The organism is Streptomyces similanensis (assembly GCF_039543625.1).
Lineage (GTDB): Bacteria > Actinomycetota > Actinomycetes > Streptomycetales > Streptomycetaceae > Streptomyces > Streptomyces similanensis.
In genome coordinates, this window is the sequence record NZ_BAABKC010000094.1 from 1 (window position 1) to 113,329 (window position 113,329).

A 113,329-nucleotide genomic window follows, 5' to 3' on the forward strand; every position below is an offset into this window, starting at 1 on the left:
ACAAGGCCATCGACGACCTCGTGCAGGCGGTCACCGGCGGCCTCGGCGACGTCCAGGCGGTCGTCACCGACCTGCTGACCCAGGTGGCCGGCCTCGTCACCGGCCTGCTGACCGCCGACGCGACCACGGCCCCGGCCGACTCCGCCGCCTCCGCGACGCCGTCCTCCACCGACACCTCGTCCGCCTCGTCCGCCTCTTCGGAGCCCGTGACCTCGGCCGTCACGCTGCCCGCGATCTCGCTGCCGTCCTCGTTGCCGTCCGCGCTCCTGTCGCCGGCCTCGTGAGCGGCATAGCCGGTCGCATAGCGCCGTACGGCGCAACTCCTCCGGTCGTGGCGCCGGCCCCCGTGGCCGGCGCCACGACCGTTTCTGTACCGGTGTGTTCCGCCTCCGACCGGCCGTGAATGGGTCGCTCACCGGTCGTCCAGCCGGCCGGGCGACCGGTCATTCAGAGATCTCATATGAGGACTCGCAATCTTCGGCGCCTCCGGTTTCCGCCCCGGCCCGGGCTCGTTAGGCACGGCGGAAGACTCACCCTCCGGCGACTCGCGTCGCCGAAGAAAGGAACACGATGAAGTCCCTGAAGGCTGCCGCCATCGTTGCCGGGTCCCTGATCGCCGCCAGTGTCGGCGGGCCCGCGTTCGCCGCCGACGTGGCGTCCGCGGGCTTCAGCGGCCACCTGAACTCCAAGCTTCCCGTCGAGGTGGCCCCGCTGGACCACCAGTCGGACGTGATCCACACCGGGACCAGCGGCTCGCTCGTCGAGACGGCGCGCGAGGCCGCCAACTCCCTGAACGACGCCCGCCCGCTGCACCACACCACCAAGGACGCCACGACCGCCCTCCAGGACGCCAAGCCGATGCACGGCGACCTGGCGCTGTAGGACGCGCAGCACGCCGTACGTCGTCGGAAGGGGCGGCTCCCGGAACGATCCGGGAGCCGCCCCTTCCGTCTGCCTCCGTCTGCCTCCGTCTGCTTCTGGCTGCTTGCGTCCGCGCGGACGCGGACACGGGACCGTACGCGGGGGAGGGCGGACGCGGGACCGTACGCAGGGCCGGGCACGGAAAACGCCCGGCCGGGGGAGTCCCCGACCGGGCGCTCGGACCGACTGTCCGTCACCGCACGTCAGTCGTCACAGCCGTACCGCTGGTGGCTAGTTGTTCGTGCAGACGTTGCCGATGGCCGGGTTGAGGGCGCCGACCACGTTGACGGTGTTGCCGCACACGTTGACGGGCACGTGAACCGGGACCTGGACCACGTTGCCGGACGCGACGCCGGGCGAGTGCGCCGCAGCGCCCTCGGCGCCCGCGTTCGCCGCGGCGAGACCGGCTCCGCCGAGCACCACGGCGCCCGTGCCGAGGGCGATGGTGGCGGCCTTCGCGATGCGAGACATCACTTTCTCCTTGCTGATTCGGGGAGTGCGGCAGCAGGACGCGCGACCGCACTGCCCCTTCAACGCCGCAACCGCGAACCGGTCACGGCAAACATCCCTGGATCACCCCTTTTGAAGGGGAAGGGTTGCTTCGCCGGGTGGATGACAGTTCTTGTGTCGGGTGGACGGTGGTTCCGGCGCCGGCGGACGACGTTCGCGGCGGTGGTTCCGGTGTCGGCGGACGGCGGTTGCGACACTGTCACGAAGCTGACTTTTCAGGAATGTTGCGCCTATGGGCGTTTCGACTGTCAAAACCTACGAAAACCCTCTACGCTGACGACTGTCAGTGATCAGTCCATCACGGACTGTAGTGACATGAAAAAGGAGAGGTAATGCGCAAGTTCCAGAAGGCCGCTGTCGTTGTGGCCATGCTCGGCAGCGTCGGCTTCATCGGTGCCGGTGCGGCCCAGGCCCACGGCGGCGACGAGGGTGGTCTGAAGGTCGACAGCAAGCAGAGCCAGACCTGCACGGGTCAGGTCGACACTCAGCAGGGCCTCGTCAACATCCAGGACCTGGGTGTTGCCGCCAACGTTCTGGGCGTCGGCAACCCGGTCGGCAAGGCCACCTCGGTGACCTGCCCCTCCACCCTCAGCTTCGGCTGACGATCCCCCACCACGGGTGATCTAAGCAGGCGTCGGGGCCCGGACCCCCGGTCCGGGCCCCGAGCCGGGTCGGCACGTCGGCCGATCCTGTCGTTCGGAGCGACTTCGCCGCCGCGCGCGGCGGGTCGACCGTATAAGGAAACAAGGTAGATGCTCATTACGAAGAAGCTCGCGGCAACCGCGGCGGCCGGAATCCTGGGCGGCTTTGCTCTGATCGGGTTCGGCGCCACCCAGGCCTCCGCCCACGACGGCGACTCCACCGGAGGCGGCGTCTCCGGCAGGTGCGTCGACGACGGCAACAGGGCCATCACCTGCGTGCAGTCGCAGCACTGCTCCGGTGGCGGCCACGTCGACTGCAGCAGCACCATCATCATCAAGCGCAAGAGCTCCTGACGCCCGGCCGGGGCGGCCGAGGCGCCCTTGTTCACGTCGGCATCCGTCGCTCAGGCCTGTCCGCGCAGCGAAGAACGGCCGGGACCCCCACGGGTCCCGGCCGTCGGCGTGCGCGCACGTGATCGCGCGGGCTCCAGGCGTGGCCGCCGGGCGGGACGAGGGTCACTCCACTTCTACGCCGTAGCCGCGTACGAGGGTCTCCAGGTCGTGGTCGTAGCCCTGGCCGACCGCGCGGAAGCGCCACCGAGGGCCCCGGCGGTAGATCTCGGCGAGGAGCAGGGTGCGTTCGCTGGTGGCGGCGTCCAGAGTGGCCTGGGCCGCGACCGGAGCGTCGATGCCCGGGGCGAGGCTCAGCTGAACCGCTCCGACGTCCCCGAAAGCGGCGGCTCCGTCGATCGCGGCGGCGACGGCGATCCTGCGGGCGGCCGGTGGGAGCGCCGCCAGGTCGACGGCGACGGTCTGCTCGGTCGGGCCGTCGCAGAGCAGGCGGATGGCTCCGTCGGGGCTCTCCGGCGCGCCGTAGAAAACGAAGTCCTCGTCGCAGGAGACCTGTTCGTCCTCGTCGAGGACGAAGGCGACGACGTCGATCTCGCAGTTCGTCTGCTGCCCCCAGGAGGCGCTCACGTACCAGCGGCCGGCGGTGGGGAGATCGATGACCCCGCCGCGCGGCAGGACGTCGGCCGTCGCACCGTCCTGGGCGGGAGAGGCGGCCGGCTCGCAGGAGAGGGCGCCGAGCCAGGAAGGCGCGCGGACCGGCAGGCCCAACAAGGAGACGCGGGTCATGCGGCGGTCGAGCTCGCCCCCCGGAAAGAGGACGATGTCGGTGACGCTCGCCGAGAGGTTGATCGCGGCGGCGCCACCGAGCTCGACGACCCTGGTCCGGGCGGCGGACGCCTCCACGTGCGTACCGCCCAGAACCAGTACCCGCCGACGGCCGAACGGCTTGGCGGACGGTGTGGACTCGGGCCGCCTCGGGGCCGGTACGGCGGCGACGGTCGCTGTCACGTCCGGGGACGGCGTCGGCGTGACCGGAGGCGTCGTGGCTTCCGGGACTCTCCTCGCCGGCTGACTCTCGTGCGGTGTGCCGGGGCGCACCTCTCCCAGCAGCTTGAGGAACGCGTGCTCGTCGACGATCGGGATCCCCTCGGCGATCGCGCGCCGTGCCTTCGCCGAGCCCGAGGCCCCGTCGTTGGTGACGAGAGCGCTGGTGTGCCGACTGACCGACGACATGATGTTCAGGCCGGCGGCGACGGCCCGGGCCACCAGCTCGGCCCGGGAGGTCGCGGTCTCTCCCGTGATGGCGATCTTCATGCCCTGGACGAGCGGACCGCCGGGCGCGGGGCGGCCCGGATTCCGGTAGGCGCACGGGGTCTTCGGCGGATTGGGCGCGAACTGCGGATTCTGCCGGGGCGGGCAGGGCACCAGCGGCAGCGGGACGTCCAGCCGTGCCGCCTCGGCGAGGGAGGACCGGAGGATTCCGGCAAGGACGCGCGTGTCGTCCAGTGCGTCATGGGCGCTGGTCTGCGGCACGCCGTAATGCGCGGCCAGTGACGCCAGGCTGAGGTCGGCGACGGGCGGCTCCACCCGCCGGTTGAGGGCGAGGGTGCACAGGCGCTGGTTCACGGGGAGGTGGAGCCGGGCGCGGGCGAACTCGTGGGCGAGGAAGTCGTAGTCGAACTGCGCGTTGTGGGCCACCATGACGCGGTCCTGGAGGAGCGCGCCGATCCGCCCGGCGACCTGTTCGAAGGCCGGGGCGCCGTCGAGCCGCTCCGCGGTCAAGCCGTGGATGTGCACGGGGCCGGGATCGCAGCCCGGATTCAGCAGGGTGGAGTACTCGCCGGTCTGGACCCCGTCCGGTCCGAAAGTCAGCACCGCGACGGAGAGGATCCGGTCACACCGGGCGATCAGACCGGACGTCTCGACATCGACCAGAGCCCAGTCGTGCGCGTAGTCGGGCAGATGGGACACGTCGAGCGCGGCGGCGAGGGGCATGACGACAAGGATGATCCGGACGTGAGCGCCACTTCAACCCCAAAGCCGGATCTTTCCCCCTCTTCCTGGACTTCCTGGAAACCGTTCCGGGCCTTCGGGCCACCAAGAAGACAACCCTCCCGGGGGAGGGCTGCGGACGTCGTACGGGTGTGGCGCCCCCGGCAGGACTCGAACCTGCGGCCAAGCGCTTAGAAGGCGCCTGCTCTATCCACTGAGCTACGGGGGCCTGGTGTGGTGGCCTCGGTCGCGGTCGTCGTGCCCGGTGCGGGCCGATCCGTGACGGTGCCGGGGACAAGGATAGGGCTCCCGGGTCCGTGTCCCTGCTGCTCCGCCTCCGTGGCTCGGTGTGGAGGTTCGGTGAAGCGCTCCCGATAATCGCAGGCAGGTACGAATCGTGCATCGCTTTTCACGCCTCGCGCACCGGGTGTTGTGCACTCGTTATGCCTGGCCTGTGCCCGCGTCCCAGTGATCCCTTCCGCCCCATCTGTTCTGTCGGCACGCGAGCATGCTCATATGCTTCAGAATTCCCTCAAAATTGGGCATTCTTCACATGTGGTGACCTTGGACGTACGGCCTCAGCTGCTCGACGCACTCTCCGCCCTGCGCGACCGTGTCGCCGCCGCGCGCTTCCCGCTCCCGGTCCCGGGAGCGCCACGCGCGCGTGCCAACCGCGACGAACTGCTCGCCCAGCTCGACGACTACCTGGTGCCCCGGCTGCGCGACCCCGGCGCGCCGCTGCTGGCCGTCATCGGCGGTTCCACCGGCGCCGGCAAGTCCACCCTCGTCAACTCCCTGGTGGGACGGCGGGTCAGCGAGGCCGGGGTGCTGCGCCCCACCACCCGCAACCCGGTGCTGGTGTGCCACCCGGAGGACCACCACTGGTTCAGCGGCATGCGGGTGCTGCCCGGCCTCGCGCGCGCCTGGGACCCCCAGCAGGAACCCGCCGACGACCTGCCCGCGCCCGACGACACGCCGCGCGTGCTGCGCATCGAGACCGTCGACACGCTGCCCCCCGGCCTCGCCCTGCTGGACGCCCCCGACGTCGACTCGCTCGTCGCCGACAACCGCGTCCTGGCCGCCGAGTTGCTCTGCGCCGCCGACATCTGGGTGATGGTCACCACCGCCGCCCGGTACGCCGACGCCGTCCCCTGGCACCTGCTGCGCACCGCCAAGGACTACGACGCGACGCTGGTGACGGTGCTGGACCGGGTGCCGCACCAGGTCGTCTCCGAGGTCTCCCGGCAGTACGGCGCGCTGCTCACCAAGGCCGGGCTCGGCGACGTACCGCGCTTCACGGTGCCCGAACTGCCCGAGTCCGCCTGGGGAGGCGGGCTGCTGCCCGCCACCGCCGTGGCCCCGCTGCGGATCTGGCTCGCCCAGCAGGCGCAGGACCCCGCCGCCCGGCAGCACACGACGGCCCGCACGGCCTACGGACTGCTCGACTCGCTCAAGGCCCGGATGCCCGAACTGGCCGGCGCCGCCGCCGCCCAGTACTCGGCCGCCCTGCGCCTCACCTCGGCCGTCGACAGCGCCTACGACGGCGAGTACGCGCGCGTGCGGGGCCGGTTGCAGTCGGGGGCGGTGCTCGCCGGGGACGCCCTGAAACGCTGGCGGGCCTTCCCCCTGGACTGCACCGCCGGCGAACTGCTCGACGCGCTGGTGGAGAGCCTGGGCGCGCTGCTGCTGTGCGCCGTCACCGCCGCCGACGAGCGCGTCGACGACGCCTGGCGGCGCGAACCGGCCGCCGCCTCGCCGGGACTCGCCGACCGCGCCCCCTCGGTGGAGAGCTCCGAGCACCGCATCGGGCTCGCCGTCCGGCGCTGGCGGCGCGAGCTGGAGGAGTACGCCGAGGACGAGGTGCGCGAGCTGGACCGCAGTGTCGCGCCGGACCCCGAGGTCGTCGCCGCGCTGGCCGCCACCGGGCTGCTGGGCGGTCGCCGGGGACGGTCCGCCGGCGAGGGGCTCGCCGAGCGGATCGGCGCCCATGGCGCGCTGCGGCTGCGCGACCGCGCGGGGCGGCTGCTCGCCGACTATCTGGACCGGGTGATGCACGTGGAGCGGGAACGCCGGCTGGCCCCGCTCGACGCCATGGAAGTGCAGCCGGAGCCCCAGGCCGAACTGATCGCCGCGCTGTCCGTACTGCTGAAGGAGAGGTGACCGGTGACCGCCGTCACTGATCAGGACCAAACGGAACACACCCCCCGGACGGAGGGCACGGTCGTCGCGGAGGGGCAGAGCCGGGAGGGCGAGGGCAGAGGTCAGGACCGGGAAGGGCGGGGGCAGGGCCAGGGCCAGGGCCACGGCCAGGGCTGTGAAGGGCAGGGCCGGGACGAGCAGGGTCGGGAGGCGATGGGCCGAGAGGCGATGGGCGGAGAGGCGATCGGCAGGGAGGCGATCGGCGGGGAGGCGATCGGCAGGGAGGGCGGCGGGGACGGTGCGGAACGCGTCCCGCCGTCGTCGGGGCCGGAGCCGGGGCCGAACGGTGCGGGGCCGAACGGTGCGGGGCCGAACGGTGCGGGGCCGAACAGTGCGGGGCCGATCGGTGCGGGATCGGCCGGTGCGGGATCGGTGGCGTCCGGTGTGCGGACGGGGCGGGGCGGCGCGGAGCCCGAGCGGGCGCCGTCCGGTTCGGGGCGCGCACAGCCTGCCTCGGAGTTCACCCATACGGGGTCCGGGTTCGCCCGGGTGAGGGTGGCCGAGCGTGTCGCGGGGAGCCCTGAGCGGAGCGCGGGCGGCTCCGAGCGGGGCTCGGCGGGCTCCGAGCGGGGTCAGGGCGGGCCGCGGCGTGGCCGGGGCGGTGGGGAGGCTGCCCAGGGCGGTGCGGAGCGCGTCCAGGGCGGCGCGCGGCGGGGGAGCGCGGAGCGCGGTGGACGGCCGCTGGAGTTCAGGCCCTCCTCCGAGCGGGCCGCGCGGCCCGCCGGGGGCGGCGGATACGGAGAACCGGCCAGGTCAGGCAGTTCGGCCGCCGGTGGCTCGGGTGCCGGCGGTACGGGAGGTGCCGGCGGGTCGACGGGCGCCCGCGGCTTCCGAGGTTCCGGCGTGTCGGGGAGTGCGGGCGGCGTGTCGGGGACCCCCGGTGGTCCGGGCGGCGCCGGTACGGGCCGTACACGCGGGGCCGCCGTACCCGCGCGGGACGCCGCCGGGACGGGCGACGGCGCGACCGGGAACGGGTCCGGCAGGACGCCCGCGCGCTACGAGGACCGGTACGCGCGCGTACGCGACGACGAGCGGCACGCGCGTGTGCAGGACGGCGGCCGCCCCACGCGCGTACGGGACGACGAGCAGCACGCGCGCGTGCAGGACGGCGGCCGCCCCGCGCGCGTACGGAACGACGAGGGGCGTGCGCCGGTACGCGACGGCGGCGGACACGCGCCCGTACGCGACGGCGAGCAGCACGCCCGGGCGTACGACGACGGGCACCACGCGCCCGTGCGCGACGGCGGCGGTGACGGCGACGGACACGCGCGGGCGCACGACGACGACGGCCACAGCCGTACCGGGGAGCCGGACGGGGTCTGGGACGACGGGCTGATCGCGCGCCGCGTCACCGAGTCCGGCGCCACCGACCTCGTCCCCGCCGAACCTCGCGTCACCCGGTCGATGCCCGCCCCGCCCCTCGCGTACGACGGGCCGCTGCGCTCGCGGCTGGACGCGCTGCGCGAGCTGGTCGGCCTCTCCCGCACCCGGCTGGACAACCGCACCCTCGCCGAGGCGGGCCGGGTCCTCGACGAGGCGGCAGCGCGGCGCCGGCTGTCCGGGCAGCACACCGTGATCGCCATCGCGGGCGCGACCGGCAGCGGCAAGTCGCAGCTGTTCAACGCGCTGGCCGGAGTGGCCATCTCGGAGACCGGCGTACGCCGCCCGACCACCGCCGCGCCCATCGCGTGCAGCTGGAGCGACGGCGCGGCGAGCCTGATCGACCGGCTCGGCATCCCGGGCCGGCTGCGCAGGCGCCCCGTACAGAGCCCGGACGCCGACCCGCAGCTGCGGGGCCTGGTCCTGGTGGACCTGCCCGACCACGACTCGGCCGCCGTGCAGCACCGCGAGCACGTGGACCGCATCCTGGGACTGGTGGACGCGGTCATCTGGGTGGTGGACCCGGAGAAGTACGCCGACGCCGTCCTCCACGAGCGCTATCTGCGCCCGCTGGCGGGCCACGCGGAGGTGATGTTCGTCGTCCTCAACCAGGTGGACCGGCTGCCCGGCGAGGCCGCCGACCAGGTTCTGGACGACCTGCGGCGCCTGCTCGACGAGGACGGCATCGCCCTCGGGGAGCACGGCGAGCCGGGCGCGACCGTGCTCGCGCTGTCCGCGCTCACCGGCGACGGCGTACCCGAACTGCGCGAGGTGCTCGGCCAGTTCGTGGCCGAGCGTGGGGCCGCGGGCCGGCGGATCTCGGCCGACGTGGACGCGGCCGCGGACCGCCTGCGCCCCGTCTACGCCACGCGCCGGCGCGTCGGCCTGAGCGAGGAGGCGCGCGAGGAGTTCGCGGCCCGGCTCGCGGACGCGGTGGGCGCGGTGGCGGCGGGCGAGGCGGCCGAACGCGCCTGGGTGCGCAACGCGGGCCGGGCCTGCGGAACCCCGTGGCTGCGGCTGTGGCGGTGGTGCCAGGACCGGTGCGAACCTCCCACCGGCCGCATCCCGGTGCGCACGCAGCCGGACGAGGAGGCGACCGCGCGCCAGCGCGTCGAACAGGCGGTGCGCACGGTCGCCGACCGGGCCTCGACGGGGCTGCCGGCGCCGTGGGCGCAGGCGATCCGCGAGGCCGCGGTGCGCGGGGCGCAGGGGCTGCCCGAGGCGCTGGACGAGCTGGCGGCGCGGGCCGGACTGCCGCCGGGCCGCCCGCCGCGCCCCGGCTGGTGGCCGGCCGCGGTGCTGGCGCAGGCCTCGATGACGATCCTCCAGGTCGTCGGCGGCCTGTGGCTGGTCGGCCAGATCGCCGGGGTGCTGGCGCCGAACCTGTGGGTGCCGGTGCTGCTGATGATCGCCGGCATCGTCGGCGGCCCGATCGTGGAGTGGAGCTGCCGCATCGCGGCCCGTGGACCGGCGCGGCGGTACGGGCAGGAGGCGGAGCGGCGGTTGCGGGAGGCGGCGGCGGGGTGCGGCCGGGCCAGGGTCCTGGACCCGGTGGCGGCGGAGCTGCTGCGGTACCGGGAGGTGCGGGAGCAGTACGCCCGGGTGACGGGGGCGGGGCCGGGGGCGCGGTGAACCGTCCGGCTCCGACGGTGGGGAGCGGTCGTCGCCCGTCCGGGTGACGGAGTTTTCCACAGGCGGGCGGTGGTCCACAGGCCCCAGCGGGCCCGGCCCGGCGGCGGCAGTCTGGTGCCGCGGCGATCGCGACGGACGCGGTCGGCGCGGCGGACGCAGCCGTACGGGGCGGGCCCGTACGCATGCCCGCCCGGACCGGACGGCCGGGCGAGGGAGGGGTTCTGTGATGAACGAGACGATGATCTGCGCGGTGGGCAACGTGGCGACCCAGCCGATGTACCGCGACCCCGAGTCGGGCGCGTCGGCGCGGTTCCGGCTGGCGGTCACCGCGCGCTACTGGGACCGGGAGAAGAACGCCTGGACGGACGGCCACACCAACTTCTTCACGGTGTGGGCCAACCGCCAGCTCGCCGCGAACACCGTGGCCTCGCTGAACGTGGGGGACCCCGTGGTGGTGCAGGGCAGGCTCAAGGTGCGCTCGGAGAGCCGCGACGGCGCCAGCCGCGCCTGGGCGGACATCGACGCGGTGGCCATCGGCCACGACCTGTCGCGCGGTACGGCGGCCTTCCGCCGCACCGTCAGGCAGGACCCGGGCACGGCGCCGACCCGGTCTGTCCAGGAGGCGGACGCCGGAGCGCAACGGCCCGAACCGCAGTGGGAGACCCCGGCCGCCGAACCGGCTCACCACCAGGAGCGCGAGCCGGTCGCGGTGACGTGACGGCGGGGCGGACGGGCCGGATGGGCCGGACCGGAGAGGGCGGCGGACGGTCCGGGCGGGATAACGATTCCGATTCGGATCACCGGTCTGACGATCTGACAGCAAACCCTGGTGCGGGAGATCTTTAGGATGCCGACGTGGCTTTCTGAGCTCGGAGATTCTGCTGGTGGGACCGCACCCCCACGTCAACGGGTCCTGCTCGAAGGGGAATTCTGTGTGTGCTTCGTACTCTGCGCCGTCCGCGCGGGGGAGAGCGGCGGCCCGGCTGGCCGCCGTGACCCTGACGTCCGGACTCGTCGCCGCCGGTGTGCTGTCCGCCGCCGGCCCGGCCGCCGCCGAGGGGCAGCCGCAGAGCCAGAGCGGCGCCACCGCGGCCATGGACGGCCTGAAGACGTACGGCGCGGCGGTCGTCCATGACGAGAGCGGCGACCACCAGGTGTCCGCGGGCCTGTTCGAGATGTCCGTGGACGGCGGCGGCACACTCCAGACGTACTGTGTCGACCTGCGCACCCCCACGCAGCGGGACGCCCGGTACTACGAGACGCCCTGGAGCGGCACCTCGCTCGGCGCCAACAAGCACGCCGGGAAGATCCGCTGGATCCTCCAGAACTCCTACCCGCAGGTGAACGACCTGGCGGCGCTGGCGGCCAAGGCGGGCGTCGGGAACCTGACCGAGCAGGACGCGGCGGCCGGCACCCAGGTGGCCATCTGGCGCTACTCCGACGGCGCGCACGTCGACGCCGTCGACCCGCAGGCCGAGAAGCTCGCGGACTACCTCCAGAGCAGCGCGGGCGACCTGGCCGAGCCCAAGGCGTCCCTGTCGCTGGACCCGCCCGCCGTCTCCGGCCGGCCCGGCCGGCGGCTCGGCCCGGTGACGGTGCACACCAACGCCGCGGGCGTGACGGTCACGCCGCCGGCCGACGCCGTCGCCGCCGGGGTGCGGATCGTCGACGAGAAGGGCAAGCCGGTGACGTCCGCGAAGGACGGCAGCCGCCTGTACTTCGACGTGCCGAAGGGCGACGGCGGCGACACGTCCCACGCCTCGGGCAGCGCGGAGGGCTCGACCGAACTGACGGTGCAGGCCTCCACGACCGTGCCGGTCGGCCGCGCCTTCACCTCCGACAGCCGCAGCCAGACACAGATCCTGGCCGGTTCCAGCGAGTCGACGGTCGCCGCGGCGGCCGACGCCACCTGGGCCGACGAGGGCCCGATACCGGCGCTGTCCGCGGCCAAGAACTGCGCGAAGGACGGCCTGGACATCCAGGCCGCCAACAAGGGCGACGAGCCGTTCACCTTCGCACTGATGGGCACCGAGCACAGCATCCCGGCCCGCGCCGCCCGGACGGTCCTGGTCCCGCTCCAGGAGGACCAGGCCTACGACTTCACGATCACCGGCCCCGGCGGCTACGCCCAGCGCTTCACCGGCGTCCTGGACTGCCGCACCCAGAGCAGCGAGACCGGCACGAAGACCCAGCTCCTCAGCGCCCCCACCCCGGCCACCGCCGGCGGCACGGCCCCCGCCCCCAACCTCGCCGAAACCGGCGGCACGGACAGCACCCCCCTGATAGCCGCCACCGGCCTCAGCCTCCTGGTCCTGGGCGCGACGGCCCTGAGCATCATCCGCAAGAAGAAGACCCCTCAGAACTGACCCCCTTGCCGGACACGAGGTCGAGCCGCTCGACCTGCGTGGCCGACAGATACCGGTCCCGCTCGGCGAGGAAAAAGCGCACGTAGTCCTTCGCCTCGTGCTCCTCGAAGGCGGCCTCGTCCCGGTACAGCTCGTAGAACACACGCTCCAGGGGACGCCCGTCGACCCGGTGCACGGCGTAGACCACCGTCCCGGGCTCGTGCGCACGGACGCACTCCCCGGTCCGCGCCACCAGCTCGTCGAACGCGGTCGCGGCATCGGCGTCCTTGCAGGTGAACCGCACCAACAGCCCGAACATCCGAACCCTCCTCCGCCGGCCGAGCGGGCGTCGTGCCCACCACAACGCTAGGGGGTGTCCGGGTTCATCAGGGGCCTATTCGGGAACCGGTCGTGGGCGCTCGGCCGTGGAGCCGCTGAGGCCGGGATCCGCGCGCCGGTCGGAGTCGCCCTTTCGCGCCGGCAACGCCGTACGGCCGCCGTCGCCGACGGAAAAGCACCTGGTCACAGCTTCTTGGGTGGACGGGTTTTCGTCCAGGGGTTGCGGTCGGGGGCCGAGGAGGCCTTGGCCAGCGGCACAGGCGTGCCGTCGAAGCCGGGAAGAGTCGGCCGGAAGGGCGCCAACTCGGGTCGACCACTCACCAGACGAAGACACCGCTCCGTCGCAGGCCGGCCCCAGATGCCCTCAGCTTCCCAAGCCGAGGGTGCACCGCTGCCTTGGTCCGTCAGCCCAGCCAGACGAGCATCGCGTCGTCCCCGCTGGCAGCAGCCTCGAAGAACTGGACGAGGCCGTCGTACCAGGGGCGCCCCCATTCCAGGGAGCCGGGTTCATCCCATCCGAGGGGATACACCTCGGCGCCGGTCAGTTCAGCAGGCTCCACACCACTGATGAGCTGGGCATAGCTGGTAGCTCGCAGAGCTTCCGCGGCGAGCCGGACCCGCTCGGGCCGCAGGTATCTCGGGGGCCCGTAGCCCCAATCCTCTTCCTCGGCGAAAGGCTCCTCACCGTGGATCACGTTCACGGGGAACTCGGCGCGTGCCAGGAGGAAGCGGAGCATGCCCCAGGCCTTGTACGTGCTGAAGTGGCGCGCCTCGGTCGGCGCGGGTTCCGTCTCCTCCTCGGCGTCCTGGATCTCTTCTACGAAGTCCAGAGCCCAGTCGGAGTCTTGGATCGCTCGGCCGAGCTCAGCAGCCGTGACACGCAGGTACTCACCGATCATGCTCATGGCCGGAGATTAGGCGAGGCCACTGACAACGACCGCCGGACGGACCGTCTCAGCTTCCGTCTCATTCAGCCCGGTACCGGCGTTCAGCCGAGACCGGCAGCCGAGTCCAGCCTGGTGAGCCCACGCCCATACGAGAGAGGCTGTGCGCGGCCGGCGCTGGCAGGTCGTCTCCTGGCCATCGACGAAGCCCGACCGTCGGATAGGTCCCGGACAGATCTCCGGGCCGCCCCCGGACAGATCGGGGATGCAACCATTCTCTTCAGAGCTGGAACCCCCGGAAGCCGGCCGCGCGCTTCGAGAGCGTAGACCCAGGTACTGACGACGAGCCGCTGTGCTTCCGTCGGCGCGGCCGGCTCAGGTCGACCGGCGAGGGCCGCCTATGACAGGAGGCGTTCACCAGGCTTGACACGGCCGGTCGTGATCTGGTGCCGGAGGTCGTCGGCGAGTCGGGTCGTCCGCCGGGCTCAGGAGCGGCTGATCTCCCAGGGTGTGCTGGGGGGACGAGTGATCGTCTTCTGGGCTGCCCTTGGGCCGTGCGCGCCCAAGGGCGCCCGATGGCGACTGGCAGTGACGGACGCGTCGCAGCCGCCGCCGGCGAAAGTCCAGGTCACAGCGCCCCCACCCAACGGGTTTCCGCGCAGGGGTGGCGATGCGGCAAGATGGGGTGTATCTGCCCACTGCCAGATTTCAAGCTGCCGGACGGTTTCTCTTGGCTGAGTTCATTTACACCATGCGCAAGGCGCGCAAAGCGCACGGCGACAAGGTGATCCTCGACGACGTCACCCTGAACTTCCTGCCGGGTGCCAAGATCGGCGTCGTCGGTCCGAACGGTGCCGGCAAGTCGACCGTGCTGAAGATCATGGCGGGCCTCGAGCAGCCCTCCAACGGCGACGCGTACCTGTCGCCCGGCTACACCGTCGGCATCCTCCTCCAGGAGCCCCCGCTCACCGAGGAGAAGACGGTCCTGGAGAACGTCCAGGAGGGCGTCGCCGAGGTCAAGGGCAAGCTCGACCGGTTCAACGAGATCGCCGAGCTGATGGCGACCGACTACTCCGACGCGCTGCTCGACGAGATGGGCAAGCTCCAGGAGGAGCTGGACCACGCCAACGCCTGGGACCTCGACGCCCAGCTGGAGCAGGCCATGGACGCCCTGGGCTGCCCGCCCGGCGACTGGCCCGTCACCACCCTCTCCGGCGGTGAGCGCCGCCGCGTCGCGCTGTGCAAGCTGCTGCTGGAGCAGCCCGACCTGCTGCTCCTGGACGAGCCCACCAACCACCTCGACGCCGAGTCGGTGAACTGGCTGGAGCAGCACCTGGCCAAGTACGACGGCACCGTCGTGGCCGTGACCCACGACCGGTACTTCCTGGACAACGTCGCCGGCTGGATCTGCGAGGTCGACCGCGGCCGCCTGCACGGCTACGAGGGCAACTACTCCAAGTACCTGGAGACCAAGGCCGCCCGCCTCAAGGTCGAGGGCCAGAAGGACGCCAAGCGCCAGAAGCGGCTCAAGGAAGAGCTGGACTGGGTGCGCTCCAACGCCAAGGGCCGCCAGGCCAAGTCCAAGGCCCGCCTCGCCCGCTACGAGGAGATGGCCGCCGAGGCCGACAAGATGCGGAAGCTGGACTTCGAGGAGATCCAGATCCCGCCGGGCCCGCGCCTGGGCAACGTCGTCGTCGAGGTGAACGACCTGCACAAGGGCTTCGGCGAGAAGATCCTCGTCGACGGCCTGTCCTTCACCCTGCCGCGCAACGGCATCGTCGGCGTCATCGGCCCCAACGGCGCCGGCAAGACCACCCTGTTCAAGATGATCCAGGGCCTGGAGACGCCGGACAGCGGCGACATCAAGGTCGGCGAGACCGTCAAGATCTCCTACGTCGACCAGGGCCGCTCCAACATCGACCCCAAGAAGACGCTGTGGGAGGTCGTCTCCGACGGCCTCGACTACATCAACGTCGGCCAGGTCGAGATGCCGAGCCGCGCCTACGTCTCCGCCTTCGGCTTCAAGGGCCCCGACCAGCAGAAGCCGGCCGGCATCCTCTCCGGCGGCGAGCGCAACCGCCTCAACCTGGCGCTCACCCTCAAGCAGGGCGGCAACCTGCTGCTCCTGGACGAGCCGACCAACGACCTCGACGTCGAGACCCTCAGCAGCCTGGAGAACGCGCTGCTGGAGTTCCCCGGCTGCGCCGTCGTCGTCTCCCACGACCGGTGGTTCCTCGACCGGGTGGCGACGCACATCCTCGCCTACGAGGGCGACTCGAAGTGGTTCTGGTTCGAGGGCAACTTCGAGTCGTACGAGAAGAACAAGATCGAGCGGCTCGGCCCGGACGCGGCCCGTCCGCACCGCGCCACCTACAAGAAGCTGACCCGGGGCTGATCCAGCAGATGCGCCACATCTACCGCTGCCCGCTGCGCTGGGCGGACATGGACGCGTACGGCCACGTCAACAACGTGGTCTTCCTCCGCTACCTGGAGGAGGCCCGTATCGACTTCCTGTTCCGCCCGGACAAGCAGTTCAAGCAGGGGTCCGTGGTGGCGCGTCACGAGATCGACTACAAGCGCCAGCTGGTGCACCGGCACGCGCCGGTGGACATCGAGCTGTGGGTGACGGAGGTCAAGGCGGCCTCCTTCACCCTCCGATACGAGGTCAAGGACGGCGACACGGTCTACGTACGGGCCTCCACGGTCATCGTCCCCTTCGACTTCGAGGCGCAGCGCCCGCGCCGGATCACCGCGGAGGAGCGCGAGTTCCTCGGCGAGTACCAGGACGAGGAGGAGGCCGTCGCCGCATGACGGTCCTCCATCTCGCCGACGACACGGAGGCGGCCGACCTCGCCGCCTTCCTCTCCCGGCTGCTCCACTACGACCGGGCCGCCGCCGTCCGCCTCCAGGCGGCGGGCACCGCGCTCGCCGTCTTCGGGCGGCCGGCGTCGTTCGAGGTGCTCGCGGTGCGCGCGGTGCGTCTCGCCAAGCCGTACGAGGACGGTCTCGACGTCACCCTCGACGTGACCGTCTCGGCCGGTGACCTGCTGGAGGCGGTGGACGAGACGGCCGCCACCGTCGCCGTCCCGGCCGCGGTGACCGGGCCGCCCTGGAGCGGCGTGCTGCCGCCGCGCGGCGGCTGGCGCACCGAGCCGGGGCTGCCCCCGGTGGACGCGCTGCGCTCCGTGCTGTCCGCCGCCGTCGCCGAGTTCCGCTCCCGCACCCAGGAGCTGCCGCCCGAGCGGCACACCCGCGCGGAGCTGGACGGGCTCGGGCGGGAGATCTGGTCCCGCACCGTCGGCCGCACCCGGCTGCCGGTACGGGCCGTGCACGCGGCCCAGTCCCTCGGCTTCCTGCGCTCCCGGCCCCCGGCGGCGGCCGGAGCGCCCGGAGCGGGCGAGGAGGACGGGATCGCGCTGTTCTCGTCCGGGGCCTGGCTGCGGCTGCGGACCCCGTACGGGTCCATCGCGGTGCGGCGCTCCGGGCTCGGCACGCTGGACGTCAGCGTCCGCTGAGCCCCCGGCCCCGCGCCGGACCCGCGCCGACTCCGGCGCGGCTGCCGTGTCCGCCCCGCTCAGTCCCGTTCGCTGTCGTCCGGGCGGACCGCGATGTGGTCCGGTTCCAGTTCCAGCGCCACCCGGTCGCGCATGCCCAGGGCCCGGGTGTACTCGGCGGGCAGCTGGAGGCGGCCGGCCCGGTCCAGCATGGCGTACTCCCGGCTCACCACCCGTTCGTCGCCGGTCGCCGCGTCCACCTCGCTGCGGCGCAGCACCTCCGTGGAGGTGCGGCCGTCGCGGATCGCGACCGTGCGGCGCACCTCGGCGGCCACCGCCTGGTCGTGGGTGACGATCACGATGGTGGTGCCCAGACGCTCGTTGGCGGTGCGGAAGGCGGCGAAGATCTGCTCGCCGGTGTGCGAGTCCAGCTCGCCGGTCGGCTCGTCGGCGAGCAGGACGGCGGGGTTGTTGGCGAGGGCCACCGCGATCGCCGCCCGCTGCTGCTGGCCGCCGGACATCTCGTGCGGACGCCGGTCGCGGCAGTCGGCCACCTCCAGCATCTCCAGCAGCTCCAGGGCGCGTTCGGCCTTGGCCCGGCGGCCGCGGGCGGGGCCGCCGGCCAGTTGCATGGGCAGCGCGACGTTCTGCGCGGAGGTCAGGTACGGCAGGAGGTTGCGGGAGGTCTGCTGCCAGACGAAGCCGACGACCTCGCGGCGGTAGCGCAGGCGGTCCTTGGCGGTCATGGCGAGCAGGTCGTGGTCGGCGACCCGGGCCGCGCCGGCGGTGGGCGTGTCCAGGCCGGCGAGGATGTTCATCAGCGTGGACTTGCCGCTGCCCGAGGCGCCGACCAGCGCCATCAGCTCGCCCCGGCGCACCAGCAGATCGAGGCCCTGGAGCGCCTGCACCTCCACTCCGTCGGCGGTGAAGACGCGCACCAGGCGGTCGCAGCTGATCAGCGCGTCGTGGCCGTAGGCGGGCCGGGTGCGGTCCTCGGTGGCGCGCCGGGCCAGGTCGGCGAGGGTGGGGTTCGTCGTCATCGGGCGGCTCCTGCGGATACGGCTCTTACGACTCGTACGGGGCCGGTGGCTCCGGCGGTTACTGCTCTTCCCACGGCTCCCGCACGGCGCGGCTCGCGCGGCCCGGCCACGCCCGCGCCCCTCGGCCCGCGCCGCCTCATCGGGCGTCCCCCGCCCGCAGTTCCCGTACCGAACCCCGGCGGCCCGTCCACCAGGCCTGAGCCACGGCCACGCCCACCGCCAGCAGCAGGACCGCCGTCGCGGGCAGGGCCAGGGAGAGCGGGTCGGCGCGCAGCGCGCCCGCGCCCGCGGCGGCCGCCGCCGGGGGCACGGCGACGGCCGTCAGGTCGATGCCGGGGGAGAGCAGCCGGATGGTCGCCCAGCCGGTCAGCGCGCCGCCCGCCGCGGCCAGCAGCGCCTGCGGCAGGGACTCCAGCACCAGCAGGCGCCGGCCCTGGGCGCGGGTGAGGCCCATGGTGCGCAGCCGGGCCAGCAGCGCGGCCCGCTCGGGGGCGGCCCGCAGCAGGGCGAGGAGCAGGGCGAGGACGGCGTAGCCGGCGCCGGCGGCGACCGCGGCGGCGTAGACGCGCTCGGCTCCGGACTGGAGGGGCGAGTCGGCGTACCGGGCCCGCTCGGCGGCGCGCACCTGTACGGCCGCCGACGTGCCGGCCGCCGTGCGCAGGGCCGCGGCGTCCAGGTGGTCGCCGGTCACCAGCAGCGTGCTCGGGCGGGCGCTCTCGCCGCTCAGCCCGGCCCGGTCCACGACCAGGAAGTCGGTGCCGGGCACGGCGGGCGTCCGGTCGCGGACCAGGGCGATCCGCACGGTGACCGTGGCGCCGTCGGACAGCTGCACCGTGAAGGGCCCGGTGCCGTGGGCGGCGGCGGACGATGGGGAGGCCAGCGCGGGCAGCGGGGCCGTGCGGTCGGCGGGTCGGCGCAGCCGCTGCGCCGGGAAGGCGCCGAGGCCGGTGCGGCCAGCCAGCGCCGCGTACTCGGCGGGGGCGACGCCCGCCAGCTTCAGCGGCGTGAGGTTCGGGCCGGTCTTGGCCCGGTAGTCGACGCTCGCCTCCGTCGCCGCCCGCACCCCCGGCATCCCGCGGACGGTGCCGGACAGGCCGGCGGGCAGCTCGACCGCGGCCTCGATCCGCGCGTCGGCGCCCACGGCGAGCAGGGCCGTGCGGTCGCGGGCCTGGGCCACCCCGGTCAGCACGGACCCGCCGAAGGCAGCGGTGGTGAGCGCGGTCAGCAGCGCGAGCAGGGGCAGCACCGCCGAGGCGGAGGTGCGGCCCGCGCGGGCCAGCGACAGATGGCCCACCGCGCCGCGCAGCCGGGCGGCGGGGCGCGTCAGCCAGCGCAGGGGCAGCGGGTACAGCCGGACCAGCAGCAGCGCCGCGATCACCCCGACCAGCACCGGAGCCAGCGACATCAGCTGATCGCCCGAGCCCGAGCCCGAGCCCGAAGCACCCGCCGCGCCCGAGGCGTCCGCCGCGCCCGCCGCGCCCGAGCCGCCGGAGACGCCCCGCCGCCGCAGTGCCTCCACCGCGCCGGCGGCGATCACCAGCAGCGTCAGTTCGGCGACCGTACGGCGCCGGGAGGGCCGTACCGCCGCGGCGTCCTGGCGCGGGGCGTGCAGCCGTACGGTGCGGTGGGCGAGGGCGGCGCGCAGCGGCAGCGCGGCGCAGGCGACGGCCGTGACCGCCGTCGCCGCCGCGACCGACCAGGCGGCGCGGGCGGCGGCGACGGCGAGCAGGGCGGCGCCCAGGCCGAGCGCCCCGGCGGGCACGGCGACGACCGCCGTCTCCGCCGTGAGCCGCCCGGCCAGCACGCGCAGCGAGGCGCCGCGGGCGCGCAGCAGGGCGAGTTCGGCGCGGCGGCGGTCGGCGGCGAGGCCGCCGGCCATCAGCAGGACGACGAGGGCGACCGTCGCCCCGCCGACGGCGGCGACCGACACCAGCGGGCCGACGCCCGAGCGCAGCCGGTCGTAGGAGCCGAGGACGTCGTCGAGCGCGGTGCCGGTCTGCGTGGCCGGGTCGGTCAGGGCGCGGGCCCGGCCGAGTCCGGGGCCCGACTCCAGGGAGGCGACCGCGGACCGCAGCGCTCCCAGGTCGCGGGCGTGCAGCGCGCGGGTGTCGGGGGCGAGCTGCCAGTACCGCACCGGCCAGACGTCGGTGCCCAGCAGGGCCGGGGCGGCCTCGGGGGCCAGGAGCAGCGCGCCGAGCCAGTACTTCGGCGGTTCGGGGTCCTGCGAGGGCACCTGGATCAGGGCCGGGGTGCGCAGCAGCGGCCGGGCCGACCAGTAGGCGCCGTCGGGTGCGCGCGGGGCGAGCAGGCCGGTGACGCGGACGGCGAGCACGGTGTCGGCGGACGTGTTGGGCACGTGGACGACCGAGCCGACCTGGATGTGCAGGCTCCTGGCCGTGGCCTCGGAGACGGCGGCCTCCACCGCGCCGGTGCGGCCGGTGACGGAGCCCTCGGCCCTGGGCAGCCGGCCGGCGCGCAGCACGGAGTGCTCGGCCAGGCCGCTCTGCGCGAACAGGGACACCTTCGCGGGCAGCCCGCTGGGCCGGGGGATCCAGGGGTCGAAGACGGCGAGGCCGCTGCCGGTCGTCACGCCGTACGCGGACTGGCCGCGGTCGACGGTCAGCGGGCCGGGGACGGTGCCGAGGAGGCCGGTGTACTGGCGGCTCAGGGCGTCCGGCAGCAGCGCCCGCTCCTGCTGCCGGGCCGGGAGCTGGATGTCGGGCGTGGGGGCCTGCACGGAGACGGTGCCGCGGCCCTGGCCCGCCTGGGCGACGGCCCGGCGCAGTCCCGCGTCCTCGTAGCGGTCCAGGGTGCGCGGCAGCGCGGCGGCCAGGCACGCGGTCAGCGCGACCAGCACGGCGAGGGCGGCCGCGGCGCCCGGCGCGGTGCGCAGCCGGACGCGGAACCAGGAGGCGACGACGGCGTGCACCTCACTCACCTCCGCGGTCTCGTAGGGACACCGCCGGGTCGGTCCGGCGTACGGTCAGCACCGCCGTGACGAGCAGCGGTCCGGCGGCGACACCGGCCAGCAGCAGCGCCACCCGCGGCAGCGGCAGGTCCACCAGGACGCCCGGCACGGGTTTCACGGCCTGCCCGGTCAGCACGATCAGCGGGATCACCGCCCGGGCCAGCACGGCGCCCAGGGCGGCGCCCGCCGCCAGCGCCACGGCCACCAGCACGCCCTGTTCGGCGGCGACCATCCGGGCCAGTTGCCGGCGCGGTGCGCCCAGCGCGCGCAGGACGGCGAACTCGGCGTCCCGCTCGCGCAGCGTCCCGGCCGCGTTCACCGCGAACCCGAGGGCGGCCAGCAGGGCGGCGACCACGGCCGCGGCGGTGAACGCGGCGTTCGGTCCGGCGCCGAACGGGTCGTCGCGCAACTGGTCGGCCAGTTCGTCGCGGACGACGACCTGCGCCGGGTCGACGTCGGGCAGCGCCCGCAGCGCGGCGGCCACGTCGTCCGCGTGGCGCGCGTCGGCGGCCAGCCACCATTCGGTGGGCGCCACGCCGACGCCGTAGCGGTCCTCCAGCAGCCGGTTGACCGCGCGCAGGTCCAGCAGCAGTCCGCCGCCGTCGTGCGCGGCGTCCACCGAGTCGCCCGGCGCCGCGCCCTGGGCGGTGGTGGGCAGGGCCCGTACGGCGGCCAGGACGCGCACCGGCACGTTCTGCCCGGCGAACACCACGTCCACGCGCTGGCCGGGGCGGGCGCCGGACGCGGTCAGGAAGGCGTCGGTGGCGACGGCCGCGATCTCCGGCCGGGCGGGCTGGGCGGCCCGCACCTGCACGCTCACCGAGGCGCCCGAGCCCGACAGGTCGGTCAGCGCGCGCGGTGTGTAGCCGGTGCCGTAGGTCACGGTCAGCGGGGCGGTGGACGTCACCTTCGGGCGGGTCGGGACGGCGCGGGCGTCGCCGGCGCCGGACCCGGCCGTGCCGCCGCCGGCCGAAGCGGCCGTCCACGCGGTCGGCAGCGCCAGCCGCCGGGCCGGCCCTCCTCCGGTGGCGGCCTCGACGGCGGACACGGTGAGGCGGTGCCGTGCGGCCCGGCCGACGGGCTGGGTGACGTCCAGTTCGAGGCCGGTCAGGGTCAGCGCTCCCGCGCCGGCGGGCAGGTCCAGGGCCAGGGTGTGCGCCCGGCCGTCGGCGGTCAGCGGTCCGGCGGGCATGCGGTACGGGATGCCGTCCGCGTCCTCGACGGTGACGGCCACGCCGACCGGGCCGCTCGCCGCGCCCGAGGAGCGCAGGGCCGCGGTCAGCCGCAGTCCGGTGGCGCCGGCGGGCACCTTCGCCCCGGCCGCCGCGCCCTGGGGCGTGAGCTTCGCCAGCAGCGGCCGCACCGGCTCGGACGCCAGGTCGGCGCGCATCAGCACCGTGCCCGCGGCGTGCGCGGTGTCCAGGGCGAGCACGGTCGCGGTGCGGTCGCCGGACAGGGCGAGCGTGGTGCGGGCGGCGGGGGCGGCGGAGCGTACGTGGCCGAGGGCCGCGTACCGGCCGGTGCGGCCCAGTTCGCCGTCCCCGGCGGCCAGCACCCGTACCGGCGCGCCGGCCAGGAAGTCGGCCCGGTCGTCCTGCGAACGGTGCTGGGAGGCGCCCTGGCCGATCGCCAGCATGCCGAGCGCGACGGCGAGCACCAGCAGCAGCACCGCGCCCGCGCCGCGGTTCGGGCGGCGGCTGAACTGCCAGCCCGCCAGCGCCGCGCCCAGGCCCCGGCCGCCGCCAGCGCGGCGCTCGGCCAGCCGGGCCGCGGGCGGCAGCAGGCGCAGGGTGAGCACGGTGCCGGCCAAAAGGGTGAGCGCGGGCGCGGTGACCAGCAGCGGATCGATGCCGAGCGTGCCGGCGCGGTCGCCGCCGACCGCGCCGGACGGCTGCCGGTCCAGCTGCCAGTACGCCACGGCGGCCACCGCCAGCAGGCCCACGTCGGCGCCCGCCCGCAGCGGCGCGGGCAGTGCGCGGGCCCGGCGCACCACCGTGAACGACGAGGTCAGCGCGGGCAGGGTGACCGCGAGCGCGCAGCCCAGCGCCACGGCGGCCGCCACCAGCCACACCCCGGGCCGCCCGGCCGCGGGCACGTCCGGACGCAGTCCGATCCGGGCCAGGGCGCCCTGCCCGGCCAGCAGCCGGGTCAGCGGTCCGGCCAGCGGCGGCGCGCACAGCACGGCGGGCAGGGCGAGCAGCAGCGCCTCGGCGGCGGCCAGGCCCGCGATCCGGGCGCGCGAGCCGCCGCGCGCCCGCAGCAGCCGGGTCTCGGCGGCGCGTTCACTGCTCAGCAGCCGCGCCACCAGCAGCAGCGCGTACCCGGCGAGCAGGGTCAGCTGGAGCGCGGCGACCAGCAGGGTGGAGCGGGCGACCAGCAGCGAGCGCTCGATCCGGTCGAGGGTGGCGGGCAGCGCGGTCGTCACCTCGGGGGCGCCGTCCGCCGCCGCGGACGTGCGCAGCGCCGCAGCGCCCGCGCCGGCCGCGTCGCGCAGCGCGCCGATCCGGCCGGCGCTCAGCCGGGAGAAGTCCGCCGAGACCTGCCAGCCGGTGGGCCCGGCGCTCACCCGGTCCCCGGCCAGGACGCCGGGCCCGGCGAGCAGCGGGCCGTACAGGGTGAAGCCGAGCTTGCGGACGCCGCGCCCGCCCAGGTCGTCCAGCAGCCAGTACGGCGCGTCGGCGTGGGCGGGCCGGTACAGGCCGGTGATCCGTACGGTGACCTTCGGGCCGCCGAGGCGGTCGGCGAGGGTGAGCCGGGCGCCGGCTCCGAGGCCGAGGCGGCGCGCGGCGGTCTCGGGGAGGGCGGCCTCCAGGTCGCCGGAGGCCGTGGCGGCGGGCGGCCGTCCGGCGACCAGGCGCACCTGACCGGGGTCCAGGGCGGCGAAGTAGGTGAGGTCCGGGTCGCCCGAGCGTTCGGCGGCGGGCCGGAGCGAGCGGGGCAGGGCGTAGGGGCCGGACCGGGCCAGCGAGCGGACGGTGACCGGCAGGCCGTCGAACGCCTGGTGCGCCTGCGCGCGTACGGCGGCGTCGAGGGCGGGGCGGCCGGCCGGGGACACCTCGCTCCGCACGACCAGGGTGGCGTCGGCGGCGGTGCGGGGCTCGCGCAGCGAGTGCCGCAGGGCGGCGTCGCCGATCGCGCCCGCGTACGAGGCGAACGTCGCCAGCACCGCCGTGGTCAGCAGGACCGTCAGCAGCGCGGCGGCCAGGAGCAGCCGGTGCGCGCGCGCCCGCGACAGGACGAACCCCGTGAACCCCGCCACCCGGCTCCCCCCGTGTCGTCCGGATCTCCGAGTGATGTTGTCAGAGGGGAGGGGCGGCTAGAAAGCGCTTCTTTACCGAACTTGACCGGATCGTGACCGAAATCCGGCGCCGGGCGACCGGAATGCGGGGCTCAGCTTCGCGGCCGGGAGCGTCGTACGGCTCCGTCGTGAGCGTCGTACGGCTCAGTCGGGGGTGTTGACCATGGAGGCCGCCGCGTACGTCAGGTAGTTCCACAGCGTCTGCTCCTGCTCCGGCGGCAGGCCCAGCTCGTCGACGGCCGCGCGCATGTGCCGCAGCCATGCGTCGTGCGCGGCCCGGTCCACCGTGAACGGCATGTGCCGCATCCGCAGCCGCGGGTGGCCGCGCCGCTCGCCGTACGTCGTCGGGCCGCCCCAGTACTGGATCAGGAACAGCCGCAGCCGCTCCTCGGCCGGACCGAGGTCCTCCTCCGGGTACATGGCACGCAGCTCCGGATCACCGGCGACGCCCGCGTAGAAACGGTGCACGAGCCGGCGGAACGTCTCCTCCCCGCCGACCTGCTCGTAGAACGTCTGCTCCGGAAGCGTGCCGCGCCGCATCTCGGTCACGTCTGGTTGCCTCACAATGTCGTGCCGGGGACTGTGCCGTACCCGTCCATGGTCTCAGACGGCGGGCGGAGGACTTCGGTCCTACGACCGCCTCCGGCACGCGGCCCGGAGCCGCCGGTGCTCGCCTCGCGGCCGCCCGCGCCGCACAGTGGAGTCATGGGCGCGCATGCCGAGATCAGTGAAGACGGGGCCGACCGGGCCGACCGGGGCGACAAGGGCGACGGGGAGTCGGCGTACCTCGTCGGGCGGGCGCGGGCCGCGCTGGTGCGGGAGATCGACGCGAGCGGGGCGTGGGCGGCCGACCCCGGGTGGCGGGCGGTGTTCGCTGCGGTGCCGCGGCACCTGTTCGTGCCGTACTACTACGTCGCCGGCGCCGGGGGCTACGAACGGCGCTGGGGCGAGAGCCCGGATCCCGCGGCGCGCGAGCGCTGGCTGCGCGGCGCCTACGAGGACGTTCCGCTGGCCACCCGGATGCGCGACGGGGAACTGGTCTCCTCCAGCAGCCAGCCCTCGCTGATGGCCCGGATGCTGGCCGAGCTGCGGGTCGCGGACGGCGACCGGGTCCTGGAGATCGGCGCGGGCACTGGCTACAACGCCGCCCTGCTCGCCCGCCGGCTCGGCGACGACGCCCTCGTCACCAGCGTCGACCTGGAGCCGGAGATCACCGAGGCGGCGCGCCGCCACCTGGCGGCGGCCGGGTACCGCCCCGTCGTCGTCACCGGCGACGGCGCGCGGGGAGTCGCCGCACGCGCCCCCTACGACCGGATCATCGCCACCTGCGGGCTGCCCACCGTCCCGCGCGCCTGGCTCGCCCAGAGTGTCCCGGGCGGGCGCGTCCTCGCGCCGCTCGCCACCGGCCTGGTCGCCCTGACCGTACGGGACGCCGCCCACGCCGAGGGCCGGTTCCTGGACACCCCCGCCTACTTCGTGCCGCTGCGCGGCGGCGGTCCCGAGGCGCCGCTCCCGCGGCTGGACGGGCTGCCCGCGCGGGCCCGCGAGGACGAGCTGTTCCACTTCCTGCTGGCCCTGACCCGCGGCCGGACGGACCCGCGCGCGGCGTACGACCTGTGGCGGCGCGAGGGGCGCCCGGAGCGCGAGCGCTACGGCATCACCGTGCGCGGCGAGCACGCGTGGGCGTGGCTGGACGACCCGGCGGGGCCGCACACCTGGCCCCTGCCGGGCTGACCGGCGCACGCGCCGATCGGCCGTCGGCCGGAGCGACCGGCGGACCGGCCGGGGGCCGGCCGCCGGTGGTGGTGGTCAGCCGCGCCGGACGGTGATCGTCGTCCACGCGCCGACGTGCACCCGGTCGCCGTCCTGGAGCGGCACCGGCACGAAGGGCTGGATGGGCTCCTCGGAACCGTTGACCGTCGTGCCGTTGGTCGAGTTCTGGTCGACCACCGCCCAGGTGCCGTCCGGCTGCTGGACCAGCACCGCGTGCTGGTGCGAGACGCCCGGGTCCTCCGGCGGCACCGACAGGTCGATGTCGGGGGTGTCGCCGGTGGAGTGCCGGCGGCGGCCGATGGTGATCTGGTTGCCACTGAGCGTGCGCTGCTGCTCGGGCGAGTACGCGGGCAGGTTCAGCCCCGCGGCCTCGGGCCCCGAGCGGTGCATCATCGCCATGAAGTACTCGCGGTCGGGACCGATCGTCGCCGTCCACGTCGCCGGCTGCTGGGGCTGCTGCGGGAACGCCTGGCCAGGCGGGGCCTGGGTGCCGCCGGGCTGCGGGTAGCCGTAGCCGCCGCCCTGGTTGCCGGGACCGCCGGGACCACCGGGACCGCCGTGGCCCGTGGACGACGGCGGGGAGATCACCCAGTCGTCGTCACCGCCGCCGAAGGACGGACCGCCGTGCTGCGGCCGGTTCGTCTCCTGCGGGAACGGCGGCGCGGCCTGCGGACCGGGCTGGTGGAACGCCTGGGGCGCGCCCGGCCCACCGGGGCCGCCAGGACCGTTCTGGCCACCCTGACCGCCGGGACCGCCGGGACCGCCGGGTCCGTTCGGGCCGCCGAAGCCGCCCGGGCCGTTGGGGCCGCTCTGTCCGCCGGGTCCCCCCTGCCCACCGGGGCCGCCGAAGCCGCCGGGACCGTTCGGGCCACCAGGGCCGCCCTGCCCACCGGGTCCGCCGGGTCCGCCGGGACCACCGGGTCCGTTCGGGCCGCCGAAGCCGCCGGGGCCGTTCGGGCCGCCGTGCGGCGGCGGGGCCGGACGGGACGGGTCGCCGCCGAAGCCCGAGGGGCCGGGCGGCGGAGCACCGAACGGGCCGGGGCCGCCGGGGCGGCCCTGCGGGTCGGCGCCGAACGGCGGGATCGGCTCGGCGGGCCGGTTGACCTGGGACGGCCGGGAGCCCTGGTAGTCGAAGGAGTCACCGCCGCCGAAGGACGGGCCGGGCGCCTGCGGGAAGCGCGGGCCGGTGCCGCCCTGTCCGCCGGGACCGCCGGGACCCGCGCCCGGGCCACCCGGGCCGCCGGGACCCTGGGGGCGCGGCGCGGCCGGGGTGTAGGAGGTGGCCGTGTTGGTCAGGAAGTTCCAGCGGCACTCCTCGCAGAACGGCGCACCGCCCTCGCGGGGCGTACGGCACTGCGGGCACAGCTCGGGCTGGGCGCCGCCGGGCCCCGCGCCGGGGTGCTGACGGCCACCGGGCTGACCGGGACCGCCGAACCCGCCGGGGCCACCGGGCTGGCCGGGGCCGCCCGGGCCGGGTGCGGGCGGGAAGCCGTAGCCGCCCACGGGCGGCGGCGGGGGCGGGGGCGGTACGGCACCGGCCATGCGGTGACCGCAGACCTCGCACCAGTCGTCGGAACCCGACTGGTGTCCGTTCGGGCAGGTCGGCATGTCGGCGCTTCCCCCTCTCCTGTTCCGGCCGCATCGGCCGGATTTCTCCCACCCCGAGGGGCCGGGCTCGCTGTCCGACGCGGTTCTCCCGCGTCACTCGCTAGCTCACTTCTTTACACGAACAGTCTTTGTGGACCGGGTTTCGAGAGTCATCTCGTCGGCCTCCGCGACCTTCGCCTTCAGTCGCACAGTACCTGCCGCCGCGTCGACCACGTCCACCACCTTCGCAAGCAGTTTCGCAGTATCGGCGTTCCCCGAGGCGCCGGCGAGCTGCACCGCACGACCCAGTTTGGCCGTCGCTCCGTCGAGATCTCCCGCTTTGCGCAGTTCGATACCCTGTTGGATGACCTGTGCCAGTTCGGCCTGACCGGTGTAGTGGGCGACCTGCGGGCTGATCGCGGTGGAGGCGACCACGTCGTCGGTCCACACGGCCCGTACGAGGCCCTGCGCGCCGAGGTTCTGCGCGGGTTCGTCCGGTTGCGGGACCACCAGCGACACCCGGGCGGCCAGCATCTCGCGGCCCACGTGCGCGGCCGGGACCTCGACGCACAGGTGGTAGTCGCGGGACTCGTCGCCCCAGGAACCGGTGGGGTAGTCGCCGGCGCGCGGGCCCGCCTCGGTGCGGCGGTCGGTCAACTCCACGACCGTCGGGGCGACTTGCTTGACGAACTTGATGGCGGTGCCGACCGGCGTCCACACCCGCAGGGCGACGTCGGCGACCTCCTTGCCCATCGCCGTCTCCATCATGTGCGTGAAGTCGGCGGCCAGCGCGGCCGGATCGGCGACGATGTCCGCGGTGCCGAGCAGGGCCGAGGCGATGCCTGTGACTTCTTTCACTTCCCAGTCGGTGCCCACGCCCCGCGCGTCACAGGTGAAACGGCCGGCGCACTCCTCCAGCGTCCGCTTCAGGTCCTCGGGCGCCTCGTGCTCGTTGCGGCCGTCGGTGAGCAGGATGCCGTGCCGGATGGCGACGTCCGCCGACGACAGCAGCCGGTCGGCCAGCCGCAGCCAGGTGCCGATGGCCGTGCCGCCGCCCGCGCTCAGCCGGCGCAGCGCCTGCTTGGCCTGGTCGCGGGTGGCGGCGTCGGCGACCGCGAGCCGGCCGCCGCCCGGATAGACCTCCGTGGCCACGTGCGTGCCGCCGATCACCGCGAAGCGCGTTCCGTCGCGCAGGGTGTCGATCGCAGCGGCCGTCGCCTCCCGGGCGTTGCGCAGCTTGGCCGGCGGGTAGTCCATCGAGCCCGAGCAGTCGACCATGATCGCCACCGCGGCGGACGGCGCCTGCCCGGGCGCGTACCGGTGCGGCGCGCCGACGGCGGTGCCGAGGGTGCCGCCGCCGGTCGCCGTCACCGTGACGATCGCGTTGACCTCCCGGCCGCCCTCGGGCAGGTACTCGTTCTGGTATACGTCCACCGAGAACCGCGGCGCGCCGGACTTCGCGAAATTGGCCATGGCTTCCCAGATCCCCCTCCGGACACCCCGCGGCGAGCGGGGCTGACGACTGTGAACGGACCGGTCCCCACCGGCCGTCGGAGCTTCCCCGTGGTGCGGGCCCGCCGGACTCCGGTCCCCGTCCGGCGGCCTGCCCTCAGGCCGATCCTGCCCCCTGCGGCGGGAGCGGGAACGGCACGAGGGCCACTGTTACGTTGTCGTGGCCCCCGCCGTCCAGGGCGTGGCCGACCAGCACCCTGGCACTGTGCAGCGGACGCGCCGCCGCGTCCAGGGGCAGCACCTGGGCCATCTCCTCGGCCGACTCGGCGTAGTTCCACAGGCCGTCCGTGCAGACCACCACCACACCGGGCCGGTCCGGCTTGAACGAGGCGGTGTGCGGCTCCAGTTCGTAGGCGTCCGCGCCGAGCCAGCCGGTGATCGCGTGGGCGCGCTCGTCGGCGTACGCCTCCGCCTCGCTCATCAGGCCGGCGGCGACCATCTGCGCGGCCCAGGAGTCGTCCTCGGTGAGCCGGGCGGCCGGGGCGGCGCGGTCCACCGGGACCCAGTAGGCGCGGCTGTCGCCGACCCAGCCGACGACCAGCAGTTCGCCGGTGACCACCGCGCCGACCAGGGTGCAGGCGGGCGCGTTCTGGTGCGGGGCGTGCTCGCGGGCGCCGGCGCCCTCGTCGGCCAGCGCGTCGACGGACCGCGCGGCGGCGACGATCGCCTCGTGCATGGCCTGCTGCGGGTGGGCGCCCCGGGCCAGGGAGGTCAGCAGGGACTCGTTCGCGGTGCGGGACGCGGCCAGGGACGCCTCGTCGGGGCGGGTCGCGGAGGACACGCCGTCGCAGACGATCGCCACCGAGGCGGCCGTGCCGTCGGGCAGCGCGGTGCGGCCGAGGGCGAACGCGTCCTCGTTGCGGTGGTGGCGCAGACCCCGGTCGCTGACCGCGGCCACCGGGCCCGACTCCTGCTCCATGTGGTCGCGTTCGCGCGGCTGGGCGTGCCCGCAGTTCTCGCAGTAGCCGTCGCTGTCGACCCGGCCCGCGCGGCACGCCACGCACACCGCGGCGGCCGTCCCGGGCGCGGCCTCGGGGCCGGTTCCGGGGACGGCACCGTGGCCGGTTCCCGGTACGGCGTCAGGCGCGGCGGACTCGGTGCCGTGCCGGGGGTCGGGCGTCCGGTCCGGGTCGGGAGCCTGCAACGGGTACTCCTCGGGCTCGGCCGGCCGGTCGAAGCGCACCCCCGCGCTCGGCGGGGCGGGCTGCCTCCTGTCGTCGCCCGGCGCGCCGCCCTCGGCGGGCGCGGCCGGGCGCGGCACCGCGCCGCGGCCCATCGTCAGCGTCGGCGTGTCGGGCGACGGCGCGGCGGCCGTCGACAGGTCGTATCCGCAGGCGCCGCAGAACCGGTCGTCCGACTCCAGCGGCTCCGCGCAGCTCGGGCAGTTCGACAGGGCGGCCTGCTGGGGCATCTGCGACATCAACTACACCCACGTCCGGGGGCGGTAACGATTGGCACGTTCCACCAGGTCGATCCTTTCCTTGCCGCCGGGCGCCAGCCGGGCCAGCGTGCGGTACGAGCGCTCCAGGCCGAAGCGGAGGCCGCGCTCGTCCAGGTCGCTGCCGAGCAGCACCCGCCGGGAGGCCGCCTCGGCGGCTCCTCCCCCGGAGAGTATCCAGTCCAGCGCGCAGCCGAGGACCTCCGCCGACAACAGCTCGCGCCGCGCCGGGTCCAGACCGTACGCGCGCAGCGCCTCCACCTGCCCGGCGGCGGCCGTCAGATCCTCCGCGAACGGCGTGTCGGAGGCGAGCGCCGTACGGTGCCTGAGCCGTGCCCGTACGGCCGCCACGCGGGCCGCCGTGTAGTGGATGGACGCCTCCGGCACCGACTCCAGGGTCCGTACCGCGCCGCGCCGGTCCCCGCCGGCCAGCCGTACCCGGGCCAGGCCGAACGCCGCGCTGACGTAGCTCGGGTCGGTCTTCCACACCAGGCGGTAGTACTCGGCGGCGTTGTCGAGCTGCCCGAGGACCTCCGCGCACAGGCCGAGCGCCAGCTTGGGCGCGATCTCGCCGGGGAAGGCGTCGTAGAGCGCGTCGAAGGCGAGGGCCGCCTCCTCGTGGTCGCCGGTGACCAGGGAGACCACGCCCCGGTACCAGACGACCCGCCAGTCGTCGGGGTGCCGCTCCTCCAGCGCGCGCAGCACCTCGGAGGCCGTGCCCGGCTCGCCGGTCTCCAGCCGGGCGCGGATCTGGCGCAGCCGGGTCTCGGTGGACTGCGCGGGCGCGGCGGCCAGCGCGTTGATCAGCTCACCGGGCGCGGACGCCAGCAGGCCGGCCAGGAAACCGGCGTTGGGGTCGGTGGGGTCGACGTGCGGGACGGGCAGCGCGAGCGCCGCGACCGGCGCGACGACCGCCTTGACGAGCACGGTCGCCCCCGGGCCGCCGGTCGCCCCCGGGCCGCCGGGTGCGGCGGGGCGGCTCCACGCGCCGGGGCCGTCCGGCGCCCCCGGAGCCGCTTGACCGCCCGCAGCGCCCGCAGCGCCTGGGGTCGCGGGGCCGTCCGCGCCGCTCAGGGCGCCCTGACCCCCCGAACCGTCCGAACCACCCAGGGCGCCCGCCGCGCTTGGCGTGCCCGGCGCACCCGGGTTGCCGTGCGCGCGCCCGCCTCCCGGCGCCGTGGCGCCCGGCGCGACCGTCGCGGCGGACCGGGTCCTGGACCTGCCCGCTCGCGCCGCCCGCGCCCCCAGCCGGGACACGTCGCCCTCCAGCGGGGGGAACAACTCCGTGTCGGTGACGCGCAGTTCCGGGCCGAACAGGGTGGACAGGGCCGGACGGGCCTGGCCGGTCTGGAGGGAGACCACCTCCCGCAGCACGCCCGTCAGCTGCTCGGCCATCTCCTGCGCGGAGGCGAACCGCCGGGCCGGGTCCGGGTCGGTGGCCCGCACCAGCAGGCGGTAGAACGACTCGTAGCGGCGGAAGACCTCGATGGTGTCCGGGTCCGGCAGACAGTCGACGTAGACGTTGGTGTAGCCCTGGAAGTCGAAGGCGAGGACGGCGAGCGTGCGCCCCACCGTGTACAGGTCGCTGGCCACCGACGGGCCGACCTCGGCGACCTCCGGCGCCTGGTAGCCGACCGTGCCGTAGATCGCCGACTCGTCGTCGTCCATGCGGCGCACCGCGCCCATGTCGATCAGCTTGAGCTGGTCCTCGGTCTGGATCGCGTTGTCGACCTTGAAGTCGCAGTACAGCAGGTTGCGGCTGTGCAGATGGCCGAGCGCCTCCAGCGCCTCGATGCCGTACGCGCACGCCTGCTCCACCGGCAGCGGATCGCGCCGGCCGTCCTCCGTGCGGCGGGAGTTGGCGATCTCCTTGAGCGACTTGCCGCCGACGTACTCCATGACGATGTAGCCGTCGAGGGAGCCGGTGCGCTGGTCCAGGTGCTCCACGAAGTTGTAGATCCGCACGATGTTGGCGTGCTCGATCTCCGCCAGGAAACGCCGCTCGGAGATGGCCGCGGCCATCGCGTCCTGGTCGCCGGTGTCCAGCAGGCCCTTGAGCACCACCCACCGGTCGGAGACCGCCCGGTCCACGGCCAGGTAGATCCAGCCGAGGCCGCCGTGCGCGAGGCAGCCCACCACCTCGTACTGCCCGTGCACGATGTCGCCGGCGCGCAGCTTGGGCACGAACGAGTACGGGTGGCCGCACTTGGTGCAGAAGCCCTCCGTGCGTCCCGGCCGCTCGCCGCGCGCCCGGCCGACCGGCGCCCCGCAGTCCGAGCGGGAGCAGAACCGCTTGCGCTCGGGCACCTCCGGGTCGGCCAGCACCATCGAGTGCGGGTCGGGGCGCGGCACCTGCGGCACCGACACCAGTCCCGCGCCCAGCCGGCCGCGCGCCGTGGAGCCCGCCGTGGAGCCGGAGCCGCGCACCGACACCGAACGGCTGGTGGAGCGGCCCGACAGCGAGCGCGAGAGCCGCCCCGACACCGAGCGGCGCGACCGCGACGACTGCGACGAGGTGCGCGAACTGCCGGTGCGCGCGCTGGAGCTGCCCGCCGAGCCGGCCCCCTCGCCGCCGCCGGTGACGCCGGTGGGCGGCGAGGAGACCATGCCGTCCCCGCTGTCCCGGCCGCGCTCGGACCGGACCGCCGCCGACCCCGACACCACCGGCGCCAGACCGCAGGTGTCGCAGTACAGCTCGCCGCCGCCGACGTCCTCGTACGCGCCCTCGCAGTCCGGCCGCTGGCACGTCTGCCCCGCCTGACTCATGACTCACCCCCGCCGTCGCCGTCCTGGGGGCCGCCCTGACGCGGCACCCGTGCGGCGCCGAGCAGTTCGGCCGCCGCCTGCTGGTAGCGCAGCACCGTCTGCTCGGCCACCCGCAGATCGCAGGGCGCGCTCCACAGCATGCGCCGTGCCGCGTCGTACCGCTCGACCAGCAGCGGGTCCTCCGCCAGGCCGTGCCGGGCCACCTTCGCCTTGTACGCGTCCAGCCGGCCGCGCAGCTCGGCGCGGACCGCGAGCGGTGCGGTGACCGCCGTCAACGACTCGCGGGCGCGCAGCAGTTCGTCCTCCGCCTTCTGCTCGAGCGACTCCAGCAGCGGCGAGAGGCGGTGCCACTGGGCCTGCCTGCGGTACTCGGCGGCCGCCGCCAGCTGCTCCTGGAGCGCGGTCGGCGGGCCGCTGACCACCGGCACCTCGGTGGCGGCGATCTTCGCCAGCACCTCGCCGCGCGCGGTGCGCGCCTCGGCGAGCGTGCGGTCGGCGCGGGAGAGCAGGTCGCGCAGCTTGATCAGCCGCTGCTCGGCGTCCTGGCGCACCCCGAGCACCGCGTCGATCTCCCGGCGCACCTCGTCGAGGGCCCGCGCCTCACGGTCGTAGACGGTGGTGTCGGGGCGGCCGCCGCCGGGCGCCGAACTGCCCTGCGCCGGGACCCAGAAGGCGAGCGGGTCGGAGACCACCTGCTCGCGCAGCCGGGTCAGGGTGCGCGTGATGCGCTCCAGGTCGTCGCCGGCCGGGTGCTCGCCGGGGCGGACGCCGACCGAGTGCGCGAGCCGCCGGGTGCGCTGGAGCTCCGCGGCGAGCAGGTCGATCCGGGCGGGCAGCGCCGACCACACGGCGTCGGCGGCGACCACCATGTCCAGACCGGACGCGTACAGCTCGTTCATCCGGTCCACCAGGGCGGCCAGCGTGAAGGTGCGGCTCAGCCGGGCGCCGCCCGGCTCGGCGGGCGCGGCCGAGCCGGCCACCGTCACCGATTCGCCGCGCAGCAGCCCGGTCAGCTCCACCAGGTCCTCGCGGCTCGACCAGCGGCGGCGGGCACGGATCTCACGGGCGGTGCGCAGTGCCGCGGTGTACGCGTCGAAGTACGTCCACAGCAGCGTTATCGACGCCTCCGTGGCCGCCCAGCGCTCCCGGGTGACGCCGGTCAGCCCGGCGCCCTCCAGCAGTCTGCGGCCCGCGTGGTCCTGCAGGGCCAGGAGCGAGGTCTCGATCGCCTCGTGCTCCGCGCCGAGCCGCGCCAGCGCACGGTCCACCTCGTCGCGGTCGAGCACCGGCCCGGCGGGGTCCGTGCCGCCCATCGATCACCTCTCGCTGCTCTTCGTGTTCCGTGTGTGGGGCGCCGGCCGGGTCACCGGTAGACGGGGACCGGCGGGGTCGCCGAGCCGGAGTCCGCGCCCAGCGTCGGGGACAGCCACTTGTCGTACGACGCCTTCCAGCCCCCGTCCTTGCGGTACTGGTCCAGTATTCGGTTGACCTGACGCACCAGGTCGTCGGCGCCCAGCTTCATCGCCACGCCGTAGTACTCCTTGGTGAAAGTGCCGCCCTTGAGCCGCACCGCCGGGTCCTGCGCGGCCTGGCTGGCGGCGAGCGCGCCGTCGGTCACCACCGCGTCCACCTCGCCCAGTTGCAGCCGCACCAGGCAGTCCAGCTGGTTGGGGACGGTGGTGGAGATGTCGGTGGTGGCGGGCAGCGTGCCGCTCCTGCGGTCGGCGGACAGGTGGTCGTAGGCGGTGGAGCCGGTCGCCGAGCAGACCCGCTTGCCCGCCAGCGACGTGTCGTAGCCGGTGATCGCCGAGGTGCGCGGGGCGAGGACCTGCTGGCCGGTCAGGAAGTAGGGCGCGGAGAACGCCACCTGCTTCAGCCGGTCGCAGGTGATGGTCATGGTGCGCACCACCATGTCGACCCGGCCGCTGCGGATCGCCGGGACGCGCTCGTTGGTGGGGATGGCCCGGAACTGCACCTTGTCGCCGTCGCCGAGGATCTCCTTCGCGATGCGGTGCGCGAGGTCGATGTCGAAGCCCTCCAGCGCGCCGGAGGAGTTGTTCGGGTTGCGGTAGCCCCAGCGGTAGCTGTTCTGGTCGACGCCGACCGAGAGGTAGCCGCGCTTCCTGATGGCGTCCACGGTGGGACCGCCGGCGGCGGACGGGGCCGGGCTGCGGTTCTGGGCGTCGGCGTCCGTGCAGTCGCCCGCCCTGGCCTGGAGGCCCTGTGCCGCCCGGGAGCCGCCCACGGCGGGCGCCGTGCCGTGCGACTGGGTGCGCGGCAGCAGCAGGACGAACGCCAGCGCCAGGGCGCAGACGGTCGCCATCGCTCCCACGCCGCCCCAGCCCCGCAGACCGGCCCGCAGTCGTCGTACGCGCATCCGCACGCCTCCTTCCACCCTCGCTCCGCCCCCGCTCACCGGTACTCCGACAGCCGGCGTCCGATGCCGAACAGGGCGCCGGCCGCGCCGAGCACCGCCAGGGCGGCGGAGCCGGCCGGCAGGCCGGTCATGGCGCCGCGCCCGTCCCGGGCGGCCTGCCGGAACTCGCCGGTCTCGTGGGTGAGCGCCTTGGCCAGCGAGGCGTCGACGTTGTCGAAGCACTCGCCGGTGGCCCGGTCCTTGTCGGCCGTGCCGATGACCCGGTCGCGGGCCTTCTGGTAGTCGCCGGAGTCGTTGGCCTGCCGGGCCTCGGTGTGCCGGGCGACCCAGACCTTCATCGACGCGCTCGCCGCCCGCACCGGATCACGCCCCGCCGCGTCGTCGGCGAGGTCGCCGGCCTGGTCGAGGGTCTTGCCCAGGGCGCCGATCTCCTGGTCGTAGGCCCAGTCGTAGGCGTCCATGACGGTGCCGTCCGGCAGCGTCCTGGTCTCCGCGCCCCGGCTGACCAGGGTGAGGTTCTCGTCGCTGCGGGCCTTCAGGGAGGCGATCCGGGCGTCGTGCAGCACGTTCAGGGAGCGCACGCCGTGCTCGTAGGAGCCGTCCAGGCCCGCGCGGGCCACGCTGTGGCCGACCACCAGCCACAGCAGGACGACCGCGCAGGCGGCGGTGGCGGCGGCCAGGCCGTGGTTGAGCACCCGGTTGGTGCGCCGGTAGTCGCGGCGCTGCGCCCAGGCGAGGGCGGCCAGGGCGAGGACGCCGAGGGCGATCGCCGCCCACGGGTAGGGGGTCGCGTCCGCGTAGTCGGCGCGCAGCCGCTGGTTCTCCTTCTGGTACAGGTCCTCGGCGGCCGGCAGCATCTGGTCCTGCATGGTGGTGTTGGCGGCCCGCAGGTAGGCGCCGCCGACGGGGAAGCCCTGGCGGTTGTTGGCGCGGGCGGTCTCCACCAGGCCCTTGTAGCGCGGCAGCAGCTCGTTGAGCTTGCTGATGGTGGCCGCGGAGGGGGAGTCGGGGGCGGAGTTGGCGGCGGCGGTGACGAGTTTGGCGGCGGCGGTGCGCACGTCCGTCTCGTAGCGCTCGCGGGTGGCGCCGGTCTCCTGGAGTCCGGCCAGATAGCCGCCGGCGGCCATCGTGTTGGCGTCGGCCAGGGAGCGGTAGATGTCGGCGGCGTCCGAGCTGAGCGGCTGGCTGCGGTGCAGGACGTCGTCGGCGGCGCCGGCCCGGTCCGTGGTCTGCCAGGCGGTGACCGCGCCGAACGCGATGACCAGCAGGGCGAGTACGGCGCCGATGGCGCGCAGCCGGCCCGGTTCGGTGACGGCGGCGGCGCGCAGCCGGTCCACGCCCTCGGCGAAGGCGGTGCGGCGCGCGGGCGCCGGGAGGGGGGCGGGAGCGGCCGGGTGCGGCGGGCCGGCCGGCGGGCCCGGCTGCGCCGGCACGGCCGGGATCACGGGCAGGGGGCGGCTCGGTGGCGCCGCGCTGCCGTTCGGCGAGTGTGTCACTGCTGACCTCCCCCGTGGTCATCGGTCGCCGCAAGTATCCCTGCCGGCACCGGCGTCCGCACCGGCTTCACTCGATCTTGGTCCGATCACCGCGCGGCCGCCGGGCGGCGACCGGTGCGGCGCGTGTGGTGTCGTGTGCCGCACGATCCCCCGCTCATGTATACGCCGGGGGGAACGGTTCGGTTCCACCGCGTCCGGTTCGTCCGCGCGAAAGGGGCGTCAAGTCCGCGCGAAAGGGGCGTCAAGGGGGGTGCGTGCGGCGGGCGGACCGGGGCTCGCCCCGCAGCGCTCATCCCTCACCCCGCACCCTTCAGCCCGCCCCCTCGTAGTGCGCCCGCACCCGGTCCTGGGCCCGTGGTGTGGCGCCCACGTGGTCGAGGCCGAGCAGGGCCGCGCCGAGCACCGGCGGTGCGGCCACCACCCGGGGCGCCGCGTTCGGCGCGCGCTCGGCCAGCAGCCGGCGCACGCCGTCGTCCAACTGGGGGTGGCGGGCGGCCAGGACGCTGCCGCCGAGCAGCACCGGCGTCTTGTCGGCCAGCAGTTCGAGCCGGGTCAGCGCGACCGTCGCCATGGCCACCACCTCCTCGGCGAGCCGGTCCACGATCGCGCGGGCGACCGGGTCGCCGTCGGCCGCGGTGCGGAACAGCACGGGCGTCAGCTCGTGCCGGCGGCGCAGCCCGACGTGGTCCAGGTGCAGCGCCTCGATCAGCGCGTACATGGAGCCGAGGCCGAAGTGGCCGGGTAGGGCGCGGGCCAGTTCCGTCGGCGCGCCGCGGCCGTCCTCGGCGCGGGCGGCGTACCACAGGGCCTCCTCCGCGAGCGCCCAGCCGCCGCCCCAGTCGCCGGAGATCCGGCCGATCGCCGGGAACCGGGCGGTGCGGCCGTCCGGGCGCATGCCGACGCAGTTGATGCCGGCCCCGCACACCACCGCCACCCCGCGCGGCTCGGCCACCCCGGCCCGCAGGATCGCGAACGTGTCGTTGCGGACCGTCACGTGCGCGCCCCACGCGCGCGCGTGCAGGGCGGCGGCCAGCCGCTCCTCCTCCACCGGCAGGTCGGCGTTGGCCAGACACGCCGACACATGCGCGACGGAGGTGATCCCGGCCGCCGCGTACGCCCGGTCGACCGAGGCCGCCAGCGCGTCCACCGCCGTCTCGACGCCCACGATCGGCGGCCGGAAGCCGCCGCCGCGGGCCGTGGCGAGGACGGAGCCGTCGGCCGCGAGGACCGCCACGTCGGTCTTGCTGTTGCCCGCGTCGATGGCGAGGACGCTTGCGGTCAGGCCCACGCGAGGTGCTCCCGGTTGTGTGCGATCAGCTGGTCGGTGAGGGTCTCGGCGTAGGCGTACTGGCCGATCAGGGGGTGCGCGAGCAGCGCCCGGAAGACCCGCTCCCGGCCGCCGCGCAGCGCCGCGTCCAGGGCCAGTTCCTCGTACGCCGTCACGTTCGCCACCAGTCCCGCGTACAGCGGGTCCAGCGGGGCGGCGGGCAGCGGGACGGCGCCGTTCGCGTCCACCGCCGCCTGCACCTCGATCACCGCGTCGTCCGGCAGGAAGGGCAGCGTGCCCCGGTTGAGCGTGTTGACCACCTGGTACGGGCTGCCGCCGCCGCCCAGCAGCGCCGCCGCGAGGTCCACGGCCGCCTCCGAGTAGTAGGCGCCGCCGCGCTGGGCGAGCAGGGCCGGCTTCTCGGCCAGCTCCGGGTCGCCGTACATCGTCAGCAGTTCGCGTTCCATGGCGGCGACCTGGGCGGCCCGCGACGGGCCCTCGCGCAGCTCGCTCACGACCTGGTCGTGGGCGTAGTAGTAGCGCAGGTAGTAGGAGGGGACGACGCCGAGGCGGTCCAGCAGCGGGCGGGGCAGGCGCAGGTCCTCGGCGATCGCTCCGCCGTGCTCGGCGAGCAGCCCCGGCAGCACGTCCTCGCCCCCGGGGCCGCCCAGGCGCACCCCGGTCTCCCAGGTGAGGTGGTTGAGGCCCACGTGGTCGAGGTGGACCTCGTGCGGGGCCACGTCCAGCAGCGCGGCGAACTTGCGCTGGAGGCCGATCGCCACGTTGCACAGGCCCACCGCGCGGTGCCCGGCGTGGAGCAGGGCGCGGGTGACGATGCCGACCGGGTTGGTGAAGTCGATGATCCAGGCGTCCGGGTTGGCGCGGCGCACCCGTTCGGCGATGTCCAGGACGACGGGCACGGTGCGCAGCGCCTTGGCGAGGCCGCCGGCGCCGGTGGTCTCCTGGCCGACGCAGCCGCACTCCAGCGGCCAGGTCTCGTCCTGCTGCCGGGCCGCCTGGCCGCCCACGCGCAGCTGGAGCAGCACCGCGTCGGCGCCGGCCACGCCCGCGTCCAGGTCGGCGGTGGTGGTGATCGTGCCGGGGTGGCCCTGCCGGGCGAAGATCCGCCGGGCCAGGCCGCCCACCAGCTCCAGCCGGTCGGCGGCCGGGTCGACCAGGACGAGTTCTTCGACGGGCAGGGTGTCCCTGAGGCGGGCGAAGCCGTCGATGAGTTCGGGGGTGTAGGTCGAACCGCCGCCGACCACGGTGAGTTTCATGCTTAACCCTTTACTCCGGTGAGCGTGACGCCCTCGACGAACGCCTTCTGGGCGAAGAAGAACACGAGGATCACGGGGGCCATGACCAGCACGGTGGCGGCCATGGTGAGGTTCCAGTCGGTGTGGTGGGCGCCCTTGAAGGACTCCAGGCCGTAGGAGAGGGTCCAGGCGCCGGGGTTCTCCGAGGCGTAGATCTGCGGGCCGAAGTAGTCGTTCCAGGCGGCGAAGAACTGGAACAGGGCGATGGCCGCGATGCCCGGCTTGGCCATCGGCAGCACGACCCGCACCAGGGTGCGCAGTTCGCCGCAGCCGTCCACGCGGGCCGCGTCCAGGTACTCGTTCGGGATCGTGGTCAGGAACTGCCGCAGCAGGAAGATGGAGAACGCGTCGCCGAACGCCATCGGGACGATCAGCGGCCACAGCGTGCCGGACAGGTCGAGCTGCTTGGCCCAGAACAGGTACATCGGGATGACGACCACCTGCGGCGGCAGCATCATCATCGAGATCACCAGCATCAGCGACAGGTTTCTGCCCCGGAAGCGGAACTTGGCCAGCGCGTACGCCACCGGCACCGAGGAGAGAACGGTGAGCACGGTGCCGACGCCGGCGTAGAGGAGGGTGTTGCGCCACCAGGTGAGGAAGCCCGGGGTGTCGAACACCTTGCGGTAGTTGTCCCACTGCCAGGTGTGCGGGATCAGGTCGCGGCTGAGCGCCTGGCTGTCGCTCATCAGCGAGGTCAGCAGCACGAACACGAACGGCAGCACGAAGAAGAGGGCGGCGGCCACGCCGAGCGCGTGCACCGCGACCCACTCCAGGGCGGCCTTGCGGCGGGCGGTGCGGGCGGCGGGCGTCGCGGGGGAGCCGAGGGAGGCCGGCGGCCGGAGCACTTGGGTCATCGTCAGTCACCTGCCTGGATGAGACCGCCCCGGCGCCGCATCAGGAACGCGGTGAACGCCATCGACAGGGCGAACAGGACCAGCGCGACCACACAGGCCGAGCCGTAGTCGAAGCGCTGGAAGCCGAGGTTGTAGACGAGCTGGGGGAGGGTGAGGGTGGACTTGTCGGGGTAGCCCGGCTCGAACTGGGCGCCGGCGCCCTGGATGACGCCGGAGGCGACCTTCCCGGCGACCAGCGGCTGGGTGTAGCACTGCATGGCCTGGATGACGCCGGTGACCACCGCGAACATCACGATCGGTGAGATGTTCGGCAGCGTGACGTACCGGAAGCGCTGCCATCGCGAGGCGCCGTCGAGTTCGGCGGCCTCGTACTGCTCGGCGGGCACGTCCAGCAGCGCGGCCATGAAGATGACCATCAGGTCGCCGACGCCCCACAGCAGGAGCAGGGTCAGGGCCGGCTTGGACCAGGCGGGGTCGGTGAACCAGCCGGGCGCGGGCAGGCCGGCCTTGTCCAGCAGCGAGTTCACCGGTCCGGTGCCCGGGTTGAGCAGGAAGGCGAAGGCCATGGTGGCCGCGACCGGCGGGGCGAGGTAGGGCAGGTAGAACAGGGTGCGGAAGAGGCCCGTACCGGTCTTGATCTTCGTGATCAGCAGGCCCACGCCCAGCCCGAACGCCACTCTCAGGGTGACCGTGACCAGCACCAGCCACAGCGTGTTGCGCAGCGCCGGCCAGAACAGCGGGTAGTGCTCGAACACGTACCGCCAGTTCTTCGCGCCGCTCCACGTCGGCGGGTTGAAGCCGTCGTAGTGCAGGAACGAGAAGTAGACGGTGGAGATCAGCGGGTACGCGAAGAAGACCGCGAAGCCGATCAGCCAGGGCGACATGAAGGCGAGGGTCCGCAGGGCCGCGCGGCGGCGTTTGGACGCCAGGGTGACGGTGGTCATCGTGCGCTACTCCGCCTGCGCGATGTCCGTGTCGATCTGCGCGGCCGTCTTCTCCAGGCCGGCCTTCAGGTCCTTCTCCTTGCCGCTCTCGTAGTCGTAGCCGAACTGCTGGAGCGTCACCAGGTACTGGCCGCCGTTGACGGAGGCGGGCGTGGTGGTCGAGTGCGGGTTCGCCGCGATGTCGAGGAACGTCTTGAACCGCGGGTCGTACTTCAGCTTCGGCGACTTCAGCGCGGCCAGCGTGGAGGGCACGTTGTGGATGTCGTTGGCGAAGCCGACCACCGCGTCGGTGTCCGTGGTGATGTACTTGACGAACTCCCAGGCCGCGTTCTGCTTGCGGCTGGTGGCGGCGATGCCGGTGATGGTGCCGGTGAGGTAGCCCTTGCCGTACTGGTCGGCCTGGTCGTCCGGGACGGGCAGCGGGGCGACGCCGATCTCGAAGCCGGGCTTGGCCTCCTCGGCCATCCCGAGCCGCCACTCGCCGTCGAGCTGCATGGCCACCTGGCCGGTGTGGAAGGGGTGCTTGGCGCCCCACTCGTCACCGAGCGTGGCCCGGAACCGCTCCAGCTTCTTGAAGCCGCCGAGGTCGTCGACCAGCTTCTTCTGGAGGGTGAACGCCTTCTGGAACGCGGGGTCCTTCGCGACGTTCGACTTCCCGTCCGCGGCGAAGTACGCCGGGGAGAACTGTGCGAGGTAGTGCTCGGTGGAGGTCTCCCAGCCGTGGTAGTCCGGCATGAACCCGAGCCGCTTGAAGCCGTCCCCGTCCGGGACCGTCAGCTTCTTGGCGTCGGCCTCCAGCTCGGACCAGGTCTTCGGGGGCTGCTCGATGCCCGCCTTCCGAAACGCCGTCTTGTCGTAGTACAGCCCGTACGCGTCGCCCAGCAGCGGCGCGGCGCAGCGCTTGCCGTCGAACTGGGTGTACTCGTTCATCGCCTTGGGGAACGTCCGGCCCGGGTCGACGCCCGCCTTCCTGAAGAAGGGGTTGAGGTCGACCAGCGCGCCCGAGGAGCAGAACTTGCCCACGTTGTTGGTGGTGAAGGAGGAGACCACGTCCGGGGCCCGGTCGCCGCCGGCGCGCAGCGCCTGGTTCATCTTGTCGTCGGTCATGTCGCCGACGGCGTTGACGTGGATGTTGGGGTGCGCCTTCTCGAAGCCGGCGATCAGCGCCTTGACGGCCGCGACCTCGTTCGGCGCGCTCCAGGCGTGCCAGAAGTTGATCGTCGTCTCCTTGGAGGCGTCGTCCTTGGCGCCGGCGTCCGGCTGGCCGGTACAGGCGGCGGCGAGCAGCGCCATGGCGGCGCAGCCGGCGGCGAGGGCCGCTCTGCGCGGCGTCCGGGTCACTTCGGGCATGGCTGGATCTCCCTGGGGCGGGCGGGCTGGACGGGCGGGGGCTCGGGCGGGCTGGGCGTGCGGGGCCGGGGCGGGGTCAGCGGGAGGTGTCGAAGACCTCGTCGCGGGTGGCGGCCAGCGCGCTCTCCAGCGCGCCGCGCAGCACGGGATGGTCGCGGACGCCGCCGACCACCAGGCGGGGCCGGGCGGCGGCCAGCTCCTCCAGCTCGGCCTCGACGAGGGCGCGCAGCACCTCGCCGCCCGCGGTGAGCGAGGCGCCGCCGAGGACGACCAGCTCGGGGTCGAGGACGGAGACCAGGGAGGCCAGACCGGTGGCGAGCCGGGTGGCGTACGCGGTCAGCAGGGCGCGGTGCGGGCCGCTCGGACGGTCGGCGGCGCGCGCGACGAGCGCGGCCACGGCCTGCGGGTACGGTCCCGTCGGCACGTCCGGGACGCCCAGCTCGCGGGCCAGCTCCGGGATCGCCTGGGAGCCGGCCAGCTCCTGGTAGCCGCCGCTGTTGGCGCGGGTCACCTGGCGCACCAGCGGCGCGCCGGGCACCGGCAGGAAGCCGACCTCGCCGGCGCCGCCGGTCCAGCCGCGGTGCAGCCGGCCGCCGAGGACCAGGGCGGCGCCCAGGCCCTCCTGGTTCCACAGCAGCACGAAGTCCTGGTGGCCGCGGGCCGCGCCGAGGCGCTGCTCGGCGACGGCGGCGAGGTTGACGTCGTTCTCGTACTCCACCGGCATCGGCAGCGCGGCGGCCAGCTCGTCCAGGAGCGCGGGGGAGTGCCAGCCGGGCAGGTGGGAGGCGTAGCGCAGCCGGCCGGTGGTGGGGTCGAAGGCGCCGGGGGTGCCGACGACCAGGCGGTGCACGTCGGCGCGGGCCAGCCCGGCGGCCTTGACCGCGCCGTCCAGTGCGTCGGTGACCTGGCCCACGACGGGCGGCGCGGGGCGGCGGCCGGGGGTGGGCAGCTCGTACGCGCCGACCGTGCGGCCGGTGACGTCGGCGACGGCGGCGCGGATGCGGCGCGGGGTGACGTCGACGCCGGCGGCGTGGGCGGCGGCCGGGTTGACGGCGTACAGCTGCGCGTTCGGGCCCGGCCGGCCCTCGCTGGTGCCGGTGGCCAGGACGAGACCGGCGGCCTCAAGCCGGGCCAGCAGCTGGGAGGCGGTCGGCTTGGACAGCCCGGTGAGCTTGCCGATCCGGGTCCGCGACAGGGGGCCGTGTTCCAGCAGCAGGTCCAGGGCGGCCCGGTCGTTCATGGCGCGCAGGACCCTCGGGGTGCCCGGCGTACCGGCGGTTCCTGCCATCGCGCACCTGTTCCCCGGCCGCTGACGGCCACTGTTAGGAAAGTTTCCTGTTCGAGTGGCAGGAACCTAATCCCGGCGCGGAGGGGGCGTCAAGACGAACGCCCCCACGGGCGACGGAGTCGTCGCCGCGCAGGGGCGTCAGGGAGGGGGTGAGCGGTCGGGGCTACTTGGGGGCGGGGCGCTGGGGGATTATCGGGGTGGCCGCCTCCGCCTGCGGGGAGGCGGCGTTGGAGAAGACGGACGGGGCCGCGACCGCCGCCATCGGGTCGGGCGCCTCCTCCTCCGTCACCGGAGCCGTCGCCCCGCCCACGATGCGGATGTCGGCCGCGTCGAAGGCGCGCTTGATCCGCCAGCGCAGCTCGCGCTCGACCGCCGTCGACTTGCCCGGCATGGTCCTGGCCGACACCCGGACCACCATGGAGTCGATCAGCACGCTGTCCAGGCCCAGCACCTCGATCGGGCTCCACAGGAACTCGTTCCAGGGCTCTTCCTTGCTCATCTTCTCGGCGACCTCGGTCAGCGTCCCCCGCAGCTTGTCCAGGTCCTCGCCGGCCCGCACGGTCACGTCCACGCCGGCCGTCGCCCAGCCCTGGGAGAGGTTGCCGATCCGCTTGACCTCGCCGTTGCGCACGTACCAGATCTCGCCGTTGTCGCCGCGCAGCTTGGTCACCCGCAGCCCGACCTCGACCACCTCGCCGGAGGCCACGCCCGCGTCGATCGTGTCGCCGACGCCGTACTGGTCCTCCAGGATCATGAAGACGCCGGAGAGGAAGTCCGTCACCAGGTTGCGCGCGCCGAAACCGACCGCCACGCCCGCCACACCGGCCGACGCCAGCAGCGGGGCCAGGTTGATCTGGAAGGTGGAGAGCACCATCAGCGCGGCGGTGCCCATGATCAGGAAGCTCGCCACCGAGCGCAGCACCGAGCCGATCGCGGAGGAGCGCTGCCGGCGCCGCTCGGCGTTGACCAGCAGCCCGCCGAGCGAGGTGCCGCCGCCGCCGGCCTGCGCGGTGCGGTTCATCCGGTCGATGAGCTGGGTGATCGCCCGCCGGACCACCACCCGCAGCACGGCCGCGATCAGCAGGATCAGCACCACCCGCAGGCCGATCGCCAGCCAGGTGGACCAGTTCTGCTCGACCCAGCTCGCCGCCTGGTTCGCGCTCTCCTGCGCGTCCTGGAGGGTGGGCACCGTCACGGCCGGTGACCCCGACGGGGACGGCGACGGCGAGGGTCCGGCGGCCAGCAGGACGGCGGGCAGGGACACGGCAGGTACCTCCAGGTGCGTCCGTCGTCCGGTGCGGCGGTCGGTACGCGGTGGTCGGCGCGGCGCTCGGCGCGCGGGGTCGGTGTCGGCGGGATCACGAAAGGGTCACCGGACGGACAGAACCACCACACTAACGGGGCACGCCGCGAGGAGTCCGCGCGATCGCCGGGGGGCCGGGTGCACGGGGGGCGCGCACCGCCTCTGAACTGGCGGTGTGAACCGATCGTGTTCCGGGGGATGAATGAGGTGTGGTCGAAAACACTCCGAGCCCGTTACCGGGACATGGTGGCGCGTTCACCAGGCCGGAGGGGAGACTGACCGCAGGTCGTCCCGGCGCGAGCCACGCGCCGCCGGCGTACAAGGAGGCCCCCGTGCCGCACGTCCTGGTCCTCAACGCGTCGTACGAGCCCCTCGGCGTCGTACCGCTCCGCCGCGCGCTCGTCCTCGTGCTGGAGAACAAGGCAGTCTGCCTCGAGGAGTCCGGCGCCCATCTGCACAGCGCGACCGTCACCGTCCCCGCCCCCAGCGTGGTCCGGCTCAAGCGCTTCGTGCGGGTCCCCTACCGGGGGCCCGTTCCTCTCACCCGGCGGGCGCTGTTCGCGCGCGACGGAGGCCGCTGCGCCTACTGCGGCGCCATCGCCACCAGCGTCGACCACGTCATCCCGCGCTCGCGCGGCGGCCAGCACGTCTGGGACAACGTGGTGGCCTCCTGCCGCCGCTGCAACCACGTCAAGGCCGACCGCCATCTGGTCGAGCTGGGCTGGCGGCTGCGCCACAAGCCGGCCCCGCCCACCGGACTGGCCTGGCGCATCATCGGCACCGGCCACCGCGACCCGCGCTGGCTGCCCTACCTCCAGCCGTACGGCGCGGACGACGCCCTGGCCCGCATCGACGGCATATCGGCCTGACGACCTCCCGGCCCGGCGGCCGCGTGACGGTGCGTGACGGGCTGCCGCGGGCGGGTCACCGGCGCGGTGCGGTGAAGCCGCCGCCCGGCCGGGGGATCAGGGACGCCCGGCCGGATCCGCGCTCACGCGTACCGCAGCTCTCCCGGCCGTACCGAGCGCCGCAGGAACGGCAGTGACGCGGCCGCCGCCAGCAGGCAGGCGGCGTACACCCCCACCGGCACCAGCAGCGCGGCGTACGGCACCGGCCAGCCCCGCGTGCCGTGGACGGCGAGCCGGCCGTAGCCGACGCCGATCGCCGTGCCGCCCGCGCCCGCCAGCAGCAGGGGCAGGGCGAGCGGGAGCGCGGTCTCCAGGAGCACGGCCCGGGCCAGGACCGCGCGCGGCACCCCGGCGGCGACCTGCGCGGCCAGGCCCCGGCGGCGGGTGGCCAGGGACTCGGCCGTGCCGGTGGCCAGCGCGGCGACGGCGATCAGCAGGGCGAGCACGATCGCGGCGGCCGTCAGGTCCAGGCCGGTCGTGTAGAAGGACAGGTCGGCGCCGAGTTCGCCGCGGCGGCGCATCGCGTACAGGTCGGCGAGCAGCACGTGGCGTACGCCCAGGTAGCCCGTCCCCACGACCGTCACCAGCGTCACCGCCGCGTGGGTGCGGGCCGCCGCCCACGGGTCCTCGCGCAGCCGCTCGGCCGCCACGAGCACGGCCGGCGAGCCGGTACGGCGCGCCAGCAGCCGCCCGGTCAGCCCGGACAGCGCGCCCACCAGCCAGACCGCGCCCGCGCCCACGAGTACCACCGCGCCGAGCACGGCCGGCGCCGTCCAGCCCCCGGCGCGCGCGGCCACCGCGGCCACGGCCACGAGGACCAGCCCGCCCAGGAGCCACAGCCCCGGCCCGCGCCCCGACCGCGGCGGCCGCACCCGCCGCACCCGGCCGAGCGGCGAGGCCACCACCCGGCGCAGCGCCAGCATCCCCGCCGCCGAACCCAGTATCGGCACTCCCGCCGCGACCAGCGCCGTCCCGGCCCAGGCGAGGGCCGTCGGACGGGACCAGAGCGACAGCAGCACGGGCACCGCGACCGCCACCGCGAGCAGCGAGCCCAGCAGACACGCCGGCCCGCTCTCCAGCGCGGCGATCCGCCGCACCCGCCCCGCCTCCGCGCCGGCCAGCCGCAGCGAGGCGAGCCGCCGGTCGCGGTGGACGGCGCCGATGCGGGCGCACTGGCCGAGGAAGCCGAGCACCGGGATCTGCAGGAGCAGCAGGGTGAGGATCACGCCGTTCCGTTCGCCGGGCTGGTCGAGCAGCCCGTGGGCGAGGGGGACGGCGTACTGGTCCCGGCCCAGCGCCGCCAGGACGACGGCCGCGAGGCCGAGGCCCGTCGCGCACATCGCGCCCGCCGCGGTGAGCGCGACGCGCCACCACTCCTGGCGGTCGGAGCCCCGCACCAGCAGCCAGGCCAGCCGCAGATCGGTCCGCACGCCGCCGCCTCCCGTCCGCGGACCGGTCCGCACGCCGCCGCCTCCGGCCCCCGGACCGTTTCCCACGTCCCCGCCTCCAGTCGCCGGACCGTTCCCCGCGTCCCCGTCTCCGGCCCCCGGACCGTTCCCCGCGTCCCCGCCGCCAGCCGCCGGACCGTTCCCCACGCCGCCGCCTCCCGTCCGCGGGCCGGTCCTCACGCCCCCACCTCCAGCCCGGCCGGAGCGCCGTCGCGCAGCCGCACCTCGCGGTCGGCGTACGCCGCCACCTGGGCGTCGTGCGTGACCACCAGCACCGCGGCGCCCGACGCGCGGGCGGCGCGCACCAGGGCGGTCATCGCCTGCTCGCCCGCCAGCGAGTCCAGCGCCCCGGTCGGCTCGTCCGCGAACACCACCCGCGGTCCGGTCACCAGCGCCCGCGCCAGCGCCACCCGCTGCGCCTGCCCGCCGCTCAGCTCCCCGGGCCGCAGCCCGGCGTGCTCCCGCGCCCCGAACCGCTCCAGCCACTCGCCCGCCGACTCCTGGGCCGCCCCCCGCGCGGTCCCGGCCAGCATCAGCGGCAGCGCCACGTTGTCCAGGGCGGTCAGCTCCGGGATCAACTGGCCGAACTGGAACACCACGCCGAACTCGGTGCGCCGCAGCGCGCTCAGCCGGCGCTCCGGCAGCCGGTCCAGGCGCTCACCGCCGTACGTCACCGAGCCCGCGTCCGGCCGGACGATGCCGGCCAGGCAGTGCAGCAGCGTGGACTTGCCGCTGCCGCTCGGGCCGGTCACGGCGACGATCTCGCCCGCGCCCAGCTCCAGGCTCGCCCCGCGCAGCGCCGGCGTCCTGCCGTGCGCCTTGACGAGGTCCCGTGCCGCCACGAGGGGGGCCGGATGGTTGGTCATGCTCGGTCGACCTCCGCGGTCAGAGCGGTCAGAGAGGTGAGCCGGTCCTGAGTGGTGGTCATCCAGCGCAGGTCGGCGTCGAGGTGGTGGAGCGCGTAGTCCGACGCGAGCACGGTCGCCAAGGAGGCGTCCGGGGCGGTCTTGAGCGCGGTCAGCTCCCGCATCCGCGCCAGGTGGGCGGCCCGCTGCGCGCGCAGGTGGGCGGCCGGGTCGCCGCCGGTGAGGATCGCGACGACGACCTTGGCGAAGATCTCGTTCGTCACGAACGGCGCGGGTGCGGTGACCTGCCCGGACCAGTCGCCCACCTCGCGCGAGCCGGCCGCCGTGAGCCGGTACAGGGTGCGTTCGGGCCCGCCGTCGGCGTCGGTGCCGGCGACCTCCGCGAGCCCGTCCCTGACCAGGCGTTGCAGGGTCGTGTAGACCTGCCCGTAGGCCAGCGGGCGGGCCTGCGGAAAGTGGTCGTCGTGGCGTCGCTTGAGGTCGTAGCCGTGACTCGGCCCTCCGGCGAGCAGACCCAGCAGGATGTGACGGGTGCTCATGCGGCTCAGTATGTACCGCGTATATGTACTGAGTGAATAGCTGGCGTCGGCCGATGCGGGCGGGGTCGGACTCCGGTCGGGGAAAGGTCGGCCGCTGTCCGGTTTGCCCCGGCCCTGGGGGTGGGGAGTGTGACCAGCGACACGTACTTCGCCTTGGTGCGTCTGCCGTCGCGCCCACTGGGTAGGGCTGCGGTGATCCCTGGACGCCGTACCCGACGCCGTACCCGACAAGGAGACCCCCGTGGCCGCCCCCGCACACCTTCTGCTCTCCGCCCTGACCGATCCCGGCCTCACCGCCGCCGCGGTCCTGCCCAAACCCGCGGCGGAGCCGGACCCCCTCGCTGCGCCCGCCACCCCCCACCTGGACGTCTACGCCAAGCAGGGCGCCGAGGCCCCGCTGACCAGCGAGCCGCCGCTGCCCGACGCCGAACCGCTCACCAGCGAGCCGCCGCTCGCCGAGGCCGCCCCGCTGACCAGCGAGTCCGCTCCGCTGACCGACGAGTCCACCGCCGACGCGGACCCCGGCGCGGAGCGGTAGGTGAGCGCGCCCCGGCCGGCCGAGCCGCTCGGCGACGAACTGACCCGGCTCGCCGCGCTGCACGGCGTCGCCACCTCCTACAGCCCCGCGCCGGGCCGGACGGTGGCCGCCTCCGCCACCGCCGTCGTCGCGGCCCTGGCCGCCCTGGGCGTCGACGCGAGCACCCCGGACGCCGTCCGCGCCGCCCGCACCGCCCGCGAGGAGGAACGGGCGCGGCGGCTGCTGCCGCCCACCCTGGTCCGCTGGAGCGACGCCGCGCTCCCCGAGGCGCTCACCGCGCTGCCGCCCGGCACCCGCCTCACCGTCGAGACCGAGCAGGGCGAACGCCGTACCGGCACCGTCGAGACCGAGCAGGGCGCCGGCACGGTCGAGGTGGGGCAGGGCGAGCGCCGTACCGGCGTGGACGGTCTGCCGCCGGGCGTCCACCGGCTCACCGCGACCGCCCCCGACGGCCGCACCGCCGAGGCGCACCTGATCGTCGCCCCGCCCCGGCTGCCCACCCCGCCGCACCGCGCCTACGGACTCCTCGTCCAGCTCTACTCGCTGCTCACTCACCGCTCCTGGGGCATGGGCGACCTCGGCGACCTCGGCGAGCTGAGCGCCTGGGCCGGACGGACGCTGGGCGCCGGGTTCGTGCAGGTCAACCCGTTGCACGCGGCCGTGCCCGGAGCGCCCACCGACCCCTCGCCCTACCGGCCCTCCTCCCGCCGCTTCCCCGACCCCGTGCACCTGCGCGTCGAGGACGTCCCCGAGTTCCCGTACATCGAGGACCCGGCGGACCGCGCCCGGGTGGCCGCGCTGCTGGAGCGGGCCGCGCGGCTGCGCGCCGCCGTCCTCGACGAGGGCGCCCTCATCGACCGGGACGCGGTGTGGGACCTCAAGCGGGAGGCGCTGGAAGCGGTCTGCCGGGTCCCGCTCGGCCCCGGCCGGAGCGCCGCCCACGCCGCCTTCCTCGCCCGCGAGGGACAGGCGCTGACCGACCACGCCACCTGGTACGCCCTGGCCGAGCGGCACGGCCCGGACTGGAGCCGCTGGCCCGAGGCGCTGCGCGACCCGCGCTCGGCGGAGACCGAGCGCGCCCGCGCCGAACTCGCCGACCGCGTCGCCTTCCACCGCCGCCTGGCCTGGCTCACCGACGAACAGCTCACCGCCGCCCAGCGCACCGCCCGCGAGGCGGGCATGCCGGTCGGGCTGGTGCACGACCTCGCCGTCGGCGTGCACCCCGGCGGCGCCGACGCCTGGGCCCAGCAGGACCACTTCGCCGCCGGCATGTCGGTCGGCGCGCCGCCGGACGCCTTCAACGCGCGCGGCCAGGACTGGGGCCTGCCGCCCTGGCGCCCCGACCGCCTCGCCGCCTCCGGCTACGCCCCCTTCCGCCACCTCCTGCGCGCCCTGTTCCGCCACGCGGGCGCCCTGCGCATCGACCACGTCATGGGCCTGTTCCGGCTCTGGTGGGTGCCCCAGGGCCACCCGCCCACCGAGGGCACCTACGTCCGCTACGACGCCGACGCCATGCTCGCCACGCTGGTGCTGGAGGCCGCGCGGGCCGGGGCGACCGTGATCGGCGAGGACCTCGGCACCGTGGAGCCGGGGGTGCGCGAGGCGCTGGACCGGCGCGGGGTGTTCGGCACCTCGGTGCTGTGGTTCGAGCGCGACTGGGCGGGCGACGGCCTCCCGCTGCCCCCCGACCGCTGGCGCCCCGACTGCCTGGCCACCGCCACCACCCACGACCTGCCGTCCACCGCCGCCCGGCTGACCGGCGAGCACGTCGCACTGCGCGACCGCCTCGGCCTGCTCACCCGCCCGCTCGCGGAGGAACGCGCCGAGGCCGCCGAGGACGTGCGCACCTGGCTGCGGGTGCTCGGCGAACTGGGGCTGCTGCGCGAGGACGGGCTGCTGCGCGAGGACGGCCCGGGCGACGGCGTCACCCGTGAGGAGGACGAGGTCCAGGCCGTCCACCGGTTCCTGCTGCGCACCCCGGCCCGGCTGGTCGGCCTCTGGCTGCCGGACGCCGTGGGCGACCGCCGCCCGCAGAACCTGCCCGGCACCTGGGACCAGTATCCGAACTGGCGCCTGCCGATCGCCGACGCCGAGGGCCGCCCGGTCACCCTGGAGGACCTCGCCGCCTCCCCGCGGCTGCACGCGCTCACCGACGTACTGCGCGCGGGGACGGCGGAAGACGCGGGAGTGCCCGGCGGGACGGGCGATGCGGGGGAGGCGGGGTGACGGGAGGGACGCAGCACGCCGTGCGGGCCGGGGCGCGCCCGGCGCGTCCGGTGGGGCGCGAGGGGCACCCCGGACGCGCGGTCCGTTCCGGTGTTCGCTACGTTGGCACTGTGGACAAGAAGAACGCCCTGCGCGCCGGCACCCTGGCGGCCGGTACGACGCTGATGATGCTGCTCATGTCGTCCCCCGCGCTCGCGGTGGCCCGTGACGACGGTGACGACCCCGGTCCGGGCCTGAGCGTCATCGAGACGCTGGGCTACTTCGTCGGCATCCCGATCGTCCTGTTCCTGGTCATCGCCGGCCTGGTCATGGTCCTGGACCGGTCCCAGAAGCAGGACACCAGCAAGAACATCAACGTCCGGCCCAAGGCCGACGTCAAGGTCTGACGCGCCGGGGTCCGGCGGCGGCGCGAGCCGGCCGCCGTGCCCGTCGCGCCGTGGGTCCGCGCGTTCGCCGCGGCCCGCGCACGCCTCACCCCGAGGGCGCCGCTCCCGCACCCGTACGCACGCCGTACGGGACGCGGGACCGGCGCCCTCGGTGCGTTCCGGAGGAGCGGCGACGGGCCGGACGGGGCATATTGACCCGGCGGGCGCCGCACCACGAGGGTGGACCGGCGCCCTCGGCAGTCGGCTCCCAGGAGGCACCCCATGACCGGCACCACCGCTCGTCCCGGACCCACCGCTTCCGTGCTCGTCGTCGGCGCCGGCCCCACCGGGCTGCTGCTGGCCGGCGACCTCGCCGCCGCCGGCGTCCCGGTCACCCTGGTCGAGAAGCGGCCGCACCGGATCAGCAACCTCTCCCGCGCCTTCGCCCTGCACGCCCGCTCCCTCGAACAGCTCGACGCGCGCGGCCTTGCCGACGAACTGGAGGCGGTCGGCCGCCCCCTCGAACGCCTCGACCTCTTCGGCCGGCTCGGCATCGACCTCGCCGCCCTGCCCTCCCGGTTCGCCCACGTCCTGATCCTGCCGCAGTACGAGGTGGAAGAGGCGCTGGAGCGGCGCGCGGTCAAGGCCGGCGTGGACTTCCGCCACGAGACGGAGGTGACCGGCCTGACCCAGGACGAGACCGGGGTGACCGTCCAGGCGCGCGGCCCCGACGGCCGCCCCACCACCTTCCGGGCCGCCTACGCCGTCGGCACGGACGGGATGCACAGCGCCGTCCGCGAGGCGGTCGGACTGCCGTTCCCGGGGCGGTCGGTGATCCGGTCCGTGGTGCTCGCGGACGTACGGCTCGCCGAGCCGCCCGAGACGGTGCTCACCGCGAACGCCGTCGGCGACGCCTTCGCCTTCCTCGCGCCCTTCGGCGACGGCTACCACCGGGTCATCGGCTGGCGCCGGGACCGGGACCTGCCCGACCACGAGCCCGCCACGCTGGCGGAGGTCCGGGAGATCACCCGCCGCGCCCTCGGCCGCGACTTCGGCATGCACGACGCCCGCTGGCTGTCCCGCTTCCACAGCGACGAACGCCAGGCGCCCGCCTACCGCGTCGGCCGCGTCCTGCTCGCCGGCGACGCCGCCCACGTGCACAGCCCGGCCGGCGGGCAGGGCATGAACACCGGGCTCCAGGACGCGGCCAACCTCGGCTGGAAGCTCGCCCAGGTGCTCACCGGCCACGCGCCCGACGCGCTGCTCGACACCTACCAGGCCGAACGCCACCCGGTGGGCCGCTCCGTGCTGCGCAGCAGCGGCGGCATCCTGCGCCTGGCGATGGCCCACCGCCCCGGGGCCCGGGCGGCGCGCGGCGCGCTCATCACCGCGCTCGGCCGCATCCGCCCGGTCCGCCGCCGGGTGGCCGGCCAGATCACCGGCATCGGCTACCGGTACGCCGCTCCCCGGGGCGCCCACCCCTTGGTCGGCGCCCGGGTGCCCGATCTGGCCCTCGCGGGCGGCGGACGCCTGTACGAGGCGCTGCGCGGCGGCCGTTTCGTCCTCGTCGCCCCCTACGCCCACGACGTCGGCGACCGCACCGGCCGCCTGACCGCCGAACGCTGGGCGAGCGAGCGCCGCACCGCCCTCCTGGTCCGCCCCGACGGCTACGCCGCCTGGGCGGCCGACACGGCGGACTCCACGGAGATCGAAGCGGCGCTCGCCACGCACGTGGGCTGAGCGACCTTTCAGTTCCGCTGAAAGAAGGCGTCGAAAAGAAGCGATGGACCTGACGGGTCGCCCGCTGCGACGGTGAGGGGAAACCACCCGCACCGCCCCGGCGAAAGGACCCCTGTGGCCGCCGTCCTGAACAGGACCACCACACCCACGACATCCCCCGCCTCCCCCGCACGACCCCGTCGCCCCCGCGGGGCCGCGGTGCTCGGACTGGCCCTCGCCGCCCTCGCCACGGCCGTCTGGTCCGGCAGCTTCGTCACCTCCCGCGCGCTGCACGACAGCGTGCCGCCGATCCAGCACGCCTTCTGGCGCTGGGTGATCGCGCTCGCCGCAGTCGCCCCGTTCGGCGCCCGCCGGGCCTGGCGGCAGCGGCGCCTGATCCGCCGCCACGGCCGTTACGTGCTGCTCGCCTCGCTGCTCGGCGTGGCCGTCTACAACACCCTGGTCAACCAGGCCGGACTGACCACCCCGGCCGCCACCATGGGCCTGATCATGGCGGCGTCCCCGGTCCTGATGGCGGTGTTCGAACGGCTGGGCGGGACGCGGCTCGGCGCGCGCCGCACCGCCGGACTGCTGACCGCCTGCGCCGGCGTGCTGCTGCTGACCCTGGGCACGGGCGGCGGGGCGGGCCCAGGAACCGGCGGCCTGTGGATGATCGCCGCCGCCGCCAGCTTCGCCGGTTACAGCGCCCTGCTGCGCCGCCGCCCCGCCGAACTGGACGGCGTCGCCTTCCTGTTCACGACGTTCCTCGTCGGCGCCGTCCTGCTGCTGCCGCTCCAGGCCGCGAGCCTCGCCGTCCAGGGCGGCTTCCGCCCGGCTCCCGCTACCGTCCTGCCACTGCTGTACGTCGGCGTGGCCTCCTCCGCGGTCGCCTTCTTCGCCTGGAACCGGGCCATCGCCCTGATCGGCGCCGCCCGCGCGGGCCTCGTCTACTACCTCCAGCCGGTCCTGGTGGCCCTGCTGTCCCGGGCCCTGCTCGGCGAGTCCCTCGGCCTGCCCCAGGCCCTGGCCATGACCCTGATCCTGGGCGGCGTCATCCTGGGTGCGGGTGCGGGTGCGGGTGCGGGTGCGGGTGCGGGTGCGGGTGCGGGTGCGGGTGCGGGTGCGGGTGCCGGTGCCGGTGCCGGTGCCGGTGCGAGCACGGGCGGGGGCGCGAGCACCGGCTCCGGCTCCGGCTCCGGCTCCGACCGCAGGGCGCGGTGACGTCCGGTAGCGTGCCCGCATGGCCGAGTGGGACCTGAGGAAGCTGCGGATCCTGCGCGCGCTGGACGAGCGGGGCACCGTCACCGCGACCGCCGAGGCCCTGCACATGACCCCCTCCGCGGTCTCCCAGCAACTCACCAACCTCGCCCGCCAACTGGGCGTCCCCCTCCTCCAGCCCCAGGGCCGCCGCGTACGCCTCACCGACGCGGCCCGCCTGGTCCTGCGCCACGCGGACGCGGTCTTCGAGGAACTGGAGCGGGCGGACGCGACGCTCGCGGCGTACGCGCGGGGGGAGGCGGGTGAGGTACGCGTCGGCGCGTTCTCCACAGCGGTACCCGCCCTGGTCGTACCGGCCGTACGAGCGCTACGGGAGTCCTGCCCACGCGTGTCCGTGCGCGTCCGGGAGCTGGAGGCTGCCGAAGCCTTCGAATCGCTGGCCGACGGGGAGGTGGAGATCGCCCTCTCCCTCGCGGCCGAGGCCCCGACCGCGGCCGACCCCCGCTTCACCCGGTTTCCGCTCCTGTCCGACCCGCTGGACGTCGCCCTGCCCCCGGACCACCCCTTGGCCGGCGCCTCGGCCCTCGGCCTCACCGATCTGGCCGCCGAACCCTGGATCTTCGGCGGCAGCGGCCCCTGGTCCGACATCACCCGCCGCGCCTGTGAGGCGGCCGGCTTCAGCCCCCATCAGGCCCACTCCGCCTCGGACTGGACCGCCATCCTCGCTCTGGTGGAGGCCGGCATGGGCGTCGCCCTCGTCCCCCGCATGGCCGCCGCCCGCCGCGACGGCGTCGCCATGCGCGAACTCACCTCCGACCGCCCCGTACGCCACGTCGTCGCCGCCCTCCGCAAGGGCTCCGAACAGGCGCCCGCCCTGGCGAACTTCCTGGCAGCCCTGCGCAGCACGGCGGCGGAGTCGATCACTCGGCCGTGAACTCGTATTGGCGGTGGTTCACCATGCCCTTGTCACGCCAACAACGATTCCCCCGGTCGTCCAGATCTGTCGCGGCCGCGCGAGCGTTCGCCTTGGCGATCCTGGAAGAGTGGGGCTATCGCGACCGACACGACGACATCCGTCTCTGTGTCTCGGAGTTGGCTACGAACGCCCTCCTGCACGGCGTGCCGCGTGGCCGTGAGTTCTGCGTGACGCTCACGGGCGACAGCGGCCTGGTGCGCATCGAGGTGCGGGACAGCGGCGATGGCCGCCCGCAGGTGACACGGGCAAGGGCTTTGGACTGCGGGGGCAGGGGGCTGCATCTCGTGACGGCCTTGGCCGATGACTTCGGCGTGATCCGGCACAGCCCCGGCAAGACGGTCTGGGCCGTGTTCCAAGCCCACACCGCGAGCACGGTCATCCCGGGAGTCGCCGCGGTTGGTTCCGAACGCACCCGGGCCGCCGACCGAGTGCTCTAGGCCCGTACTTCGAAGGTCGTTGAATCGGATCCCTCGGCCGGGGGTTGCTGGGACCGGCCAGAAAATCGCGCGCCCCGAACGGCTCCGTGCGGGCAGGATGCTTCGGCATGGAACGCTCCCTCGTCAGCACCCTCGCCCACGTCGACCATCCCATCGCGGCGCCGCTGTCCGACGGCTCCGTCCGTACGTTGCTCGACCGGGCGTTGCCCCGGGGGGACGAGCGGGTACTCGATCTCGGGTGTGCCGAGGCGGCCTGGCTGGTGCGTGCGCTGGCCGGGCGCCCCGGCCTGCGGGCGGACGGGGTCGACCTCAGCGAGTCCGCCCTGGCCAAGGGGCGCGCGGCGGCCGACGCGGCGGGCCTCGGCGACCGGCTGACGCTGCACACCGGGGATGCGACGGCGTTCGAGGTGCCGCAGTCGTACGACTTGGTGCTGTGCGTCGGGGCCACGCACGCGTTCGGCGGGCTGCTGCCGGCTCTGGAAGCGGCGCGCGGCCATCTCTCGCCCGGCGGCAGTGTGCTCGTCGGCGATGGTTTCTGGGAGCGCGAGCCGGGGCCGGAGACGCTGGCCGCCGGGTTCGAGGCGGACGAGTACACCGACCTCGCCACGACCGTCGAGCGGGTCTCAGCGGCGGGTTGGACGCCGGTGTACGGGCATGTCAGCACGTTGGAGGAGTGGGACGCGTACGAGTGGTCGTGGACCGGATCGCTGTCGCGCTGGGCGCTCGACCACCGCGAACACCCGGACGCGGCCGAGGTGTTGGGTATCGCCCGCACTCATCGGGACGAGTGGCTGCGCGGGTACCGGGGGACGCTCGGGTTCGTGACGTTGCAGGTCAGGGCGACGGCGTCCTAGTCCCGTACTTGGTCGCCGATTCAGGTCTGTGGCCAGCGGGTTTGTGTGACTTCGATGCCGAGGAGTTCGAGGAGGTGGAGTTGGACGCCGCGGGTGATCTGCACCGTCGGCGGGTCGGTTATGTTCCCGATCCGCAGGTTGAGCTCGCCGAGGTGGTGGAGGATCATCCGGCCGGTGGGCCGGACCCGGCGGTTGTCCGGGTAGAGCCCGGCCATGGTCTGTTCCAGTCCCAGGGCCCGTCTGACCTGGCGTTCGATCAGGCAGAAGACCGGCAGTGCCAGGCAGATGACCTGGACCAGGGCGGCGGCGCGGCGGTTGTGCTGAACGAAGACCGGGGTGACCGCGAGCGGGCCTTTGAAGTCAGCGTAGCGGCGTTCGACCGTGCCCTGGCCCTTGTACTGGATCAGGACCTGTGCGGGGTCGGCCTGCTCGGCCGGGAGCGGGGTGATCAGCGCGTACCAGCCGTCGGCCTTGGCTTCGGCGTCGAGGACGTCCTGGTCGAAGCCCCATTCCAGGGACGGGAGGCCGGCGTCGTCCTGGTGCACGTGCCAGCGCAGGCAGGCGGTCACGCGGCGCTTGGCGGCGATCACCCCGGCGCGGGCGGCGACCTTCTCGGCGGTCTTGTAGTGCCGCCCGCCCGCGGCGCATGCGAGCTTGTCCAACTCCTCGGCCGCCCTGGCCAGGCGTTTGGCGCGGGCGGCCTGCTGGCCGGCGGCGTTCGCGGTGGAGTGGACCAGGATCCGCCGCAGGGTGAGGACCGGATCGCGCTTGCGCGGGCCCGCCAGGGTGTGGACGTCTTCCGGCACCCGGTAGACCTCCCGCTCGGCCGGGTCCTTGCCGGCATCCCGCTGCGGAACCCAGTCCACGACCACCGCCTGTTCCAGGTCGAGGGCGGCATAGACCCCGTCCTTGACCTGGGCGGCCGGCACCGGGGCGATGAACGGGACCCCGGCTTCGAGCAGGGCGGCGATGTTCGCATACGACACCAGCCTGGCGTCCGCGACCATCAGGAACTCCTGCTCGCCGGCGAGTTTCCGCAGATCCTTCATCGCGCCGACCACCTGGCTGACCTCGGCCGCCCCGCCGTCGAAGACCCGCGCGTGCACGGGGATCCCGCCGTCACCGGTGGCCGCGATCCCGGCCTGGATCTGCTTCAGGTCGGTACGGCGGTCCTTGGGATGCCCATACTTGATGACCGGGAACCGGTCGTCCTGGCCCTCTTCCACATAGGCGCCGTGCACAGACATGCTGGTCATGTCCCAGTGGCACCTGCTCACATCGATCCCGAACTCCGCGATCGCCCGCGCGCCGACCGTGCCGGCGAGCTGTTCCAGATGCGGGGCGATCGCGTCCAGGGCCCGCGCCAGCCGGTCGTCGTTGAGCAGGGCCGGTTCCACCCCGAACACCTCCTCCACCGCCCACACCCGGGCCCAGTCCCCGACCCGCAGCAGCGGCATCGGCGAGGTGGGCCGGTTCGCGACCAACGCCTCGATCACCTGCCCGTGCGTCAGGTGCGCACTCGCCGCGGAAGGGCACAGCCCGTCGACGATCCCGGCCACGTCCAGCCGGTGCAGAAACTCGGCAGCGACAGGCAGAGCGCCCAGGCGCTTCTCCACCACGGACGTCACCACGCACTCCAGGCGCTGACGCTCAGACCGTGGCCGCGGGGACCGGGAAGTCATCGACACACCCAACCCAACGCGACCGCACCGGCTTCGGACACCGCTCCGACGACCAGATCATCCGAATCAACGACCTGCGAAGTACGGGTCTAGGCACGGCGCGGGCATAGGCAGGGGCGCCCGGCGGAAAGCCGGGCGCCCCTCGTGTCGTACCGCGCAGCGGCTACTTGGCCGCCGCGTCCGCCGTCTGGGCCTTCAGGGAGCGTTCGATGCCCGCGCGGGACTCGGAGACCAGGCGGCGCAGGGCCGCGTTGGGCTCCGCGGCGGCCAGCCACGCGTCCGTCCGGCGCAGGGTGTCCTCCTCGACCTGGACCGCCGGGTACAGGCCGACCGCGATCTGCTGGGCGATCTCGTGCGAACGGGACTCCCAGACGCTCTTGAGCACCTCGAAGTACCGGTCGGTGTACTGCGCCAGCAGTTCGCGCTGGTCGGTCTGGACGAAGCCGGCGATGACCGCCTCCTGCACGGCGTTCGGCAGCTTGTCCGACTCGACGACCGACGCCCAGGCCTCCGCCTTGGCCTCCTCGGTCGGGCGGGCGGCGCGGGCGGTGGCCGCGTGCCGCTCACCGGCCGCGGTCCTGTCCCGCTCGTACTCGCCGGCGATCTCCGTCTCGTCGTACCGGCCGACCGCCGCCAGCCGCTGCACGAACGCCCAGCGCAGCTCCGTGTCGACGGCCAGGCCCTCGATCGTCTGCGAGCCCTCCAGCAGCGCGTTCAGCAGGTCGAGCTGCTCGGGCGTGCGGGCGGTGGCCGCGAAGGCGCGCGCCCAGGCCAGCTGGTGGTCGCTGCCCGGCTCGGCGGCGCGCAGGTGCGCCAGCGTCGCGTCGGTCCAGCGGGTCAGCAGCGTGTCGCGGGCGGCCGGGTCGGCGTACAGGTCGACGGCCAGCTTCACCTGGCGGTGCAGCGACTGCACCACGCCGATGTCGGACTCCTTGCCGATGCCGGACAGCACCAGCGACAGGTAGTCGCGGGTGGCCAGCTCGCCGTCGCGGGTCATGTCCCACGCCGACGCCCAGCACAGGGCGCGCGGCAGCGAGGACGCGAAGTCGCCCAGGTGCTCGGTGACGAACGCCAGCGACTCCTCGTCCAGCCGGACCTTGGCGTACGACAGGTCGTCGTCGTTGAGCAGGACGACCGCCGGGCGGCGCCGGCCGGCCAGCTGCGGCACGGCGGTCAGCTCGCCGTCCACGTCCAGCTCGATCCGGCCGTCCTCGGCGCGCACCAGCTTGCCGTTCCCGTCCAGGTCGTACAGGCCGATCGCGATGCGGTGCGGACGCAGCGTCGGCTCGCCCTTGGCGCCGGCCGGGAGCGCGGGCGCCTCCTGGCGGACGGCGAACGAGGTGATGACGCCCTCGGCGTCCGTCTCGATCTCCGGGCGCAGGACGTTGATGCCGGCCGTCTCCAGCCACTTCTTCGACCACGTCTTCAGATCGCGCCCGGAGGTCTCCTCCAGCGCGCCCAGCAGGTCGGACAGGCGCGTGTTGCCGAACGCGTGCCGCTTGAAGTACGCCTGCACGCCCCGGAAGAACTCGTCCATGCCGACGTACGCCACCAGCTGCTTGAGGACGCTGGCGCCCTTGGCGTAGGTGATGCCGTCGAAGTTGACCAGGACGTCGTCCAGGTCGTTGATCTCGGCCATGATCGGGTGGGTGGACGGCAGCTGGTCCTGCCGGTAGGCCCACGTCTTCATGGAGTTGGCGAACGTGGTCCACGAGTGCGGCCAGCGCGAGCCGGGGGCGTGCGCCTGGCAGGCGATGGAGGTGTAGGTGGCGAACGACTCGTTCAGCCACAGGTCGTTCCACCACTCCATGGTGACCAGGTCGCCGAACCACATGTGGGCCAGCTCGTGCAGGATCGTCTCGGCCCGCATCTCGTACGCCGCGTCGGTCACCTTGGACCGGAAGACGTACTGGTCGCGGATGGTGACCGCGCCCGCGTTCTCCATCGCGCCGGCGTTGAACTCCGGCACGAACAGCTGGTCGTACTTGGCGAACGGGTAGGCGTAGTCGAACTTCTCCTGGAACCAGTCGAAGCCCTGCCGGGTGACGTCGAAGACGGCGTCCGCGTCGAGGTGTTCGGCGAGCGAGGGCCGGCAGTAGATGCCGAGCGGCACCGACTGGCCGTCCTTCTCGTACACGCTGTGCACCGAGTGGTACGGGCCCACGATCAGCGCCGTGATGTACGACGAGATGCGCGGCGTCGGCTCGAACGTCCAGACGTCGCCCTCGGGTTCGGGCGTCGGCGAGTTGGACACGACGGTCCAGCCGGCGGGCGCCTTCACGGTGAACTGGAAGGTGGCCTTCAGGTCCGGCTGCTCGAAGGAGGCGAACACCCGGCGGGCGTCCGGCACCTCGAACTGCGTGTAGAGGTAGGCCTGGTCGTCGACCGGGTCGACGAAGCGGTGCAGGCCCTCACCGGTGTTGGTGTACGCGCAGTCCGCGACGACCCGCAGGATGTTGCGGCCCGAGAGCAGCCCGGGCAGGGCGATCCGGGAGTCCTGGAAGACCTCGGCCGCATCGAGCGCGTCGCCGTTGAGGGTGACCTCGTGGACGGCCGGGGCGATCAGGTCGATGAAGGAGTCGGCACCGTCATCGGCGACGTCGAAGCGCACCGTGGTCACGGACCGGTAGGTGCCGCCCTCCTGCGCGCCGGAGAGGTCGAGATCGATCTCGTACGAGTCAACGGTGAGCAGCTTCGCCCGCTGCCGCGCCTCTTCGCGAGTCAGGTTTGTGCCAGGCACGCGGTCATCTCCTCGTGATGTGTGGGTGCGGTCATCCTTCCACGTCGCGCCGCGTGCGAACGGGCGGTCACCGCCTCGCGGCGACCGCCCGTCCCCCGTACGCGTGCCCGCGCGGCCCTACGCGGCCCGGCTCCGCGTCACGCGCTCAGCTCGGCCGCCACCAGCTCCGCGATCTGCACCGCGTTCAGCGCCGCGCCCTTGCGGAGGTTGTCGTTGGAGATGAACAGCGCGAGGCCGTGCTCGACCGTCTCGTCGCGGCGGATGCGGCCCACGTAGGACGGGTCCTGGCCGGCCGCCTGGAGCGGGGTCGGGATCTCGGACAGGGCGACGCCGGGCGCGCCGGCCAGCAGCTCGGTGGCGCGCTCCACGCTGATCGGACCGGCGAAGCGGGCGTTGACCTGGAGGGAGTGGCCGGAGAAGACCGGCACGCGCACACAGGTGCCGGAGACCTTCAGCTCCGGGATCTCCAGGATCTTGCGGGACTCGTTGCGGAGCTTCTGCTCCTCGTCTGTCTCGTTCAGGCCGTCGTCGACGATGCTGCCGGCCAGCGGCAGCACGTTGAAGGCGATGGGGCGCTGGTAGACGGCCGGCTCGGGGAAGTCCACCGCCGCGCCGTCGTGGGTCAGCCGGTCGGCGTCCGCGACGACCTTCTGCGCCTGGCCGTGCAGCTCGGCGACGCCGGCCAGGCCCGAGCCCGACACGGCCTGGTAGGTCGCGACGACGAGCGCTTCGAGGCCGGCCTCCGCGTGCAGCGGCTTGAGCACCGGCATCGCGGCCATCGTGGTGCAGTTCGGGTTGGCGATGATGCCCTTGGGGCGGTCGGCGATCGCGTGCGGGTTCACCTCGGACACCACCAGCGGCACCTGCGGGTCGCGCCGCCAGGCCGAGGAGTTGTCGATCACCACGGCGCCCTGCGAGGCGACCTTTTCGGCCAGTGCCTTCGAGGTCGCGCCGCCCGCCGAGAACAGCACGATGTCCAGGCCGCTGTAGTCGGCCGTCGAGGCGTCCTCCACCGTCACGCCGTCCAGCACCGTGCCGGCCGAGCGGGCCGAGGCGAACAGGCGCAGCTCGGTGACCGGGAAGTCGCGCTCCGTGAGGATCCTGCGCATGACCGTGCCGACCTGACCGGTGGCTCCGACGATTCCGACCCTCACGGTGTCTCCCTCTGCGTGTGCTGTAGGTGCTGTGCGCTCGGTCGAGGCGCTTTCCATCATGCGGCCGACCCCGACCCACGTGTCCAATTCTTTACGTTCTTCCCCGTTCCTCGCGCACCGAGCCCGAGGAATGGGACGGGACCGGCGCGCACACCGCCTGCGGAACTGCGGCGCGCACCCCCGTCGAGCTGGAGGAATTCACCCGCCGGGGCCCTGGTACCGCAAGCTGTGCTGCCGCGTGCCTGCCCGCCCGCGGCCACCTCATACGGCGATGTGACGCACGCCTCTGCCCGGCGCCGGGTCTCCTCGGCCCCGCGGTGAACGTTTCGCGCGCCGTCGGCGTCGTAGGACTGAAGCGGGGGAGGGGAGGGCTTGTGCTGCGCGGAAGGACGCGACGCGGCCGGGAGCGGGACCACGGCGGCGGCGATCCGCTGGACGCGGCCCAGGAACGCCGGGTGCGGGCGGTGCTCGCGCTCGGCGGCGTACCGCAGGCGGACCTGCCGGACGGGGTGCAGCAGGTCCGCCTGCGGCTGCTGGAACGCGCCGCGAGCGGCCAGGAGGCGCCGCGGGACGTCTCCGCGTGGGCGGCGGTCGTCGCCTCCCACCTGGCCATGGACTGGCACCGAGCCCGGCACCGCCGGGACCGGCTGGGGGAGCGCCTGGCCGCCCAGCGGCCGCCCGAGCACGCCGCCGGCGGCGAGGACACCCGGCTGCTCTCCCTCGCCGTCGCCCAGGGCCTGGACGAGCTGCCGGGCCCGCAGCGCCAGGTCCTGGTCCTGCGCTTCTACGCCGACCTGCCGGTGCGGGAGATCGCCGAGCAGCTCGGCGTGCCGGAGGGCACGGTCAAGAGCCGGCTGCACACCGCCGTCCGCGCCCTGCGGGCCCGGCTGCACGAGAACGAGGTGGTGTGACGTGACGGCCGAACGCGAACCCCGTGACGGCGTCGACCCGCTGCTGGCCGCGATCCTGGACGAACCGCCGCGGCCCGCGCCCGACGACCCCGCCTACCTCCCCGAGTACCGGGCGGCCCGCGCCGACCTCGCGACCCTCCGCACCCAGCTGCACCTGCTGGCGGACGCTTTGACGGAGCCGGGCACGGAGCCGGGCGCGGAGCTGGGCACGGAGCCGGGCGCGGACCCTGCGCCGCGTTCCGCCCCCGGCGGCCCCGCTCGGCGGCCTCGGCGGTCGCCCGGGAGGGCGCGGCGCGCGCGGACCGCGGTGCTGGGCGGGCTGGTCGCGGCCGGGGTGGCCGCCACGCTGCTGGGGTTCGGGTGGCTCGCCGTGCAGGGCGGCGCGGGCGACGGCGCGGCGAGCAGCTCCGACAAGGCGAGCGGGGGCGAGGCGGACTCCGGCAAGGCGCGGTCCCGCGAGACAGGTGCGGGCGAGGGGGCGGGCGCGGCGGAGGCGTTCGCGGACCCCGGCTACCTCGCCTGCGCCCGGCTCGTCGCCGAGGGCGACGTGACGCGGGTGGCCCCGCAGGACGGCACCGCCCGGGCCCGGGTCACCCTGCGGGTGACCCGCCTGTACAAGGCGGACCGGCCGGTGAAGGAGGCCGTCGTCACCCTGACCGGCCCCCTGGGCTTCGGCACGGGCGACCACGTGCTCGTGGGCGTCCCCCGCACGGCGGCCGAGGCAGACGTCTGGCTGACCGGCGAGCGGGTCATCGCCCCGCAACGGGACCGCATCGCCCGCGCGCTGCCGGAGTCCCGCGCCATGACCTGCGACTGAGACCGCTTAACCGACACCGCGAGGAGTGACGCCGGCCCGCCGACGCCGGGAGGCGGGCGCCCATGGGACGCCCGCCTCCCTTCACACCAGCCGTGTCGACGCGCCGCGCGCTACTGCACGACCTTCTCGATCCGCACGCTGCCGAGGCCCGCGACCGTGCCGCGCGCGTTCACCAGCTGCACCTGGCCGAAGAACTCGCGGCCCTCGGGCGCGGCGGCGGCCGCCGTGACCGTTCCGGACACCGTGGCCGTGGCGCCCGTGCCCAGCTTCACCGGCGTGGCGTCGTCGACCGTGACGGCGCCGAGCGCGGCGGAGAAGAACACGTCCCGGTAGTCGTACTCGGTCGAACCGGACGGCACCGAGTAGGCGGCGACCTCGATCGTGTAGACGCCGGCGGCCGGCTTGGCGACCGAGACCGCCTCCTCCGAGTCGCCGTCGGCGGACTGCGCGACCTGCGCGCCCTTGGCGTCGTAGACCGTCAGGTCCAGGTCGGCCGACTTGTCGGAGACGTTGCCGATCGCGACGTCCAGCGACTTGGCGCCCTCGGGCACGGTCACCGTCGTGGTCTGCTTCTCACCGGCCTTGACGGTGGGCCGGGCGGACTTCGCCGAGCCCAGCGGACCGCCGACGAGCTTGCCGTCCAGCGCCGCGTAGGCGTTCGTCACCTTCCAGGAGGCGGTGGCCGGGACGCCGACCTTCGCCTCGGGGACGGTCACGGTCGCCGGGTCGAACGCCGCGCCGAGCACGGTGACGTCCAGCTGGTAGGGGTTGTCGAGCAGCGGCGAGGTGCGGCGCGCCTCGACCTCGATCTCCCACACGCCCGGCTGCGGGTCGGCGTAGGAGCGGACGTCGGGCTTGCAGCCGTTGCCGTCGAGGTAGTTGACGTAGCAGTACGGGGTCGAGGTGTTGTCCACCGGGACGCCGTAGGGGTGGATGGCGATGAACCGGGTCTGGCTCTTGTCCTTGAGCCCGCCGATGGCCACCTCCAGCGACTTGGCGCCCTCGGGCACGGTCACGAAGTACGACTTGGTGCTGTTGCGCTGCACGCTGCCGGCGGCGGCGTACGTGTAGTGCACCGGCTCGGCGGCGACGACCGTGGTGAGGATCTGCCGGTCGACGCCCTCGGTCCGCGGGTCGTCGAGTTCGAGGATGGCGCTCTTGAGGCCGGCCGCCTTCGGGGTGGCGCGCACCTTGACGGTCACCGGCTGGTTCAGCGGCAGCTTCACCTCGTCGGAGCCGACGATCCGGAAGGTGCCCTCCGTGTTGTTCTCGAAGTGCAGCTCGTGCCGCAGCGCCTTGTCCGGGCCGGAGGTACGGGTCAGCGTGATGTCGTACGTCCTGCTCTGGCCGGCCTTCAGACCGCCCTCGCGGTCGTAGAGGCCGGTGCCGAAGCCGGGGGTCTTCAGCGCGTTGTCGATCGCGGTGTCGACCGGGGCCTTGACGGTGTAGTCGTGCGCGGAGGCGCCCTTGCGGATCGACTTCCAGGCGTCCACGACGTTGATCAGGCCCGCGCCCTCCTCATAGGGCTGCGCGCCCTTGATGTGGTCGGCGGTCGAGGTGAGCGCCGTGCGCAGGACGGCCGGGGTGAGGTCGACGCCCTTCTCCTTGGCCGCGCTCAGCAGCAGCGCGGAGGCGCCGGCCGCCTGCGGGGAGGCCATCGAGGTGCCCTGGAGCATCGAGTAGCCGGCCGGCAGGGAGTAGCCCGCCTCGGCGACCGGGGAGCCGGGCAGCCAGGTCTGGGTGGTGTTGATGGCCGCGCCGGGCGCGGTCAGCGTCGGCGTGAAGCCGCCGTCCTCACGCGGGCCGCGCGAGGAGAACGGCATCATCTGGTACTTCGTCGTCACCTCGGAGCCGTAGTTGGCCGCCCAGGTGTCCTTGGAGATCGCCGCGCCGACCGAGACGACCTTGTCGGCCAGGCCGGGGTCGCCGATGGTGTTGGCGCCGGGGCCGGAGTTGCCCGCGGAGATCACCAGCTGGACGCCGTAGGTGTCGATCAGGCGGGTGTACAGCTCGGCGCGCGCGTTGTTGCCGTCGTTGAGCGCCGGCAGACCGCCGATGGACATGTTGACGATGTCCACGCCGCGGTTGGCGACGAGGTCGATCATGCCCTCGGTGAGCGCGACGTTGGTGCAGCCGCCGGTCCAGGTGCAGGCGCGCGAGGAGACGATCTTCGCGCCCGGGGCCGCGCCGTTCATCTTCCCGCCGAACAGGCCGTTGGCGGCGGTGATGCCGGCGACGTGGGTGCCGTGCTCGGACTCGATGACGCCGATGTTGACGAAGTCGGCCTTCTGGCCGACCCAGGAGCCGCCGTAGGGGTCCATCGGCACGTCCTTGCGGATCTGCACGACGAACGGCTGCCGCTCGGCGACGTCGGTCTTCGGGTCGTCGGTGCCGAACCAGCCGACCTGGTGGTCCTCCTTGTACGGCTTCATCGGCGTGTCGTCGGTGAAGTCGTTGTTGTTGTTCAGGTCGACGCGGACCGTGCCGGCCGCCGCGTCGTAGAGGAGGCCCCAGGAGTCGGTGGTGTCGCCGTCGCGGTTGGCGTCGCCCTTGGCGTCGCCGCCGGTGGTCGCGGACTCCTTGAACGTGCCGATCTGGTACGAGCCCGCCGGGGCCTTCCAGGTCTGGCCGCCGTAGCTGAACTGCGGTCCGGAGACGGCGGTGACCATCGGGCGCCAGGTGGCGTCGCTGTCGAGGATCGGGTCCGTCGCGGTCACCCAGTCGACGATCTTGCGCTCGCCGGTGGAGGTCTTCTGCAGCGCCGGGTGGCCGAGGTCCACGCCGGAGTCGAGGATGCCGATGGTGACACCGCGGCCGTCCGCCTTCGGGTTCTGCTTCACGAAGTCGACGGCGCCCGTCTCGAAGGACGGGTTGTACGGGTTCTCCGCCGGGGTCTTCTTGTCCGGCGCCGGGTAGGCGGCGCTCTTCTTGGCGCTCGCACCCTTGGCGGTGTCCCCGGCCGGCGTCGGGTCGTCGAGCTGGATCTCCTGCCGCAGGTCGATGGCGTGCACGGAGGACAGCTTCTCGGCGGCGGCGATCGCCGAGTCCGCCTTGGCGGTCGGCACGGTGGCGCGGACGTAGCCGACCTCGTCGTAGGCGCGGCCCACGGAGCCGCCCTTGACCGCGTCCAGCTGCTGGGCGACCTGCTCGGTCTGGCCCGGCGCGGTCGCGATCATCATCGTGACGTTCTTGGCGCCGTCGGCCTTGGCGGCGGCGAGCAGGTCGGCGTCGTCCGAACCGAGCTTGGCGCCGGCCGACTTGACGGCCGGGTCGGCGGGCGCGGGGCCGTCGCCCTGCGCGGCGACGGCCAGGGGTATCGGTCCGGCCGCGGCGAGCGCGGCCACCACGCCGGCGGCCACGGCTATGCGGGCCAGGCGTCTCGCGCCGGTGGCGCGCGGGGAGTCGGGGGTCATCGGCATCCCTTGCAGATAAAGGAACCAGGCGAGGTGCGATCGGGTTCGATCGCGGACGTCCGGATTTCGGAGCCGGACGATCGCTCAGCTTTACCCAAGGGGGAGATGTTTGTGGAGAGTTGACCGTGGCGGGATGGACCCATGGCGTACTTCCGCCATGCGCCACCGAGGACGTTCCCGCACGAAAGCGCCGATACCGGCCGGCGTTCCGTACCCGCGACCGCGCGCCGTGGCGGCCCGCCTGCGCACCGTCGCCGCGCCCGGCCGCCCCCTCGACCCGCCCGAACACCCGCCGTCCGGGCCGCCGCTGCCGTAACGTCTCCTCATGCGTGAGGAGTTGCGGGTGGCGGCCTACGCCGTGTGTGTACAGGACGGACGGATGCTGCTGGCCCGGTGGGTCGCACGGGACGGCGCGCGCCGCTGGACCCTGCCCGGCGGCGGCATGGAGCACGGCGAGGACCCCTACGACACCGTCGTCCGCGAGGCCGAGGAGGAGACCGGCTACACCGTCGAGCCGGTGACCCTGCTCGGCCTGGACTCGATCCGCCGCACCTATCCGCGCCCGCTGGGCGCCCAGGCCGACTTCCACGGCCTGCGCATTGTCTACGAAGGCCGGGTCACCGGCGGCGAACTGCGCAACGAGACGAACGGCTCCACCGACCTGGCCGCCTGGCACCCCCTGGAGTCGGTCCCCGACCTCCAGCGCGTCGAACTGGTCGACGTCGGCCTGCGCCTGTGGCGCGAGCGGCCGGGGGTGGGCCGGGTGCCGGGGGAGCAGGCGTAGCGGCCGCGGGGCGGCGCACGCGCGCAGGGGCCGGCGGGCTGGTGTGCCCGGCGGCCCCTGCGCTCCCCTCCTGACGGCTCCGCCCCCCGCGGTGCGCCGTCCCCCGGTGGGTGCCCCGCTGCTAGTGGGGCAGTACCACCACGTACACCGCCGGGTCGCGGTCGGTCGCGGCCATCAGGGCGGTGCGGACCACCGTGGCCTGCTGGGCCGGTGCGTCGCGGAGCTTCTTCGGGGTGACGTGGACGACCGTGATGCCGAGGCGCTCCAGGAGTTCGCGCTTGCGGGCGTACTCCGTCCACAGCGCGTCGTCGTTCTGGCGGGGCGCCCGGGTGTCCAGTTCCAGCGCGACCGCCTCGTCGGGCCAGTACGCGTCCAGACCGCCCAGGTGCGGGCCGCCCGGCAGCCGCAGGTCCACGTTCCACACCGGGTCGGGCAGGCCGTGCTCGGCGACCATCCGGTACAGCCGCTCCTCGGCGATGGAGCGGCCCTCGGCCAGCAGCGAGTCCACCGCGTCCACCACGTGCGGCCGGTTCAGCAGCCGCTGCTCGGACAGTTCGCGCACCACCGCGGCCGGTTCGCAGTGCCCGCCGCGCACCGCCTCCGTCAGCAGCCGCTGCACCACCGCCGCGTCCCGCAGCCCGGCCACCGCGTCGGCCAGGGCGCGCGGCACCGGGGCCACCGGCAGGCCCGTGACCACCTCGGGCGCCGGCGGTTCGGCCGCCCGCAGGACGCGGGCGCAGCCGGCCGAGCGCAGCCGGCGCGGCCGCGGCACCAGGACGTCGATCTTCGCCAGCGCCGGCAGGGCGGGCGCGGCGGCGAAGCCGTGCAGGGTGAGCGCGGCGAGGCCGGTGATCATCACGTCGGCGGGCGCCGGACGGCGCGGCTGCCGGGCGGTGGGCTGCGCCGGCACGCCGGGCGCCGGCTGCGGCGTCGAGCCGCGCGTCGCGTACATGAGGACCGCGTGCAGCCGCTCCTCGCTGGTCGGCGGGCCCGGGTGGAGCAGGAACACGCCCGGCAGGTACTGCTGCCAGGGGCCGCCGGCCCGGCACCGCTCAGTCGTCTCCGCCGCCGACACGCCGTGGGCGCGCAGTTGAGCGGTGGTCAGGACCCGGCGGTGCGTCTCGGCGAGGTGGCTCAGGGGGCGGGGGGAGAGCGGGGTGTTGTGGTTCATGCCGGGGAACTTCCCGCACCCGCACCGCCCGCTAACCGCTGTTACACGTCCGTCGACAAAGCCGGACAAGGCAGCACTAAAGGACGGGTGTTCGGATGCCGAAAACCCCTGGTCCGCACGGGCCGGACCAGGGGTTACGGGGCATCTTGTAACAGTTACTCCACGCCAGAGCTTTGGCCATAGCTCAAGCCGCAGCCCAAGCCGCGACGCAAGCCCCGACCCAAGCCGCGACGCAGCCGAGATTCAAGCCCGACTCAAGCTCAGGCGGCAGCCCGTGGGCGTCGGCTCACGCCGCGCCCACCGCCGCGTCGCACTCCTGCCCGCGCAGCGCCCGCGCCAGGTCGTCGCGGGCCTCCAGGACCAGGCGGCGCAGCGCGGGCGCCGCGTCCTCGTGCGCGGCGAGCCACGCGTCCGTCGCCGCCAGCGTCCCGGGCGAGTCCTGGAGCGCCGGGTACATCCCCTGCACCACGTGCATGGCGATCTGGATCGACCGCTCCCGCCACACCCGCTCGATCACCGCGAAGTACCGCTCCGCGTACGGCGCGAGCAGCTCCCGCTGCGAGGACCGCTCGAAGCCCGCGATGGTGGCCTCCACCAGCGCGTTCGACAGCGCGTCCGACTCCACCACCTGCGCCCACGCCTGCGCCTTCACCGCCGCCGAGGGCCGCGCGGCCAGGCAGCGCACCTGATGCCGCTTGCCGGAGGCCGTGTCGTCGCGGGCGAGTTCGGCGGCGAGCGCCTTCTCGTCGGCCGCCCCATAGGTCGCCAGCGGCTCCAGGAACGCCCAGCGCAGCTCCTGGTCGACGTCCAGACCGGTGATCTCCTCGGCGCCGTCCAGCAGGGCGCGCAGCAGCTCCAGATCGGCCGGCGCCGAGGCCGCGGCGGCGAAGAACCGCGCCCACGCCAGCTGGTGCTCGCTGCCCGGCTCGGCCTGCCGCAGCTCGGCCAGCGCACCCTGGGCGAGCGCCGTGCCGGCCGCCGCGCGCCACTCGGGCGCGACGTAGTGCACGAGCGCCGAACGCGCCCACGCGTGCAGCATCTGGAGCACGCCGATGTCGGTCTCCCGGCCGGCGAACCGCAGCACCAGGTCGATGAACTCCCGCGCCGGCAAAAGCGCGTCACGGGTCAGGTTCCACAGCGCCGACCAGCACAGGGCGCGGGCCAGCGGATCGGTCAGCGCGCCCAGCTGCTCGCGCAGCGTGGCCAGCGAGGTCGCGTCGAAGCGGATCTTGCAGAAGGTGAGGTCGTCGTCGTTGACCAGCACCAGTTCCGGCGCGTCCTGGCCGGCCAGCCCGGCGACCACCGTACGGGCGCCGGCCACGTCCACCTCGGCGCGCGCGTACCGCTCCAGGGCGCCGACCTGCGAGCGCCGGTACAGGCCCACCGCGACGCGGTGCGGGCGCAGCTCGGGGTGCGACTCGGCGGCCTCCTGCACCACCGCCAGCTCGTCGATACGGCCCTCGGCGTCCAGCAGCACCTGCGGGGTCAGCGAGTTGACGCCGGCCGTCTGGAGCCAGGACCGCGCCCAGACGCCCATGTCCCGGCCGCTGGTCTCGGCCAGCACCGCCAGCAGGTCGCCCAGGCGCGTGTTGCCGTAGGCGTGCCGCTTGAAGTAGCGGCGCGCGCCCTCCAGGAACGCGTCCTGGCCGACGTACGCCACCAGCTGCTTGAGGACGCTGGCGCCCTTGGCGTAGGTGATGCCGTCGAAGTTCAGCTTGGCGTCCTGGAGGTCGCGGATGTCCGCGGTGATCGGGTGCGTGGAGGGCAGCTGGTCGGCCCGGTACGCCCACGCCTTGCGGCGGTTGGCGAAGGTGATCCAGGAGTCCTCGAAGCGGGTCGCGCCGACGTTGCCGAAGGTGCCCATGAAGTCCGCGAAGGACTCCTTCAGCCACAGGTCGTCCCACCACACCATGGTGACCAGGTCGCCGAACCACATGTGCGCCATCTCGTGCAGGATGACGTTGGCCCGCGCCTCGTAGGACGCCTGCGTCACCTTGCCGCGGAAGATGTACTCCTCGCGGAAGGTCACCAGGCCCGGGTTCTCCATCGCGCCGAGGTTGTACTCCGGCACGAACGCCTGGTCGTACTTGCCGAACGGGTACGGGTAGTCGAAGTGCTCGTGGAAGAAGTCCAGGCCCTGCTTGGTGATCAGGAAGACGTCGTCGGCGTCGAAGTGCCGGGCGAGGCCCTTGCGGCACAGCGCGCCGAGCGGGATCTCCAGCCGCGTCCCGTCCGCCAGCTCCCGCTCGTAGGTGTCGGTGACGTAGTGGTACGGCCCCGCCACCACGCACGTGATGTACGTCGAGATCGGCTTCGTCTCCGCGAACCGCCACACCCCGTCGTGCTGCTCGCCCGCGCCGTTGCTCCACACCGTCCAGCCCTGCGGCGCCCGCACCTCGAAGCGGAAGGGGGCCTTGAGGTCGGGCTGCTCGAAGTTGGCGAAGACCCGGCGGGAGTCGGCCGGCTCGTACTGCGTGTAGAGGTAGACCTCGCCGTCCTCCGGGTCGACGAAGCGGTGCATGCCCTCGCCGGTGCGCGAGTAGGCGCACCGGGCGTCCACGACCAGCTCGTTGTCGGAGGCCAGGTCCTCCAGCAGGATCCGGGAGCCGTCGAAGACCTCGCCCGGGTCCAGATCGCGGCCGTTGAGCGAGACGGCGGTGACGCCCGGCGCGATCAGGTCGGCGAAGCTGCTGGCGCCCGGCTCGTTGCAGCGGAAGCGGATCGTGGTGACGGACCGGAAGGTGCGCGGCCCGTCGCCCTCGGGCCCGCCGACCGCCGAGCGGATGTCGAGGGACACCTCGTACCCGTCGACGGACAGCAGAGCGGCCCGCTCCCGGGCCTCGTCGCGGGACAGATTCTCACCGGGCACGGACGGCACTCCCTCGTGTCGTGATCAAGATGTGGACAGCACCGATCCTGCCATGCGGACCTGACGCCGGACATCAGGGAATGCCCTAGCGAACGATCGGGTTGGCCCGTTCAAAGCCCCGATACCGAGGAGAGCCATGTCCGAGAACGCCTCCGCCGCCAGGACGCCCGTCGACTTCTGGTTCGACCCGCTGTGCCCGTGGGCCTGGATGACCTCCCGGTGGGTGCTGGAGGTCGAGAAGGTGCGCGACATCGAGGTCCGCTGGCACATCATGAGCCTGGCCGTGCTCAACGAGCCCAAGATCGACACCCTGCCCGAGGAGTACCGGGAGCTGCTGTCCACCAAGGCGTGGGCGCCGGTGCGCGTGGTGACCGCGGCCTGGCAGAAGCACGGCGAGGACGTCCTCGGCCCGCTCTACACCGCGCTCGGCACCCGCTTCCACAACCAGGGCGAGGGCGCCACCCGCGAGGCGATCGCCGGCGCGCTGGCGGACGCGGGCCTGCCCGCCGACCTCATCGACTACGCCGACCAGGAGGACTTCGAGTTCGACGCCGAGCTGCGCGCCTCCCACAAGGAGGGCATCGACAAGGTCGGCCAGGAGGTCGGCACCCCGGTCATCGCGCTGCCCGGCGCCGACGGCGAGCAGATCGCCTTCTTCGGCCCGGTCGTCACCCCGACGCCCAAGGGCGACGAGGCGGCCCGCCTGTGGGACGGCACGGTCGCGGTCGCCTCGGTCCCCGGCTTCTACGAGATCAAGCGCACCCGCACGGCCGGCCCGGACTTCAGCAACCTGTAACCCCGGAGCGTTCCCGGCGCGCCCCCCTAAGGGTCCGACGGGCCCGTAGCGCCCTTACGGCCCTCACGGCCCTTACGGGAAGACCCCCGCGAGTCATGTCCTCGCGGGGGTCTCCTTCTTTCCGCCCGCCCGCGTGAAGGGTGAGAAGACGATCACGAGGCGGGACGCTTCGGTGCGCGCGGCGGCGGGACCGGCCGGCGCGGCCATGGCAGCACGTTATTGCGAATGGCTTGCAACTACAAGTCAGCAACAAGAGGCCGTGTCCGGGCAAGAGGAGGGGGCCGCCGAGACGGAGGCGTTGCGCCGCACGCCGGAAGGCCCCCGCGTGCGTCACGCGGGGGCCTTCCGGAGAGTCCGGCGTCCGAGGGGCCGTACGTCAGGTACGTCAGTCACGTCAGCCGCGGACGCCCTTGCGCTGCCGGGCGTAGCCGATCGCCGCCAGGACCACCGTCATCGCGCCCGTCGAGTACAGCTGCACCCGCGTGTCGGCCTCCCGGGCCATCAGCACGAACACCGCCGCCATCCCGGCCAGCGCCACCCACGTCAGCCACGGGAACGCCCACATCCGCACCACCAGCTTCTGGGGCGCCTCCCGCTCCAGCCGGCGCCGCAGCCTCAGCTGCGAGACGGCGATGAAGATCCAGACGACCAGGATCACCGCGCCGATCATGTTCAGCAGCCAGGGGAAGACGTCGTCGGGCCGCCAGTAGCTGAGCAGCACGCACCCGAACCCGAACAGGCTCGACACCAGCACCGCGGCCCGCGGCACCCCGCCGGAGACCTTCGCCAGCGCCCGCGGCCCCTGACCGCGCCGCACCAGCGAGTACGCGATCCGCGACGAGCCGTAGATGTTGGCGTTCATGGCGCTCAGCAGCGCGACCAGCACCACCACGTTCATCAGCTGCCCGGCGCCCGGAATGCCCAGCTGGTCCAGGGCGGCGACGTAGGGGCCCTTGGCGACCACGTCCGGGGAGTTCCACGGCACCAGGGTGACGATGACCGCCATGGAGCCGATGTAGAACAGCGCGATCCGCCACATGGCGGTGCGCACCGCGCTCGCCACGCCCTTGACCGGGTTCTCGGACTCGGCCGCCGCGATGGTGACCGTCTCCAGGCCGCCGTAGGCGAACACCGAGGCGAGCAGGCCGACGATCAGGCCCTGGCCGCCGTGCGGGAGGAAGTCGGTGAGGTGCGAGGCGCCCGGCGAGTCGGTGCCGGGCAGCACCCCGGCGACCGCGAGGACGCCCAGCACCAGGAACAGGCTGATCGCGCCGACCTTCAGCGCGGCGAACCAGAACTCGAACTCGCCGAAGTTCTTCACCGCGGCCAGGTTCGCGCCGCAGAACACCACCATGAACAGCGCCACCCACAGCCAGTCGGGCGTGCCCGGCAGCCAGGTCGTGACGATCTTCGCGGCGCCCATGCCCTCCAGGCCGACCGCCGTGCACAGCAGCACCCAGAACGACCAGCCCGCCGTGAAGCCGGCCCACGGCCCGAACGCCCGTTCAGCGTGCGCGGAGAAGGAGCCCGACGACGGATGGGCGGCCGACATCTCGCCCAGCATCCGCATCACCAGCATCACGAGGGCGCCGGACAGGGCGTAGGCGACCACGATGGAGGGACCGGCGGCGGCGATGCCCGCGCCGGAGCCGACGAACAGACCGGCGCCGATCACCCCGCCGAGGGCGATCATCGACAGATGGCGCTGTTTGAGGCCGTGCCCGAGGGAGGCGGCGTCGGCCTCGGGCGCGTCGGCGGCTTCGCCGGTGCTGGTGCGGGTGGGGCTGCTTGGCATGGGCGCGCTCGTCCGGGGGTGTGGGGGGTGGGGGCGGAAGTGCCCACAGTGTGGGCAGCCCGTCCGCTCACGGGGACGGGCTGCCCATTATCCGGACGCGCCCTGCGCGCAGGGTGAGGCGGTGACTACGCGGCGAGCGGTGACCTCACGGACCTCCGGGGCTGGGAAGGGGGTGAGGAGACCTTTCGGACGGCGCGGAGCGGGCTCTCCAAGCGGCGGAGATCGGGCACCTCATACGGCGCGGAGCGGGCCCTTCAGGTTCTGGAGAGCGCCGGGGCGGGGTGCCGGGTGACGTGCTGGTTGGCGGGGCGGGGCAGGCCGTAGCGCTCCCGCAGGGTCCGGCGCGGCCCGTACCCGGCGCGCAGCAGGCCGCGGGCGCGCAGGATCGGGACGACGTGCTCCACGAAGGCCTCCAGGCCCGAGGGCAGCACCGCGGGCATGATGTTGAAGCCGTCGGCCGCGCCCCGCGTGAACCAGGTCCCGATGGCGTCGGCGACCTGTTCGGGGGTGCCCGCGAAGGTGAGGTGCCCGCGCCCGCCGCCGAGCCGGCCGATCAGCTGCCGCACGGTGAGCCGCTCGCGCCGGGCCAGCTCCACCACCAGCGTGTAGCGGCTCTTGGCGCCCTCGATCGCCGACTCCGGCGGCAGGTCGCCGGGCAGCTGACGGTCCAGGTCGAGGGTGCCGGGCGGCAGGTGCAGCAGGTTCTCCAGCCGGGTGCGGCCGTGCTCGGGCACGATGTGCTCGTCCAGTACCCGCTCGTTGGCGCGCGCCTCGGCCTCGGTGGAGCCCAGCACCGGCACGATCCCGGGCAGCACCTTGAGGTGCTCCGGATCGCGCCCGGCCCTCCCGGTGCGCGCCTTCAGGTCGGCGTAGAAGCCCTGCGCGTCGGCGAGCGTCTGCTGCGCGGTGAACACCGCCTCCGCGTAGCGCGCCGCGAACGCCCTGCCGTCCTCGGAGGAGCCGGCCTGCACGAGCAGCGGATAGCCCTGCGGGCTGCGCGGCACGTTGAGCGCGCCCGCCACGCTGAAGTACGTGCCCTCGTGCCGGGGCGGATGGATCTTGGCGTCGTCGCCCCACACCCCGGCCGCCTTGTCGGCGACGATCGTGTCGTCCTCCCAGCTGTCCCACAGCTTGAGCGCCACCTCGGTGAACTCCGCCGCCCGCGCGTACCGCTCGGCGTGCGCCGGCTCGGCGGCCAGGCCGAAGTTGCGGGCCGCCTCCTCACCCGCGGTGGTCACGATGTTCCAGCCCGCCCGGCCGCCGCTGACGATGTCCAGCGAGGCGAACCTGCGGGCCAGGTTGTAGGGGGAGTTGTAGGAGGTGGAGGCGGTGGCGATCAGGCCGATGTGCTCGGTGGCCGTCGCCAGCGCGGTCAGCAGCGTCAGCGGCTCCAGCGCGCCGGCCGGGCGCTGCGCCACCGTGTTCCACAGCTGCGGCCCGTCGGCCAGGAACAGCGAGTCGAACGTGCCGCGTTCGGCGATCCGCGCCAGGTTCACATAGTGGGCGAGGTCGGTGTGCGCGTACGGGTCGCTCTCCGGCAGCCGCCACGACGCCTCGTGGTGGCCGGTGTTCATCAGGAACGCGTTCAGGTGCAACTGGCGGGTCATGCGCGGTCCTCCGTGACGCCCAGCGCGGCCAGCAGCCGTTCCCGGTACTCGCCGAGCAGCGGGTCCCGGTAGGAGCGCGGGTGCGGGCGGTCGATGGTCAGGTCGAGGCCGATACGGCCGTGGTCGAGGACGAGGACACGGTCGGCGAGCACGATCGCCTCGTCCACGTCGTGGGTGACCAGCAGCACCGACGGCCGGTGCCGCTGCCACAGTGCACGCAGCAGGCCGTGCATCCGGATCCGGGTGAGGGCGTCGAGCGCGCCGAACGGCTCGTCGGCCAGCAGCAGTTCGGGTTCGCGGACCAGGGAGCGGGCGAGGGCGGCGCGCTGCGCCTCGCCGCCGGACAGCTCGCTGGGCCAGGCCCTCTCCCGGCCGCCCAGGCCCACTTCGGCGAGGGCGGCCCGGCCGCGCGCGGCGGCGGCCTTGCCGTCGGCGCCCAGCAGCACGTTGTCCAGCACCCGGCGCCAGGGCAGCAGCCGGGAGTCCTGGAAGACCACGGACACCCGCTCGGGCGCGGCCAGTTCGCCGCCGCCCGCCACCCGGTGGTCGAGTCCGGCGATGGCCCGCAGCAGGGTGCTCTTGCCGGAGCCGCTGTGCCCGAGCAGTGCGGTGAAGGAGCCGGCCGGCAGGTCGAGGTCGATGCCGTCGAGGACGGTACGGCCCTCGAACGACCTGGTCAGACCGGTGAGCCGGACGGCCGGCCGGGTCAGCTGCTCAGTGTGCGGCGCCATGACAGCACCCTCCGTTCGACGAGACGGACCACGCTGTCGGAGACCAGGCCGAAGACGCCGTAGACGAGCAGGCCGACGAGGATGACGTCGCTCTGGCCGTAGTTCTGGGCCTGGAACATCATGTAGCCGAGGCCGCTGGTGGCGTTGATCTGCTCCAGCACCACCAGACCGAGCCAGGAGCCGGTCACGCCGAGCCGCAGGCCGACGAAGAAGCCGGGCAGCGCGCCGGGGATCACGATCTCGCGGAGGAAGCGGTAGCGGGACAGGCCCTGCACCTCGGCCAGTTCGACGAACCGGGTGTCGATGCCGGCCAGCGCGGCGTGCGTGTTCAGGTAGATCGGGATGTAGACGACGATCGCGATGATCGCGACCTTGAAGGTCTCGCCGATGCCCAGCCAGAGGATGAACAGCGGGATCAGGCCGAGGGTGGGGATCGCCCGGTTGAGGTTCACGGTCCCGTCGATCAGCGCCTCGCCGGTCCGGCTGAGCCCGGCGGCCAGCGCCAGCAGCACTCCGGCGCCCAGACCGATGGCGAAGCCGTAGGCGGCCCGGCGCAGCGAGGTCGCCACGTCGGTGGGCAGCGTGCCGTCGCTCCACAGCCGCCCGGCGGTCCGCAGCACCGTCCAGGGCGCCGGGATCGCGCCCGGGTCGAGCCGCCCGGCGGCGGAGGCGGCGGCCCACAGCGCCAGCAGCACCAGGGGCCCGGCCAGCCGGGCGGCGGGCAGCCGCCTGCCGGGGGACAGCCCACGGCGGGCACGGCGGGTGCGGACCGGCGCACCGGCGTTTGCGGGAGCCGCCGAGGTGACGGTCGTCGTGGCCGCGGTCTTCTCGGTCGCCGAGGTCGTCATGGCGCTCACCTCCGGTACTCGGCCGCCACGGCCCGGGCCGCGATGGACTCGAACCGCCGGTCGAAGAGCGAGTCGACCTTGAACCTCTTCACGAAGCCGCCCTCGGCGAGCAGATCGGCGGTCTCCTGCTCCCACTTGACCGCCTCGTCCCAGCTCGGCGGGAACAGCGGCTTGTTGGCGAGCTTCGTGATGGACTCGGCCTGCGCCAGGGTGAGGTTCTGCGTCTTGACGTAGAACTCCCGGTTCCACTCGTCCGGGTGCTCCCACTGCCACACCAGGCCGCGCGCCCACTGCGGGACGTACGCGGCGACGGCGGCGGCCTTCGCCTCGTCGGCCAGCACCGAGGCCGGCGCCCACAGCAGGTTCAGCAGGTCGACGACGTCGGTGGGGATGGTGTGCGCGCCCTTCGCGCCGTACTGCCTCAGATAGGCCGGGGCCTGGCTGTTGGCGAGCGGGGCGACGTCCACCTGCCCCGATTGCAGCGCGGTGAGGAACTGGTTGCTGGTCAGCGGCACCAGCTTCACGTCGTCGTACGTCAGCCCCGCCTCCTTCAGCGCCCGCAGCAGGACGACGCCCTGCGCCTGCCCCTGCGAGAAGGCGAGCTTCTTCCCCGCGAAGCCGCGGACGGTGCGGATGTCGCTGCCCGGCTTGGTGGCGAAGAGGTAGTTCGGCCTGCGGGTGACGTTGATGGCGACGATCCGCGCGTCGTAGCCCTGGAAGTGCGCCTGGATCGGCGGAATGCCCGCGTTGTTGGCGAGGTCCAGGGAATGGGCGCGGAACGCGTTGATGACGTCGGGGCCCGCGCCGATGTTCAGCCAGTCGGAGACCGTGAACGGCAGCTCGGGGAATTTCGCCAGCTTGAACTGGAGCTGCTGGACGTCCTGGTAGGAGGCGATCTTCAGACGGGTGCCCGGCGGCACCTTGGCCGCGAGCGGGGCGGACAGGTCGGCGCCGGACGCGGCGGCGGCGCGGCCGGAGCCGGCGCAGCCGCTCAGCCCGGCCGTCGCCGCGGCGACACCCAGCAGGGAGGAGAGGAACAGGCGCCGGTCCAGGCCGGACACGGGTGCGGAAGGCATGGCGGGACTCCGGGGGATCACAGGGTGCACAGGGCGGCGGAACGCGTACGGAATTCCGGACGACGGCGAAGTCCGGCACAGCGCAGGTGAATTCACGCGGGTTCACGCGGGTTCACATGGGTTCACGCGGGTTCACATGGGTTCACGCGGGTTCACGCGGGGAAAGTCCGGGCGTCGGGCATCCGGAAGAGGACCGGATGCCCGGGCGCGCGGTGGAGACGCGGTGGAGAACCGGAGGAAAAGGCGCTCCGGGACGCTTCAACGGGTCAGCAACAAAGAGTGCGACAGCTCGTGAGCGGGTTCATGGAAGGAATGCTCCCGGTCCCGCACGAGTGCTGTCAACATTCGGAGTTTCCGAATTAATCAACGTCGGATGACACGGTCAGCGGGTCCCGGTAAAGCACGTCCAGCGCCACCGCGCCGCCCGCCACCGCCAGCACGGAGTCGGCGAACGCGCTCGGCCGCACATCGGCCGCCCGGTCCGCGCCGGCCGCCTGCCGCAGCGCCGCCAGGCAGTCCTCCCGGCGCATGGCGCCGACCTCGGTGACCACCACCGTCTCCGGATTGAGCACGGCCAGCAGCATTCCCACCGCCCGCCCGGTCATCCGCGAGCGGGCCACCAGCAGCCGTACGGCCGCCGGGTCGCCGGCCGCCGCCGCGTCCAGCACGCGCATCGGGTTCGTCCCGTCGATCACCCCGGCCGCACGGGCCCGCCGGCACAGCGTCCGCTCGCTCAACTCCGCCTGGAGGCAGCCCACCCGCCCGCACGCACAGGGCTCCGTGCCGCCCGGCACCGGCAGATGCGCGATCGCGCCCGCCTGCGAGCGCGGCCCGTGGTGCACCTCGTCATGGGTGGCGAAGGCCGCGTCGACCACGTTGCCCACGAACAGGTGCAGCACGCTGCGGCTGCTCCGCGCCCCGCCGAACAGCCGCTCGGCGTTGACCAGCGACCGGGCGTGTCCGTCGACGTGCACCGGCAGCCCGGTGCGCGCGCCGATCGCCTCCCGCACCGGCACGTCCCGCCAGCCCAGCAGCGGATGCCGCACCACGGTCCCGGAGTCCCGGTCCACCCAGCCGCCGGCCGCGAAGCCCACGCCGAGCGCGGCGGCGCCCGGCGCCCCGGCCAGCAGCGCGGCGATCCCGTCGGCGGCCCGCGCGAGGACCCGCGCCGGCTCCGTCCCGGTGTGCTCGATCCGCCGCTCGGCCACCACCCGGCCGCGCAGGTCCAGCAGCGCGACCGTGGTGTACGGCACCGCCACGTGCACGGCGCCGACCAGGAACCGCGCGTCGTCCACGTCCACGGGCACGTGCGGCCGGCCCACCCCGCCCGACTGCCGGGGCGCGGCGGCCTCCCGGATCAGCCCGAGCCGGGCCAGCCGGGCGCAGTGGTCGCTCACGGCGGCCGGGGACAGCCCGGTCAGCCGGGCGATGGTGCTGCGCGCCACCGGCCCGTGCGCCAGCACCGAGCGCAGCACGGCGCTGGCACTGGTGCGGCGCCGGTCGGGATCGGCGAGCCGGGAAACGGGGGAGGTCAGGAGGGGTGTCGCGGTACGGGGCATGGGGTGTCTCCGGGGAGGACGGGGCCGACGCTGCGCCTGCTCGTGAGCAGGGGCGCGCGGAGCCCGCCCCTACCGGGAGCGGCGACAGGTGGCCGTGCCCTGGCGTCGCAGGTCGACATAGCGACGCGACGAGAAGTACCGGGCCTGGGCAACCATGCGTTCGAAGCTAGCAAACGGTCCCACCCGTGCCCAGACGGCGACCGACGGGCGAGACGCCCGCCGAACGCGGGGCCGTGTCCGGCGGGCGGGGCGAGGGCCGCGCGGGCGCGCCCCCGGCGGGCGGGGCGAGGACGGCGTGCGGGGCCGCCCCCGGCGGGCGGCGGGGCGAGGACGGCGGGCGGCGGGGCGAGGACGGCGGGCCGGCCGCGGGTCGGCTGCTCCAGCCGCCTTTGGCGGTTCCCTACAGAGCGGCCGAGGGCGCCTCCCGTCGCCCCGGCCACACGACCTCAGTGACCGGGGTCACTCCGCACCGGGTGTAACCGCCTCTCTTTGTACGGAGTTCACCAACGTCCCGCGCGGGCCTTTGTCGAGCGTTGACGGTGATCCGTCACGGTGCGCCGCGATAGCGTCACGATGTTCCCCACTGCCCTCACCCTCGCGGAGACCCCATGAGCACCGCCGCCGCCCCAGTCCGCACCGGCCAGGTCCTCGCCGACCTGCTGCCCGCCTCCCGCGTCCGGGACGTCGCCCTCGTGCTCGGCGGCGCCGCGCTCACCGGAATCGCCGCGCAGATCGCCGTCCCGGTGCCGGGCTCCCCGGTCCCGGTGACCGGCCAGACCTTCGCCGCGCTGCTCGTGGGCACCTCGCTGGGCGCCGGCCGCGGCCTGATCGCCCTCGCGCTGTACGCGGTCGCGGGCGTCGCGGGCGTGCCGTGGTTCGCGGAGGGCGGCTCGGGCGCGGGCGCGCCGTCCTTCGGCTACGTCCTCGGCATGCTGCTGGCCGCCACCGTCGTCGGCGCGCTGGCCCGCCGCGGCGCCGACCGCGGCGTGTGGCGCACGGCCGCCACGATGGTCCTGGGTGAGGCGATCATCTACGCCGTCGGCGTGCCGTACCTGGCCCTGTCGACCGGCATGTCCGCGTCCGCCGCGATCGCCGCGGGCCTCACCCCGTTCCTGATCGGCGACGCCCTGAAGGCCGCCCTGGCGATGGGCGCGCTGCCCGCGGCCTGGAAGCTGGCCGGCAAGCGCTGAGCCGTACGCGGCGGAAAAACGCGGTGGAGGGAGCCCCCGGGGGCTCCCTCCACCGCTTTGTGGACCGGACGGGATCAGCCGGCCGAGACCTCCTCGGCCGCACCGGCCGGCTCGGCGGCCGCGGCCCGGCGGTCGCGGTCGAGCTTCTGCTTGACGAAGGCGATCACCAGCACCACCGCCGCCACCAGCAGCGACAGCAGCACGGTCTCGCGCCCGTCGTGCTCGGTGTCGGTGAGCATGTAGCCGAGGACGAAGACGATCAGCGCGGCCGCCGCCCAGGTCAGGTACGGGTACAGCCACATCTTCACGACCAGCTTCTCGGGCGCCTCGCGCTGGATGATCCGCCGCATCCGCAGCTGCGAGAAGCAGATCGCCAGCCACACGAACAGGGCGACCGCGCCGGAGGAGTTGACCAGGAAGAGGAAGACGGTGTCCGGGAACTTGTAGTTGAAGAACACCGCGACGAAGCCGAAGGCCACCGACACGAGGATCGCGGTCCGCGGCACACCGCGCGAGGTGGTGCGGGCGAACGCCTTCGGCGCGTCACCGCGTCCGCCGAGCGAGAACGCCATCCGGGAGGCGGTGTACAGGCCGGAGTTGAGACAGGACAGCACCGAGGTCAGCACGATGAAGTTCATGATCTGACCGGCGTGCGCGATGCCGAGGGAGTCCAGGGCGGCGACGTAGGAGCCCTTGTCGGTGACCGCCTTGTCGTCCCAGGGGATCAGGGAGACGACGACGAGGATCGAACCGAGGTAGAAGACGCCGATGCGCCAGATGATGCTGTTGGTCGACTTGGTGACCGCGCGCTGCGGGTCCTCGGACTCGCCGGCGGCGAGGGTGGCGATCTCGCTGCCCATGAAGGAGAAGACGACCAGCAGCACACCGGTGAGGATGGAACCGGGCCCGTGCGGCAGGAATCCGCCGTGATCGGTGAGATTGCCGAAGGACGCCTGGTCGGTGTGGACGCCGGGCAGCACGCCGAAGATGGCGAGCAGGCCGACGACGATGAACGCGCCGATCGCGACGACCTTGATCCCGGCGAACCAGAATTCGAACTCGCCGTAGGAGCCGACGGAGATCAGGTTGGTGGCGGTCAGCACCAGCATCACGATGAGGGCCCAGCCCCACTGCGGTACGGCGGGCACCCAGCCGGAGAGGATCTTGGCGCCGGCGGTGGCCTCCACCGCGAGCACCACGACCCAGAAGAACCAGTACAGCCAGCCGATGGAGAAACCGGCCCAGCTGCCGAGCGCGCGGTCGGCGTGCGCGGAGAAGGAGCCGGAGGTGGGGTTGGCGGCGGACATCTCGCCGAGCATGCGCATCACGAGGACGACGAGCGTGCCGACGAGGGCGTACGACAGGAGGATGCCGGGTCCGGCGGTGGCGATACCGGTACTGGAGCCGACGAAAAGGCCGGCGCCGATGACGCCTCCGATGGCGATCATCGAAAGATGGCGGTTCTTGAGTCCGGCCTGAAGTCCCGAACCGTGTCCGTCGGGGCTTGTCTGGCCGCTTCCAGCCTTCGGCAGGGTCGACTGCGAGGTCATGGACGGTTATTCCTTACGCCGGGTGAGCGAGTTCTCGTACGAGCGGTGCACGAGTCGGTCCAGTGAATCGGAGGCCAAGGAATTCGTGAACCTTCGAAATGTAATTGTTACTTGAGGTTTCCTTGAGGTCTGTAGTTTCGCTCACATTCTTGAGAGGAGTGTGCTAAGTCACCACCCGGGGCGTCTGCCCGCGACCCGGCGTGACACACTCGGAGCATGCGCGTGTATCTCGGCTCCGACCATGCCGGCTTCGAACTCAAGAACCACCTCGTCGAGTGGCTCAAGACGGCGGGACACGAGCCCGTCGACTGCGGGCCGCACCTCTACGACGCCCAGGACGACTACCCGCCCTTCTGCCTGCGCGCGGCTGAGCGCACGGCCGGCGACCCGGACTCCCTCGGCATCGTGATCGGCGGCTCCGGCAACGGCGAGCAGATCGCCGCGAACAAGGTCAAGGGGGTCCGCGCGGCCCTCGCCTGGAGCGAGGAGACCGCCTCCCTCGGCCGCCAGCACAACAACGCCAACGTCGTCGCCGTCGGCGCGCGCATGCACACGCAGGAGGAGGCCACGAAGTTCGTCGAGACCTTCCTGGCCACCCCCTTCTCCGGCGACGAGCGCCACATCCGCCGCATCGACATGCTCACGTCCTACGAGACAACAGGCGACCTCCCCCCGATCCCGCCCCACCACCCCCAGCAGTAACGCTCCCCACCCCGCCCTACCCTCTCGGGGAAGCAGGGGGCGGAGCCCCCGCAGGGGGCCGGGGCGCAGCCCCGCCCCCCTGCCGAGCCGGGACGGCTCGCGTTCTCACTCCCGAGTCGGGTGGGTGGGTGGGAGAGCGGGGGCCGGGGCGGAGCCCCGGGGACGGCGCCTCCTGCCGCTGCCGAGTCGGGCGGGCGGGTGGGCGAAGGAGGTCCGGGCGCAGCCCGGGAACGGTGCCCCGCCCCCACCGAGGGCGAAGCAACCACGGCAGAAAAGGACACCGCACCGTGCCAGAAGGGCACACGATCCACCGCCTGGCCCAGGACTACGCCGCCCGCTTCCAGGGCGGCGCCCCCACGGCGACCAGCCCCCAGGGCAAGTTCTCCGACGCCGCCGACCTCATCACCGGAGGCGCCCTCACCCGCACCGAGGCCCACGGCAAGCACCTCTTCCTCCGCTTCAGGGAAGCCGACTGGGTCCACATCCACCTCGGCCTCTTCGGCAAGGTCACCTTCGGCGACGCCCCCGCGCCCCCGCCCACGGACACCGTCCGCCTCCGCCTCGCCGACAGCCTCTCGTACGTGGACCTCCGCGGCCCCACCACCTGCGCCCTGATCACCGAGGCCGAGAAGCAGGCGATACACGACCGCCTCGGCCCCGACCCCCTGCGCCCCGACGCCGACCCGGCGGCCGCCTACGCCCGCGTCCGCCGCAGCCGCACCACGATCGCCGCGCTGCTGATGGACCAGAAGGTCATCGCCGGCGTCGGCAACGTCTACCGCGCCGAAGTCCTCTTCCGGCACGGCATCGACCCGTACCGCCCCGGCCGGGACATCACCCCCGCCGAGTGGCAGGCCCTCTGGAGCGACCTCGTCGCCCTCATGCGCGACGGAGTCCGCGCCAACCGCATCGACACCGTCCGCCCCGAGCACACCCCCGAGGCGATGGGCCGCCCGCCCCGCGTGGACGACCACGGCGGCGAGGTGTACGTCTACCGCCGTACCGCCATGCCCTGCCACCTCTGCGGCGACGGCATCCGCACCGCCGACCTGGCGGCCCGCAACCTCTTCTGGTGCCCCACCTGCCAACAGCGCTGACCCCCGCAAGCCCCCGAACCGCCCCGCGGACCCCCGCACCGCCGCCCTAGAACCCGTGCGGCAGCCAGGGCGCCACCGCCGACCCGAACCCCACCGACGCCTCCGCGAGCGCCCCGCGCCGCACCTCCCGCACCCGCCCGGCCGCCGCCAGCCCCGCGAGCGGCACCCCGCCGAGGTACGCCGCCCCCAACTCCCGTACCGACAGCGCCAGATCCGCGGGATCGGACGTCCGCTCGCACGACGCCCCCTTCGCGTCCCCGCTCAGCCGCCACCGCCCCCCGTTCCAGGGGCAGAACGCGTCCTCGACCTCGAACACCACGTCCACCGGCGCCTGATACGTCCGCGCGGCCAGCGCCGCCCCGACGTCGACCAGCCGTACGTACAGCGAGTCCCGCAGCCGGGTCCGGCACCGCCGGATGTCGGTCACCAGGTACTGCCAGGCGTCGTCGACCGGCCGGTTGCGCACCGCCAGCGTCGTCATCAGGTCGACGCCGAACAGGAACCGCCACAGCGCCGCGTCGGTCGCCGGGTCGAGCGCGGCCAGGTCGTCCAGGGTCAGCGTCCCGTCGTGCCCGTCGTCGCCCCAGCCGAGCTTGGTCCGGTAGCGGGCGTATCCGGTGATCTCGCCGTCCCGCTCGGCCACCACGCACAGCAGCGACGACGCGCCGTCCCGCCAGCTCTCGGGGTCGAGCAGCCGCCCCCGTTCCCAGCCCGGCTGCCGGGCCAGCATCCCCGGCCGCTGCGGCACCAGGCGCGCGTACACCGCCTCGCACGCGTCGAGCACCTCGGCGGGCGCCGCGTACCGCACCCGGACCTCGTCCGTGCCGGCCGGGACGGACAGCCCCGCGCGGGCGGTGTCGATGTCGGCGTCCAGCTGGAAGGTCGCCGCGCCGTACCCGAACCGGCCGTAGATCGCCGGCTCGGAGGCGGTCAGCAGCGCCAGCGGCTCGCCCCAGGACCGTACGTCGTCCAACTGCCGCCGCATCAGGGACGTCAGCACCCCGCGCCGCCGGTGCGTGGCGGCCACGCCGACCATCGTGACGCCGGCCGCCGGCACCGGGCTCCCGCCGGGCACGGTCACCCGGAAGGTGAACGCCCCCGCCGACCCCACGCACACGTCACCGTCCCAGACGCCCAGGGAGCGGTCGTACTCGGTCAGGGAGCGGTCCAGTTCCCGTTCCTCCGGCGCCGAGGTCCCACCGAAGGCACGGACCAGGTGGTCGTACCAGGTGTCCCACTCGTCCCGCCGCAGCACCCTCGTCCCGAATACGGATTCCGTAGCCATGCGCCCATGCCTACCAGGGCGGCAGAGGGCGGGCGAACGAATTTGGTCCGGGGTGCGGCGCGTCGGCCGCTCATGGAGTTCACTGTGAAGTCCGGCCCCGGACGGGGGATAAGTCGGACCTCCCGTGCCAAGCGGCGGGTCCGATGGATAGGGTCCCGAACTAATGGCAGCAGGACGACAGCGGCGCGCGGAAGCCGAGACGTTCACGGCCCGGTGGAAGATGCAGTGGCACCGGGCCCGCGTCGGCGTGCGCCGAGCCGCCGTCGACTACTTCCGCGGCGACGGCTCGGACTGGATCGCGCTCGGCGGACTGCTGGTGACGGTCCCGGTGATCGCGGCCCTGACCCTGCTCGACTCCGTGTGGTTCTCCCCGGTCGCGCTGGTGCTGCCCATCGTCGCCGGCGGTCTGCTGCTGCGCCCGGCCAGCCTGCTCGGCCTGTACGCGGCGGCGGCCACGGCGCTGATCGTGGAGTCGGTGCGGCTCGGCCCGTACACCGAGGGCCCCTCCCGGGTGACCCCCGGCGTGGTGCTGGTGGTCGCCGCCTGCGGCTTCTTCGGGCTGTTGATCGCCCAGTTCCGCAGCCGGGTCGGCGTGCCCTGGCGGCGCGGCGGCACCATGCTGTTCGACCTGCGCGAACGCATCCGGGTGCAGAGCAAGCTGCCCCAGCTGCCAGGCGGCTGGCACCACGAGATGGCGCTGCGCCCGGCCGGCGGCCAGTCCTTCTCCGGCGACTTCGTGGTCGCGGCGCGCACCGGCGGCGGCCGCACCCTGGAGGTCGTCCTCACCGACGTGTCCGGCAAGGGCATGGACGCCGGTTCGCGGGCGTTGCTGCTGTCCGGCGCGTTCGGCGGCCTGGTGGGCAGCCTGCCCCCGCACGCGTTCCTGCCCGCCGCCAACGGCTATCTGCTGCGCCAGGACTGGGAGGAGGGCTTCGCGACCTCCATCCACCTGGTGCTGGACCTGGACTCCGGCGACTACGAGCTGTACTCCGCGGGACACCCGCCGGGCCTCCAGCTCAGCGCGGGCACCGGCCGCTGGGAGGAGAAGGCCGCCGAGGGCCCGCTCCTCGGGGTGTACGACGGCGCCCAGTTCGACCCGGTCAAGGGCTCGCTGCGACCCGGCGACGTCCTGATGCTGTTCACCGACGGCCTGGTGGAGACGTCCGACCGGGACATCGCCGAGGGCATCGACCGCCTCACCGGCGAGGCCGACCGCTATGTCGCGGGCGGATTCCACGGGGCGGCCTGGCACCTGATCGAGGCCGTGGCCAAGGACGTCAACGACGACCGGGCCCTGCTCCTGATCTGCCGCGAGGGCCCGACGGCCACCGCGGCCCACTGACCGGGCCCCGCTCCGAGGCGGCCGCCCGCCCCGGGCAGGCCGCCCCCCACCCGACCCACCCGAAGCGGGCCCCTGCCGCCAGCGGGGCCGCCGACGTCCCAGCGGCCCCCGACGGCTCAGCGAGCCGAAGCTCCCACGGCCACCGCCGGTATCGCCGCTTCGGAACCGGAACCGGAACCGGAGCCGTGCCCCGGACCGGCACCGGCACTGATACCGGTACCGGTACCGTGGCCCGCGCCCTGTCCGCGCTCCCCGGTCGCCGGGACGGCCTCGCGGCGGAAGGCCCACTCCATCCTCGGCTCCATGACGCCCCGGAACGCCCGCCGGACGGGCCCGGTGCACAGCAGGGTCATCCCGGCCGCCGCGACGACGGTGACGAGCAGCGCGCCCAGCGGCCGGTGCAGCCAGGCCGCGTCGAGCCAGCCCGCGTACAGGGCCCCCTTGATCAGGAAGCCGTGCAGCAGATAGCCGCACAGCGTGCCCGTGCCGAGCACGGTGAACCAGGTGCGCCGGCCCGGCACCCAGGCGAAGAAGCAGGCGGTCAGCACGACCGAGGCGGCGAACAGCGCCAGCACCATGACCGGCCCGGCCCACCAGGGCGCGCCCAGGTCCTGCGCGGCGCTGTTGCGGTAGACCCACGCCGAGGTCGTCCGCGGCTCGCTCCACCACGCGAGCGCGAGGGCCGCCGCGAACACCGGCGCCGCCGCGATCCGCACCGAGCGGCGGCGCACCAGCCGGAAGTGCTCCGGCCGCAGGCACAGACCGAGCACGAAGCACGGCAGGAACTGCAGGACGCGCTGCAACTCCAGGTCGGAGCCCATCGCGGGGGTGAACGACGCGAGCGCGGCGATGCCGAGGGCGACCGGCAGCGGATGGCGCACCAGCCGCCACACGGGCGCGGTCAGCCGCCAGACGAACAGGGCGCACAGGAACCAGGTGAGGTACCAGGGCGAGAGCAGGCTGATGTCGTCACCGCCGGAGTGACCGACGTGAATACGGAAGAGTGAATACGCCGTCTCGAAGATGACGTACGGCACGGCGACGCCGGTGATCAGCCGCTTCATCCGGTCCGGACGGGAGTCGAAATTCCGGGAGAAGTAACCGGAGATGATGATGAACGCCGGCATGTGGAAGACATAGACGACGTCGTAAGCCGCCGACAGCGTCCGGCTGCCGTTCTCGATCGTGGCCCAGGAATGGCCGACGGCCACCAGCACGATCGCCAGGTACTTGGCATTGTCGAAGAACGGGTCGCGCTGATGCGCGGCGCCGCCGCTTTCGACGGGTCTGCGCGGGGCGGGCAATCCCGGCGCCGATGACCGCGCCGGGGGGAGGGGTGTTCTGTTCTGGCCGGGGGACGAGGCAGCGTGGAACATCTGAGGCACCCTAGCGCTGTCCACCGCCGGCGCCGGAAACCCCGGGCGGCGATCTCCGCCCGCTCCCGGCGCGTACCCCGCATTCGACGCGGGAAATGTGACCGCCGGGTGAGGATCGACACACCGTCACCGCCGTTCCCGCACAGCATCAACGTCCTTGATGTCCGGATTCATCACGACGAGTTGCGCCATCCCGGCCCGTTCGCGCCGCCGATTCGGAATATCTGCGGACGCGTTGTGCGGATATCGAAACGGAAATGCCCGGAACCGTCGGCCGGGCGTGGCGTGAACACGCGCTGAATTCAGTCGCGCGATGAGCCCCGAGCGGCGTTGGCGCCCTGGGGCGGGTGGTGTCCGGGACGCAGGTCCGTACCGATGATGCGTCAGCGGCCGCATAAGTGGGCCCACTTGGTGGCACGATGGTTCCAGCGGGGGCGCGGGGACGGCCTCCGGGCGGGAGAGCGTACCGACCGAGGGTGTGATCAGTGTGGCCATTTCACTGTCTGTGGTGCTGCTGTTGGCGATCATCCTGGTGGTGTTGCTCCGAGGAGGGTCCATCAAGGCCGGCCCGGCCATCGTCGCCGTGCTCTTCGGCTTCTTCCTGGCCTCCACCGGCATGGCCCCGTCGATCAACCGCTTCATGAACTCGATAGCGGACACGATCAACCAGATCAGGTTCTGACAGCGCCGGCCGGGCCGGCGGCACGGGCGGCACCGCCGCCCGGACCCGGCGTGCCCGTAGCCCGGCCCGCACGGGACGACCGCCGGGAAACACTCAGGGCCGGGTCCGAGGAGCGAACCTCGGACCCGGCCCTGAGCCGTACAGAGCGGGCGACGGGAATCGAACCCGCGTAGCCAGTTTGGAAGACTGGGGCTCTACCATTGAGCTACGCCCGCACACAGAGCGCGCCGCTGGTCGGGTGACCGCGGCACACAAGGCATCGTAGCGGGTCGTACGCGCTCACCGCACACCCCTTCCTCCGCACCGCCGGGCCCAGGCGTCGATCCGCCCCGGCCGCGCACCCCGCGGCGCCCGCCGAAGCGACCCCGCTCACCCGTCCGGCGCACACGACGGCCTCGTCCGGCGCACACCACGGCCTCCTCCCGCGCACGCCGCCGCACCTGCCACGGACCCGTCGGCCACCGAACCGCGACACCCCCCGACACGCAGCCCCGCCGCGACACCCCCCGACACGCGCCCCCGCAGCGACACCGCGCCCCCGCCGCCCGTCGCGCCCGGCGCGCACCACCCGGCGCCCCCTGCGCACCCCCGGCGTTCCCGGGCGGCTCGCGGCAGGCGCGCGCGCCCGGCGTGCCGGGCGGTGGGTTCGCGCCACTCGGGCGCCCCTCGTCTCCCGCCCCTATCCGCGTCGCGCGGGCGTGCGGGGGAACTCGGCGCGCGCCCGCCGTGCCGGTCCGCGCACCAGGACGCTCGGTGAAATGGGGCGGTCGCACTGGCTGCGGGCATGTACCCTACGTCTCGCACCAGACGGGGTGTGGCGCAGCTTGGTAGCGCGTCCGCTTTGGGAGCGGAAGGCCGTGGGTTCAAATCCCGCCACCCCGACCACCCGCCGGCCTCCGGTCGGCGCATCTCGCCTGATCGCCTTTTGGGGCGCCGAGCGGCTCCGGTTACTATGCAAGCTGCGCGCCCGTGTGTCCGCTCCTAGGTCCCAGGACCTACGAACTCCTCCGGGCGGCGAATTTGCCGGACCTGTCAGGCCCCGGCAGAAACCAAGAAGTCAGCCACAAGGAGACCGAACCGTGAAGAGCGCCGTGGAGACCCTGAACCCGACTCGGGTTCGGCTCACTGTCGAGGTGCCCTTCGAGGAGCTCAAGGACAGCCTCGACGCGGCGTACAAGAAGATCAACCAGCAGGTCACGGTGAAGGGCTTCCGCAAGGGCAAGATCCCGGCCCGGGTCATCGACCAGCGCTTCGGCCGCGGTGCGGTGCTGGAGGAGGCCGTCAACGACGCCCTCCCGAAGTTCTACACCGAGGCCGTCAACGACGCGGAGCTGAACCCGCTGGGCCAGCCCGAGGTCGACATCACCGAGCTGAAGGACGGCGAGACGCTGAACTTCACCGCCGAGGTGGACGTCCGCCCGACCGTCGAGATCCCGGACTACTCCGGCATCGAGGTCGAGGTCGACGCCGTCGAGGTGAGCGACGAGGACGTGGAGAAGGCGGTCGAGCAGCTGCGCGAGCGCTTCGCCTCCACCTCCCCGGTCGAGCGCGCCGCCGAGGAAGGCGACGTCGTCACCATCGACCTGGAGGCCAAGGTCGACGGCGAGGTGCTGGAGGACGGCATCGCCAACGGCGTGTCCTACACCATCGGCTCCGGTGAGCTGCTGGACGGCATCGACGACGCCGTGAAGGGCCTGGAGGCCGGTGGCGAGGCCACCTTCACCTCCGAGCTGAAGGGCGGCTCGGCGGCCGGCAAGGAGGCCGAGGTCACCGTCAAGGTCAGCCAGGTCGCCGCCCGCGAACTGCCGGAGCTGGACGACGACTTCGCGCAGCTCGCCTCCGAGTTCGACACCCTCGACGAGCTTCGGGCCGACAGCCGCAAGCGCCTGGAGAACATGAAGCAGTACGACCAGGCCACGCAGGCCCAGGAGCGCGTCCTGGACAAGCTGCTCGAGCTGGTCGAGGTGCCCGTCCCCGAGAAGCTGCTCGAGGACGAGATCAACACCCGCAAGCACAACCTCGAGCACCACCAGCTCGGCCAGATGGGTCTCACCCTCGACAAGTACCTGGAGATCCAGGGCAAGACCGCCGAGGAGTTCGACACCGAGACCCGCGAGGCCGCGGTCAAGGGCATCAAGACCCAGTTCGTCCTGGACGAGCTGGTCAACAAGGAGAAGCTGGGCGTCAACCAGGAGGAGCTCACCGAGCACCTCATGCGCCGCGCCGCCTCCTCCGGCATGTCGCCCGACGAGTTCGCGCAGGCCGTCGTCCAGCAGAACCAGGTTCCGCTGCTCGTCGGCGAGGTCGCCCGCGGCAAGGCCCTGGCCGTCGTGGTCGAGGCCGCGACCGTGAAGGACACCAACGGCGAGGTCGTCGACCTGGAGGACGAGGACGACGAGACGGCCGAGGCCGCCGAGGCCGCGACCGCCGACGCCGCCGAGGGCGAGGGCGAGGAGAAGACCGAGGCCTGATCCGGCCGCGCGTCGCTCTTGACGTACGTACGATGGGCCCTGGGGAGCTGCTCCCCAGGGCCCGTCGCCGTACCCGGCCCCCGCGGACCGGGGCCCGCGCGCTACGCCCCCGGCGAACACCCCCCTCAGCGGGATTCCCCGAAGGGACCCGCGCGTTAGGGTCCATGAATACGAGGGCAGGGGAGTCCCCGAGCACCGCCGGACGGCCCCACGCCCCGGCAGTACACGTGAGACGGCCCGGCGCCGTCGTAAGACGAGCAGGTGGATACGTGACGAATCTGATGCCCTCCGCCGCCGGCGAGCCCTCCATCGGTGGCGGCCTCGGCGACCAGGTCTACAACCGGCTGCTGGGCGAGCGGATCATCTTCCTCGGCCAGCCGGTCGACGACGACATCGCCAACAAGATCACCGCACAGCTGCTGCTCCTTGCCGCCGACCCGGACAAGGACATCTACCTGTACATCAACAGCCCCGGCGGCTCCATCACGGCCGGCATGGCGATCTACGACACCATGCAGTACATCAAGAACGACGTGGTGACCATCGCCATGGGTCTCGCCGCCTCGATGGGCCAGTTCCTGCTCAGCGCGGGCACCCCGGGCAAGCGCTTCGCCCTGCCGAACGCCGAGATCCTGATCCACCAGCCGTCCGCCGGCCTCGCCGGCTCGGCCTCGGACATCAAGATCCACGCCGAGCGGCTGCTGCACACCAAGCGGCGGATGGCCGAGCTGACCTCCCAGCACACCGGCCAGTCGTTCGAGCAGATCACCCGCGACTCGGACCGCGACCGCTGGTTCGACGCCTACGAGGCCAAGGACTACGGCCTGATCGACGACGTCATCACCTCGGCCACCGGCATGCCGGGCGGCGGCGGCACCGGGGCCTGAGCCGCCCCCAGCGGGCCGCAGCGCCCCTGAGCGGCGCTCGCACCGGCCCCGGCCGTCCAGCGGACCCCGACGACCGCCACGGCCGCTCCACCGGCCGCGTGCGGCCCGCCAGCCCCTCAGCCGACCGCCCAGCCCTTTTCCAGGAGACATCGTGAACGACTTCCCCGGCAGCGGCCTCTACGCCCGGCCGCGCGCCGAATACACCGGCCCCTCGGCCGAGTCCCGCTACGTGATCCCGCGCTTCGTCGAGCGCACCTCCCAGGGCGTGCGCGAGTACGACCCGTACGCGAAGCTGTTCGAGGAGCGCGTGATCTTCCTCGGCGTCCAGATCGACGACGCCTCGGCCAACGACGTCATGGCGCAGCTGCTGTGCCTGGAGTCGATGGACCCCGACCGGGACATCTCGGTCTACATCAACAGCCCCGGCGGTTCCTTCACGGCGCTCACGGCCATCTACGACACGATGCAGTTCGTGAAGCCCGACATCCAGACGGTGTGCATGGGCCAGGCGGCCTCCGCCGCCGCGATCCTGCTGGCGGCCGGCACGCCGGGCAAGCGCATGGCGCTGCCCAACGCGCGCGTGCTGATCCACCAGCCCTACAGCGAGACCGGCCGCGGCCAGGTCTCCGACCTGGAGATCGCCGCCAACGAGATCCTCCGGATGCGTTCGCAGCTGGAGGAGATGCTGGCCAAGCACTCCACCACCCCGGTCGAGAAGATCCGCGAGGACATCGAGCGCGACAAGATCCTCACGGCCGAGGAGGCGCTGTCCTACGGGCTGATCGACCAGATCATCTCGACCCGCAAGATGAACAACGCCTCCGTCCGCTGACGCGGGCGCCGGGCCGCCCGGCGCCCTTTGGCACGGTCACGTCGAAGTGAACCGTGCCAAGGGGGGCCCGGACGGGGGGCCCGGCAAGGTACCGTCGACATAAGGCAGCACCAGGAGCCGCTGGACCGTACGCGTCCAGTCGTCTCCCAGGCGAAGGGGAAGCACACCGTGGCACGCATCGGTGACGGCGGCGATCTGCTCAAGTGCTCGTTCTGCGGCAAGAGCCAGAAGCAGGTCAAGAAGCTCATCGCAGGGCCCGGTGTGTACATCTGCGACGAGTGCATCGACCTCTGCAACGAGATCATCGAGGAAGAACTCGCGGAGACCAGCGAGGTGCGCTGGGAGGAACTGCCCAAGCCGCGCGAGATCTACGAGTTCCTCGACGGCTACGTGGTGGGCCAGGAGGCGGCCAAGAAGGCCCTGTCCGTGGCCGTCTACAACCACTACAAGCGCGTCCAGGCCGGCGAGAACGGCGGCGGCCAGGGCCGTGAGGACGCCATCGAGCTGGCCAAGTCGAACATCCTGCTGCTCGGCCCCACGGGCTCCGGCAAGACCCTGCTGGCCCAGACCCTGGCCCGGATGCTGAACGTGCCGTTCGCCATCGCCGACGCCACCGCGCTGACCGAGGCCGGCTACGTGGGCGAGGACGTCGAGAACATCCTGCTGAAGCTGATCCAGGCGGCCGACTACGACGTCAAGAAGGCCGAGACCGGGATCATCTACATCGACGAGATCGACAAGGTCGCCCGCAAGAGCGAGAACCCGTCGATCACCCGCGACGTCTCCGGCGAGGGCGTGCAGCAGGCGCTGCTGAAGATCCTGGAGGGCACCACGGCCTCGGTGCCGCCGCAGGGCGGCCGCAAGCACCCGCACCAGGAGTTCATCCAGATCGACACAACGAACGTCCTGTTCATCGTGGGCGGCGCCTTCTCCGGTCTGGAGAAGATCATCGAGGGCCGCGCCGGCGCCAAGGGCATCGGCTTCGGCGCGACGATCCGCTCCAAGCGGGAGCTGGAGGCCAAGGACCAGTTCGAGGACGTCATGCCCGAGGACCTGGTCAAGTTCGGCATGATCCCCGAGTTCATCGGCCGCCTCCCGGTGATCACCAGCGTGCACAACCTGGACCGCGAGGCCCTGCTGAAGATCCTGGTCGAGCCGCGCAACGCCCTGATGAAGCAGTACCAGCGCCTGTTCGAACTCGACGGCGTGGAGCTGGACTTCGAGCGCGAGGCCCTGGAGGCCATCGCCGACCAGGCCATCCTCCGCCAGACCGGCGCCCGCGGTCTGCGCGCCATCATGGAGGAGGTCCTGATGTCGGTGATGTACGAGGTGCCGTCCCGCAAGGACGTCGCCCGCGTCGTCATCACCGCCGACGTCGTCCACTCCAACGTCAACCCCACCCTGATCCCGCGCGACGCCCGCGGCCGGGGCCCGGGGGAGCAGAAGACGGCGTAGCCGCCCGCACACGGCGAAGGGGCCCCGGTCGCACGACCGGGGCCCCTTCCGTGTACACCGCGGGGCGTCAGGCCTTGACGCGGACGTCCGCGCGCAGCTTGGCGGTGAGATCGGCGGCGTTCTCCAGGGTGATGCTCTTGCCGGTCGCCATCTGGGCCACGTCCATCGCCAGGACGTAGGCGACCGTGCTGTGGTCCGCCCAGACGCACATGGGCATGGTCATCTCCTTCGGCGCGCCGGCCGCGGCCTCCTTGTTGGTTATCTTGGCGTTCTGGCACTTCATGACGCCGTGGTCGAAGCCGGCCGGCGACATCTTCTGCGGGCTGCCCTCCAGCTCGCCCTTGCTCTCGCCGTCCTTGTCCTTCGCGGCTTCGCTCTTGAGGTAGGCGAACATCGCGTCGACGACCTTCTCCGGGTCGTCGACGGTGCCGTAGACGCCGCTGAAGCTGAGCATCTTCGCCGTCAGGCCCTCACCGGCCTCGTAGCCCGCGCTGACGTCCTTGGGGTTCTTCACGCCCCACGCCTCGGCGTCCTTGAGGTCGTCCTTGGACATGCCCTCGGAGTCGTCCGCGTCGTCGCTCTTCTTGTACTCGCCGCCGAGCACCGTCGCCGGGGTGATCAGCTTGTGCGGCCCGTCGTCGGCCACCGAGCCGCCGCCGCCGCTGCCGCCGCCGATCACGAGGTACGCGCCGACCGCGATCGCCGCCACGACCGCCACCGCGCCGATGATCAGAGCCGTCTTCTTCTTGCCGCCGGACGGCGCCGGGGGCTGCGGCACCTGGCCGTAGGGCGGCTGCTGGCCGTAGGGCGGCTGCTGCGGCGGGACGCCCTGCGGGGGCTGCTGCGGGTAGCCGTAACCGGGCTGGGCCGGAGGGGCCTGCTGCGGGTAGCCGTAGCCCGGCTGCGGCGGAGGGGCCTGCTGGGGGTAGCCGTAGCCGGGCTGCGCGGGCGGCGCCTGCGGCGGCTGCTGGCCGTAGGGGCCCGGCTGACCGTACGGTCCGGGCTGCTGGGGCTGCCCGCCGTACGGGCCCGGCTGGTTGTAGCTCATTACTGGGTTCCCCTCCAGATGCTTATGTGTTCCTGACATCCTGGCGCAGAGTCACCGGCCCCACGGCATCGGGGTGCGCACCGTTACACAACAAATGCGGTTCGGGACAGCGGCGTGACGCCTCTAAACTGAGCGCGTGACCGAGAACGCTCAGCAGCAGCCACCAGCGCCCGACACCGAACTGCCGACCCAGTACGCGCCGGCCGACGTAGAGGGGCCGCTGTACGAGCGCTGGGTGGAGCGGGGTTACTTCGAGGCGGACGCGAAGAGCGACAAGCCGCCGTTCACCGTCGTCATCCCGCCGCCGAACGTCACGGGCTCGCTCCACCTGGGCCACGCCTTCGAGCACACGCTCATCGACGCCCTCACCCGCCGCAAGCGCATGCAGGGCCACGAGACGCTGTGGCAGCCCGGCATGGACCACGCCGGCATCGCCACCCAGAACGTCGTCGAGCGCGAGCTGGCCAAGGAGGGCAAGTCCCGCCATGACCTGGGCCGCGAGGCCTTCGTGGACCGCGTCTGGCAGTGGAAGGCCGAGTCCGGCGGCCAGATCAGCGGCCAGATGCGCCGCCTCGGCGACGGCGTCGCCTGGTCGCGTGAGCGCTTCACCATGGACGAGGGCCTCTCCCAGGCCGTCCAGACCATCTTCAAGCGCCTCTACGACGACGAGCTGATCTACCGCGCCGAGCGCATCATCAACTGGTGCCCGCGCTGCCTCACCGCGATCTCCGACATCGAGGTGGAGTACCAGGACGACGACGGCGAGCTGGTCTCCATGACGTACGGCGAGGGGGACGACACCATCGTCGTCGCCACCACCCGTGCGGAGACGATGCTCGGCGACACCGCCGTCGCCGTCCACCCCGACGACGAGCGCTACCGGCACCTGGTCGGCAAGCTCATCAAGCTGCCGCTGACCGACCGCTCCATCCCGGTCGTCGCGGACGAGCACGTCGACCCGGAGTTCGGCACCGGCGCCGTCAAGGTGACGCCCGCCCACGACCCGAACGACTTCGAGATCGGCCAGCGCCACGACCTGCCGTCCATCGCCGTGATGGACGAGCACGCCGTCATCACCGCCCACGGCCCCTTCCAGGGACTGGACCGCCTGGAGGCCCGCTCCGCCATCGTCGCCGCGCTGCGCGCCGAGGGCCGGATCGTCGCCGAGAAGCGCCCCTACGTCCACTCCGTGGGCCACTGCTCGCGCTGCAAGACCACCATCGAGCCGCGCCTGTCCATGCAGTGGTGGGTCAAGGTCGGCCCGCTCGCCGAGGCGGCCGGCGACGCGGTCCGCGAGGGCAAGGTCAAGATCCATCCGCAGGAGATGGAGAAGCGCTACTTCGACTGGGTCGACAACCTCCACGACTGGTGCATCTCGCGCCAGCTGTGGTGGGGCCACCGCATCCCCGTCTGGTACGGCCCCGACGGCGAGGTCGTCTGCGTCGGACCCGACGACGAGGCGCCCACCGGCGAGGGCTGGCACCAGGACACCGACGTCCTGGACACCTGGTTCTCCTCCGGCCTGTGGCCCTTCTCCACGCTGGGCTGGCCCGAGCGGACCGAGTCGCTCGCGAAGTTCTACCCGAACTCCGTCCTGGTCACCGGCTACGACATCCTCTTCTTCTGGGTTGCCCGGATGATGATGTTCGGCCTGTACGCGATGGACGGCACTCCGCCGTTCCACACCATCGCCCTGCACGGCATGGTCCGCGACCAGTTCGGCAAGAAGATGTCGAAGTCCTTCGGCAACGCGGTCAACCCGCTGGACTGGATGGACAAGTACGGCTCCGACGCGCTCCGCTTCACCCTGGCGCGCGGCGCCAACCCGGGCGTCGACGTCCCGATCGGCGAGGACTGGGTCCAGGGCTCGCGCAACTTCGCCAACAAGATCTGGAACGCCACCCGCTTCGCGCTGATGAACGGCGCGACGGTGGACGGCCCGCTGCCCGAGCGGTCCGCGATGTCGGCGACGGACCGCTGGATCCTGTCCCGCCTCAACTCCGTCGTCGCCGAAGTCGACGCGTACTACGACGACTTCCAGTTCGCCAAGCTGTCGGACACGCTGTTCCACTTCGCGTGGGACGAGGTCTTCGACTGGTACGTGGAGCTGTCCAAGACGGTCTTCATGGCGGGCGGCGCGCCGGCCGAGGTCAGCAAGCGGGTCCTGGGCGAGGTCCTGGACGTCACGCTGCGGCTGCTGCACCCGGTCGTCCCGTTCGTCACCGAGACGCTGTGGACCACCCTCACGGGCGGCGAGTCGGTCGTGATCGCCCAGTGGCCCGCCGACAGCGGCTTCCGCGACGCGGACGCCGAGCGCGAGATCGAGACGCTCCAGTCCGTCATCACCGAGGTCCGCCGCTTCCGCGCCGACCAGGGCCTCCAGCCGGGCCAGCGGGTCCCCGCCCGCCTGTCCCTGGACGGTACGGCGCTGGCGGTGCACGAGGCGGCCATCCGGCAGCTGCTGCGGCTCCAGCCGGAGGGCGAGTCCTTCACCGCGACGGCCACCCTGCCGGTCGCCGGCGCCGAGGTCGCCCTCGACCTGTCCGGCACGATCGACGTGGCGGCGGAGCGCAAGCGGCTGGCGAAGGACCTGGCGGCCGCCGAGAAGGAGAAGGCGCAGGCGAACGGGAAGCTCGGCAACGAGGCGTTCCTGGCGAAGGCGCCCGATCAGGTGGTCGAGAAGATCCGTACGCGGCTGGCCAAGGCCGAGGAGGACATCGCGCGGCTCACCGCGCAACTGGAGCGGCTGCCCCAGGCGTAACGGCGGTACGAGGCCCCGGAGTCTTCGAGACTCCGGGGCCTCGTCGGTTCGGGGGTGCTTCGGGGGCGTGTTCCGCTGCGGGTCCGTCGTGGCCGAGCGCGCAGTTCCCCGCGCCCCTATGGGGCGCGTCCTCGCGCGGGCGGTCACCGGCCCCGTAAGGGGCGCGGGGAACTGCGCGACCGGCCACAACGGACCCGCACCCGGGCACGGCGCCCGACCCGCCACGAGCCGACCCCCGACCGCCGCCGCGCCCCGCGCCCCCGCTCCGTAGACTGAACCCGTGAGCGACCTTCCGTACGAGAACGACCGGCCCGGCTCCGCCGACGGTTTCGACGACTTCGACGAGATCATCGACGCCGAGACCACCCGCGACCCCGATCTCGCGGTGATCGAGGCCGGCAGCCGCACCCTGCGCACCCAGGGCGGCCCGCCGCAGGCGGACGTGCCGGGCCGGCCGGAGGACCCCGAGGTTGACCGGGCGCTGCGCGAGGTCGAGGCCGAGCTGGGCACCCGCTGGGGCGAGACCAAGCTGGAGCCCTCGGTCGCCCGGATCGCCGCCCTGATGGACGTGCTCGGCGAGCCGCAGCGCTCGTACCCGTCGATCCACATCACCGGCACCAACGGCAAGACCTCCACCGCCCGCATGATCGAGGCGCTGCTCGGCGCCTTCGAGCTGCGCACCGGCCGCTACACCTCCCCGCACGTGCAGTCGATCACCGAGCGGATCAGCCTGGACGGCGCGCCGATCTCCGCCGAGCGCTTCATCGAGACGTACCAGGACGTCAAGCCGTACGTGGAGATGGTCGACGCGGCCCAGGAGTACCGGCTGTCCTTCTTCGAGGTGCTGACCGGCATGGCGTACGCCGCCTTCGCCGACGCGCCGGTGGACGTCGCGGTCGTCGAGGTGGGCATGGGCGGCAGCTGGGACGCCACCAACGTGATCGACGGCGACGTCGCCGTGGTCACCCCCATCGGGCTCGACCACACCGACCGGCTCGGCTCCACCACGGGCGAGATCGCCGGCGAGAAGGCCGGCATCATCAAGCGGGACGCCACCGTGATCATGGCGCAGCAGCCGGTGGACGCCGCTCAGGTACTGCTGAAGAAGGCCGTCGAGGAAGGCGCCACGGTGGCCCGCGAGGGCCTGGAGTTCGGCGTCGTGGCCCGGCAGGTGGCCGTCGGCGGCCAGCTGCTCACCCTGCGCGGCCTGGGCGGCGAGTACCCCGAGGTGTACCTGCCGCTGCACGGCGCCCACCAGGCGCACAACGCGGCCGTGGCGCTCGCCGCGGTGGAGGCGTTCTTCGGCGTCGGCGCGCAGCGCGCCGAGCAGCTGGACGGCGAGAGCGTGCGCAAGGCGTTCGCGTCGGTGACCTCGCCGGGCCGGATGGAGGTCGTGCGGCGTTCGCCGACCGTCGTGCTGGACGCGGCGCACAACCCGGCCGGCGCGCAGGTCACCGCCGAGGCCGTGCGGGAGGCGTTCGACTTCAGCCGGCTGATCGGCGTGGTCGGCGCCAGCGCCGACAAGAACGTGCGCGGGCTGCTGGAGGCGTTCGAGCCGATCTTCGCGGAGGTCGTGGTCACCCAGAACTCCAGCCACCGCGCGATGGCCGCCGACGAGCTGGCCGCGATCGCGGTCGAGGTGTTCGGCGAGGACCGGGTCCAGGTGGAGCCGCGGCTGCCGGACGCCCTGGAGGCCGCGATCACGCTGGCCGAGGAGGAGGGCGAGTTCGCCGGCGGCGGCGTCCTGGTCACCGGCTCCGTCATCACCGTCGGTGAGGCCCGACTGCTCCTGGGAAGGGGCTGACTTCTCGTGCGTACGCTCTGTTCCTCGACCCTGCTCGGCGAGTTCTTCGTCATCGGCTTCGCCGCGCTGGTCGCGATGAAGGACCCGGACCTGTCCATGGGGACCGTGTGGACGGTCAGCGGCATCGCCATGGTGCTGTGCGTGCTGCTGTGCGGCATGGTGACCCGGCCCGGCGGCGTCGTCCTCGGCTGGGCGCTGCAGATCGCGCTGATCGCCTCCGGCTTCGTGGTGCCGGTGATGTGGTTCCTGGGCGCGGTGTTCGCCGCGCTGTGGTGGGCGTCCGTGCACTTCGGCCGGAAGATCGACGAGGCCAAGGCGAGATTCGCGGCACAGGCGGCCCAGCCGGGCGCCTCCTGACCTGACCCTGCGTGACCAGGGGCCTTGACTCTGCGTGACCAGGTCCCTGTAACCTCGTCCCACCGCACGTCTGTACCGCAGTGAAGGAGTCCCTCGTGACCCAGCGCACCCTCGTCCTGCTCAAGCCCGACGCCGTCCGTCGTGGCCTGACCGGCGAGATCATCGGCCGTATCGAGCGCAAGGCCGGCTGGCAGATCACCGCGCTGGAACTGCGGACCCTGGACCAGGACACGCTGGAGCAGCACTACGGCGAGCACAAGGGCAAGCCGTTCTACGAGCCGCTGGTGGAGTTCATGTCCTCCGGTCCGGTGGTCGCCCTGATCGTCGAGGGCGAGCGGGTCATCGAGGGCGTACGGGCGCTGGCCGGCCCCACCGACCCGATCGCCGCCGCGCCGGGCTCCATCCGGGGCGACTTCGGGGTGATCGTCCGGGAGAACCTGATCCACGCCTCCGACTCCGAGGAGTCCGCCGAGCGCGAGGTGAAGATCTTCTTCCCCGGCCGGTCCTGAGCCGCGGGGCGCACCCGCCCCGAGGTTGCTTTCTGACGTATCGTCAGCTCATTCGCCTGTCTGACCTGGGCGGTCGCGTCGAACCGGCCGCCCTTTCGGCATAGCCGGTGCCGATCGGGGGAACGCGTGCCCCCGATGGACCGTCTCCACAGGCGAGGCGGTACGCCATCTGCTGACAATGGCGAAGACCCTCGCGCAGTGTTCGTGCAGGCGCGTCTACGATGGAAGCCTTCACGTCACAGCACCCACCTCGCCGTTACCTGAAACGCCCTCAAAAGCTCCCAGGGAAGGCCAGACGAATCCTGATGGGGAACTCAATGTCGTTCATCGGCCGTGACATGGCTGTCGACCTCGGGACCGCCAACACGCTGGTGTACGTCAGGGGTCGCGGGATCGTACTCAACGAGCCGTCCGTCGTCGCGATCAACACGAACACCGGTGGCATCCTCGCGGTCGGCGCCGAGGCGAAGAAGATGATCGGACGCACCCCCGGCAACATCGTGGCCGTGCGTCCGCTCAAGGACGGCGTCATCGCGGACTTCGAGATCACCGAGCGGATGCTCCGCTACTTCATCCTGAAGATCCACAAGCGGCGCTACCTGGCCCGGCCGCGGGTCGTGGTCTGCGTGCCCTCCGGCATCACCGGCGTCGAGCGCCGCGCCGTCATCGAGGCGTCCTCGCAGGCCGGCGCGCGCCAGGTGCACATCATCGAGGAGCCCATGGCCGCGGCCATCGGCTCCGGCCTGCCGGTCCACGAGGCCACCGGCAACATGGTGGTGGACATCGGCGGCGGCACCACGGAGGTCGCGGTCATCTCGCTCGGCGGCATCGTCACGGCCCAGTCCATCCGGGTGGCCGGCGACGAGCTGGACAACGCGATCATCCAGCACGTCAAGAAGGAATACAGCCTTCTGCTGGGCGAGCGGACGGCCGAACAGATCAAGATCACGATCGGCTCGGCGTACGAACTCGAGGCCGACGAGCACACCGAGATCCGCGGCCGCGACCTGGTCTCCGGGCTGCCCAAGACCGTCGTCATCTCGGCCGCCGAGGTCCGCAAGGCCATCGAGGAGCCGGTCAACGCGATCGTCGACGCGGTCAAGACGACCCTGGACAAGTGCCCGCCGGAGCTGTCCGGCGACATCATGGACCGCGGCATCGTCCTGACCGGCGGCGGCGCGCTGCTGCGCGGTCTGGACGAGCGGCTGCGCCGGGAGACCGGCATGCCGATCCACATCGCCGAGGACCCGCTGGACAGCGTGGCGCTCGGTTCCGGCAAGTGCGTCGAGGAGTTCGAGGCGCTCCAGCAGGTCCTGGACGCCCAGCCCCGCCGATGAGACAACTTTTCGATTCCGCCGTACGAGATGATCTTCTCTCGTGCGGCGGATCGTTGATATAGAGGCATTAGCTCCCACAATGGGGCCCCTTGGGTTCGCGCTTCGCCATGTCGCGCACCGGGGGCCACCCGATTCCGACGAGGAAGGGCACGGCCGCCGCACGTGAGGGACACGAAAGAGAGCCGGCTGCTCCTGGTGCTGCTGATCGCCGTCGCGTTCGCGCTGATCACAGTGGACATCCGGGGCGGGGAGAACTCCCCGGTGGACGGTGCCCGGCGAGCCGCCGCCACCGTCTTCGGCCCGATCGAGAACGGCGTGTCGGGCGCGGTGAACCCGGTCGGCAACGCGGTCTCCGCCGTCCGCGACTCCGGCGAGCGCCACGACCGGCTCGCCGCGCTGGAGAAGGAGAACGCCGCCCTCAAGGCCAAGCTCGGCAGCGACGCCCGCAACCGCAGCCGCCTCGCCCAGCTGGACCGGATGCTGAAGCTGGCCGGCGAGGGCCAGTACGGCATCAAGGGCGCCCAGGTCATCGCCATAGGAGCCGCGCAGGGCTTCTCCTGGACCGTCACCATCGACGCCGGCTCCGACGACGGCATCCAGCGCGACATGACCGTCCTGAACGCCGACGGCCTGGTCGGCCGGGTCACCACCGTCGGCCCCGACTCCGCCACCGTGCTGCTGGCCAACGACCCCGACTTCACCGTCGGCGCCCGGATGGAGGGCAGCGACGAACTCGGCTTCGCGGCCGGCCAGGGCGACCGCCCGCTGCGCGTCCAACTCCTCAACGGCAAGGCGCAGGTGAAGAAGGGCGACCGGTTCGTCACCTTCGGCTCGCAGTCCGACAAGCCCTTCGTGCCCGGCGTCCCGGTCGGCGTCGTCTCCCGCGTGGACCCCTCCGGCGGCGACCTGACCCGCACCGTCTACGTCACGCCCTACGTCGGCTTCACCAAGCTCGACGTCGTCGGCGTCGTCGTCCAGTCCCCCAAGAAGGACCCGCGCGACGCGGTCCTGCCGCCCAAGCCCAAGCCCACCCCGACGCCCACGGTGACCGTCACGGTCACGCCCAGTCCGACCGGCGGCGCCGACGCCCGCGGCCGGGAAGAGGACGCCCGCGGCCGGGGCGGCGAGCCGTCCACCGACGACGACCAGCTTCAGTAGGAGCGAGAAGTCCCCATGCGCCTCAACCGGATTCTGCTCTCCACCGTGCTGGTCGTCGTCGCCCTGGTCGTCCAGGTGAGCGTCCTGGCCCGGCTGCACCTGCCCGGCGCGGTCCCCGACCTGCTGCTGCTCACCGTCCTCGGCCTCGCCATGGTCTACGGCCACCTCGGCGGCGCCCTGGTCGGCTTCGGCGCCGGACTGCTCGCCGACCTCGCCCCGCCGGCCGACCACGCCGCCGGCCGCTACGCGCTCGTGCTGTGCGTCATCGGCTACTGCGCCGGGCTCATCAAGCCCGAGACCGGCCAGGTGAAGTCGGCCGCCGGACCGATGGCCGTGGTGGTCGCCGCCGCCCTCGGCTCCACCCTGCTGTACGCCGGCGTCGGCGCCCTCGTCGGCGACACCGCCGCCCGCCACGTCGGCCTGCCCGGCCTGCTGATCAGCGCCGCCGTCTACGACCTGCTGCTCGCCCCGTTCGTGGTCCCCGGCATCATGGCGCTGGCGCGGCGCGCCGACAACGACCCGCTCGCCGAGACCGGCTCGGCCGCCAAGCAGAAGACCGACATCGCCTCGGGCTGGCTGTCGGCCGGCACCGGGCTGCGCATCGGCGGCCAGCGCGGCGCGCTGGGCGGTCTGAAGTCCAAGACCCGCGCGCGCACCACCCGCGTCGGCCGCATCAAGGGGGTCAAGCGGCTGTGAGCCCCGCCCAGTTCACCCGAACGGGGAAGTTCCGGCGGAACGCGCGCCCCTCGGCCGCACGTTCACCATTCGTACGCGCGCACACGTCCGCACACTGAGAGGGGGAGGCCGCACCAGTGACCAACATCCCCGAGACCGGCCGGACCCCACGGGTCCAGACCCGGCTCGTCGTCATCCAGATCCTCGTCCTCTCCCTGCTCGGCACGCTCGGCGGCCGGCTGTGGTACCTCCAGATCCGCGAGGGCGCCCAGTACCAGAAGGAGGCGTCCGGCAACCACGTCCAGCAGGTCGTCCAGCCCGCCGTGCGCGGCGGGATCCTGGACGCGCGCGGCGTGCCGCTCGCCGACAACGAGACCCGCCTGGTGGTCTCCGCCTCCCGCACCGACCTGCTCAAGCAGAAGGACGACGGCAAGGCGGTCCTGGCCAAGCTGGCCGGCGTCCTCGGCATGGACCCGCAGGAGGTCGCCCAGAAGGTCCGGCTGTGCGACGCCCAGACCCCCCAGCCCTGCTGGAACGGCTCGCCCTACCAGCCCATCCCGATCACCGACGAGGCCACCGCCAAGCAGGCCCTGCAGATCCGGGAGCGGGCCGAGGACTTCCCCGGCATCACCGCCGAGCCCGAGGCCGTGCGCCGCTACGCCGCCCCCGGCAAGTCCAACACCGCCCAGGTCCTCGGCTATCTCTCGCCGGTCACCGACGACGAGATCCAGAAGGCCAAGAACACCTCCTCGCCCTATCTGCGCTCCGACATGGTCGGCCGCTCCGGCCTGGAACGCCAGTACGACGCGCAGCTGCGCGGCAAGGCCGGCGTCACCCGCTACGAGGTCGACAACCTCGGCCGCGTCATCGGCAAGGCCAAGGCCGACGCCGCCCAGCCCGGCGCCAACCTGGTCACCAGCATCGACGCCCGGGTGCAGCGGGTCGCCGAGTACGAGCTGGACAAGGCGATGAAGGCCGCCCGTCAGCAGTACGACAAGATCACCGGCACCAACTACAAGGCGGACTCCGGCGCCGTCGTCGTCATGGAGGCCAAGACCGGCCGGGTCGTCGCCATGGCGTCCGCGCCGACCTACGACCCGAACGTCTGGGTCGGCGGCATCTCCGCCAAGGACTACAAGTCCCTCACCGGCAAGAACTCCGACTACCCGCTGCTGAACCGCGCCATACAGGGTCAGTCCGCGCCCGGTTCGACCTTCAAGGTGGTCTCCACCGCCGCCGCCGTCGAGGCCGGCTACGACTTCAACGGCAACTACCCCTGCACCAGCTCGTACTCCGTCGGCAACCAGGTCTTCAAGAACTTCGAGGGCGAGAACTTCGGCCCCATCTCCCTCGGCCGCGCCCTGGAGGTCTCCTGCGACACCGTCTTCTACGGCCTCGCGGACAGCGAGTGGAAGAAGGACGGCGGCATCAACCCGAAGAAGGGCAAGCCGAAGGACTACTTCTTCAAGGCCGCCCACCAGTTCGGCCTCGGCCAGGAGACCGGCCTCGACCTGCCCAACGAGGTCACCGGCCGCGTCCCCGACCGCCAGTGGAAGCAGCGCTACTGGGAGGCCAACAAGGACGCCTGGTGCAAGACCGGCAAGAAGAACGGCAGTTACGTCGAGAAGATCGCCTACGAGAACTGCCTCGAAGGCAACAAGATGCGTGAGGGCGACGCGATCAACTACTCCATCGGCCAGGGCGACACGCTCGTCACGCCGATCCAGGAGGCCATGATCTACGGCGCCATCTCCAACGGCGGCACCCTCTACACGCCCACCATCGGCAAGGCCGTCGTCAGCGCCGACGGCAAGCAGGTCACCGAGATCAAGCCCAAGGTCCGCGGCAAGCTGCCCATCACCAAGGCCACCCGCGATATGATGGACCAGGCCCTGGCCGGCGTGGCCACCCGAGGCACCGCCGCCTGGAAGTTCGCCGGCTGGCCGCAGGACAGGATCCCGCTGCACGCCAAGACCGGCACCGCCGAGGTCTACGGCAAGCAGACCACGTCCTGGCTGGCCACCTACAGCAAGGACTACTCGGTCATCATGACCATCTCCCAGGCCGGTACGGGCTCGGGCGCCTCCGGTGAGGCCGTGCGCAACATCTACAGCTCGCTGTACGGCGTCCAGGCCAACGGCTCCATCGACAACAAGAAGGCCCTGCTGCCCACGCCGCAGAAGAGCCTGCCGAAGATCCAGACCGACGGCACCATCGCCGCCCCGAAGATCTCCGGCGACCCGGCCAAGGACCAGGAGGCCATCGCCAAGCAGGTGGCCGAGCAAGGCGGCACCACCGCCCCCGACGACGACCAGCAGACGGCGGGCACCACCAACACGCCCCCGACGGGCAACCGGGACACCCGCCGGCGCCGCAGGGGGAGGACGACCGCATGACCGGCGCCAACAGCTTCTCCGTCTCCGGGTACGGCCCCGACCGGGCCGGCTGGACCCGGCTCTTCGCCCGTGACTCGGTCACCCGCCGGCTCGACTGGCCGATGCTCCTGTCCGCGCTCGCCCTGTCCGGGATCGGCTCCGCCCTGATCTACTCGGCCACCCGCAACCGCACCGAGATCAACCAGGGCGACCCGTACTACTTCCTGATCCGCAACCTGATGAACACCGGCATCGGGCTCGCCCTGATGATCGGCACCGTCTGGCTCGGCCACCGCGCCCTGCGCAACGCCGTGCCGATCCTCTACGGCGCCTCGGTGCTCGGCATCCTGCTGGTGCTCACCCCGCTCGGCGCCACCATCAACGGCAGCCGCAACTGGATCGTGCTCGGCGGCGGATTCTCCATCCAGCCCTCGGAGTTCGTGAAGATCACGATCATCCTGGGGATGGCGATGATGCTGTCCGCCCGCGTGGACGCCGGCGACAAGCCGTACCCCGACCACCGCACGGTGCTCCAGGCGCTCGGGCTGTCCGCCGTGCCCATCCTGATCGTGCTGCTCATGCCCGACCTCGGCACGGTCCTCGTCCTGGTCGCCATCATCCTGGGCGCGCTGCTCGCCTCCGGCGCCTCCAACCGCTGGGTCTTCGGCCTGCTCGGCGCGGGCGTGCTCGGCTGCGTCGCCATCTGGCAGCTGCACATCCTGGACGAGTACCAGATCAACCGCTTCGCGGCCTTCGCCAACCCGAGCCTCGACCCGTCCGGCGTCGGCTACAACACCAACCAGGCCCGCATCGCCATCGGCTCCGGCGGGCTGACCGGCGCGGGCCTCTTCCACGGCTCGCAGACCACCGGCCAGTTCGTCCCCGAACAGCAGACCGACTTCGTCTTCACGGTCGCGGGGGAGGAACTGGGCTTCGCCGGCGCCGGACTGATCATCGTCCTGCTCGGCGTCATCCTGTGGCGCGCCTGCCGCATCGCCCGCGAGACCACCGAGCTGTACGGCACGGTGGTGGCCGCCTCGATCGTCGCCTGGTTCGCCTTCCAGGCCTTCGAGAACATCGGCATGACGCTCGGCATCATGCCGGTCACCGGTCTGCCGCTGCCGTTCGTCTCCTACGGCGGCTCGTCCATGTTCGTGGTCTGGGTGGCGGTCGGCCTGCTCCAGTCCATCCGGGTCCAGCGGCCCATGTCGGCGTAGCACCGCACCGGCGGGCGTCCGGCCGTACGGCCCGGGCGCCCGTCCGGGTTACGCTTGATGGTCACCCTCCCCCCAGCCTCCGGCCGGGGGCGCCACCAGTCAGCTCACGAAGGTAATCCCCGCGATGTCTGTCGAGTCGGTCTTCCCACAGCTAGAGGCCCTGCTCCCGCATGTGCAGAAGCCGATCCAGTACGTAGGCGGTGAGCTGAACTCCACCGTCAAGCCGTGGGACGACTGTGACGTCCGCTGGGCGCTCATGTACCCGGACGCGTACGAGGTCGGCCTGCCCAACCAGGGCGTCATGATCCTCTACGAGGTACTGAACGAGCAGGACGGCGTCTTGGCCGAGCGCACCTACAGCGTGTGGCCCGACCTGGAGGCGCTGATGCGGGAGCACCGCGTCCCGCAGTTCACGGTGGACAGCCACCGCCCGGTGAAGGCGTTCGACGTGTTCGGCCTGTCCTTCTCCACCGAGCTGGGCTACACCAACATGCTCACCGCCCTGGACCTGGCCGGCATCCCGCTGGAGTCCAAGGACCGCACGGTCGACGACCCGATCGTCCTCGCCGGCGGCCACGCGGCCTTCAACCCGGAGCCGATCGCCGACTTCATCGACGCGGCCGTGATCGGCGACGGCGAGCAGGCCGTCCTCGACATGACCCGCATCATCCGGGAGTGGAAGGCCGAGGGACGCCCCGGCGGCCGCGAGGAGGTCCTGCTCCGCCTGGCGAAGACCGGCGCGGTCTACATCCCCGCCTTCTACGACGTCGAGTACCTGCCCGACGGCCGGATCGCCCGTGTGGTCCCCAACCGCTCCGGCGTGCCGTGGCGCGTCTCCAAGCACACCGTGATGGACCTGGACGAGTGGCCCTACCCCAAGCAGCCGCTGGTCCCGCTGGCCGAGACGGTCCACGAGCGGATGTCGGTGGAGATCTTCCGCGGCTGCACCCGCGGCTGCCGCTTCTGCCAGGCCGGCATGATCACCCGCCCGGTGCGCGAGCGCTCCATCACCGGCATCGGCGAGATGGTCGACAAGGGCCTGAAGGCGACCGGCTTCGAGGAGGTCGGCCTGCTCTCGCTGTCCTCCGCGGACCACAGCGAGATCGGCGACATCGCCAAGGGCCTGGCCGATCGCTACACCGAGGACAAGATCGGCCTCTCGCTGCCCTCCACCCGCGTGGACGCCTTCAACGTGGACCTGGCCAACGAGCTGACCCGCAACGGCCGCCGCTCCGGCCTGACCTTCGCCCCCGAGGGCGGCTCCGAGCGGATGCGCAAGGTCATCAACAAGATGGTCTCCGAAGAGGACCTGATCCGCACCGTCGCCACCGCCTACGGCAACGGCTGGCGCCAGGTGAAGCTGTACTTCATGTGCGGCCTGCCCACCGAGACCGACGACGACGTCCTCCAGATCGCCGACATGGCCACCCGCGTGATCGCCAAGGGCCGCGAGGTCTCCGGTGCCAACGACATCCGCTGCACGGTCTCCATCGGCGGTTTCGTCCCCAAGCCGCACACCCCCTTCCAGTGGGCCCCGCAGCTGAGCGCCGAGGAGACCGACGCGCGCCTGCAGAAGCTGCGGGACAAGATCCGCGGCGACAAGAAGTACGGCCGCTCCATCGGCTTCCGCTACCACGACGGCAAGCCCGGCATCGTCGAGGGCCTGCTCTCCCGCGGCGACCGCCGCATCGGCGCCGTCATCCGCGCGGTCTACGAGGACGGCGGCCGCTTCGACGGCTGGCGCGAGCACTTTTCCTACGACCGCTGGATGGCCTGCGCGGACAAGGCGCTGCCCTCCTTCGGCGTCGACGTCGACTGGTACACCACCCGCGAGCGCTCCTACGAGGAGGTCCTGCCCTGGGACCACCTGGACTCGGGCCTGGACAAGGACTGGCTCTGGGAGGACTGGCAGGACGCCCTGGACGAGACCGAGGTCGAGGACTGCCGCTGGACGCCCTGCTTCGACTGCGGCGTCTGCCCCGCGATGGACACCACCATCCAGATCGGCCCCACGGGCAAGAAGCTGCTGCCGCTGACGGTGAAGCAGCCGGCCGGCGCCGGCGGCCACACGCACTGAGCGACCCCCACGAGAACCGCGGCGGGCCGCGCCGACACCGAGGTGACGGCGCGGCCCGCCGTCGTCGGACGGGGGCGCTGTCCACCGGTGCGGCCCGAGGGCGACCTCCCGCGGTGCGGACGCGTACCCTGGAGGGCAGGACCGGGCGTGAGGTTTCCCCGCCGATGTGGGGGTGATCCGGACTGGACGGCGCTGGGAGAGCGCCGGCCCGAGCGCTTCCCGCCCACGCGGGGGTGGCGCCGCGGTCCGTCCGCCTTACTACGAGGAGAAGTTCCCCTGGGCAAGCGACAGCCCGAAGGCCCGCCGCCCGCACCCGCGGTGCAGCGCATCCGACTGCGTTACACCAAGCGCGGCCGCCTCCGGTTCACCAGCCATCGTGACTTCCAGCGCGCCTTCGAGCGTGCGCTGCGCCGCGCCGAGGTGCCGATGGCGTACTCGGCGGGGTTCACACCGCACCCGAAGGTCTCCTACGCCAATGCCGCACCCACCGGCACGGGCAGTGAGGCGGAGTACCTGGAGATCGCGCTCACCGCGCCCCGCGACCCGGAGCGGCTGCGCGACCTGCTCGACGAGTCGCTGCCCGCCGGGCTCGACATCGTCGACGCGGTCGAGGCCCGCACCTCGGGACTGGCCGACCGGCTGACCGCTTCCGTGTGGGAGCTGCGGCTGGACGGCGTGGACCCGGCCGAGGCCGACCGCGCGGTCGCCGCCTTCACCGGCGCCGAGAGCGTCGAGGTCCAGCGCCAGACCAAGAACGGCGTGCGCACCTTCGACGCCCGTCCCGCGGTCGTACGTCTGGCGAGCGTGGAAACGCTCGATACGGCGGCTGATAGGCCGACCGACCGGCCCTGTGCGATACTGCGGCTGGTTGTTCGGCACGTGACGCCTGCCGTACGACCCGACGACGTCCTGTCCGGTCTCCGCGCCGTGGCCGACCTGGCGCCGCCGGTCCCCGTAGCGGTGACCAGGCTGGCGCAGGGGCTGCTCGATGAAGAGACCGGCTCGGTGACCGACCCGCTCGCACCCGACCGCGAGGCAGACCCGGCCGCCCCGGCCGCTTCACCAGGGGCCGCCGACGCCGCCGCCGCGAAGGCGCCGGCATAGGGAAGGTTCCGTAGGGACGGACGCCGAAGCGCCGCCCTCGTACTCGGGAGCCACCTGGGTCGGGCAGCGCACCCACCAGAAGACTTTCGCCAGGCCGTACGCGACAAGGCGTACGGAACCGGCGAGACAGGACTACAGACAGCTCCCGTGTGGCGCCCGCGCCCCGGACGGCGGCCGTCGCGCAGCGCGCGGCCGCGGACGTCAACGGCGTGCGACCGACACGGTCGTACGCCGTGCCAGGCGCGGCGCCCGGGAGCCCTGACGGGAGATACGCCCGCATGCTCGAACCGACCGAGCCCACCAAGGGTTCCGAAGAACTGAACACTCCCAGCGACACCCTGCCGCCGCGTCGCCGGCGCCGTGCCGCTTCCCGCCCCGCGGGCCCGCCGGCCGGCGGCGCCGCCGAGACACAGGCCGAGGTGACCGCGCCGGCCGTACCGGCCGCCGACTCCGCCGAACTCGCGCAGGAGACGGAGCAGGCCGCCGCGGCGGAGCCCGCGGCCCCGCGCCGCACCCGCCGCCGGGCCTCCGCGCCGACCGGCGCGCCGAAAGCCGCCGAGGCCGAGGCGAGCGCCGAGACCGTGGTGGCGAAGACCGCCGACGCGGCCGCCGCGCCCGCCGTCGACGAGAGCGCCGCCGTATCGGTGGAGTCCGGAGAGCCCGCGGCCCCGCGCCGCACCCGCCGCCGGGCCTCCCGCACTGTGACCGCGCCCGCCGCGGCCG

General features: G+C 73.4%; 86 protein-coding genes, 3 tRNA genes and 3 pseudogenes. 48 read left to right on the top strand and 44 right to left on the bottom strand.

Translation table 11 applies throughout. The features are described from left to right. Positions 1-284, top strand: a pseudogene (locus ABEB07_RS28550) (hypothetical protein); the annotation flags it as partial. 286 nt (positions 285-570) lie between these two features. Then, on the top strand, positions 571-882 hold the full coding sequence (locus tag ABEB07_RS28555) for a hypothetical protein (RefSeq protein WP_009188672.1): 312 nt from the start codon (positions 571-573) through the stop codon (positions 880-882). A 270-nt stretch (positions 883-1,152) separates the two neighbouring features. Here the strand turns inward: ABEB07_RS28555 and ABEB07_RS28560 are convergent, their stop codons facing one another. Continuing rightward, positions 1,153-1,392 (bottom strand): chaplin, encoded by a 240-nt coding sequence (locus tag ABEB07_RS28560; protein ID WP_176149011.1) that lies wholly within the window; start codon positions 1,390-1,392, stop codon positions 1,153-1,155. A 371-nt stretch (positions 1,393-1,763) separates the two neighbouring features. Here ABEB07_RS28560 and ABEB07_RS28565 point away from each other — a divergent pair, with 371 nt between their 5' ends. Together ABEB07_RS28565 and ABEB07_RS28570 are read left to right on the top strand one after the other, a co-directional pair. Continuing rightward, positions 1,764-2,033 (top strand): hypothetical protein, encoded by a 270-nt coding sequence (locus tag ABEB07_RS28565; protein WP_164589256.1) that lies wholly within the window; start codon positions 1,764-1,766, stop codon positions 2,031-2,033. Between the two features lie 150 nt (positions 2,034-2,183). Then, a complete protein-coding gene (locus ABEB07_RS28570; protein WP_345670984.1) occupies positions 2,184-2,426 on the top strand; it encodes a hypothetical protein in 243 nt (80 codons plus the stop codon). Positions 2,427-2,588: 162 nt separating this feature from the next. Here ABEB07_RS28570 and ABEB07_RS28575 read toward each other — a convergent pair whose 3' ends face one another. Together ABEB07_RS28575 and ABEB07_RS28580 are read right to left on the bottom strand one after the other, a co-directional pair. Then, positions 2,589-4,418, bottom strand: a complete 1,830-nt coding sequence (locus ABEB07_RS28575; protein WP_345670985.1) for a TerD family protein — start codon at positions 4,416-4,418, stop codon at positions 2,589-2,591. Positions 4,419-4,568: 150 nt separating this feature from the next. Then, positions 4,569-4,644: transfer RNA gene (locus ABEB07_RS28580), tRNA-Arg, on the bottom strand. Between the two features lie 326 nt (positions 4,645-4,970). On the opposite strand from ABEB07_RS28580, the gene ABEB07_RS28585 reads away from it, so the two are divergent. The 4 genes from ABEB07_RS28585 to ABEB07_RS28600 all read left to right on the top strand — a co-directional run bounded on the left by ABEB07_RS28585 (position 4,971) and on the right by ABEB07_RS28600 (position 11,992). Further along, positions 4,971-6,575 (top strand): dynamin family protein, encoded by a 1,605-nt coding sequence (locus ABEB07_RS28585; RefSeq protein ID WP_345670987.1) that lies wholly within the window; start codon positions 4,971-4,973, stop codon positions 6,573-6,575. 903 nt (positions 6,576-7,478) lie between these two features. Then, on the top strand, positions 7,479-9,626 hold the full coding sequence (locus ABEB07_RS28590) for a GTPase (RefSeq protein WP_345670988.1): 2,148 nt from the start codon (positions 7,479-7,481) through the stop codon (positions 9,624-9,626). 226 nt (positions 9,627-9,852) lie between these two features. Beyond that, a complete protein-coding gene (locus tag ABEB07_RS28595; protein WP_345670989.1) occupies positions 9,853-10,344 on the top strand; it encodes a single-stranded DNA-binding protein in 492 nt (163 codons plus the stop codon). A 214-nt stretch (positions 10,345-10,558) separates the two neighbouring features. Further along, positions 10,559-11,992, top strand: coding sequence for a Cys-Gln thioester bond-forming surface protein (locus tag ABEB07_RS28600; protein ID WP_345670990.1), 1,434 nt, complete (start codon positions 10,559-10,561; stop codon positions 11,990-11,992). On the opposite strand, the gene ABEB07_RS28605 is transcribed toward ABEB07_RS28600, so the two are convergent. The 3 genes from ABEB07_RS28605 to ABEB07_RS28615 all read right to left on the bottom strand — a co-directional run bounded on the left by ABEB07_RS28605 (position 11,961) and on the right by ABEB07_RS28615 (position 13,215). After that, complete coding sequence (locus ABEB07_RS28605) at positions 11,961-12,290, bottom strand: putative quinol monooxygenase (RefSeq protein ID WP_345670991.1); 330 nt, start codon at positions 12,288-12,290, stop codon at positions 11,961-11,963. The genes ABEB07_RS28600 and ABEB07_RS28605 overlap by 32 nt on opposite strands. Before the next feature lie 203 nt (positions 12,291-12,493). Continuing rightward, positions 12,494-12,631 carry a hypothetical protein gene (locus ABEB07_RS28610; protein WP_345670992.1) on the bottom strand — a complete coding sequence of 46 codons (138 nt, stop codon included), beginning with the start codon at positions 12,629-12,631 and terminating at the stop codon, positions 12,494-12,496. 83 nt (positions 12,632-12,714) lie between these two features. Next, entirely contained in the window at positions 12,715-13,215 is a 501-nt protein-coding gene (locus ABEB07_RS28615; RefSeq protein WP_345670993.1) for a YfbM family protein, read from the bottom strand. A gap of 709 nt (positions 13,216-13,924) precedes the next feature. Here ABEB07_RS28615 and ettA point away from each other — a divergent pair. Genes ettA through ABEB07_RS28630 form a run of 3 tightly spaced genes read left to right on the top strand, consistent with a single transcriptional unit; the run spans position 13,925 to position 16,709 of the window. Beyond that, entirely contained in the window at positions 13,925-15,589 is a 1,665-nt protein-coding gene (gene ettA / locus ABEB07_RS28620; protein ID WP_176149004.1) for an energy-dependent translational throttle protein EttA, read from the top strand. A gap of 8 nt (positions 15,590-15,597) precedes the next feature. Continuing rightward, a complete protein-coding gene (locus tag ABEB07_RS28625) occupies positions 15,598-16,005 on the top strand; it encodes an acyl-CoA thioesterase (RefSeq protein WP_345670995.1) in 408 nt (135 codons plus the stop codon). Next, the gene (locus ABEB07_RS28630; RefSeq protein WP_345670996.1) at positions 16,002-16,709 is read left to right on the top strand and encodes a hypothetical protein; all 708 of its coding nucleotides are present in this window, start codon (positions 16,002-16,004) and stop codon (positions 16,707-16,709) included. The genes ABEB07_RS28625 and ABEB07_RS28630 overlap by 4 nt, the downstream gene beginning before the upstream one ends. 59 nt (positions 16,710-16,768) lie before the next feature. On the opposite strand, the gene ABEB07_RS28635 is transcribed toward ABEB07_RS28630, so the two are convergent. From ABEB07_RS28635 to ABEB07_RS28650, 4 genes are all read right to left on the bottom strand, one after another. Next, positions 16,769-17,728, bottom strand: a complete 960-nt coding sequence (locus tag ABEB07_RS28635) for an ABC transporter ATP-binding protein (RefSeq protein ID WP_345670997.1) — start codon at positions 17,726-17,728, stop codon at positions 16,769-16,771. A 136-nt stretch (positions 17,729-17,864) separates the two neighbouring features. Beyond that, on the bottom strand, positions 17,865-20,657 hold the full coding sequence (locus ABEB07_RS28640; protein ID WP_345671050.1) for an FtsX-like permease family protein: 2,793 nt from the start codon (positions 20,655-20,657) through the stop codon (positions 17,865-17,867). A gap of 1 nt (position 20,658) precedes the next feature. Next, a complete protein-coding gene (locus ABEB07_RS28645; protein WP_345670998.1) occupies positions 20,659-23,955 on the bottom strand; it encodes an FtsX-like permease family protein in 3,297 nt (1,098 codons plus the stop codon). 183 nt (positions 23,956-24,138) lie between these two features. Then, positions 24,139-24,543, bottom strand: a complete 405-nt coding sequence (locus ABEB07_RS28650) for a globin (protein ID WP_345670999.1) — start codon at positions 24,541-24,543, stop codon at positions 24,139-24,141. 156 nt (positions 24,544-24,699) lie between these two features. On the opposite strand from ABEB07_RS28650, the gene ABEB07_RS28655 reads away from it, so the two are divergent. Further along, positions 24,700-25,728 carry a methyltransferase domain-containing protein gene (locus ABEB07_RS28655; protein ID WP_345671000.1) on the top strand — a complete coding sequence of 343 codons (1,029 nt, stop codon included), beginning with the start codon at positions 24,700-24,702 and terminating at the stop codon, positions 25,726-25,728. Positions 25,729-25,803: 75 nt separating this feature from the next. On the opposite strand, the gene ABEB07_RS28660 is transcribed toward ABEB07_RS28655, so the two are convergent. The 4 genes from ABEB07_RS28660 to ABEB07_RS28675 all read right to left on the bottom strand — a co-directional run bounded on the left by ABEB07_RS28660 (position 25,804) and on the right by ABEB07_RS28675 (position 32,737). Next, positions 25,804-27,375 (bottom strand): FHA domain-containing protein, encoded by a 1,572-nt coding sequence (locus ABEB07_RS28660; RefSeq protein WP_345671001.1) that lies wholly within the window; start codon positions 27,373-27,375, stop codon positions 25,804-25,806. 105 nt (positions 27,376-27,480) lie between these two features. Further along, positions 27,481-28,827: a vWA domain-containing protein gene (locus tag ABEB07_RS28665; RefSeq protein WP_176148996.1), complete on the bottom strand. Its 1,347-nt coding sequence runs from the start codon at positions 28,825-28,827 to the stop codon at positions 27,481-27,483. A 136-nt stretch (positions 28,828-28,963) separates the two neighbouring features. Beyond that, positions 28,964-30,286 carry a PP2C family serine/threonine-protein phosphatase gene (locus tag ABEB07_RS28670; RefSeq protein WP_345671003.1) on the bottom strand — a complete coding sequence of 441 codons (1,323 nt, stop codon included), beginning with the start codon at positions 30,284-30,286 and terminating at the stop codon, positions 28,964-28,966. A gap of 3 nt (positions 30,287-30,289) precedes the next feature. After that, entirely contained in the window at positions 30,290-32,737 is a 2,448-nt protein-coding gene (locus ABEB07_RS28675) for a serine/threonine-protein kinase (RefSeq protein ID WP_425589088.1), read from the bottom strand. Here ABEB07_RS28675 and ABEB07_RS39295 point away from each other — a divergent pair. Beyond that, the gene (locus ABEB07_RS39295) at positions 32,712-33,065 is read left to right on the top strand and encodes a hypothetical protein (RefSeq protein WP_425589089.1); all 354 of its coding nucleotides are present in this window, start codon (positions 32,712-32,714) and stop codon (positions 33,063-33,065) included. The genes ABEB07_RS28675 and ABEB07_RS39295 overlap by 26 nt on opposite strands. A gap of 1 nt (position 33,066) precedes the next feature. Here the strand turns inward: ABEB07_RS39295 and ABEB07_RS28680 are convergent, their stop codons facing one another. From ABEB07_RS28680 to ABEB07_RS28725, 10 genes are all read right to left on the bottom strand, one after another. Continuing rightward, on the bottom strand, positions 33,067-34,383 hold the full coding sequence (locus ABEB07_RS28680) for a hypothetical protein (RefSeq protein WP_345671005.1): 1,317 nt from the start codon (positions 34,381-34,383) through the stop codon (positions 33,067-33,069). A gap of 50 nt (positions 34,384-34,433) precedes the next feature. Beyond that, positions 34,434-35,447 carry a glutamate ABC transporter substrate-binding protein gene (locus tag ABEB07_RS28685; RefSeq protein ID WP_345671006.1) on the bottom strand — a complete coding sequence of 338 codons (1,014 nt, stop codon included), beginning with the start codon at positions 35,445-35,447 and terminating at the stop codon, positions 34,434-34,436. 35 nt (positions 35,448-35,482) lie between these two features. Next, positions 35,483-36,943: a hypothetical protein gene (locus ABEB07_RS28690; RefSeq protein WP_345671007.1), complete on the bottom strand. Its 1,461-nt coding sequence runs from the start codon at positions 36,941-36,943 to the stop codon at positions 35,483-35,485. Between the two features lie 310 nt (positions 36,944-37,253). Next, positions 37,254-38,231, bottom strand: a complete 978-nt coding sequence (locus ABEB07_RS28695; RefSeq protein ID WP_345671008.1) for an N-acetylglucosamine kinase — start codon at positions 38,229-38,231, stop codon at positions 37,254-37,256. After that, positions 38,222-39,487 carry a 6-phospho-beta-glucosidase gene (locus ABEB07_RS28700; protein WP_345671009.1) on the bottom strand — a complete coding sequence of 422 codons (1,266 nt, stop codon included), beginning with the start codon at positions 39,485-39,487 and terminating at the stop codon, positions 38,222-38,224. The genes ABEB07_RS28695 and ABEB07_RS28700 overlap by 10 nt, the downstream gene beginning before the upstream one ends. A gap of 2 nt (positions 39,488-39,489) precedes the next feature. Next, positions 39,490-40,383, bottom strand: coding sequence for a carbohydrate ABC transporter permease (locus ABEB07_RS28705; protein WP_345671010.1), 894 nt, complete (start codon positions 40,381-40,383; stop codon positions 39,490-39,492). A gap of 2 nt (positions 40,384-40,385) precedes the next feature. Further along, complete coding sequence (locus tag ABEB07_RS28710) at positions 40,386-41,327, bottom strand: carbohydrate ABC transporter permease (RefSeq protein WP_345671011.1); 942 nt, start codon at positions 41,325-41,327, stop codon at positions 40,386-40,388. 6 nt (positions 41,328-41,333) lie between these two features. Continuing rightward, complete coding sequence (locus ABEB07_RS28715; protein ID WP_345671012.1) at positions 41,334-42,677, bottom strand: ABC transporter substrate-binding protein; 1,344 nt, start codon at positions 42,675-42,677, stop codon at positions 41,334-41,336. A gap of 76 nt (positions 42,678-42,753) precedes the next feature. Then, a complete protein-coding gene (locus ABEB07_RS28720) occupies positions 42,754-43,965 on the bottom strand; it encodes an ROK family transcriptional regulator (RefSeq protein WP_345671013.1) in 1,212 nt (403 codons plus the stop codon). A 163-nt stretch (positions 43,966-44,128) separates the two neighbouring features. Further along, positions 44,129-45,229, bottom strand: coding sequence for a mechanosensitive ion channel family protein (locus ABEB07_RS28725; protein WP_176148985.1), 1,101 nt, complete (start codon positions 45,227-45,229; stop codon positions 44,129-44,131). Between the two features lie 371 nt (positions 45,230-45,600). On the opposite strand from ABEB07_RS28725, the gene ABEB07_RS28730 reads away from it, so the two are divergent. Further along, positions 45,601-46,137: an HNH endonuclease gene (locus ABEB07_RS28730; RefSeq protein WP_164581756.1), complete on the top strand. Its 537-nt coding sequence runs from the start codon at positions 45,601-45,603 to the stop codon at positions 46,135-46,137. 122 nt (positions 46,138-46,259) lie between these two features. On the opposite strand, the gene ABEB07_RS28735 is transcribed toward ABEB07_RS28730, so the two are convergent. The 3 genes from ABEB07_RS28735 to ABEB07_RS28745 all read right to left on the bottom strand — a co-directional run bounded on the left by ABEB07_RS28735 (position 46,260) and on the right by ABEB07_RS28745 (position 49,029). After that, entirely contained in the window at positions 46,260-47,606 is a 1,347-nt protein-coding gene (locus ABEB07_RS28735) for an ABC transporter permease (protein ID WP_345671014.1), read from the bottom strand. Positions 47,607-47,800: 194 nt separating this feature from the next. After that, a complete protein-coding gene (locus ABEB07_RS28740; protein WP_176148983.1) occupies positions 47,801-48,490 on the bottom strand; it encodes an ABC transporter ATP-binding protein in 690 nt (229 codons plus the stop codon). After that, positions 48,487-49,029, bottom strand: coding sequence for a PadR family transcriptional regulator (locus ABEB07_RS28745; RefSeq protein ID WP_345671016.1), 543 nt, complete (start codon positions 49,027-49,029; stop codon positions 48,487-48,489). The genes ABEB07_RS28740 and ABEB07_RS28745 overlap by 4 nt, the downstream gene beginning before the upstream one ends. Positions 49,030-49,270: 241 nt before the next feature. Here ABEB07_RS28745 and ABEB07_RS28750 point away from each other — a divergent pair, with 241 nt between their 5' ends. The 8 genes and pseudogenes from ABEB07_RS28750 to ABEB07_RS28785 all read left to right on the top strand — a co-directional run bounded on the left by ABEB07_RS28750 (position 49,271) and on the right by ABEB07_RS28785 (position 57,362). Further along, positions 49,271-49,567 (top strand): hypothetical protein, encoded by a 297-nt coding sequence (locus ABEB07_RS28750; RefSeq protein ID WP_425589090.1) that lies wholly within the window; start codon positions 49,271-49,273, stop codon positions 49,565-49,567. After that, a complete protein-coding gene (gene malQ / locus ABEB07_RS28755; protein WP_345671017.1) occupies positions 49,568-51,793 on the top strand; it encodes a 4-alpha-glucanotransferase in 2,226 nt (741 codons plus the stop codon). It abuts the gene before it with no gap. Between the two features lie 110 nt (positions 51,794-51,903). Continuing rightward, complete coding sequence (locus ABEB07_RS28760; RefSeq protein WP_176148980.1) at positions 51,904-52,179, top strand: hypothetical protein; 276 nt, start codon at positions 51,904-51,906, stop codon at positions 52,177-52,179. A gap of 261 nt (positions 52,180-52,440) precedes the next feature. Then, the gene (locus tag ABEB07_RS28765; RefSeq protein WP_345671018.1) at positions 52,441-53,898 is read left to right on the top strand and encodes an FAD-dependent monooxygenase; all 1,458 of its coding nucleotides are present in this window, start codon (positions 52,441-52,443) and stop codon (positions 53,896-53,898) included. A gap of 114 nt (positions 53,899-54,012) precedes the next feature. Then, positions 54,013-54,951, top strand: a pseudogene (locus tag ABEB07_RS28770) (DMT family transporter); the annotation flags it as partial. Between the two features lie 166 nt (positions 54,952-55,117). Continuing rightward, complete coding sequence (locus ABEB07_RS28775; RefSeq protein ID WP_176148978.1) at positions 55,118-56,029, top strand: LysR family transcriptional regulator; 912 nt, start codon at positions 55,118-55,120, stop codon at positions 56,027-56,029. A 23-nt stretch (positions 56,030-56,052) separates the two neighbouring features. Then, the gene (locus ABEB07_RS28780) at positions 56,053-56,508 is read left to right on the top strand and encodes an ATP-binding protein (RefSeq protein WP_345671052.1); all 456 of its coding nucleotides are present in this window, start codon (positions 56,053-56,055) and stop codon (positions 56,506-56,508) included. A gap of 107 nt (positions 56,509-56,615) precedes the next feature. After that, entirely contained in the window at positions 56,616-57,362 is a 747-nt protein-coding gene (locus ABEB07_RS28785) for an SAM-dependent methyltransferase (protein ID WP_176148976.1), read from the top strand. 20 nt (positions 57,363-57,382) lie between these two features. Here the strand turns inward: ABEB07_RS28785 and ABEB07_RS28790 are convergent, their stop codons facing one another. The 3 genes from ABEB07_RS28790 to ABEB07_RS28800 form a co-directional block, all read right to left on the bottom strand. Then, on the bottom strand, positions 57,383-58,981 hold the full coding sequence (locus ABEB07_RS28790; protein ID WP_345671020.1) for an IS1634 family transposase: 1,599 nt from the start codon (positions 58,979-58,981) through the stop codon (positions 57,383-57,385). A 226-nt stretch (positions 58,982-59,207) separates the two neighbouring features. Next, positions 59,208-61,784, bottom strand: a complete 2,577-nt coding sequence (gene pepN / locus ABEB07_RS28795; RefSeq protein WP_345671021.1) for an aminopeptidase N — start codon at positions 61,782-61,784, stop codon at positions 59,208-59,210. A 137-nt stretch (positions 61,785-61,921) separates the two neighbouring features. Beyond that, positions 61,922-62,938: an aspartate-semialdehyde dehydrogenase gene (locus ABEB07_RS28800; protein ID WP_164585694.1), complete on the bottom strand. Its 1,017-nt coding sequence runs from the start codon at positions 62,936-62,938 to the stop codon at positions 61,922-61,924. A 374-nt stretch (positions 62,939-63,312) separates the two neighbouring features. Between ABEB07_RS28800 and ABEB07_RS28805 the strand changes: the two genes are divergently transcribed. After that, positions 63,313-63,849, top strand: coding sequence for an RNA polymerase sigma factor (locus ABEB07_RS28805; protein ID WP_345671023.1), 537 nt, complete (start codon positions 63,313-63,315; stop codon positions 63,847-63,849). Between the two features lies 1 nt (position 63,850). Further along, on the top strand, positions 63,851-64,666 hold the full coding sequence (locus ABEB07_RS28810) for a hypothetical protein (RefSeq protein ID WP_345671024.1): 816 nt from the start codon (positions 63,851-63,853) through the stop codon (positions 64,664-64,666). A gap of 110 nt (positions 64,667-64,776) precedes the next feature. Here the strand turns inward: ABEB07_RS28810 and ABEB07_RS28815 are convergent, their stop codons facing one another. Continuing rightward, positions 64,777-68,079, bottom strand: coding sequence for a S8 family serine peptidase (locus ABEB07_RS28815; protein ID WP_345671025.1), 3,303 nt, complete (start codon positions 68,077-68,079; stop codon positions 64,777-64,779). A 325-nt stretch (positions 68,080-68,404) separates the two neighbouring features. Here ABEB07_RS28815 and ABEB07_RS28820 point away from each other — a divergent pair, with 325 nt between their 5' ends. Continuing rightward, entirely contained in the window at positions 68,405-68,863 is a 459-nt protein-coding gene (locus ABEB07_RS28820; protein ID WP_176148969.1) for an NUDIX hydrolase, read from the top strand. A 121-nt stretch (positions 68,864-68,984) separates the two neighbouring features. Here ABEB07_RS28820 and ABEB07_RS28825 read toward each other — a convergent pair whose 3' ends face one another. Both ABEB07_RS28825 and pepN (ABEB07_RS28830) read right to left on the bottom strand, forming a co-directional pair. Beyond that, the gene (locus ABEB07_RS28825; RefSeq protein ID WP_345671026.1) at positions 68,985-70,034 is read right to left on the bottom strand and encodes a hypothetical protein; all 1,050 of its coding nucleotides are present in this window, start codon (positions 70,032-70,034) and stop codon (positions 68,985-68,987) included. Positions 70,035-70,320: 286 nt separating this feature from the next. Beyond that, complete coding sequence (gene pepN, locus ABEB07_RS28830) at positions 70,321-72,903, bottom strand: aminopeptidase N (protein WP_345671027.1); 2,583 nt, start codon at positions 72,901-72,903, stop codon at positions 70,321-70,323. Between the two features lie 136 nt (positions 72,904-73,039). On the opposite strand from pepN (ABEB07_RS28830), the gene ABEB07_RS28835 reads away from it, so the two are divergent. Further along, on the top strand, positions 73,040-73,699 hold the full coding sequence (locus ABEB07_RS28835; protein ID WP_345671028.1) for a mycothiol-dependent nitroreductase Rv2466c family protein: 660 nt from the start codon (positions 73,040-73,042) through the stop codon (positions 73,697-73,699). A gap of 394 nt (positions 73,700-74,093) precedes the next feature. Here ABEB07_RS28835 and ABEB07_RS28840 read toward each other — a convergent pair whose 3' ends face one another. The 6 genes from ABEB07_RS28840 to ABEB07_RS28865 form a co-directional block, all read right to left on the bottom strand. Continuing rightward, entirely contained in the window at positions 74,094-75,494 is a 1,401-nt protein-coding gene (locus tag ABEB07_RS28840) for an amino acid permease (protein WP_345671029.1), read from the bottom strand. A gap of 254 nt (positions 75,495-75,748) precedes the next feature. Then, complete coding sequence (locus tag ABEB07_RS28845) at positions 75,749-77,101, bottom strand: LLM class flavin-dependent oxidoreductase (protein ID WP_345671030.1); 1,353 nt, start codon at positions 77,099-77,101, stop codon at positions 75,749-75,751. After that, entirely contained in the window at positions 77,098-77,832 is a 735-nt protein-coding gene (locus ABEB07_RS28850) for an ABC transporter ATP-binding protein (RefSeq protein WP_345671031.1), read from the bottom strand. Before ABEB07_RS28850 ends, ABEB07_RS28845 begins: the two co-directional genes overlap by 4 nt. Then, complete coding sequence (locus ABEB07_RS28855; protein WP_345671032.1) at positions 77,808-78,680, bottom strand: ABC transporter permease; 873 nt, start codon at positions 78,678-78,680, stop codon at positions 77,808-77,810. The genes ABEB07_RS28850 and ABEB07_RS28855 overlap by 25 nt, the downstream gene beginning before the upstream one ends. 5 nt (positions 78,681-78,685) lie before the next feature. Then, positions 78,686-79,756 (bottom strand): ABC transporter substrate-binding protein, encoded by a 1,071-nt coding sequence (locus ABEB07_RS28860; RefSeq protein ID WP_345671034.1) that lies wholly within the window; start codon positions 79,754-79,756, stop codon positions 78,686-78,688. 359 nt (positions 79,757-80,115) lie between these two features. Then, positions 80,116-81,315, bottom strand: a complete 1,200-nt coding sequence (locus tag ABEB07_RS28865; protein ID WP_345671035.1) for an ROK family transcriptional regulator — start codon at positions 81,313-81,315, stop codon at positions 80,116-80,118. A 608-nt stretch (positions 81,316-81,923) separates the two neighbouring features. Between ABEB07_RS28865 and ABEB07_RS28870 the strand changes: the two genes are divergently transcribed. Then, positions 81,924-82,505: a biotin transporter BioY gene (locus ABEB07_RS28870; protein WP_345671036.1), complete on the top strand. Its 582-nt coding sequence runs from the start codon at positions 81,924-81,926 to the stop codon at positions 82,503-82,505. Between the two features lie 74 nt (positions 82,506-82,579). Here ABEB07_RS28870 and ABEB07_RS28875 read toward each other — a convergent pair whose 3' ends face one another. Then, the gene (locus ABEB07_RS28875) at positions 82,580-84,055 is read right to left on the bottom strand and encodes an amino acid permease (RefSeq protein ID WP_345671037.1); all 1,476 of its coding nucleotides are present in this window, start codon (positions 84,053-84,055) and stop codon (positions 82,580-82,582) included. 216 nt (positions 84,056-84,271) lie between these two features. On the opposite strand from ABEB07_RS28875, the gene ABEB07_RS28880 reads away from it, so the two are divergent. Further along, positions 84,272-84,757, top strand: coding sequence for a ribose-5-phosphate isomerase (locus ABEB07_RS28880; protein WP_176148959.1), 486 nt, complete (start codon positions 84,272-84,274; stop codon positions 84,755-84,757). Between the two features lie 287 nt (positions 84,758-85,044). Next, positions 85,045-85,854, top strand: coding sequence for an Fpg/Nei family DNA glycosylase (locus tag ABEB07_RS28885; RefSeq protein ID WP_345671038.1), 810 nt, complete (start codon positions 85,045-85,047; stop codon positions 85,852-85,854). Between the two features lie 46 nt (positions 85,855-85,900). On the opposite strand, the gene ABEB07_RS28890 is transcribed toward ABEB07_RS28885, so the two are convergent. After that, positions 85,901-87,139 carry a GNAT family N-acetyltransferase gene (locus tag ABEB07_RS28890; protein WP_345671039.1) on the bottom strand — a complete coding sequence of 413 codons (1,239 nt, stop codon included), beginning with the start codon at positions 87,137-87,139 and terminating at the stop codon, positions 85,901-85,903. A 163-nt stretch (positions 87,140-87,302) separates the two neighbouring features. Between ABEB07_RS28890 and ABEB07_RS28895 the strand changes: the two genes are divergently transcribed. Continuing rightward, positions 87,303-88,481, top strand: coding sequence for a PP2C family protein-serine/threonine phosphatase (locus ABEB07_RS28895; protein ID WP_176148956.1), 1,179 nt, complete (start codon positions 87,303-87,305; stop codon positions 88,479-88,481). Positions 88,482-88,597: 116 nt separating this feature from the next. Here ABEB07_RS28895 and ABEB07_RS28900 read toward each other — a convergent pair whose 3' ends face one another. After that, positions 88,598-89,857 carry an acyltransferase family protein gene (locus tag ABEB07_RS28900; RefSeq protein WP_425589091.1) on the bottom strand — a complete coding sequence of 420 codons (1,260 nt, stop codon included), beginning with the start codon at positions 89,855-89,857 and terminating at the stop codon, positions 88,598-88,600. A gap of 487 nt (positions 89,858-90,344) precedes the next feature. Between ABEB07_RS28900 and ABEB07_RS28905 the strand changes: the two genes are divergently transcribed. Next, a complete protein-coding gene (locus ABEB07_RS28905; protein WP_009188610.1) occupies positions 90,345-90,539 on the top strand; it encodes a hypothetical protein in 195 nt (64 codons plus the stop codon). Between the two features lie 144 nt (positions 90,540-90,683). Here the strand turns inward: ABEB07_RS28905 and ABEB07_RS28910 are convergent. Beyond that, positions 90,684-90,754 (bottom strand) — tRNA-Gly (locus ABEB07_RS28910). A gap of 593 nt (positions 90,755-91,347) precedes the next feature. Between ABEB07_RS28910 and ABEB07_RS28915 the strand changes: the two genes are divergently transcribed. The 5 genes from ABEB07_RS28915 to clpX all read left to right on the top strand — a co-directional run bounded on the left by ABEB07_RS28915 (position 91,348) and on the right by clpX (position 96,184). Then, positions 91,348-91,424: transfer RNA gene (locus ABEB07_RS28915), tRNA-Pro, on the top strand. A gap of 194 nt (positions 91,425-91,618) precedes the next feature. Then, on the top strand, positions 91,619-93,010 hold the full coding sequence (tig, locus tag ABEB07_RS28920) for a trigger factor (RefSeq protein ID WP_345671042.1): 1,392 nt from the start codon (positions 91,619-91,621) through the stop codon (positions 93,008-93,010). Between the two features lie 281 nt (positions 93,011-93,291). Continuing rightward, on the top strand, positions 93,292-93,897 hold the full coding sequence (locus ABEB07_RS28925) for an ATP-dependent Clp protease proteolytic subunit (protein WP_164585959.1): 606 nt from the start codon (positions 93,292-93,294) through the stop codon (positions 93,895-93,897). A 151-nt stretch (positions 93,898-94,048) separates the two neighbouring features. Continuing rightward, positions 94,049-94,729, top strand: coding sequence for an ATP-dependent Clp protease proteolytic subunit (locus ABEB07_RS28930; RefSeq protein ID WP_176148953.1), 681 nt, complete (start codon positions 94,049-94,051; stop codon positions 94,727-94,729). A 168-nt stretch (positions 94,730-94,897) separates the two neighbouring features. Continuing rightward, on the top strand, positions 94,898-96,184 hold the full coding sequence (clpX, locus tag ABEB07_RS28935; protein WP_164585953.1) for an ATP-dependent Clp protease ATP-binding subunit ClpX: 1,287 nt from the start codon (positions 94,898-94,900) through the stop codon (positions 96,182-96,184). Between the two features lie 67 nt (positions 96,185-96,251). On the opposite strand, the gene ABEB07_RS28940 is transcribed toward clpX, so the two are convergent. Beyond that, entirely contained in the window at positions 96,252-97,232 is a 981-nt protein-coding gene (locus tag ABEB07_RS28940; RefSeq protein WP_345671043.1) for a hypothetical protein, read from the bottom strand. Between the two features lie 136 nt (positions 97,233-97,368). Here ABEB07_RS28940 and ABEB07_RS28945 point away from each other — a divergent pair, with 136 nt between their 5' ends. From ABEB07_RS28945 to ABEB07_RS29000, 12 genes and pseudogenes are all read left to right on the top strand, one after another. After that, on the top strand, positions 97,369-99,993 hold the full coding sequence (locus tag ABEB07_RS28945) for a valine--tRNA ligase (protein ID WP_176148951.1): 2,625 nt from the start codon (positions 97,369-97,371) through the stop codon (positions 99,991-99,993). A gap of 280 nt (positions 99,994-100,273) precedes the next feature. Further along, the gene (gene folC, locus ABEB07_RS28950; RefSeq protein ID WP_345671045.1) at positions 100,274-101,797 is read left to right on the top strand and encodes a bifunctional tetrahydrofolate synthase/dihydrofolate synthase; all 1,524 of its coding nucleotides are present in this window, start codon (positions 100,274-100,276) and stop codon (positions 101,795-101,797) included. A 6-nt stretch (positions 101,798-101,803) separates the two neighbouring features. Continuing rightward, on the top strand, positions 101,804-102,154 hold the full coding sequence (locus tag ABEB07_RS28955) for a DUF4233 domain-containing protein (protein ID WP_164585945.1): 351 nt from the start codon (positions 101,804-101,806) through the stop codon (positions 102,152-102,154). A gap of 95 nt (positions 102,155-102,249) precedes the next feature. Then, the gene (ndk, locus tag ABEB07_RS28960; RefSeq protein ID WP_345671046.1) at positions 102,250-102,663 is read left to right on the top strand and encodes a nucleoside-diphosphate kinase; all 414 of its coding nucleotides are present in this window, start codon (positions 102,250-102,252) and stop codon (positions 102,661-102,663) included. A 317-nt stretch (positions 102,664-102,980) separates the two neighbouring features. Then, entirely contained in the window at positions 102,981-104,000 is a 1,020-nt protein-coding gene (locus ABEB07_RS28965) for a rod shape-determining protein (protein ID WP_019983803.1), read from the top strand. Positions 104,001-104,162: 162 nt separating this feature from the next. After that, complete coding sequence (gene mreC / locus ABEB07_RS28970) at positions 104,163-105,158, top strand: rod shape-determining protein MreC (protein ID WP_176148948.1); 996 nt, start codon at positions 104,163-104,165, stop codon at positions 105,156-105,158. Positions 105,159-105,173: 15 nt separating this feature from the next. Next, a complete protein-coding gene (mreD, locus tag ABEB07_RS28975; RefSeq protein WP_345671047.1) occupies positions 105,174-105,854 on the top strand; it encodes a rod shape-determining protein MreD in 681 nt (226 codons plus the stop codon). A gap of 116 nt (positions 105,855-105,970) precedes the next feature. Beyond that, a complete protein-coding gene (gene mrdA, locus ABEB07_RS28980; protein WP_176148946.1) occupies positions 105,971-108,229 on the top strand; it encodes a penicillin-binding protein 2 in 2,259 nt (752 codons plus the stop codon). After that, entirely contained in the window at positions 108,226-109,425 is a 1,200-nt protein-coding gene (gene rodA / locus ABEB07_RS28985) for a rod shape-determining protein RodA (protein ID WP_164585936.1), read from the top strand. The genes mrdA and rodA overlap by 4 nt, the downstream gene beginning before the upstream one ends. Positions 109,426-109,549: 124 nt before the next feature. Next, a complete protein-coding gene (locus tag ABEB07_RS28990) occupies positions 109,550-111,502 on the top strand; it encodes a TIGR03960 family B12-binding radical SAM protein (RefSeq protein ID WP_345671049.1) in 1,953 nt (650 codons plus the stop codon). Positions 111,503-111,820: 318 nt separating this feature from the next. Next, positions 111,821-112,606, top strand: a complete 786-nt coding sequence (locus ABEB07_RS28995) for a TIGR03936 family radical SAM-associated protein (protein ID WP_176148941.1) — start codon at positions 111,821-111,823, stop codon at positions 112,604-112,606. 278 nt (positions 112,607-112,884) lie between these two features. Then, a pseudogene (locus tag ABEB07_RS29000) lies at positions 112,885-113,329 on the top strand (Rne/Rng family ribonuclease); the annotation flags it as partial.

Bases quoted from the DNA above. Each gene is read 5' to 3' on its own strand.
- ABEB07_RS28660 (WP_345671001.1), bottom strand. From the start codon at position 27,375: ATGCCGACCTGCCCGAACGGACACCAGTCGGGTTCCGACGACTGGTGC.
- ABEB07_RS28700 (WP_345671009.1), bottom strand. From the start codon at position 39,487: ATGAAACTCACCGTGGTCGGCGGCGGTTCGACCTACACCCCCGAACTC.
- ABEB07_RS28740 (WP_176148983.1), bottom strand. From the start codon at position 48,490: ATGACCAACCATCCGGCCCCCCTCGTGGCGGCACGGGACCTCGTCAAG.
- ABEB07_RS28925 (WP_164585959.1), top strand. From the start codon at position 93,292: ATGCCCTCCGCCGCCGGCGAGCCCTCCATCGGTGGCGGCCTCGGCGAC.
- ABEB07_RS28630 (WP_345670996.1), top strand. From the start codon at position 16,002: ATGACGGTCCTCCATCTCGCCGACGACACGGAGGCGGCCGACCTCGCC.
- ABEB07_RS28820 (WP_176148969.1), top strand. From the start codon at position 68,405: ATGCGTGAGGAGTTGCGGGTGGCGGCCTACGCCGTGTGTGTACAGGAC.
- ABEB07_RS28780 (WP_345671052.1), top strand. From the start codon at position 56,053: ATGCCCTTGTCACGCCAACAACGATTCCCCCGGTCGTCCAGATCTGTC.
- ABEB07_RS28665 (WP_176148996.1), bottom strand. From the start codon at position 28,827: ATGGCCAATTTCGCGAAGTCCGGCGCGCCGCGGTTCTCGGTGGACGTA.
- ABEB07_RS28720 (WP_345671013.1), bottom strand. From the start codon at position 43,965: ATGGCAGGAACCGCCGGTACGCCGGGCACCCCGAGGGTCCTGCGCGCC.
- ABEB07_RS28595 (WP_345670989.1), top strand. From the start codon at position 9,853: ATGAACGAGACGATGATCTGCGCGGTGGGCAACGTGGCGACCCAGCCG.
- ABEB07_RS28685 (WP_345671006.1), bottom strand. From the start codon at position 35,447: ATGCGCGTACGACGACTGCGGGCCGGTCTGCGGGGCTGGGGCGGCGTG.
- ABEB07_RS28565 (WP_164589256.1), top strand. From the start codon at position 1,764: ATGCGCAAGTTCCAGAAGGCCGCTGTCGTTGTGGCCATGCTCGGCAGC.
- ABEB07_RS28570 (WP_345670984.1), top strand. From the start codon at position 2,184: ATGCTCATTACGAAGAAGCTCGCGGCAACCGCGGCGGCCGGAATCCTG.
- ABEB07_RS28900 (WP_425589091.1), bottom strand. From the start codon at position 89,857: ATGTTCCACGCTGCCTCGTCCCCCGGCCAGAACAGAACACCCCTCCCC.
- ABEB07_RS28655 (WP_345671000.1), top strand. From the start codon at position 24,700: ATGGGCGCGCATGCCGAGATCAGTGAAGACGGGGCCGACCGGGCCGAC.
- ABEB07_RS28615 (WP_345670993.1), bottom strand. From the start codon at position 13,215: ATGAGCATGATCGGTGAGTACCTGCGTGTCACGGCTGCTGAGCTCGGC.
- ABEB07_RS28855 (WP_345671032.1), bottom strand. From the start codon at position 78,680: ATGACGACCTCGGCGACCGAGAAGACCGCGGCCACGACGACCGTCACC.
- ABEB07_RS28575 (WP_345670985.1), bottom strand. From the start codon at position 4,418: ATGCCCCTCGCCGCCGCGCTCGACGTGTCCCATCTGCCCGACTACGCG.
- ABEB07_RS28870 (WP_345671036.1), top strand. From the start codon at position 81,924: ATGAGCACCGCCGCCGCCCCAGTCCGCACCGGCCAGGTCCTCGCCGAC.
- ABEB07_RS28785 (WP_176148976.1), top strand. From the start codon at position 56,616: ATGGAACGCTCCCTCGTCAGCACCCTCGCCCACGTCGACCATCCCATC.
- ABEB07_RS28845 (WP_345671030.1), bottom strand. From the start codon at position 77,101: ATGACCCGCCAGTTGCACCTGAACGCGTTCCTGATGAACACCGGCCAC.
- ABEB07_RS28860 (WP_345671034.1), bottom strand. From the start codon at position 79,756: ATGCCTTCCGCACCCGTGTCCGGCCTGGACCGGCGCCTGTTCCTCTCC.
- ABEB07_RS28765 (WP_345671018.1), top strand. From the start codon at position 52,441: ATGACCGGCACCACCGCTCGTCCCGGACCCACCGCTTCCGTGCTCGTC.
- ABEB07_RS28560 (WP_176149011.1), bottom strand. From the start codon at position 1,392: ATGTCTCGCATCGCGAAGGCCGCCACCATCGCCCTCGGCACGGGCGCC.
- ABEB07_RS28715 (WP_345671012.1), bottom strand. From the start codon at position 42,677: ATGCCCGAAGTGACCCGGACGCCGCGCAGAGCGGCCCTCGCCGCCGGC.
- ABEB07_RS28680 (WP_345671005.1), bottom strand. From the start codon at position 34,383: ATGGGCGGCACGGACCCCGCCGGGCCGGTGCTCGACCGCGACGAGGTG.
- ABEB07_RS28825 (WP_345671026.1), bottom strand. From the start codon at position 70,034: ATGAACCACAACACCCCGCTCTCCCCCCGCCCCCTGAGCCACCTCGCC.
- rodA (WP_164585936.1), top strand. From the start codon at position 108,226: ATGACCGGCGCCAACAGCTTCTCCGTCTCCGGGTACGGCCCCGACCGG.
- ABEB07_RS28880 (WP_176148959.1), top strand. From the start codon at position 84,272: ATGCGCGTGTATCTCGGCTCCGACCATGCCGGCTTCGAACTCAAGAAC.
- ABEB07_RS28850 (WP_345671031.1), bottom strand. From the start codon at position 77,832: ATGGCGCCGCACACTGAGCAGCTGACCCGGCCGGCCGTCCGGCTCACC.
- mreD (WP_345671047.1), top strand. From the start codon at position 105,174: ATGCGCCTCAACCGGATTCTGCTCTCCACCGTGCTGGTCGTCGTCGCC.
- ABEB07_RS28940 (WP_345671043.1), bottom strand. From the start codon at position 97,232: ATGAGCTACAACCAGCCGGGCCCGTACGGCGGGCAGCCCCAGCAGCCC.
- ABEB07_RS28775 (WP_176148978.1), top strand. From the start codon at position 55,118: ATGGCCGAGTGGGACCTGAGGAAGCTGCGGATCCTGCGCGCGCTGGAC.
- ABEB07_RS28705 (WP_345671010.1), bottom strand. From the start codon at position 40,383: ATGACCCAAGTGCTCCGGCCGCCGGCCTCCCTCGGCTCCCCCGCGACG.
- ABEB07_RS28990 (WP_345671049.1), top strand. From the start codon at position 109,550: ATGTCTGTCGAGTCGGTCTTCCCACAGCTAGAGGCCCTGCTCCCGCAT.
- ABEB07_RS28670 (WP_345671003.1), bottom strand. From the start codon at position 30,286: ATGTCGCAGATGCCCCAGCAGGCCGCCCTGTCGAACTGCCCGAGCTGC.
- ABEB07_RS28835 (WP_345671028.1), top strand. From the start codon at position 73,040: ATGTCCGAGAACGCCTCCGCCGCCAGGACGCCCGTCGACTTCTGGTTC.
- ABEB07_RS28625 (WP_345670995.1), top strand. From the start codon at position 15,598: ATGCGCCACATCTACCGCTGCCCGCTGCGCTGGGCGGACATGGACGCG.
- ABEB07_RS28840 (WP_345671029.1), bottom strand. From the start codon at position 75,494: ATGCCAAGCAGCCCCACCCGCACCAGCACCGGCGAAGCCGCCGACGCG.
- ABEB07_RS28895 (WP_176148956.1), top strand. From the start codon at position 87,303: ATGGCAGCAGGACGACAGCGGCGCGCGGAAGCCGAGACGTTCACGGCC.
- ABEB07_RS28710 (WP_345671011.1), bottom strand. From the start codon at position 41,327: ATGACCACCGTCACCCTGGCGTCCAAACGCCGCCGCGCGGCCCTGCGG.
- ABEB07_RS28635 (WP_345670997.1), bottom strand. From the start codon at position 17,728: ATGACGACGAACCCCACCCTCGCCGACCTGGCCCGGCGCGCCACCGAG.
- ABEB07_RS28815 (WP_345671025.1), bottom strand. From the start codon at position 68,079: ATGACCCCCGACTCCCCGCGCGCCACCGGCGCGAGACGCCTGGCCCGC.
- ABEB07_RS28965 (WP_019983803.1), top strand. From the start codon at position 102,981: ATGTCGTTCATCGGCCGTGACATGGCTGTCGACCTCGGGACCGCCAAC.
- ABEB07_RS28605 (WP_345670991.1), bottom strand. From the start codon at position 12,290: ATGTTCGGGCTGTTGGTGCGGTTCACCTGCAAGGACGCCGATGCCGCG.
- ABEB07_RS28875 (WP_345671037.1), bottom strand. From the start codon at position 84,055: ATGACCTCGCAGTCGACCCTGCCGAAGGCTGGAAGCGGCCAGACAAGC.
- ABEB07_RS28555 (WP_009188672.1), top strand. From the start codon at position 571: ATGAAGTCCCTGAAGGCTGCCGCCATCGTTGCCGGGTCCCTGATCGCC.
- ABEB07_RS28745 (WP_345671016.1), bottom strand. From the start codon at position 49,029: ATGAGCACCCGTCACATCCTGCTGGGTCTGCTCGCCGGAGGGCCGAGT.
- ABEB07_RS28865 (WP_345671035.1), bottom strand. From the start codon at position 81,315: ATGCCCCGTACCGCGACACCCCTCCTGACCTCCCCCGTTTCCCGGCTC.
- ABEB07_RS28890 (WP_345671039.1), bottom strand. From the start codon at position 87,139: ATGGCTACGGAATCCGTATTCGGGACGAGGGTGCTGCGGCGGGACGAG.